This window comes from Nocardia sp. NPDC055002 (assembly GCF_053608825.1).
The window spans coordinates 1070459-1182195 of the sequence record NZ_JBSGWE010000001.1 but is presented as its reverse complement, the minus strand read 5'-3'; the positions used below and the strand labels follow the sequence as shown (position 1 = coordinate 1182195).

The window sequence follows — 111737 nt, the reverse complement described above, 5'->3', positions numbered from 1 at the left end:
AGCGCGAACTCCACCGGCGACACCGAGGACCCGGACGTAGCGAACCGGCTGGAGGCCACGGTCCTCGCCGCATCGACCTCAGGTCTGTGTGTGCGGGGACCGAGGCGCGATGCGGAGCAGTTGCTTGCCGAGGTTGCGCCGACCATGCCTGCCGGTCTTTCGACCAGAATCCACTGGCGATTCACCCGGCGACGTCAGCCTGCCCAACCGATCTCTGTCATCGGAGTTGTCGGCGCCGGACTCAGAGCGGGGCGCTGCGCCACCAGCGGTCGTAGAGGTCCTGGCCCGAGGCGCCGCCCGAGACTCCGAGGGCGCACCGGGAGCGGGTGCCGTTCTCGAACTCGATCAGCATCTCGCCCGTCGGTCCCGCGATGCCTTGCGTGTCGTTCCAGCGGGCATGTCCGCGACCGCTGGGCCGTTGCCAGTTCTCCTCGCCGACGAAAACCGCGGTGGCGGAGGAGACGTAGCGCTCCGCCGGTTCGTCGGTTCCGCAGGTGAGCAACAAGCGGAACACCGGGTTCTGGTCACCGTTGCAGGCGAGTGCGTTCAGCGAATCGCGGGTCTGGCGCGCGTCGATGGGACGTTGGTTGCCGTCGACCGCGCTGCAGCGCAGGCCTTGGTAGCCGCTGTCTGCCTGGGTTTTCGGCAGCAGTTCGGGGAAAGCGTCGACGACCCACTGGTGGGCCGCCCAGGAGTTCGGGTCGATCGGTGCCGTCGACGTGGCCGCAGCCGTGCTCTCGTCGGGCGAATCACGGTTCAGCACAACCACACTCGTGACGACTGCCGCGAGCACCGCCGTCAGCGTGCCGACCACGATGCCGAGGCTACGGCGACGTGCCGGTGCACGCTCGGCCACCGCCACCGCTTCGGTGGGGACGCCGAGGGCGGCGGCTGCATCGGCGGCCAGCGCGCCGCAGCTCGGATAGCGCCGCTGCGGATCCTTGGCCAGTGCGCGGGCGATCACGTCGTCGATCCGCCGCGGCAGCTCCCCGGACACCGCGCTCGGGCGGGGCGGCGGGTCGTACAGGTGTGCCGCGATCACCGCGTCGACACTCGGTCGCGGGAACGGTTTGGCACCGGTCAGCAGTTCGTAGAGGGTGCAGCCCAGTGCGTAGACATCGGCACGGTGATCGATCGCCGTGCCGGTGAGCTGCTCGGGGGCCGCGTAGGCGACGGTCGCCAGAATCGTTCCGGCCTGGGTCAGCGTCGTCGCGGCCGCGGCCTTGGCGATGCCGAAATCGGTGACCGCGACCCGATCCGGTTGTCCCGGAATGGATTCGACCAGAATATTGGCCGGTTTGACATCGCGGTGCAGCATCCCCGCCCGGTGCGCGTGATCGAGTCCGCGAGCCACCCCGGTGACCAGATGCGCGACACGGTGCGCAGTGAGCGCGCGGTCGCGCAGCAGCGTGGCGGCGTCGGGGCCGTCGATGAAGCGCATCGCGATCCACAGTTGACCGTGCTCGATGCCACGGTCGTAGACGCCGATGATGTTCGGATGGTCCAGCCGCGCGGCGAGTTCGGCTTCGCGACCGAAGCGCGCCCGGAACTCGGGGTCGGCACCGAATTCCGCGGACAGCACCTTCACCGCGTCGCGACGCGGCAACCGGGGATGGGCGGCGACGTAGACGGTGCCCATGCCACCGACACCGAGAACCCGCTCGATCCGGTACCCGGCGAAGACCGTGCCCGGCGGCAGCGGACGGCTATTCACTGCGCACCAGCAGCGCGTACTGGGCAGCGCTCTGCTGCCTGGCGTGCGCCGGACTCCGGCCGAGGACCGAAGCGGTGTACCGGCCGTAGAGCACATGGCAGTAGACCTGGGACGGCGATGCCGGGTGCTGATCGAGGTCGTTGCAGTAGACATCCGGCACGCCGACCGGTGTGTCGATCAGGGTGGCGGGATCGGCGGCCTGCCGCTCCTTGGTGAAGACCCGTCGCGCGGTGACCGCGTCGGGAAACCGTTCGACCAGATTGTTCCCGTTCACGGCGACGACTTCGATCTGATCCTGAAAACCGAAGTGCTTCATCAGCCGGGTGGCTCGTGGACCGAGCACGACGCCGCCGATGGCGATCGAGGCCGACCAGCCGGCATTGGCGTCGGTGTCGGCGGTGATCACCGTCGGCGTAGGCCAGTGCCCGGCGCCGAAGGGAAGCACCCGCGCGAGCATGCCGTCCCGGTCGAGCGGCAGGTCGGCGAACCGGTCCGGCGCGGTCGGCTGGAAATCCTGCAGCCGGGGGAGTTGGACGTCGAAGGTCTTGCGCACCATGGCGAGCAGCGCGGCCTGGTCCGGGCTGGTGTGCGCGGCCAGCACGCTGACGACGAACGACCCGTGCGCGAGGGTGGCCGCCATGGTCGGCACGGTCGGGCGCCAATGCGCGAACGCCCCCGGGTACTCCGCGATCCGCACCGCGACGTTGTCGGCGGTGACCGCGGCGTCGGTGGCGTTCATCTGCCTGGCCGCCAGCCGCGCCTTCGTGTCGTCCGGGAAGCGCAGCAGCAACACGGTGAGCAAACGGGCGGAGCCGATCTCGGGTGCTTTGCCACGGAAGTTGACATCGCTGCCACTGACCGCGAATCCGGCGAGCATGTCCTGGGATTCGAGCACGTCGCGGACCGGTTCAGCCAGAATTCCGGCTGCTTTCAACGGTGTCGGCAGCGGCGCGGTCCGGTTGGAGATGCCGTTGGTCAGCGTCGGATCGACCTCGATCGGATCGAGAGCCGCCTCACCCATCCGCACCGATTCCAGTATCCTGCCGTACTTCTCGGTACTCGAGGTCGGCGGCGTCATCGGGTCGACGCTGTTCGAACCCACATCGAGGGCGGCCAGGTCGAGTTGCTGGGGTACGGGTTCGCCGGGACGCACGCACCCGCACAGCACCGTCAACGCCGCGGCCAGGACAGCCACGGTTCGGATTCGCTCACCACGTGTGAACATCGGCTACCCCTGTCCCAGTGGAGCGTCCGGCCACCAGCGCTCCCACAGCACCGAACCCGAGGTGCTGCCGGAGATACGCAGCCTGCAGAACTGCCGGTCGGGCCCGTCGAACATCACGTCGAGCCGGCCGATGTGTGAGCCGTCGTCGCCCGTGATGGTTCCCCATCGCACCTTCCCGCTCGCACCGTCGCGTGTCCACAGCTCCTCACCCTCCACCGCCAGATTCACTGTCCACGCCGGAATCTGGGTGCGATCCGACCGGCAGACGACCGAGAGGGTTTCGACCGGGTTCCGGTCACCGAGGCACAGCACACCGCCGACATCGACCTGCTGATCGAGCGCGAGCACGTTGCCGTCCTGGTCGATGTGCAGACAGTTGTTGACGTCCTGGTATCCGACGGCAAGCGGTGCGACCGGCAGCAGGTTCGGCAAGGTCTCAGCGGCTAGGGCGGCCGCGCCCCACGCGTCGGAGTTCGTGGCGACCCGGGTAGGGGCAGCGGCACCGGAATCCTCACCGGCGAACCCTGTCGCCAGCGAAATCGCCGCCGCCACAGCCACAGCGGCAGCGATCGCCACGCCGGTCAGGAGTCGGCGCGGCGCGGCGGAGGTCTTCGGTACGCAGGCCGCGCGCGCGGCAGCAGCCAGCTCACCGCAACTCTGGTAGCGCTGCGCGGGGTCCTTGGCCAGCGCGGTGGCGATGACCGTATCCAATTCGGCCGGCACCCGGCCGTTTTCGAGCGACGGCCGGGGCGGTTCGTCGGACAGGTGCGCGTACATCACCGCCGCGGGACTGCTGCGCGGGTACGGGACCGTCCCGGTGAGCAGCTGATAGAGCGTGCACCCCAGCGAGTACACATCGGCGCGATGATCCACCGGGTCGCCGTTGATCAGCTCGGGCGCGGCGTAGGCCAGTGTCGCGGTGAATCCCGCACCCTGGCCGAGGGCTCCGTCACCTTCGGCGGTGCGGGCGATCCCGAAGTCGGTGACCAGCACCCGATCCGGTTCCCCCGGTTCCGCGGTGAGCAGCAGGTTCGCGGGCTTCACGTCACGATGTTGCAGGCCGACCCGGTGGATCTCGTCGAGACCGTTCGCCGATTCGGTCACGATGCGCAGCGCCCGCTCGACCGGAATCGCGGTCTCCTGCCGGATCAGCTCGGCGACATCGCCACCGTCGACGAACTGCATCGCGATCCACAGGCGGCCGTCCTGCTCACCGCGATCACGGACCGTGACGACATTCGGATGTTGCAGCCGCACAGCGACTTCCGCTTCGCGCAAGAACCGCGCGCGGAATTCCTCGTCGTCGGTGTACCGGTCGGACAGGATCTTCAGCGCATCGTGCCGGGGGAGCCGGGGGTGGCGCGCGAGGTACACCTCGCCCATGCCACCGGCACCGAGTCGCCGTTCGATCCGGTACCCGGCGAACTCGTCGTCAGAACGGAGCATCTGCCCACCACCGGTCGTAGAGTTCCTGGCCCGTTGTCGCACCGATCACGACGACCATGCAGAAGTTCCGGGTCGGTTCGTCGAATCCGACGCCGACCAAGCCGAGATCGCCGGTGGACACGGTCATGGTCGACCACGTCACCCGGCCACGCCCGGTAGCGCGTTCCCACTTCTGGTCACCGAGAACCACGGCACCCGGTTCGTTCACGAGGATGAAGGGGTTCCGGTTCGTCGAACAACGCACGTCGACATCGCGGATGGGGTTGTTGTTGCCGGTGCAGGCGACCCGCGCGACTTCGTCGGGCATCAGGTCCAGATCGGCCGGCCCACCGGAACCCACCGCCATGGCGGCGCATCGAATGCCCTGATGTCCGGTTCGGGTCGGGGTGGCGGGCAGCAGCCCGGGCAGCGCGTCGACGATGAAGGCATAACGCCCCCAGGTCACCCCGGCGCTGCTGGTCGGTGTGACGGGACTCGCCGTCGAATCGTCGGGGTCACGGACCACCGCCACGGCGACGGCGAGTGCCACCACCAGCATGATGACGGCTGCTGCCACGGCGGCGTACCGCAGCCGCGGATTCACTTGCTGTGGTGACTGTTTCGGCGCGGGTGCGGCAGGGCGTTCGGTGATGGGCGGCGGAACGGCTGCGACCACGGTGTGATCGGTCGCCACACCGAAAGCACCCGCGGCCGCGGCGGCCAGTGCACCGCACGACGAATAGCGCTCGTCGGGGTTCTTCGCCAGCGCACGGGCCAGCACCGCGTCGATCGCGGGCGGCAGTTCCGGCCGAAGGGCGGTGGCCCGCGGCGGCGGTGCCATCAGATGCGCCTGCATCACCGCGACCACCGAATCGCGGGGGAACGGTTTCGTGCCGGTGAGCAGTTCGAACAGGGTGCAGCCCAGGGCGTAGACATCGGCGCGATGATCCACGCGCTGTTCGGTCAGCAGTTCCGGCGCCGCGTAGGCGAGCGTCGCCACGACCGTCCCGACCGCGGTCAGCGCGGTGCCGTCACCGGCGGCCCTGGCAATGCCGAAATCGGCGACCAGCACACGATCCGGTGCGTCCTCGACCGGCTCGAGCAGGATATTGGCCGGTTTCACGTCGCGGTGCAGGAGGCCGTGGCGGTGCGCCTCGTCCAGCCCGCGCGCGGTCTCGGTGACGATGTGCACGGCCCGCGCCGGCGGTATCGGCGACTCGTGGCGCAGTAGCGCGGCCACGTCTGTCCCCGCCACGAACTCCATCGCGATCCACAGCCGGCCGTCGTGCTCGCCGCGGTCGTGCACCGCGACGATATTCGGATGATCGAGCCGGGCGGTCAGTTCGGCCTCGCGCAGGAAACGCGCCCGGAATTCCTCGCCCGCACCGGCATTCTCGGGCAGTACCTTGATCGCGTCGCGGCGAGGCAGTCGCGGATGGGCGGCCACGTACACCGTGCCCATGCCGCCGGAGCCGAGCACCCGCTCGATCCGGTATCCGGCGAAAACGGTTCCCGGGGGAAGGGTTTCGGTCATCGCCTCTACTCGCTGTTCACCAGCAGCGCGTACTGCGCGGCCGCTCGTTGCAGGACATCCTGGTAGTCCCGGCTGAAAACGACTCCGACATAGCGGCCGTATCGAAGGCGGCAGCTGAACTTGGTCATCGGCGAGTTCTTCATCGACTCCGCGCAGTTGATGTCGACCATGCCCTTCGGTGGTGGAACGACGAATTGGTCGTTGTTGTCGGGCAGGTTGGCGAAGAACGCGGTCGCGGTCGCCGCGTCGGCGAAGCGCATCAGCCGGTCGTATCGGTTGAGGCCGACCAATTCGGCGACCTCGCGGGTGGGTTGGTAGAAATGGCCCGCCCGCGGACCGAGAACGATGCCGCGCGCCTGCACCAGGCTTTCCCACCCCGCGACTTCGCTGAAGTCGCCGAGAATCACCACCGGATACGGCCAGCGGCCCGGTGCCTCGGGCACCATGCGTCCCAGCATGCCGTCACGGTCGAGCGGCAGGTCGGCGAATTGCTCGGGCGGGGTGAGCACGATATCGCGCAACATCGGCCGCTGTTCCTCGAAAGCCTTGCCCGCCAGCGTTGTCAGCGCGGGGAGGTCGGGCGAGGTGTGCCCGGCCATGACCGTGACGACGAACGAGTCCATGGCGATCGTCGCCGCCAGCGTCGGCACCGACGGACGCCAATGCGCGCGAGCCGCCGGGTGCCCGGGGATCGAGACGGCCACGTTGTCCGCGCTCACCGCGGCGTCGGCGGAGTCGATCTCTTGCGCGGCCAGTCCCGCGGCCGCCGCATCGGGAAATCGCAGCAGCGTGACCTGCAGAATTCGGCCGCTGCCGATCGAGAACTCGGTGGAAGTATCGGTGGCGCCGACGGTGTAGCCGGCCAGCATGCCGTGGCGCTCCAGGACTGCCCGCACCGGATTGGCCAGCAGCGCCGCCGCTTTCGCGGCGGTCGGCAGGGGGTCCGAACCGGACTTCGTGCGGGGCACGGTCAGTGCCGGGTCGACCCTGGCCGGATTGGCCATGGCCTCGCCGAGCCGAACCGATTCGACCACGCGCCCGTGATACTCGCTGCCGTGTTCGGGCGCGCGCAACGGGAAGCGGCTGTAGGGGCCGACATCGAGGGTGGCGGGATCGGGCACGGGCGTCGGATCACCGGTCACCGTGCAACCCGAGACCGCGGCGAGGATCACGCCGAGGGCGACCGCGAGGGGTGCGAGTCTCACAGCGGTGCCTCCGTCCACCAGGCGGCCCGCAGCTCGGTGCCGTTCTGCGCGCCGGTGACGACGATGTAGCAGAAGCTGCGGTCGGGATCGTCGAAGTACAGCCGCAGGTAACCCGTGAGCTGCGGGGCCTTGTAGAGGTCGAGATAGGTTCCCCAGTGCAGATTTCCGTGGCTCGACGGCCTGGTCCACTGTTCGTCGCCCTCGGCGCGATCGTAGGTCGGCGGCGGGGCGATCGGCGAGCGGTCGGCGTTGCACACGAGTTCGATCGTCTGCACCGGTTCACGATTGCCGAAACACATGATCCGCCCGGTCGGGACGAAGACGTCGACGGGCAGGTCCCGCATTCTCTCGTCGGAGGGCCTGCACCCCCACATCTCCTGATATCCGGTCCCGAACTGTGAAGCGGGCAGCAACTCCGGAAATGCCTGTGCGACATAGGTGTACGCGCCCCAGGAGACCGGGTCTACCGCGGTTTGCGGACCGAGCGCGATCGCGGTCGGCGCGTGTTCGGTGGACCCGGTTCGGGTGACGCCGAGCACCCCAGCCGTCAGCGCGATCAAAACCGCGGCGGCCAGCGCGCCGTAGACGAGCGGGCGCCGCCGGGTGGGTGCCCGGACCGCGGCCAGCCGGACCGTCCCCTGCGCGGCGGCGGACGCGGCCGCTGCCAACGCACCGCAGGACGGATACCGGTCGCCGGGGTTCTTCGCGAGCGCGGTCGCGATCACCTCGTCGAATCCGGGTGGGAGCCCGGGCTTGCCGAGTGCAGGCGGCGCTTCGTGCAGGTGGGCGTACATGACCGCGGCCGGGGTGTCGCGGGGGAACGGCACCGACCCCGTCAGCAGTTCGTAGAGCACACAGCCCAGCGCGTACACGTCGGTTCGGTGATCGATCGCCCCGCCGTTGATCTGCTCGGGCGCGGCATAAGCCAGGGTCGCGCTGAGCCCGGCACCGGTCGAATTCGTGGGTGCGTCAGCGGGTCTGGCGATGCCGAAGTCGGTGATCAGCACGCGGTCGGGGCGGCCGTCCTGTTCGGCGACAAGGATATTGGCCGGTTTCACGTCGCGGTGCAGCACCCCTTTGCGGTGCAGCAGATCGAGTCCCTTGGCGGCCTCGGTGATGATCCTGACCGTCCGGTCCAGCGGCAGCGCGCCCGGTCCACGGCGGATCAGCTGGGCGAGGTCGACACCGTCGACGTACTGCATCGCGATCCACAGTCGGCCTCCGTGCTGACCGCGATCGCGCACCGCGACCAGGTTGGGGTGGCTCAGCCGGGCCGCGATCGTGGCCTCACGCAAGAAGCGCTCACGGAACACCGCATCGCCGGAGTGCTTGTCGGACAGCACTTTCAGCGCGTCCTTGCGCGGCAGCCGCGGATGACCGGCCAGATAGACCGTGCCCATACCGCCCATGCCGAGGCGTCGCTCGAGGCGGTACCCGGCGAAATCCATGCCCTCAGAAACAGTCAACCGTCGTGCTTCCTGAACCGATCGGCGCCGGGACCCTTCCGGCGCGAGTCGACCGACCCATGGTCGACCGGCCGACTATAACCCGACTGGTGGCCGGGTCACCGGTCGATAGTTCGAGTACTTTGGACGTGGTTCTCGGTGTGCGCCCCAGCAATTCGGGGCGTGCGCGCCGCGAGCGCGCACGGCACGGTGGGGCTATGAACAAGCTCGCGGCGTCGTCCGCACTCGCTCTCTTCCTGCTCGCGTCCGCCGTCGGCGCGGGCTCCGCGCACGCCCAGCAGCCGGTGGCGGACACCGGCTCGTCGAGTCTGGACGTGCTCTGCAGCCCGGTCGGCGGCCTGCTGGTCGCGGTGGGCAGCGCCGAGAATCCGTACGGCCCGCTGCTCGTGGCGGTCTGCCTCAACCGGTGATCAGGGCGGTGTCAGCTTGGTGACCGTGCCGAGAAAACTGGTGACGTACAACGACTTCGGGTCCCAGCCGGGGCCGGATCCGAATCGTGCCGACGAGGACAAGGGCAGGCCGTCGGCGATCGCACAGGTTCGGCCGGTATCCACATCGACCTGCTGGACACTGCCCGCGACGTTGAGGGTGACGTAGGCCTTGCCGTCCTGGCCGACGGTCAGATCGTCGGCCGAGTTCAGCGGTCCGATGCCGGGAATCACAGCCTGTCGCGGCGGGCTTTCGGGATCGGCGTAGTCGACGGCGGCGATGACCGAGGTGGGGTTGAACGTCGTCGAGACGATGAGCCGGTTGCGCTGCGCGTCGAACGCGAGGCCGTTGGTGGAGCTCAGCGACGGCGCGTACGGTATCGCGATGTTGTCGGGGGCGACCCGGGTCAGGGTGCCGGCGCCGATGTCTCTGCTGACGACGAAGTCGCCGTTCGGCAACTGCGCCAACCCGTTCGGCATCGTGAGACCGGAGGCCACCGTCTTCACGGTGCCGCTGTCGAGATGCAGGGCCTGAATCGTCCCGTCGGCGCGGTCGGTGAGAGCGGCGGTGACGCTGTTGCCCGTCGTGAAATACGCGGTGTCGCCGATAGTCAGGATCGAGCCGGGGCCCTCGACGTCGGTGAGGGCGACAGATCGCGAGCCGTCGGCGCCGAGGCGTTGCAGGGTGCCGGCCGACCCGGTGGCGGATTGCTCTGCCAGCAGCAGATCTCCGCGACCGTCGAACCCCAGGTTCTCGAGTATTCCGTACCCCGCCGCGACGGTGTGCCGAGCCCATTGTGCGCACGAAACCGGTTCGGCGGACGCGGTCTGCGCGGTGGGAAGGACGGCGGCTGTCGCGGTGACCGCGATCGCGGTGAGCGCGCGAGACATGGTGGGGGAGAGGGGCATCGGATTCCTCGGGGTCCGGGTCGGCAGCTCTGCCGTTGTCGGAGGCGGTGTTGTCGACGAGATCGGGCCCAGCCTAGGGGGACGGTCGTGGAACTCGCACCGAAACAACGGATCGGCCGTGGACGTCGGCGACGCCGCGGTGGGGCAATGGAGCCGGAGGTGCGGCAGGTGTCCCCAGCCTCACAGGTTGCCCGCTTCGAGGATGGTCAGCAGTCGGTCGGCCGCGTGGCGCGCTCGGCGGGTGATCTCTTCGGCGTCGGGCTGCGCTGCGCCGAGTAACGCCTGGTCGAAGAGCCCGGCCTTCAGCAGTCCGCCGAACACCGCGGCCGCCTCGTAGTTGTCGGCGATTCGCCAGCCCGACTGCTCGCGCCACCGGTCCAGATAGGACGCGAAGATCAGGCCGCCGCGGCCGAGGACTTCCCGCCGATAGATGCGCCCGAGTTCGGGAAAACGATCCGCGTCGTGAGCGACCACCCGGTAGAGCGCGAGCTGCTCGTCGGAGAGGGCATGGCGAAGGTACTCCTCGCCCGCGCGAGCCAAGCCGACCTCGGGCGGATCGGTGTACCAGGCGGGGTCGCGGGAGGTGTCGCCTTCGGGTGCGCAGAGTCCCGCGATGACGGCGGTGAAGAGCTCGTCTTTCGTCTCGAAGTGGCGGTAGAGGGTCTTGATCGAGACGCCGGCGTCGTCGGCGATCTTGTTGACCGAGCTCGCGGCGTATCCCTCGTCGAGGAAGGCCGTGCGCGCGGCCGCGACGATCTGGGCACGCTTGCGCGCCATCAGCCCGGCCTTGGGATCGTCTGTCGCCCACGTTCTGACCATGTGTCCGCCTTCCGTCTTGACCGACCTTACGACAGTAGTTACTGTCGTTTCAAACAACAGTAACTACTGTCGTGAGGGTGGGTTGTCCGAGTGGGCGATCGCGATCTCGAGCGACCACACAGAGGCGGGGCTCGGAACATGAAACTGGTGGTCTTCGGTTCGACCGGGATGGGCGGCAGCGCCGTTGTCACGAAAGCGCTCGAACGCGGGCACGACGTGACAGTCCTCGCTCGTTCCCAGGCAAGCGCCGACAAAGCGCCACACGGCGTTCGCGTCGTGCGCGGTGACGCGTTGGACCCGGCGGCCGTCGAGCGCACGCTGGACGGCACCGACGCCGTGATCCAGTACCTGGGTGTCGGCGGACTCGGCGACGGCAAACCCAATGACCTCGTACCGGATGCCACGCGCGTGATCATCGAGAAGATGCGTGAGCGCGGCATCGAACGACTCGTGTGCGCGAGCAACATGGGGCTGCCCGGTTCCGGTGCGGTGCTTTTCCGTCGCGTCCTGGTGCCGCTGTTCGCGCGCCGGCTGCCGCCCATCCTCGACGCCAAAGTAGCGATGGAAGCCCAGCTCGCGGCCAGTGAGCTGGCGTGGACAGCCGTGCGTCTCCCGGCCTTGAAAGCGGTGTCCGACAAGGGAACCGTCAAGGTCGACGCGAGCGGGCGGGCGACGGGCTACTCCATCACCTGCGGCGATGCCGCCGACTTCATGCTCGACATCATCGAGCGGTCCCAGCACCTGCGCGCAGCGGTCGGCATCGCCAACTGACAGCTCACAATCCTGGCCGCCCCGACTCGCGGGCGCCGGCCGATGTTGTCCTCGCCCTGGAGGGGAGGGCGAGGGCGGCAACGGGGATGGGGCCGTTCACCTTTCGGTGGGCGGCCCCGTTGGCGTGCTCGGGGTGATGCCGCGAGCAGGGGTGATCACTGGTCAGTCGACCGCGCGCGTCTCCCGCTCGATGTCGGCGAGTGTTGCTATCAACCGCGCGGTCGTGGCGATCACCTCGTCGCGCACGCGCGTGTCCTCCAGCACGGCGGCGCGCAGGACCGTACCGAAACACGCACTGATGATCGTGAAGGTCAGCACGTCGTACTCATCGTCGTCACCGGGGCCGAGAATCTGGATCACCTGCATCTTGACCAGCAGACGCAACCGTATTTCCAGCTCGGGCATGCCGCTGCTGTAGAAGTCCAACCCCGCTATCAGCGCACGCACCAGAGGGACGTCGGTGGACATCTCCTCCATGATGGCTTCGAGTACGCCCAGAACCAGTTGCTGCACCGGAGTGTCGGACAGATCGCGCACGCGTTCGGTGAATCGCCGCTCGATATTGCCCTGGATGCGCGAGAGGAGCTCGTCGACGATCATCGCGCGGTCGGGGAAGTATCGATAGACGGTTCCGATGCTGACCCCCGCGGCAGTGGCGATCCGGTTGGTCGAGGTGTTGGTGATGCCCCGCTCGCCGAAAAGCTCTGCGGCCGTGTCGAGGATGTGCTCGCGAGTCGCCTTGGCCCGATCCTGGGTGGGGCGACGCCGATCGGTCGATTTGGGCGGCATCGAACCCTCCTCCCCGGGCCGATCGGAAGCTCGGCGTCGGCAAGTCTAGTTTCGGCGGCGACGGCCCGAAATGGGGCGGCGCCCGAAATCCGGACAGCTCGATGATGGCCGGTCACGACGCGTGATCGGTGGGGGCGGCTGCGATATCAGGAGCCTGACTCCGATTCAAACGATGCGCAAACGATGCATTTTTGCCCGATCGGTGTCACAATCGAAGGGTGGATGCCGAACGAGTAGCAATCGCGCTTCGACCGTGCGAACCCGCAACCGATGATGACGGATCCGCGCGGTTCGCCGACTGGCTCGCGCGCACACAGATCTCGGTACGCGGTCATGTCGACGAGTTCGTCCGCGCGCGCTGCCGGGCCGAACTCGACCCGGCGGGATTCTCGCTCCCGAGCCGGCTGATGATCGATTTCGCGTCGGGCGGCAAGTGCGTACGGTCGGTCTTCGTCTATCTCGGCTGGCTGTGCGGTGGCGCAGGGGAATCCGAAGCCGCCCTGCGCGCGGCCGCAGGTGCGGAGCTCCTACACGCGTTCGCGCTGGTGCAAGACGACGTGATGGACGAGTCGGCGGTCCGGCGGGGAGAGCCGTCAGCCCACCTCCGGCTCGCCGCGTGGCACCGCGATCAGGGATTGTCGGGCTCGCCGGCCCGATTCGGCGAGTCCGCGGCGATCCTCATGGCCGACCTGTTCCTGGTGTGGGCGGAGCGCATGATGCGCGAGAGCGGCCTGCCTGCCGCCGCGCTGGATCGGGCATGGCCGCGCTACGACGCGATGCGCAGCGAACTGGCGGTAGGTCAGCTCGCGGACCTGACCAACGACGCGAACCGGCTCCCGAGCGTGGGCGAGGTGATGGATATCGCGCGGCGCAAGTCCGGCAACTACACAGTGCGGCGCCCACTCGAATTGGGTGCGGCGATGGCCGGCTGCGACGAGACGGTGATGCGCGTTCTCGGTGAATACGGCGAAGTGATCGGGGAAGCGTTCCAGCTCCGTGACGACCTTCTCGGCATCTTCGGTGATCCATCGACCACCGGGAAACCCACCGGAGACGATGTCCGGGAACGCAAGGCGACCACCGTGATCGCGCTGGCCGATCAGCTCGCCGAGCCGTCGGATCGCGCCCGGCTACGAGAGCTCTGGCGGGCCGAGTCCATCGATGAGCAGGCCGTAGCGCTCGCCCAGACCGTGATCGTCGACAGCGGCGCACGCCGGCGTGCCGAGCAGATGATCGGCGAGCGCGTCGAGCATGCGCGTCGGCTTCTCCAGGACGCCGACCTCGAACCGTCGGTGGCCGACGCGCTGCACCGAATGGCGCTGTTGTGCACGCACCGCTCGCACTGACCGGCGAATCCGCCGCTCCCATCGAAAGGAAGCAATGCGCACGATATCGGGAACAACCGATGAGGTGGTCGTCGTCGGGGCCGGCCTGGCAGGACTGGCCGCCGCGTTGCATCTGGCAGGACGCGGACGCAGCGTCACGGTGGTGGAGCGCGATACGGTCCCCGGTGGCCGGGCCGGACGACGCGACGTCGACGGCTATCTGCTCGACACGGGACCGTCGGTGCTCACCATGCCCGACATCGTCGCCGACACCCTCGCCGCGGTCGGTGACAGTCTCGAGTCCCGGTTGGAGCTGTTGCCCGTCGCCCCGGCCTACCGCGCCCACTTCGCCGACGGCACCGGGCTCGATGTCCACAGCGACGCCTCGGCCATGGAGGAATCGGTCCTGGCGTTCGCCGGACCGAAGGAGGTCGAGGGATATCGCCGGCTGCGCACGTGGCTGAGCGAGCTGTACCAGGTCGAATTCGAACGGTTCATCGCCGCGAATGTCGACTCTCCGCTCGGGCTGCTCACGCCGGCGTTCGCGCGGTTGATCGCGTTGGGTGGATTCCGGCGTCTCGACAGGGCCATCGGATCGTTCCTCACCGATGAACGGCTGCGGCGCGTCTTCACCTTCCAGTCGCTCTACGCGGGCGTTTCGCCACAACGCGCACTGGCGCTGTACGCGGTGATCTCCTACATGGACACCGTGGGCGGGGTCTCCTTTCCGCGCGGCGGCATGCGCGCACTACCCGACGCCCTGGCCGCCGCCGCTGTCGATGCCGGTGTGACGTTCTGTTACGGCGAGACCGTCAACGACCTGGAGCGGCGTGGATCCCGGATCACCGCGGTGCTCACCGAGCGTGGCCGCCGAATTCCTTGCGACGCTGTCGTTCTCGCGACCGAACTTCCCACCGCCTACGAGCTGCTCGACCGCGTCCCGCGTCGCCCGAGCAGTTGGCGCCCGGCGCCGTCCGCGGTCGTCATGCACGTCGGTGTCCCCGAATCGGTGCCTACCGCTCATCACAACCTCGTCTTCGGCGCCGCGTGGGAGCAGACCTTCGACGAACTGATCGGTGCCGGAAAAGTGATGACCGACCCGTCGTTGCTGGTGACCCGCCCGACCGCGACCGATCCCACCCTGGCCCCACCCGGTCGCGACCTGTTCACTGTTCTCGCCCCGGTGCCCAACCTCTACCGCAGCGGTGACCTCGACTGGGATCGCCGTGCCACCGCCTACGGCGAGGAGCTGGCCGCGATAGTCGAGAACCGGTTGGTCCCTGGCTTCGTCAGCGACGCCCGGGTCGTGCATCTGGACACGCCCGCCGACTGGCAGCGGCAGGGCCTGCTGGCCGGAACCCCGTTCTCGCTCGCACACACCTTCGCCCAAACCGGCCCTTTCCGCCCCGCGAACCTCCCGCGCGGTGTGAGCAATGCGGTGCTGGCGGGCTGCGGCACCGTACCCGGCGTGGGTGTACCGACAGCACTGCTGTCGGGCCGCCTCGCCGCCGACCGCGTCACCGGCACGGTGTCCGCGTCGCGGGCTTCGACCTCGACCTCGATCGGAGGCGATCGACGATGATTCGCACGGAACTCGACGCGGCCGGAATCCGCGATGCTCGACTGCGCGAGGCGTATCAGCGCTGCCGGGAACTCAACGCGCGCCATGGCCGCACCTTCTTCCTCGCCACCCGGCTGCTCGCGCCCGCCCAGCGACCGGCGATCCACGCTCTCTACGGCTTCGCCCGGTGGGCCGACGACATCGTCGACGAGCCACCGACCGACGATGCAGCGGGCACTCCGGCGCAACGGCTGGACGCGGTGACGAAGGACCTGCACGACAGCCTTTCCGGGGCCCCGGTCGACGACCCGATCTTCGCCGCGCTGGCCGATACCGCCGCCAGATACGAGATAGACCATGTCCTGTTCGACGAATTCCTCGACTCGATGCGGATGGATCTGACCATCACCGACTACCCCGACCGGGCCGCGCTCGACCGCTATGTGCACGGTTCGGCCGACGTGATCGGTTTGCAGGTACTGCCGGTGCTCGGCACCGTCGGCGAACGAGCCGATGCTGCTCCGTACGCGGCTGCGCTGGGAAAAGCGTTTCAGCTCACCAACTTTCTGCGCGACATCGCCGAGGATCTCGACCGTGGCCGGGTGTACCTACCGGCCGACGAACTGGCTGCCCATGATGTGGACCGCACCAGGTTGCAGTGGTGTCGTTCTCGCCGACGCACCGACGCGAAGGTCCGGTCGGCGCTGGCCGAGCAACACGCGATCGCGCGCGGCTGGTACCGGTACGCCGACAGCGGAATAGCGCAGCTACATCCGGTGTCGCGCCCCTGTGTAGCCACCGCGGCGGTGCTGTACTCGGAAATTCTCGACCGCATCGAGGAGAGCGAGTTCGCGGTGTTCACCGCGCGCGCCACCGTGGGCAACGCGCGCCGCACCCGCGTTGCCGGTTCGGCGTTGGCTCGTGCGCTGTGGGCGCGGCGAGGCAGCCGCGCTCGCGCACTGACGAACGCGGCAGGCTGATCGTCAGCTGGATGACACCGCGCCGTCGGCGGGGTCGTGTTCGGCGGTGCCGGTGATGTTGCGGACCATGCCGCCGAACACGGCGTTGTGAAACGGCGTGATCGCTTTCCAGTAGAGGTGTCCGGCGAGACCGTGCGGCTGGAAGATGGCCCGCTGCCGATAGCGGGAGCCGCCGGTCGGGTCCGGTTCCACACCCAGTTCGAGCCACGCCAGTCCCGGGAGCTGCATCTCGGCGCGCAGCCGGAGGAGATGGGGCCGGTCGATGTATTCGACGCGCCACCAGTCCAAGGCTTCGCCGGAGTGCAGGTGGCGGGGGTTCTTGCGGCCGCGGCGTAACCCGACACCGCCGGTGACACGGTCGATCCAGCCGCGCAGTGACCAGGCGAGAGGGAAGGAGTACCAGCCGTTCTCGCCGCCGATGGCTTCGATCACCGCCCACACGGTTTCGGGGTCGGCGTCGGTGTGCTGCTCGCGGAGGTCCTCGTAGAGCGAGCCGCCCGACCACGCGGGGTCGGTGGGCAGCGGATCCGAGGGCGCGCCGAACGTGCTGGCATCGGACCAGCGGGTGGGTACGTCGGCATGGCGAATACGGGTCAGCGCCAGTTCCACGGCACGCGCGTAGGGGGTGAGGCCTTCGGCGGGATCCGGGATGTAGGTGGCGATATCGTGCTCGGCGCACACGACTTCATGCACGAGCGACTCGATGAGCGGTACGGCCAGTGCTCGTGGCACCGGGGTCACGAGGTTGACCCATTGCGCCGACAGCCACGGCGTGAGCACCGGAACCGGCAGCACCACGCGACGAGTCAGCCCGGCGACGACAGCGTATTCGCGCATCATGGTCAGGTAGGTCATCACGTCGGGCCCGCCGATATCGAAGGCGCGATTGACGTCGGCGGGCAACTCCGCGGCCTGCACCAGGTAGTAGAGGACGTCCCGAACGGCGATGGGCTGGATCCGGTTGTGCACCCATCGCGGGGTGATCATCGCGGGCAGGCGTTCGGACAGGTATCGCAGCATCTCGAAACTGGCCGAACCGGATCCGATGATCACCGCGGCGCGCAGTTCCGCCGTGGGAACACCGGATTCGCGCAGAATTTCGCCGACCTCGGCGCGGGAGGCGAGATGGCGCGACAGCGTCGCGTGCTCGGGGATGATGCCGCCGAGATAGACGATGCGGCCGACGCTGGCCGAGCTCGACGCGGCCGCGACGAGCCGCGCCGCCTCGCGATCGATGTCGGAGAAGTCGTCCCGGGCCAACGAGTGCACCAGGTAGTAGACGACCTCCTGGTCGGCGACGGCGGCGCGCACCTCGTCATCGTCGGTGACATCGCCACGGACGATCTCGACCTGTTCCCGCCACGGAACCTCTGCCAACTTCTCCGGGGTCCGGGCCACCACCCGGACCTGATGGCCGGCCTGGATCAGCTCGGGCACCAAACGTCCACCGATGTAGCCGGTCGCGCCGAAAACCACACACCGCATGCTCATCACCCGTTCCCTGTGCTCGTCATCGGCTTTATTCGATGCATAAATGATTCATCATATCGGGACGGTGATCGTTGTGCGAGCTGTTGCCGTGCGGACTATCCCCAGTCCCGTCGTGTCGCGGGCATCGCGGCGTTGCCCGTCGCTTCGGGCACCACGCCGAGGACCTGGTGAATCCCGAGTCCGCCGTCCTCGAAGCCCAGCGCGGAGGCGGCCATGTACAGCCGCCAGATTCGGGCTCGCCCTTCGCCGACGAGCGAAACCGCCTGTTCCCACTCGTTTTCGAGATTCGCGACCCACTGGCGGAGGGTGCGTTCGTAGTGCTCGCGCAGGGCCTCGACGTCACGGACCTCGAATCCGGCGCGTTGCATGGCGAGCACGACTTCGCCCACATCGACGAGTTCGCCGTCCGGGAAGACGTAGCGCCCGATGAAGGATCGATTGCGCATGACGGAGCCGCCCGGCGAGGAGATGGCATGGTTGAGCAGCCGTCCGCGCGGGTGCAGCAGTGCGCGCAGGGTGTCGAAGTATTCGGCGGCGCGCCCGGAGCCGACGTGTTCGAACATGCCGATCGAGGAGATGGCGTCGAACTCCTCGCCGCGCAGGTCCCGATAGTCGGCAAGCCTGATCTCGACACTGTCCGACAACCCCGCGTCGGCGACTCGTTTGCGGGCGAGCTCGACCTGAGCACTGCTGATGGTGACGCCCACGACCTGCGCACCGTAGGTCGAGGCCGCGTGGATCGCCATGGACCCCCAGCCGCAGCCCACCTCGAGCAGTCGCAGACCTGTCTGCTCGGCCAGGCCCAACTTGCGGCAGATCAGGTCGTGCTTGGCTTGCTGGGCGGCCTCGAGCGAGCCGTCGTCGTCCGGCACGAACCGCGCGCAGGAGTAGGTCATGCTCGGGCCGAGCACCAGCCGGTAGAAGTCGTTGCTGACGTCGTAGTGATGACTGATCGCCGCCGCATCGCGCCGCTTGGTGTGCAGGGGTCCACGCTGCGGGCGGGCTTCCTCCGGCGGTGGTTCCAGGCGGCGACCGAGCGCCCCGAGCTGGCGCGCCGCGCCGATGGCCTGCCATGTCGCACCGAGACCGAGACGGGCATCGTTCGGCGCGGTCGACTGGAGAGCTCGAAGCATCGTGAAGATATCGCCATCGAGATCCACCGCGCCGGACACGAAAGCCCGCGCCAAGCCGAGCTCGCCCGGCGCCCAGACCAGATGACGCAGCGCGTCCTCGGAGCGCACGCGCATCGTGCCGGGGCTCTCACCGTCGGGATGGATCGTGCTGCCGTCCCAGAACTCGAACCCCACCGCGGGGCGGGGGCCCAGCGTGGCTCGCAGCAGAGGTCGGAACGCGGTAGCGATCGTGGACTGGTTACCCATCCGACCACTATGGCCCGCCTCGCGCCGCCGCTGCGGCAACGACGCGGCGCCATCCGTCCCAGATCAGGGAACTCGGGTGAACAGCTCGTAGCTGTGACCGTCGGGGTCGCGAACATAGACCCCGCGCCCACCTGCCAGGTGATTGACCTGCCGGTCCCATCCGTGTTCGGGCCCTGAACCGTACTCGACCGCAGGCCACGTAGCCAGCCGCCCCAGCACGGCGTCCAAGGTGTCGTCATCGACCAGGAAGGCGTAGTGGCCGGGCTCGACTTGCCCGCGGTCGTCGAAGTCGAACGTCAGGTCGTCGTTGACCCGCACCGGCACGAAGGGCCCGCTCGGTACTGAGACCGTCAGCCCCATCAGCTCGGCGAAAAAGGTTGCCGCGGAACACTTGTCGGTCGCCGGAATGATCGTGTGGTTGAGAACGATGGACATCGCCACCTCCTGTGCACTGGACCCGGAAAGGTCATTTGTATGCGAGACGCATATAAATATACGTGCGCATCGCATACTATGTCGAGGGTGGGCACACGCAACGGTAGAAACTCCCCATCCACAGCCGGTCCTGCGGTGACCGAACCCCGCCATGCGGTCGACGGAGGTCCGGCACTGTTTCGGCTGGTCCGTTTTTGGTCACGCCGCTGGAGCAACCAGGCATTCACCGGCTCCAGCTCGGAGTCAGACGATGACCGGCGGCGTGTGCAGCACATCCAAGTCGTGGAAGCCGTCGCCGCCGCGCTTCGGACAGACAGGGAAACCACCGTCACCGACGTTGCCCAACAGCTCGGCCTCGACCACTCCGGTGCCAGCCGCATGGTGCGTGACGCCGTCGCGGCCGGATACCTCGCCCGGGAGGGCTCAGCGGACGACCGCCGCCGGGTCGTCGTGCGACTCACCGGCAGCGGCCGCGAGCTGTCCGCCGCATCCCATGACTGGCAACGCCGATGCTTCGATCAACTCACCGCGTCGTGGACCGAGCACGACCGTCGCCAATTCGCCGGCTACCTGGAACGCCTCGCCGACGAAACGATCCGATGAGCTCCCGCTTCGAACAGGTGGCGACGCTGATCAGCGGTAGTCGGGGTCGGGCGTAGCGTCTAGCGATATGGCCGCGAGATCCAAGCACACCCTTCCCCCGGTGGGTACGAGGGAGCTGGTGGCCGCGTGCCGAACCGAGATTCCAGCACTGACCAGGCAGTTGATCGCCGCGATCTTCACCGATATCCCGGAGTGGACCGACTACTCGCCGGTGAGCCGGGAGGACTTGCACCATGCGTGCTGCCGGTATCTGACCAGGGTGCTCGATCTGGTCGCCGGTGACGTGACGAGCCCGGACCGCGACGATGTCGCCGCCGCCATCGGCCGCAATCGGGCCGCGCAGGGCGTGCCCCTGGAGGTCATGTTGCGGACGTTCCGGCTCGGCGGTCAGATCGTGTGGGAGGCGCTGCTCGACAAGGCCGGGGAACTCCCGCCCGGCGAGGTCCGCAAGATCGGAGTGGCGACCTGGTCGGCCATCGACGGCATGTCGTCGTCGCTGGTCACTTCCTATCGCAGTACCGAACTGGAGCAGGTACGTCGCGACGAGCGGCGCCGACACGGCGTGATCGAGGATCTGCTGGCGGGCAGCGCCCGCGACGCGACCTTCGCCGCGCGTGCGGCGCGCGAGCTGAACTTGCCCGCCCACGGTGGGTATCTGGTGGTCGCAGTGCGCGGTGACCGTCCGCATGTGGAGTTCGGCACCGAGACCGCGTTGGCGGCCATGGGCATTCGGTCGGTCTGGCACGACCGTGTCGAGACCACAGTGGGGCTGGTCTCGCTCGAGCAGCGAGACGGTTCCGCTGTGCTGGACCAGGTGGGAAGCCGGATCCGGGGCCGGGCGGCGGCGTCACCGGTGGTGCAGGGATTGGCGCAGATCGATACGGGCCACGCCCTGGCGATGCTCGGCTTGGAGACCCTGCCCGCGACAGTGCGGGGCTTGGTGTCGTTGGAGGAGCGCTACCCCGAAGCGCTGTTGCTGCGCTCTCCCGACCTGACCGCGCTCATGGTCGCGCGCACCCTCGGCCCGGTGCTGGAACTGCCGGTCAAAGAGCGCGAGATCCTGTTGCGCACCCTGGCGATCTGGCTGGAGGAGAACTGCTCGGCGGCGAATGCCGCGCCGCGACTGCACTGCCATCGCAACACCGTGATCAATCGGCTCCAGCGAATCTCCGCCCTGCTGGGTCGGCGGCTGGAAGGACAGCGGTCCTACCTGGAACTCTCCCTCGCCTTGGCCGCGCTGGAGATGGGCGTGAACCCACCCGGCTGAGCCATCCCAGTTCTTCCGAGAGTCCAAAAGCGATTTCGCCGTCGACAGGACAATTTGCTGTGACTCAATGGGTTCCGACCTGAAGACTCAGAAACAAAAACTTTGACATATCACGCGGGATGTCGTCGCGCACGCTCATGTCGTCGGTCACCCCACGCTGCTGAGTCGGAAGTCGTTGTCTTCGCCGCACTCCAGTGTCGATCGATCCACGGTAAGTGCCGCGGCGGTGCGGCCTGAACGTGAACACCGACGGCTACTGCGGCGGTACTTGCGCAAACGCGCCGACGTCGGCGTTCACGCTCGCGAGGACCTCGACGCATTCCAGCGAAGCTGAATTTTCGGCCCTGCGAACTTCGCGACAGGTAAGCCCCATCTGATCTGGCTCAGCTACTGGCTGACGCAGTTGATCAACTGCGTCGCTTGACCATTGGGATTCGCAAACATGGCCCTAGGGCTGGCCTGCACGCAAGATCAAATAGCGCTGCACGAGGTTATTCGAGGCTTGGCCGTGGTGTCGCAGTGTCTTCGTAGAATTGGTGCGGTACTGGTGGTTGACCGAGTTCAGATCGTACGGACTCGATGAACTGCTCGAAGGCTCGACGAGTGGGAGTCCGAGCGCGGCCCCAGTCAGCATCACTGAACATCGCCCGGCCCGCGTTCTCGTGAAGTGCGATCAGCGCCCGGTCGAGGCCAGTTGCTGTTGCAACAGCACCAGATGAACCGTGAAACCACACAGCGCTGAGGGCGTCATGCCAGAAGTGATTGCTTTGCACGTTGATTGTCCGGACCATCTCCGCGAACTCGTCGCTGTTGGGGTCGGCGAAAGCGATGCGTTGGGCATCGTCGTAGCTAGTCCGGAATGCTTCGGCTAGACGCTGGTAGCTCGCGAGCCGCTGATCGCGATGCCATCGCGCCGATTCTGCACGGCTGTCCCACAACCTGCCAACGGCGACGCCGATGATCGCCGCTGTGGCTGCCAATATCGCAGTGGTCATTGGTCCCCCCGGATCGTTCGATCAACGATACGTCCGATGATGTAAATCTACGAGTCGCAACCGCAGTTCTACGATCCTCTGCTCGGTTTGGGCCGGGCGACCAGGGGGATTGCCGCGGTTCGATGCGACCTGATCCAGGTAATGGGCAGGCCTGGTCATAGCGGTGGTGTGGAGAGCTCCACCCCGTTGATGGGATGGTGCCGGGTTGCCGCGCGCGGTAACCGGTTGGGCGCTGCGCCCATTTTCGAGCTCTGATTTCTGGGCTGTCGGTTGGTTGTTTGTGCATTTGTGGACCGTGAGACTCGACAGATGATCCAAGCCACGACCGTGGATGGGTTGATCGTTCGAGCTGAGGAGCACCACGAGTGCTGGAATTCGATCTATTGGTGATCGGTGGTGGACCGGGCGGATACGTGGCCGCCATCCGTGCCGCGCAACGCGGCCTGAAGGTCTGTGTGGTGGAGAAGGAGCGCCCTGGCGGCGTGTGCCTGAACTGGGGTTGCATCCCCACCAAGGCGATGCTCCGCTCGGCGGAGGTCTTCCAGACTCTCACCACCGCAGCGGAATTCGGTGTTCACGCAGACAATGTGCGCTACGACTTCGGTGCGGTCCGCCAGCGCAAGGACTCCATCGTCAAAGAACTGACCGACGGTGTCGCGGGCCTGCTGAAGGCCAACGGTGTCACGGTCATCGAGGGTCATGCCCGGTTCGTCGAACCGACTGTCGTGGAGGTCCACGAAGTGGGCGCCTCACCGATCTTCGACGGCGGCCCCCGCTACGCCGCGCCCGCCGGAACGGCGATGCGCCGGGTGAGCGCGCGCGATGTGATCGTCGCGACCGGTTCGGTGCCCGCGCAGCTGCCGATCCCGGGCGCGGGATTGCCCGGCGTCGTCACCTCCGACGGCGCGTTCGGGCTCACCGAGGTGCCGCGCCGGTTGGTGGTCATCGGCGGCAGCGCGGTCGGCGCGGAATGGGCCAGCCTGTTCGCCACGTTCGGCAGCCAGGTCACGGTCGTGGAGATGCAGGATCGCCTGGTTCCGTTGGAGGACAAGGAGATCGGCCACGCACTCGGCCGATCGTTGCGCACGCGTGGCATCACCGTGCTCACCGGCGCCACCGTCACGGCGATCACCGAGGGCGACGCGCTGCGGGTGACGGTCGGCGGCCCGGCGGCGCAGGAACTCGACGCCGATGTCGTACTCGTCGGCGTCGGGCGGCGCCCCAACACCGCGGAACTCGGCCTCGATGTGGCCGGAATCGCCACGGATGCGCGCGGTTTCATCGAGGTCGACAACCGGCTGCGAACCGGCGTCGAGCACGTCTACGCCATCGGCGACGTGACCGGCCGGGCCCTGCTCGCCCACGTCGCCTCCCACCAGGGCATCACCGCGGCCGAGGTGATCGCCGGGCACGACACCCACATCGACTACACGGTCATCCCGGCCGCGACGTTCACCCACCCGGAGATCGCGAGCGTCGGTCTCACCGAGGACGCCGCCCGCGCGGCGGGCCATGAGGTGATCACCGCCAAATTCCCATTCGCGGCACTGGGCCGGGCGAAGACCTTCGGCGAGACCGAGGGGTTCATCAAAATCGTTGCGGGGCAGACACATCAGGAAGTGCTCGGTGTGCACATCATCGGCCCGTCCGCCAGCGATCTGATCGCCGAGGGCGCGCTGGCGATCTCGCTGGAAGCCACGCTCGACGAGCTGGCCGACACCATCCACGCCCACCCCACTCTCGGCGAAATCGGCATGGAGGCGGCCATGGCCGGACTCGGACTGCCGGTACACATCGCGCCACGCAAGCGTTGAGGAGCTCGACATGACCACGACCACCGCGCGGAGCAAGCCCGCCCGCAAGCCGGCCGAAACCACCACGCCCGCTTCGGATGTCGACTCCGCTGTCGCGGCCGAGAATCCCGAGACCCTGCGTGGTCTCTACCGCGACATGCTGTTCATCCGGCGCTTCGAGGAGCGCACCGCGCAGAGCTACCAGCAGGCCAAGATCGGCGGCTACTGCCATCTCAACCTCGGCGAGGAAGCCACGGTCGTCGGCCTGGGCGCGGCGATGCGCCCCACCGACTACCTGTTCACCAACTATCGCGAACACGGATACGCACTGGCCAAGGGCATCGAACCGGGTCGCGTGATGGCGGAGCTCTACGGCCGCTCGACCGGCACCTCCAAGGGGTGGGGCGGCTCGATGCACATGTACGACACCGCGACCCGGCTGCTGGGCGGCTACGCCATCGTGGGCGGGCAGGTTCCCCTGGCCATCGGTGCGGCGCTGGCCATCGACTACCACGACGGCGACGACGTCGTGGTGTGTCAGATGGGGGAGGGCACCACCAATATCGGCGCCTTCCACGAATCGCTCAACATCGCGGCGCTGTGGCGGCTGCCGGTGGTGTTCCTGGTGATCAACAACCAGACCGGCATGGGTACCACGGTCGAGAAGTCCTCGGCCGAACCGGATCTGTGGAAGCGCGCCGCCGCCTATCGCATGCGCGGCGAACGGGTGGACGGCACCGATGTGCTGGCCGTGCGCGACCTGGCGAGCGAGCTCATCGAAGGTGCCCGCCGGGAAGGCAAACCCGCACTGCTCGAAGCGGTGAGCTACCGGCTCAAGGGCCACTCGGTGGTCGACCCGGCCAAATACCGCAGCACCGAAACCGTTGCCACGGTGCGTGAACACGATCCGATCGTGCTGTGGCAGCAGCGTTTGCTCGCCGCCGGTGTGCTCACCGAAGCGTCGCTGGCCGATCTCGACCGCGAGGTGGCCGACGGTGTCGCCGCCGCCGTCGAATTCGCCGATTCGAGCCCGCATCCGGAGCCGTCGAGCCTGTTCGACTACACCTACGCCACCCCGGTGCCGGGCGATTCCCGCCGTCTGCCCGCCGATCCGCTCTTCACCCACTGAGGACTCCACTGTGCCTGTCATGACCTATCGCGAAGCGCTGCGCGAAACCCTGCGCGAAGAGATGCGACGCGATGACGACGTTTTTCTGATCGGTGAGGAGATCGGCGTCTTCGAAGGCTCCTACAAGATCACCGCCGGCCTGCTCGAGGAGTTCGGCGAGAAGCGAGTACGCGACACCCCCATCGCCGAGGAAGGTTTCGTCGGTGCGGCGATCGGCGCCGCGATGCTCGGATTGCGCCCGGTCGTGGAGATCATGACGATCAACTTCTCGCTGCTGGCGCTGGACCAGATCGTCAACCACGCCGCGAAGATCTACGGCATGTTCGGCGGGCAGACCAATGTGCCCATGGTGATCCGGACTCCCGGTGGCGGCGGCCAGCAACTCGGGGCGACGCACTCGCAGAACATCGAGTTGTACTACGCCTTCGTGCCCGGTCTGAAGGTCGTGGCGCCCAGCACTCCCGCTGACGCGCGGGCCTTGCTCAAGGCCGCGATCTCCGACGACGATCCGGTGCTGTTCCTGGAGAATCTGTCGCTCTACAACACCAAAGGCGAAGTGCCCGAGGATCTTGCGCCTGTCCAGATCGGCAAGGCGGCGGTCACCCGAGAAGGCACCGACATCACGCTGATCGGCTACTCCCGCATGGCCACCGTCGCGACCGAGGTCGCCCAACGCCTTGCGGGCGAAGGGATTTCGGTGGAGGTGATCGACCTGCGCAGCTTGCGTCCACTGGATCGCGACACCATCGTGGCCTCGGTCCGCAAGACCGGATGCGCGGTGATCGGCGAGGACGACTGGCTCACCTACGGCATCGGCGCGGAAATCGCGGCCTCCATCTCCGACGGTGCCTTCGACTACCTCGACGCGCCGGTGCGTCGTGTCGCCATGGCCGAGGTCCCGCTGCCCTATGCCAAGCCGCTGGAGAAGCTCGCCTTGCCGTCCGCGGAATCGCTCTATACCGCGGTGACGGAAACCCTGACCGCTGTCGGCCGGCGGCGCTGAGAACCAGGAACAGGACGGACAAGATCATGCCCGAAATCGTCATGCCCCGGCTCTCCGACACCATGGAGGACGGCGTCGTCTCCGCCTGGCTCAAGCAGGTCGGCGACCAGATCACCCGCGGCGAGATCGTCGCCGAGATCGAAACCGACAAAGCGCTGATGGAACTCGAAGCCTACGACGACGGAGTGCTCGAGAAGATCCTCGCCGAGCCGGGCGTCCGGGTCGCGATCGGTGAACCGATCGCGATCGTCGGCGACGGCACCGCCTCGACTGCGGATTCTGCCGCGGTGACGCAGTCCGGCGCCGTGTCATCTGATGCCGGCTCGTCGGTCCGAGGCGCTGAGCCACAGCGCGTTTCGCACACCGACACCGTCTCGGTCGCGCCGAGGGCCGGCGTGGTGAAGTCCTCGCCGCTCGCCCGCAAGATCGCCCGCGAGTTGCAGGTCGATATGGACTCCGTCGTGGGCACCGGCCCCGGTGGGCGGGTCACGAAACGGGACGTGGAGGCGGCCCACAACGCTCCGGCGCCCGCTGCCATCGTGACGCCCCCGCGTGACGTGAGTCCGGTTGCTGTGCAGCCTGTTCCGGAATCGGGGGAGTTCGAGGAGGTCGCGCTGACCAACATTCAGCGCGTCTCGGCAGCTCGGCTCACCGAGAGCAAGCAGCAGGCACCGCACTTCTACCTGACCAGCGCGATCGACGTGACCGAGCTGTTCGCCTTCCGCGCACGGATCAACGCCACCCTGGACGCTGCGGGCGACAGCAAGGTCAGCGTGAATGACCTGCTCGTCAAAGCGGTCGCGACCGCGCTGCGCAAGGACCCCTCGGTCAATGTCAGTTTCGCGGGCGACAAGCTGTTGCGCCACAAGGGAATCCACATCGGCGTCGCGGTAGCGACCCCGGTCGGACTCCTCGTCCCGGTCATCCGTGACGCCGACCGCAAGAGCGTCTCCGAGATCGCGACCGAGAGCCGTGACAAGGCGACCCGCGCCCGCGATCGCAAGCTCCGCGCCGAGGACATGTCGGGCGGCACCTTCACCATCTCCAACCTCGGCATGTTCGGCATCGAGCAATTCACCGCGGTCATCAACTCACCTGAATCCGCGATCCTCGCCGTAGGAGCTGCCGCCGACGAACTCCGCCTCGACAACGACGAGGTTGTCGCCCGCAAGATCCTTCGCGTCACCATGTCCGCAGACCACCGTGCCATCGACGGCGCGATCGCAGCCCAATTCCTGGCAACCCTGAAGGAGCTCATCGAAAACCCGCTACGGATCGTGACGTAACAAGGACACTCGGCCTCTGCGGATATGCGTCTGCGGAGGCCGACTGTCGGCGCTGGATGAGTCGCACGCGAGCCGTACTGTCTGCGATGGTTACGACATCGCCAGCGAAACTTCGGGACTGCTCGGCTATATCGCCGTCGGGACTGGCCATTATTCGATGGCACGGGCTTACTGTCTGGAGTCTTTCCATCTGGGGGACAATGCGCAGAACGCTAACCTCACAGCATGGGCGCGTGGGCTGCAAAGCTTCTGTGAGTACTACGCAGGGAGGTACGAACGAGCGTTGGACTATGCTCGAGACGGCCTCGCTCGCGCCGAAGATGGGCCGCAAAGCGTAAGACTAGCGATCAACGGAGTCGCGCGAGCAATGGGTAAGCTCGGCGATACCGACGGCGTACGACGCACGGTGGACCGGGCATACGAGCTGGTCGCGTGCGATAGTGCCCCGGATGGAGTGCCATCCAGCATCTCTCTGGGAAGCTACAGTGCGGCGCAGGTGGCTGGAAATGCCGCGACATCGTATCTGTCGTTGGCGATGCCGGACAAGGTCGAACAGTATGCGGAGCTCGCGTTGGCGGACATGAACAACACGAACTCGCCGTGGGGTAGGTCGCTGGTGATCATCGACGTGGCCCGCTCGCATGTCTTGGCCGAAGATGCCGACCTGGATGCTGCAGTGGCGATAATGCACGATGCTCTGGACACTTCGCCAGACAAGCCTATGGCCCAGGTTCAGCGCCGAGCTTCGGAATTTCTCCGTGACGTGGCCGACAGGTGGGGGGATACCTCGCAGTTGAAGGGCGTCCGGGATGCGCTGGCCAGTAAGGACGGCGACAAGTGACCGGAAACTCGGACAGCCTGCGACCCCGTCCGCTCGAAAACGGCCCGCTCGGCTACTACTGGTTCTTGACCTTCGATCACGCTCCGGAACTTCATTCGCGGACCAAAGAATGCCAGCAGGCCATCGATCCGGCGTACTTCAAGACCACGCCGCCCGACGGACTCCACCTGACGTTGGATCGAATCTCACGCCCGTACACGTGCACCTTCGAGCAACGTGCTTCTATTGCGGAAGCCGCGCAGCATGCCTGCCGAGACCTGGGCCCGTTCAGCTTGTCCGTCGATCGGCTGACCAACATTCGTGGTGCGATCGGCTTCGTGATCTCACCCGCGGCGCCGGTGATGGAGCTTCGCGACACGCTACGAGCGGCAACGATCTCCGTCTTGCCGCACGCGTCGCTGAAGGAATCAACATCGGATCCCCATGTGACGATCGCGTACCCGGTTTTCGAAGGTCTGGAAGAGGTGGCTGCCACGACTGCAGCGACGGCTGGCAGTGCTATCTACGGCTTCGATGTCGTGACCACCGAGGCCGTGCTGGTTTCGCTCGAACTTCGGGACAACTCCTATATATGGGATGTCATCGAACGGATCGAACTGGGTCGGGACAGTCGAAGCGGTTTGGCCGAAGCGGGGCTCCCGGGTTAGTGCCGTCGACCGTGAAGCCAGAGCAGATGGCGTTTCCAGCAATCCGCGAGGCTGTCGACAAGTTGTCCCGGTGGGGCGTGCGCTTCGTCCATATCGACGGAGGACTCGGCGCGGTCCTGGGGCGCTGCATTGAAGGAATTGGGTCGACCGCGAACGTTGCCCATCGGCTGACCGGCGGTGAGTAGCATCTGCCCATGAGTTCCGGTAAGTCTTCGATTGTCCTGTTCCATGGCGTCACCATGTCGGCGGCGGCGTGGGAGGACGTCGTTCCGTGCTTGACCGATCATCACGACGTGATCGCTCCGACCGCGCTCGGGCATCGGGGCGGGCCGACGGTGCGGGAGCGCCCGGTCAAGGTGCGCGACATCGTCGACGCGGCGGAGCGGATGCTGGACGAGCGGGGTATCGCGAAGGCTCATCTCGCGGGGAACTCGCTCGGCGGGTGGATGGCCATCGAGCTCGCGTTGCGGGGTCGGGCGTTGAGCGTCTGCGCGCTCTCGCCTGCGGGGTTCTGGGATGGTGGTGGTCATGGACAGACCGACGCGGTCAGGAAGCTGCGCCGCATGGGCGCCTTGGTCCAGCTGTCGCGCCCAGTTCAACCGGTGGTCCTGCGGTCGGCGGTGGTCCGGCGGCTCGCGCTGCGCGATATCGCTTGTCGCGCTGACCGTTTGACGCCGGCACAGGCGATGACAGCGGCCGCCGACCTCATCGGGTGCACGGTCACCGAAGACGTGCTCGACACCAGGGAGCAGATCGCGTCGGTGCCGGAGTTGCCGTGTCCGATCACCCTGGCCTGGTCGGAGAAGGATGCGATCCTGCCGCCGGCGGTCAATGGCCGCATCGCCCAGGAGCGTTTCCCGCAGGCCCGCTTCGAGATCTTGCCGGGCGTCGGACATGTGCCGATGATCGACGATCCGAAACTGGTCGCCGCGACGATCCTGGCGACGACGGGTGCCGTGCCCACCGTGACGGGCGTGCCGGCGGCGAGCCCTGACGCCGACCGGTAGGAAGACGGCAGGACCCTCCGACGCCCGCGTTCAGTCCTTCGACTCCAGCTGCTGCTTGAGGTTGCGCAGCGTGCGGCGGATGTTCTTGCGCTGGAATTCCACGAAGGTGTCGCCGCCGGTGACGACCCGGTCGAAGACCTGAACCGCCGCGTTCGGCCATGACTTGCGATCGTCGTGCCAGGTCTCGGTGACCCGGGTGCCACCGTTGTCCGGCTCGAATCGGTATTCCCAGGTCGCGATGCCCGCCCGGATCCACGGCCGCCGGACGCCGATCGCCTCCACCCGGAACGCGAACCGTTTCCCCGGCTCGGCCGCGATCACCACGCAGCGGGTCACCCAGCGAGCACCGCCACGCTTGTTCAACCCTTCGAATTCCATTCCCACATAGGTGGACTCGCGCGGTTGGGCAACCTTCGCGCCACGGTTCTCCGGGCTCCACCGACCCATCAGTGTCGGATCGCTGACCTGCTGATAGATGGACACCGGATCGGCAGCGATGTCGATGCTGTCGAAGACGGTCGTGGTGCGGCTCATGGACTCGAACCTATCCGAAATGCGGTGCTGTCCTCACGTGGCGGGTCTGGGGGCTATCGACCCTGGTGCGCGGCGTCGAGAAGCGGCTGCCCGATGACGCCCATCGCCTGCGACGCGCCACCGAGGACCCACCCGCCGTCGGCCGGAAGCACAACGCCGGAGACGTAGTCGGCCAGCGGGGAAGCCAGGAATCGGCAGACGTTGGCGACATCGCGGGGGGTGCCGTAGCGGCGCAGCGGCACGCTGCCGGTGACCAGGGACCGGTCCTGCTCGGTCGGGGCCAGCCGGGCCATGCCCTCGGTGCCATCGATCGGGCCCGGGATCACACCGTTGACGCGGATGCCGAACGGGCCCCACTCCATCGCCAGGACCTTGGTGAGCATGTCGACGCCGGCCTTGGCGGCACACACGTGCGCCTGGGTGATGGTCGGCAGCTCCGACTGCGGTGCCGAGATGTTGATGACGGAGGCGCCGGGCTTGCGCAGGAACTGGTAGCTCGCGCGCAGGACGTTGTAGGTGCCGAGCAGGTCGATGTCGACGACCGACTTGAATCCGTTGGCGGACATGCCGACGGCGGCGGCGGGGAAGTTGCCCGCCGCACCGGAGATCATCACGTCGAAGTCGCCGAACTGCTCGTGCACCGATTGCAGCACGGCCTCGGTCGCGTTGTAGTCGCGGACATCGGCGCTCCCGCCGAATGCTTCGGCCCCGAGCTCGCGCAGCCGTTCCACGGCCGCGTCAACCTTGTCCGCGGAGCGGCTCAACACGGCCACCCGGGCACCGGCCCGCGCGAAGTCCTCGGCCACACCGAGATTGATGCCGCTGGTGCCGCCCGCGACGACGACGACCTTGTCGGCAAGGTCGATCTTCTGGATGAATTCTGACGCCATGCCGGGCAGACTATCAGTAGTACGAACTATTATCTGTAGCGATTATCGGTGTGGATGGCTGCCGATGATCGACATGGGTGCGGCGCCGACTACGATCGGCTCTGCTGTCCAGCCCAGAAATCGAGGTTTCCCACCAGTGACCGAACCGTTGATCCCGGACATGGTCGCCGACCACACCAGCTGCCTGCTGATCAAGCTCGGGCAGGTGATGTTCCGCGTGAGCGAGGATCGGCTCGCCACCCTGGGCCTGCGGACCAGACACTTCATGATCTTGAAAGTGCTGGCAGGCGACCAGGCCAGCTCTCAGCTCGAACTGGGAACCCGGCTGCGCATCGACTCGACCACCATGGTCGCCGCGATCGACCATCTGGAATCGGCGGGCCTGGCCGCCAGGATTCGCGATCACCGCGACCGTCGCCGGTTTCTCGTCGAGATCACCGAGCAGGGAATGCGTGCCGTCGAGCAGGCCGACGAGCTCGTCCGCACGCTGAACGACGACCTCTTCGACGGTCTGGATCAGGATCAGCGCGCGAACTTGCACCAAGCGTTGCTGGCGATGAATTCCGGCGAAGCGTTGCCGCGGGCCTACGATGCCGTGCGGCAACGCTGACCCCCGCGCGATAGCGTTCCACCGGATCTCGGTGCCGGTCGATCCGGTGGAACGGGTTCTCATCGCTGCGGCGAACAGCTAGCCGCGTAGGGCGGAGGCGAAGATCGCCGGTAGCTTGGACCACCCCGGCGCGGCCGAGAAATAGGCCAGCAGACGGCCGGTGGTGGCGGCGGTCTTGTTCGTCACGAACCAGGGCGGCTTGGGGGCCAACGTGAATTCACCGCGCGTGATCGACCTCGGCGCGGGTCGGAACGGCCCACGGACGACAGTGCGTTCGGGGTCTTCGATCAGCAGCGCGTTGTGTACCACGCCGATACCGCTCTGCACATCGTCGAGGGTGTGGCCGGGGAACGCACCCCAGCTCGCGCGGGCGGTCAGGTAGCCGACTCCGGTCCAGGCGTTGATCGCGACGGTGCCGTAGCGAAGGTCGGCGATCGCCTCATCGAGCGCGGCGCCGAGCTGACGCAGCGTCTTCGGGTGGGCGATGATGTTCACGCCCAGAGTGCCGATGAACTGCTCGTTCGAGACCTCGACCGCGGCGCGCAGGAACTCCGACCCGGTGCCGGGCAGTTCGGTGACACCGAAAACGGGGGAGAAGTACTCCTCGCGCAGCGCTGGTTCGTCCTTCGACGGCGAGATTCCGAGCACCAGCGTGCGGTCGTTGTTCGGGCCGATGCGCTGTGCCTGCGGATATTCCTTGCGCGCGTTGGCCACTCGACTCTCGCTGCCCGGGTAATACGCCGGTCGCCCGGGTGCCCGCTCGAACGCCGCTCGCAGTTCGGCGAGGAACTTCTGCTTCTGCGGCCAGTCCGCGCTCACGATGGCGACCTGGGACGCGACACAGTTGTACCCGTTGTTGTGCAGTCGCTGCGTCGCGAGGTGTTCGGCCTGGAACTTCAGATCCGCCTCCGACCAGTGCCCGGGGATCACGATGGTGGGTGAGACGCCGCCGAGTTCGCTGGTGATCGGTTTCGTCAGCAGCGGCGTGTTCGCTGCTTTGCGTTGCGCGCCTTCGGCTCCCCGGCCGAACACGATGGCGTCGTGGGTGTTGCTGCTGCCGGTCATGTGCACCGAGGCCACGTCGGGATGGTTGACCAGCGCGGTGCCGATATCGGCGCCACCGGTGAGGATTCGCAAGAACCCCCGATCGATCAGCGGGGCGAAGATGCGCTCGAACACCGGAAGCAGCGGGTCGGTGATGGGGTTGAGCTTCAGTGCCACGACCCGGTTGTCCGCGATCAACTGGTACAGCAGGTCCAGTGGCGGAATGGAGAAGATGTTCCCGGCGCCGAGCACGACGCCGACACCGCCTGCCTTGTGTGGTGCGCGTGCGCCCAAACCGGCTCGCCCCCGGACGGTTTCGGCGTCGACATCGGGCTTGGTCCACACCTCGGCGGTGAAGCCGTTGAGCAGCAGCCGATCGAAGATCCCGTGCGGAAGTACGTGCACGGCCGACCGGTTGCCCGGCGCCGAGGTGATCTCGAAGCCGTCGACCGGGCTACGACCGGCGTCGAGCGCGGCGAGGCTCTCGATCAACGCACCGGTCCCGGTGATCACCGGATAGGGCCCGCTGACCCATTCCTCGCCGACCAGGGGCGAATCCTTCGGCAGGCCCTTGATGCCGAGGGCGATGTCTACCCAGTCCTGCGCGTGTTGCTCGGTCAGGTCGTGCACCTGCTGCAGCAGCAGGCGACGGTCGGTGAGCGGAGTCGCCGCCCACCGCACCGCGCCCTCGGCCAATGCCTCGATCGCGGCGTCGATTGTCGTTGCTGTGCTGGTCATTTCGATCCTCCGGTGGTGGCGACGGCATCTTCGCGAATGAGATCGGCGGCCTTCTCCGCGATCATGATGGTCGGCGCGTTCGTGTTGCCGCGCACGACCGTGGGCATCACCGACGCGTCGACGACGCGCAAGCCCTGGAGGCCGAGCACCCGCAGCCGGCTGTCGACGACCGACCCGATGGCACACGTCGATGTCGGGTGATACAGCGTCTGGCCGTATCGGCGGGCGAAGGCGAGCAGGTCTTCCTCCGAATCCGACTCGGGGGCAACGAAGTCCGCGGTGATGTGTTCGGCGAGAGCGGCCCGGCCCGCGATGTCGAGGGCGATGCGCAGACCCGCGACAATGCTGCGCCGGTCCTCGTCGGTGGCGAGGTAGTTGTGCACGATTCTCGGCGCGGTGGTCGGCGCGGCCGAACGGAGCATCAGTTTGCCGACGCTCGTCGGATGGAGCACGCAGGGTCCCAAGGCGAATCCGTGCGCGACGGGTGCGCCGAGTCCCTCCTCGTGGAACAACACCGGTGCCAGGTGGAACTGCACGTCCGGACCTTCCAGGCCGGACCTCGTCTCGAAGAATCCGCCCGCCTCACCGATGTTCGAGGTGAGCGGACCACGGCCCTGCTCCTGCAACAACGCGAGGTTCTCCGGCGACAACGCGGTCATCAGCGACTCGGTGTCGGTGCGGTAGTTGACCAGCGTCATGTAGTGGTCTTGCAGGTTCTCGCCGACCGGAAGGTCGCGCACCACCTCGATCTGGAACAGCGCGAGCTCATCCGCGGGACCGACGCCCGACAGCAGCAACAGATGCGCCGATCCGTAGGTGCCGCCGGAGAGGATGACTTCGCGTTCGGCACGGACCGTGTCGACCTCGCCGCCACGGCTGATCTCGACGCCGACCGCCCGATCGCCCTCGAACAGCACCTTGTGGGCGAGCGCGCCGGTGATGACGGTCAGGTTCGGCCGTGTCATCGCCGGATGCAGATAGGCGACGGCTGTGCTGCACCGCATGCCGTCGCGCTGGGTCACCTGGTAGCGGCCCACGCCCAATTGTGTTGCGCCGTTGAAGTCTTCGTTGCGCGCGTACCCGGCCTGCTCGGCCGCCTCGACGAAGGCGCCGGCAATGGCGTGCTGTGAGCGGCTCTCCGAGACCCGCAGTGGCCCGCCGGCGCCGTGATAGGCGTCCTTGCCCCGTTCGTTGTCCTCGGCTCGCTGGAAATACGGCAGGACATCGTCGTAGGACCACCCCTCGGCACCGGCCGCGGCCCAGGCATCGTAGTCGGCACGGTTGCCCCGGATGTAGATCATCGCGTTCATCGAGCTCGATCCGCCCAGCATCCGGCCGCGGGGCAGGTACGCGCGCCGGCCGCCCAGCTGCGGTTCGGGTTCGGTATCGAGATCCCAGTCCCACTCGCTCTTGAACAAGGCGCCGAACGCGGCCGGGATATGGATCTCGTCGGCGCTGTCGGCCGGCCCGGCTTCGATGACGGCGACCGATACCGCCGGATCCTCGGAAAGTCTGGCGGCCAACACGGCGCCTGCCGAACCCGCGCCGACGATGACGTAGTCATACATTGCAATGCCTCTCGCTGCGATGTAGTGAGGTGGATCACGTACGTCGATCGTGGCCGACGGCGGGCGGGCAGCCTATGGACCGGCGCTGCGGATAACCGTGACCTCAGTGTGCAAGTGCACAACACTGCTGGTAGGGCCGCTTTCCGTGGCGCCTACAATGGTAGGATGACGACAGTTCCCGAGGTGTCGTCCGACGTATCGGTGGAGCTTGTCGACAGGCTGTTGCTGCGAGCGGACGAGCTGACCGACGTGCTGGTGGCGCAGATCCTGTCCGGTGACCATGCCTATGCCGAGGCGACCCGGTTGACCCACCAGGACCTGCGCCAGGCCACCTACGACAACCTGGTGACCCTGCTCGGCCAACTCGGGGGTCGCTCCCGGCCGCGGCTGGACGCCGCGCGCGCTGCCGGACGGCTCAAAGCCGAGCAACAGGTTCCGCTGGCGGCGCTGCTGCACGCGTATCGGCTGGCGGGCCGGTTGATCTGGGACCGGCTACTCGGCGAGATGGGCGGTGAGCTCACGGAATCGTTGGCGCACAAGGGCTCCGAGCTGTGGAGCATCATCGACGACTATTCGAGCGCGGCCGCGGAAGCCTACGGAGAGGTGGCGTTCGAACGCGCGCATCGCGACGCGCAGGCCCGCAGCCTCGCGTTGCGTTCGCTGCTGTCGGCCGCCGTCGACGACGGCGCGCCACTGTGGGAAACCCTGCGCATGCTGAACCTGCCGGAGACCGGGACGTTCCTGGTGGTCAGCGCCGAAATCGTCGAGCCCGTCGCGGCCCCGCTGCGTGGCATCGAGGAACGTCTGCGCTCGATCGGCGTCCACTCGATCTGGACGGTCGAGTTCGACACCCACATCGGCTTGATCAGCCTGAAAGCGGGCGCGAACCGGGCCGAAGCCGACGCGGCGCTCGCGGGCCTGGCCACCGGCCGGGTCGGGGTGAGCCGCCCGTTCGACGATCCGCGCCGAGCCCACGACGCGCTCCACGAAGCGAAACTGGCATGCCGGTGCGCCCGGCCCGGCGATATCGAGGTCAACAGCTTCGGTGACCAGCCGATCCCGTTGCTGATCGCGCATCTGCCGGAGGTGAGCCGCCAGCTCGCCGCCGGAATTCTGGGCTCGGTCCTCGAGCTGCCCGCGATGGAGCGGGACACGCTGCTGGAGACGCTCGAGGCGTGGTTCGCCGCGGGCGGGGTGGTGGCCGACGCGGCGAAACGGCTGCACTTCCACCGCAACACCGTGCACCAACGGCTGCGGCGAATCGAAGCCCTCACCGGCCGCAGCTGTACCGATCCCACCGCGGCCGCCGAGTTCTACTTCGCCTTGCAGACAACCCGACTCGTCCGACCGCGCCAGGCGGGGTCGGACAAGTCGGGTACCGCTATCCGGCGTTGACGACCTCGGCGGGCGGGTTCTCGGCGTAGAGCTCGTCGATCTGCGCGGTGTACTTCTCGGCGATGACCTTGCGCTTGAGCTTCAAGGTGAGCGTCACCTCGTCACCGCCCGCCTCCCAGAACGTGGGCAGGATGCGGAAGCGCTTGATCTGCTCCACCCGCGAGAGCTTGCTGTTGCCCTGTGCCACACCGGCTTCGATGGCGGCCCGCACCGTGGGATCGACCGCCAGCGCGGCGGCGGAGGCGTCGGGTAGCGCGTGCTCGCGCGCGTAGGGCTCGACGGATTCGGCGTCGAGCACGATCAGCGCGGTGTTGTAGGACCGGCCGTCGCCGAGCACGGCCATCGCGCCGATGAGTGGCGTGGCCGCCTTGATCGCGTTCTCGATGTTGGTGGGGGACATGTTCTTGCCCGCCGCGTTGATGATCATCTCCTTCTTGCGGTCGACGACGCGAAGATAGCCCTGGTCGTCGATGCTGACGATGTCGCCGGTGCGCAGCCAGCCGTGGGCATCGATCGCCTCGGCGGTCTGTTCGGGCAGCCCCCGGTAGCCCTTCATCACCAGCGGTCCGCGCACGTGCAGTTCACCGTCGTCGGAGAGCCGTGATTCCATGCCGGGCAACAGCTTCCCGACCGCCCCGAGCTTGGCGTCGCGGGGATGGCTGACACTACAGATGCACGACAGTTCCGACATGCCCCAGATCTCGGCGATCGGGATACCGAGACCGGCGAAGAAGGCCAGCGTCTGCGGCGGGATCGGGGCCGCGCCGGACATGGCCCACCGCACCCGGTCCAGACCGAGGGCCGCGCGCAGCTTGCTCAGCACCAGTTCGTCGGCCTGCGCCCATTCGGCGGCGAGCTCGGCGGGTACCGGTTCATCGGCGAGCTGATGCGCGGCGCGGGCCGCGGCGACCGACATCGCCCACGCCATGCCCTGGCGGCGGGTCTCGTCGGGTTCGGCTGCGACCTTGAATTCGATGGCGGCCTTGAGCTTTTCCCACACCCGAGGCACCGCGCCCCAGATCGTCGGATGCAGGTCGGCGAGGGCGGCGGCGATCAGCTTGGGATCGCCGACACTGGTCACCTGGGTGCCGAGCACCTCTTGGACATAGAGCGCGGTCAGCCGGTCGGCGATGTGCGCGGTCGGCATGAACGAGGTGATGGTGTCGCCGAATTCGATGCCGAGGATGTCGGCGATGCCGTACACCTGGAACAGCAGAGCGGCATGGGTGGTCTCGACACCCTTGGGCGCGCCGGTGGTGCCCGAGGTGTAGATGAGCGTCGCGACGTCCTCGCCACGGACGGCACGCCAGGCGGCGTCGAAGTCGAAATCGTCACGGCCCGCCGCGAGCAGATCCTTCACCGACAGGGTTCCCTCGGGCGCCTCGTCGACGCACACGATGTGGTCGACGTCGACCCCGCAGGAGGCGATCAGCTTGGCGTACTGCGGCTCGCAGATCACCACGCGCGCTTCCGCGTTGCCGAGCACGTAGGCGAGCTGTTCGGGAGAGAGGGTGTTGTACACCGAGAACGAGGTGGCGCCCAGATGCTGCGCACCGACTTCCAGGGGATAGAACTCCACCCGGTTGCTCATCATCAGTGCGACGGTGTCGCCGCGCCGCACACCGAGACCGGCCAGTCCGGCGGCGACGGCGCGGACCTGGGTCGCGTACTCGGCCCAGGTGAGGGTCTTGGTGTCGCCGGGGGTGCGCAAGGCGATCGCGGTGGGGGCGATCGAGGCGGTGTGCTGGAACGCTGCGGGCAGGGTGTCGAAACGGGAAATGCTCACGAGGCAGGCACTTTCTGGGTCATGGCCGCAGGGGCGGTGTCGAGATGGGCGGCGACGAAGCGAGCCGCCGCACGATAGGCGGTTCTGGACTCGGGGACGACGACGGGGAGTGTCTGGAAGGCGTGCATCTGATCCGGCCACACCTGCAGCTCGCAGTGCGCCCCGGTGGCTTGCCAGCGGCGCGCCAGCTCGGTCGCGTCGGCGCCGAAGTACTCGGTGTCGCTGGCGTGGATCAGCGTGGGCGGCAGCCGCATTCCGTGGACGGGCTGGAGCTCGAACGGTTCGGCGGTGAAGGCGGCGATCGCCTGCCTGGCGATCTGGGTGGACAGCAGACCGTCGCGGTGCTCGTGCCTCTGGTGGCCGACCGCGATGGCCAGACTCAGGTCGGCCATCGGGGAGAACAGCACCAGCGCACCCGGTTCGGGCTGCCCCGCACGGGCATTCTCGACGGTCAGATGAGCCGCGAGGAAGCCACCGGCCGAATCCCCGGCGACGACGATCCGGTCGGCGCTGTAGCGCCGAGTCAGCCACGCGAACGCCGCGGCCACATCGGACGGCGCGGCGGGACAGGGGTGCTCGGGGGCCAGCCGGTAGTCCAGGGTGAACACCGGAAGCTTTGTCGCGGTGGACAACCGGGACGCGACGCCGCGATACCCGAGGACCGAGCCCGCGATGAACCCGCCGCCGTGGACGTAGAGGACGACCGCGTCGGTGCGGTCGGCGCGCGGCCCTCGCACCCACTCGCCGCGGATCCCGTCCTCGTCGACGGGCTCGGTGGTCGTCGCGCGCAGCGGTGGCGCGCCCGCCCGCATTGCCTGCTCGATGAGCAGTCGCGACGGCGGCAGCGTGTAGGCGTTCACCGGCGCGAGCGCGGCCAACTGTCCCACGGTGAACGCCGACATCTGCCGCAGCGTGCGAGCTCGCAGCGACCCGCGTTCGGTGCTCATCGACGGCGCTCGATCGCCCGGATCAGCTCGTGCACCGTGGTGTCGGCGGCGAGCCGGTGGTCGAGGACGACGTTGATCGCGCCCCGCAACAGCGCGTAGGGCTCCCACCCGCTCGGCGCGATGGTGCGCGGTGCGCGGCGGGCGATGCCGTCGGCGATCGTCCGGGCCGCATGCTGCGCGGTGATCCGCACATTGAGCGGCCACGGCAGCATCCCGTCGAGCTCTTTGCCCAGGTCGTCGGTGTCGAGCATGTCGTGGGTCATCGCGGTGTCGACGATGCCGAAGTACGCGACGCCGGCGCTGGCCCCGCTCGCGGCCAGTTCCACGCGCAGCGCCCGCCCCAGCTGTTCGACCGCGGCCTTGCTCACCATGTACGGCGAGCCACCCATCCCCGGTGCGAACGCCGCGCACGACGACACCACCACGACGTGTCCGCGCGCGGACACGATGTGGTCCAGGGCCGGGTGCACGGTGTTGAACACGCCGGTGAGGTTGATCCCGATCACCCGGTCGAAGTCCGCCGGGTCCATCGTGCGCACGGTGGCGGGCACGGGCGTCACGCCCGCGTTGGCGACCACCACGTCGAGGGTGCCGAATCGGTGTACCACCTCGTCGACCGCCGCTGTCATCTGCGCCCGGTCGGCGACATCGGCGCCGATGCCGTGGGCGTCCAACCCCACCTCGTCGGCGGCCCGGCGGGCCGCGTCCGCGTCGATATCGACCACCACGACTCGCGCGCCACGGTGGGACAGGATCGCCGCCAGCTCACGGCCGATGCCCTGGGCCGCCCCGGTGATCAGGACGACCTTGCCCGCGATGTCGTAGGAGCGCGTAAACCAGGAGGCCGGCCCGAGATCGGGCAGGTTCATCATGCCGACACCTCATAGGACTCGATGTCGAATCGTCGGGTGCGGCGGCGGTATTCGAAGCTCCAGTTCGGGTACAGCCCGGCGTTGCCGCCCTCGGCGGTGGTGTAGTAGCTCTCGCAGCCGCCGGTGAGCCACACGGTCTCGGCGCTGCGCCTGCCCATCTCCTCGACGAAGTCGCGCTGGACCTGTGGCCGCACCTCGATGCGGGTTTCGCCGCGGGCGCGCAGCGTGCTCAGCGCGTCGACGATGTAGGCGATCTGCGACTCGATCATGAACACCGCCGACTGGTTGCCCGCAGCACCGAACGGACCGAGGGTGCAGAAGAAGTTCGGGAACCCGGCCACCGCGGCACCGAGATAGGTCTGGGGCCGCTGCCGGAAGAGCTCGGCGATCGAGCGGCCGTCGTGGCCGACGATGCGATCGAACACGCTCGGCGTCGAGGTGAATCCGGTGCCGTAGATGATGGTGTCCACGGGGATCTCGACCCCGGCGCGGGTCACGATGGAGCGTGCGCGCACCTCGGCGATGCCGTCGGTGACGACGTCGACGTTGTCCTTGTCGAGGGCGGGGAGATAGGCGTCGGAGAAGATGGCTCGCTTGCAGCCGATCATGTAGTCCGGCGTCACCTTCGCACGCAGCTTCGGGTCGCGGATCTGGCGGCGCAGCTGGATCCGGCCCAGCAGTTCGAAGGGATGACGGAAACGGTTGTCGACGAAGCCGACCAGCCCGAAACCCTCGATCAGCGAATACCAGGTGCCACGAACAGCTTTCTGCGCCAGTGGGATCTGGCGTAGCAACCGACGCTCGAGTCCGATCGTCGGGCGGTCCATCCGTGGCACGATCCACGGCGCCGACCGCTGGAACACCGTCAGCGCGGCGACCTTCGGCTGGATCTCCGGTACGAACTGGACCGCGGAGGCGCCGGTGCCGATCACCGCGACGCGCTTGCCGGTCAGATCGTGGTCGTGGTCCCAGTGCAGGGAATGGAAGGCCGTGCCTTCGAAGGTCTCGAGACCGGGCAGCGACGGGTACTTCGCCTCGGCGAAAATGCCTGCGGCGGAAAGGAAGTAGTCCGCGGTGAGCTCGCCGCGCGAGGTCTCGATGCGCCACAGCGACTGCGCGTCGTCCCAGCGCGCGTCCAGGAGTTCGGTGCCGAGCCGCACGTGCCGGATCACGTCGTTGGACTCGGCGACAGTGCGCAGGTAGTCGAGGATCTCGGGCTGCTTGCCGTAGGTGCGCGACCACTCCGGATTGGGCGCGAACGAGTAGCTGTAGAGCTGGGAGGGGACATCGCAGGCGCAGCCGGGGTAAGTGTTGGCCTGCCAGGTGCCGCCGAGGTCGTCGGCGCGTTCCAGCACGACGATGTCGTCGAAGCCGGCTTCACGGAGTTTGATCGTCAGCCCGATCCCGCCGAAGCCGGCGCCGAGCACGACGATGTGCGTGTGTTCTGCGGGCATGGGTCAGCCGATCCTTCCGTGCAGCACCGACACCAGGCGATCGACGACGGTGTCGATCCGGGCGCTGCGGGTGAATGTCGTGAGCGCCAGCGGCGAGGCGAACCGTTGCCGCGTAGTCGCTTTGGCGTAGGTGAACTCGCGCAGACCGTCGGGCCCGTGCACCCGGCCGAAGCCGGACGCGCCGACCCCGCCCAGCGGCAGCGCCGGGATGGTGGCGTGCGCGACGAACGCGTTGATCGAGGTGGCGCCCGCGTCGATCCGGTCGGCGATGGCGTCGCCGTCGCGGCGGGCGAACACGGTGGCACCCAGGCCGTACTCGGAGTCGTTGACCCGCTCGATCGCCTCGTCCATGGACGCGACCCGGGTGACGACGAGCGTCGGGCCGAAGGTCTCCTCGGTGACCGCCGCCGCGTCGTGCGGCACGTCGACCAGGATGGTCGGCTGCACGAACTGGCCGTCGATGGCATCGACTCCGCCCAGCAGCGCCCGGCCGCCGCGCGCGAGAGCGTCCTCGATGTGCCGGTGGATGATGGCCAGCTGCTTGGGCATGGTGATCGGGCCGATCTTCGCCGTTCCCGGCCCGGCCCGCAGGTCACGGGCCCGATCGAGCAGTTCGGTGAGGAACGTGTCGTAGACGTCGGTGTGGACGTACACCCGTTCCACCCCGAGGCAGGTCTGCCCGGCATTGGCCATGCCGCCCCACAGCGCGGCGTCGGCGGCGGCGCCGAGGTCGGCGTCGGCATCGACGACGAGTGCGTCCTTGCCACCGCACTCCATGAGCACCGGGGTGAGCCGCTGCGCGCAGGCGGCCATCACGCGCTTGCCGGTCTCGGTGGAACCGGTGAACCCGATCTTGCCGACCCGGCTGCGGCACAGCGCCGCGCCGGTCTCGCCGCCGCCGGTGATCACTTGCAGAACCGGCTGTTCGGGGACCGCGCGGGCGAACGCCTCGGCGAGCCAGAGGCCCACTCCCGGGGTGTACTCACTGGGTTTGAACACCACCGCGTTGCCCGCGGCCAAGGCGAACGAGATCGAGCCGAGCGGAGTGAACACCGGATAGTTCCACGGGCCGATCACCCCGACCACGCCGAAGGGGCGGTACTCGACCCGGCAGGACTGGTTGACCGTCAACAGACTCGGCGCGACAGATCGTGGGCCGAGCACGTCTTTCGCGTTGTGCGCGGCCCATTTCAGGTGTTCGAGCGCCATCACGATCTCGAGTGCGGCGTCGGAGTGCGGCTTGCCCATTTCCTGGCTCATGAGCCGAGCGAGTTCGTCACGGCCGCGGGTGATCTCGGTGCGCCAGCGATCGAGGCGACGGGCGCGTTCGTCGAAACCGACGGTGCGCCACCAGGTCGCGGCACCGTGGGCGCGTTCGACGGCGGCCTCGACGGCGCTCGCGTCGTGGCTGGGATAGGAACCGACCAGGGCGCCGGTCGCGGGGCTGTGGACGTCGAAGCTGAGTGAGGTGGTCACGGGAGGCGTGCCTTTCGCGGTCAGAGGTCCAGCGTGAGTGCGCCACCGGCGGAACGGGACACGCAGGTGAGGAGATGGTCGGCGCGCTCGCCCGGGGGGAGCAGTCGGTCGCGGTGATCGATCGAGCCCGCGAGGACCTTGGTCTTGCAGCTGCCGCAGAACCCCTGTCGGCAGGAGTAGACGACGTCGGGGCGCACCCGGCGGATCGCGTCGAGCGCGGTTTCGGTGCTCTCGACGCGCACGGTCCGCCCGCTGCGCGCGAGGGTGATGTCGAATTCTTCGCCGTCGGTCACCGGTCGCGCCGAGAACAGTTCGGTGTGGAGCGAGGCGGAGGGATTCAGCGCGAACAGGCTGCGCTGGGCGGCGTCGAGCACCGGGGGAGGACCGCACACGTAGACCGCCGCGCCGGGGGCGGCGGTGGCCAGCAGCGCGGGCAGATCGGGTGTGCCGAACTCGTCGTCGGGGCGCACCTGGGCGCCTGCCGGGAGCTCGGCCAGGAACGGCATGGTCTCGCGCGAACGGCCCAGATAGACCAGTCGCCCTCGGGAACCGGCCGCCCGAGCCATGGGCAGGATCGGGGTGATCCCGATGCCCGCGGCGATGAACAGATACGACGGCGCGGTCTCGACGAAGGTGAAGGCGTTGCGCGGACCGCGGATGCGCAACATGTCACCGGCGCGCAGGGTGTGCATCTCCTGAGATCCGCCGCCGCCGTTGTCTATGCGGCGCACCGCGATCCGGTAGCGATGCCGGTCGCGCGGATCACCGCACAGGGAATACTGGCGCTGGCGACCCGAGGCGAGGAAGACATCGATGTGGCACCCCGGCCGCCACGACGGCAGGTACCCGCCTTCGGCGCCCGCCAGGGTCAGACTCACCACGTCGGCGGCCTCGGCGTGCACCGCTTCCACCCGGACGTCGAGATCGAAGCCGTTGTGCCGCACCGGATGCGGTGGCGACAACGCGGGCTGGGTGAAAACCTTCTTGTAGATGTCGACGGCGGCACCGATGGCCCGCAGACTCGGCGTCGCGACACCCGCGGGAGGGTTCACGCGCGAGCCGCCGGCGAATGCGCCAGGTACCGCAGGGCGTTGTCCATCGAACCCAGCTGGGAGGGATGGAAACTCGGCCGCAGGTAGCGCGGCATCTCGGTGACGAAGGTGGTGAAACTCGGAATCACCCCGCGCACGGTGGCGCTGACGAACTGCCTGGCCCACGAGCGGCCCTTGTCCTCGCTCGGATCCTGGCGATACAGGTACGCGGTCGAGATGACGAACAGCGGCAGCAGGGTGCCGCTGGCGAGCAATCCGGTACGCAGCCGCCGGGCGTAGCCGCCGTCGACGTGCATGTAGGCGTCGAACACCACGCTGCGGTGCTCGACCTCCTCGGCGCCGTGCCAGCGCACCAAGTCGAGCATGGTCGGGTCCATCCCGAGCTCGGCCAGCACGTCCGATTCCAGCAGCCATTCGCCGATGACCGCGGTGAAATGTTCCATCCCGGCGAACAGGCCGAGGCGTTCTTTGAGCCATTGCTCCTTGGCGCGCCCGGTGAGTCCCTGATCGCCCAGGATCCGGTCGACCAGCCAGGCGATCTTGGCGACATAGGACTCGACATCGAGGCCGATCGACTGCAGATGCCGTCGGGCGCCTTCGTGGCTGCTGGCGTGCATCGATTCCTGGCCGATGAACCCGGTGACCTCCTCCCGCAGCCGCTCGTCCTGGATATAGGGCAGGGCCTCGGCCAGGCAGGTGGCCATCGCCCGTTCGCCTTCGGGGAGGACGAGATGCATCACATTGGTGACATGTGTCGCGAGTACTTCGCCCGGGATGTAGTGCAGGGGCACCGACGAGAAGTCGAAGTGCACATCCCGCGCGTGAATTGCGTGCGCTTGTTCCTGATAGGAGCGCGCCGTTGCACCGTTATCAGCCATAAACGGAACCGTACAGTGCAACAAATAGTATCGCAATGTTGCAGACGGATCCGATCTGCGGTTGTGATCGGGACCCGCCGCGCCTGATACCGTCGAAGCGTGCTCTCCACCGCCGCGACCTCGGGAAATTCGCCCACCGCCGACTCCGTCGAAGAACGAATTCTCGATGCCGCCCTCGTGCAGTTCGAGCGGGTGGGCGTGCGCAAGACGACGATCGAGGACATCGCCAAAGCCGCCGACGTCGACCGCGCCACCGTCTACCGGCGGATCGGTTCGCGCGACGACGTGGTGCGCGCGGCCTTCGAACGGGAGGTGCGCCGGCTGCTCGTCGACCTGGGTGAGATCCCGGCGCGCCACGACACCTTCGACGACATCGTCGTCGACGTGTTCACCACCGTGATCACGCGTTGGCGAGCGCACCCGCTGGTCGAGCGGCTTCTCACGCTGGAGGCCGACCGCCTGCTGCCCCAGCTCACCGTCGACGGGGCGTCGTTCTTCCTGCTCTCGGTCGCGGCGTCCACCGAGATCCTCCGAAAGGTGCTCGAGGACAGCCGATTCCCCGACATTCCCGACCTGAGGGCTCGGGTCGAAGTGGCCTGCCGGGTGGTGCACTCGCTGATCCTGCAGCCGGTGGGCACCATCGACACCGGCTCGGAGCAGGCATTGGCGGCATTCGCCCGCACGTATGTGGTCCCGATTCTGGTGGCCGGGTCCTAGGCGCGGGGAAGCGTGCGATCGGGTTCTCGTTGACCCGGTAGGCGTCCACGTAGCTGGTTTCCTGGTCTGCGCTACTTTGTTGGCAGCCCGTCAATAGAGCCGGTCCGGCATTGACAAACACCGGGCCGGGCTGCGAAGGTACCAATTACTTGGACATCCAACTATTGGAAACCCTCCAACTGCGCACACCGCGCGACCGACATCAACGGAGTAGGACTGGCATGGTTCGCGAACTCACGCACTTCATCGGCGGCAAGCACGTCACCGGCACTTCCGGCGCCTTCGGCGACGTCTTCGACCCGAACCTCGGGCAGGTACAGGCCAGGGTTCCGCTGGCCAGCGCCGCCGAGGTGAGCGCGGTGATCGACAACGCGGCCGCGGCTCAGCCGGTGTGGGCGGCGTTCAACGCGCAGAAGCGCGCTAGGGTGCTGATGAAGTTCGTGAACCTGGTCAACGACGAGATCGACAGCCTGGCCGCCCTGCTCTCGTCTGAGCACGGCAAGACCATCGCCGACGCCAAGGGCGACATCCAGCGCGGCCTCGAGGTCATCGAGTTCGCCATCGGCATCCCGCACCTGCTCAAGGGCGAGTACAGCGACAGCGCGGGCACCGGCATCGACGTGTACTCGATGCGTCAGCCGCTGGGCGTCGTCGCCGGCATCACGCCGTTCAACTTCCCGGCGATGATCCCGCTGTGGAAGGCAGGTCCGGCGCTGGCCTGCGGCAACGCCTTCGTGCTCAAGCCGTCGGAGCGTGATCCGTCGGTGCCGCTGCGACTGGCCGAGCTGTTCCTCGAGGCCGGTCTGCCGCCGGGGGTGTTCAACGTGGTCAACGGTGGCAAGGAAGCCGTCGACACGATCTTGGGCGACAAGCGGATCAAGGCGGTCGGTTTCGTCGGTTCGACCCCGATCGCCCAGTACATCTACGAGACCGCGACCGCCAACGGCAAGCGGGCGCAGTGTTTCGGTGGGGCCAAGAACCATGCCGTCGTGATGCCCGATGCCGACCTCGACGATGTCGCCGATCAGCTGATCGGTGCGGCGTACGGGTCCGCGGGTGAGCGTTGTATGGCGCTGTCGGTGGCGGTGCCGGTGGGGCAGGAGACCGCTGATCGGCTGGTCGCGAAGCTGACCGAGCGGGTGCACAAGCTCAATGTCGGCCGTTCCGACGACGCGGGCGCCGATTTCGGTCCGCTGGTCGGACTCGATGGCGTGAACCGGGTCAACGACTACGTCCAGATCGGTGTCGACGAGGGTGCCGACCTGGTGGTCGACGGCCGCGGCCTGAGCGTCGAGGGTGCCGAGACAGGCTTCTTCGTCGGCGCGAGCCTGTTCGACAATGTCACTGCCGACATGCGGATCTACAAGGAAGAGATCTTCGGCCCGGTGCTCACCGTGGTGCGCGCGGGTGACTACGAGGAAGCGCTGAAGCTGGTCGACGAGCACGAATACGGCAACGGTGTCGCGATCTTCACCCGTGACGGTGACACCGCGCGCGATTTCTCCGCTCGTGTGCAGGTCGGCATGGTCGGTGTGAATGTGCCGATTCCGGTGCCGATCGCCTACTTCACCTTCGGTGGCTGGAAGGGCTCGGGCTTCGGCGATCTCAACCAGCACGGCCCGGATTCGATCCGGTTCTACACCAAGACCAAGACGGTGACCCAGCGTTGGCCTGCCGGGCTCAAGGAGTCCAACGCGTTCGTCATCCCGACGATGGACTGAGGCGGCGATGTTCACCCTCGATGAGGACGAGCGCGCGATCGGCGAGACCGCGCGCCAGTTCGCCGACGAGTTCCTGGCGCCCAACGCGCTGGATTGGGATGAGCGCAAACACTTCCCGGTCGACGTGCTGCACAAGGCGGGCCCGCTCGGGCTCGGCGGCATCTCGGTGCGCGCCGATGTCGGCGGCTCCGAACTGCGCAGGCTCGACGCGGTGCGGATCTTCGAACAGCTCTCGACCGGGTGCCCCTCGGTCGCGGCGTACATCTCGATCCACAACATGGCGACCTGGATGATCGACGCCTACGGCACCGAGCAGCAGCGCCACCGGTGGGTGCCGGGAATGGCCGCGCTGGAGCTGCTCGGCAGTTACGCGCTCACCGAACCGGGCGTCGGATCCGACGCGGCGGCCTTGAGCACCAAGGCCGTTCGCGACGGCGAGGACTACATCCTGTCCGGCGCCAAGCAATTCATCTCCGGCGCCGGCGCCAACGACGTGTACGTGATGATGGTGCGAACCGGCGGGGACGGCCCGCGCGGCATTTCGGCGCTGATCGTCCCGGCCGACACACCGGGTCTGACGGTGGGACCGAACGAACGGAAGATGGGCTGGAACGCGCAGCCGACCCGGCAGGTGATCCTCGACGGTGCCAGGGTGCCGGTCGCCAACCGCCTCGGCGAGGAGGGCGGCGGCTTCTCGATCGCGATGAACGGCCTCAACGGCGGTCGGCTCAATATCGCCGCCTGCTCGATCGGCGGCGCGCAGGCCGCGCTCGACAAGACGGTCCGCTACCTCACCGAACGTCACGCCTTCGGAAAACCCTTGGTGCGCAACGAGGCATTACAGTTCGAGCTGGCCGATATGGCCACCGAACTGGAGGCGGCGCGGACGCTGCTGTGGCGGGCCGCGGCCGCGCTCGACGCGGACGCGCCGGACAAGGTGTCGCTGTGCGCGATGGCGAAGCGATTCGCCACCGACACCGGTTTCGACGTGGCCAACAAGGCGCTGCAATTGCACGGTGGTTACGGCTACCTGCACGAATACGGCCTGGAGAAGATCGTGCGTGACCTGCGGGTGCACCAGATCCTCGAGGGCACCAACGAAATCATGCGGGTGGTTGTCGCCCGCTCGCTGATCGGAGCAGCATGACCGACGAACCCGAGGTGCTGATCGCCGTCCGTGACGGTCTCGGCGTGATCACCCTGAACCGGCCCAAGGCCATCAACGCGCTCAATCACGCGATGACACTGGCCATCACCGACGCGCTGCGCTCCTGGGCCGGCGACGACGCGGTGCGCGCCGTCGTGGTCACCGGCGCGGGGGAGCGTGGGCTGTGCGCGGGCGGTGACATCGTCGCCATCCATGCCGACGCGAAAGGCGGGACGGCGGGCGCCGATTCGCCCACCGGGCGGTTCTGGCGCGACGAGTACCACCTCAACGCACTGATCGGCAGCTATCCCAAGCCGTATGTGGTGGTCATGGACGGCATCGTGATGGGCGGTGGGGTCGGCCTGGCCGGGCACGGCAGCCACCGCATCGTCACCGAACGGTCCAAGATCGGGATGCCCGAGGTCGGTATCGGTTTCGTCCCCGATGTCGGCGGCACCTACCTGCTCTCACGGGCACCCGGCGAGCTCGGCACCCACGTGGCGCTGACCACCGCGCGGATGACCGCGGGCGACGCGATCGCGGCCGGATTCGCCGACTATTACGTGCCCTCCGACGCGCTACCCGAGCTGCTCGACGCGCTGGGCACCGTGGGCGTCGACGCGGCGATCGCGAAGTTCGCCGAGTCCGCCCCGGCCTCGGATCTGCTCGCACAGCAGCGCTGGATCGACGCTTGCTACAGCGCGGACACCGTCGAGGAGATCGCGGCCCGGCTGCAGGCCGACGAAGCGCCCGAGGCCGCCGAGGCAGCCGCTGCTCTGCTCGCGAAATCCCCTGTCGCACTGAAGGTCACGCTGCGGGCCTTGCGTGCCGCGCAGGACCTGCCGAGCCTCGAGGCGGTGCTGGACCAGGAATACCGGGTCTCGGTCGCCTCGCTCGGCTCGCACGATCTGGTCGAGGGCATCCGCGCCCAGGTGATCGACAAGGACCGCAATCCCCAGTGGCGGCCCGCGACCCTCGCCGAGGTGACCGACGAGCAGGTGGCGGCGTACTTCGCCGGTCTGGGTGCGGCGGAACTGGGTTCGACGACAGCGGAGGCACAGCGATGACGAAGACGATCGGTTTCCTCGGGCTCGGCCACATGGGCGGCCCGATGGCGGCGAATCTGGTGCGGGCGGGCTACGACGTGCTCGCCTACGACCCGGTCCCCGCCGCGCAGGACCAAGCGCGTGCCGACGGCGCGACGGTGGTGGCCACCGCCGCCGAGGCCGCCGCCGACCGTGACGTGGTGATCACCATGCTGCCCAACGGCAAACTCGTCCTCGACGTGTATGCCGAGCTGCTGCCCGCCGCCGCGCCGGGAACCCTGTTCCTGGACTGTTCCACCATCGATGTCGCCGATGCGAAAGCCGCTGCGGCGCAAGCTGTGACGGCCGGTCATCGACCGCTGGACGCGCCGGTCTCCGGTGGGGTGGCCGGTGCCACCGCGGGCACCCTCACCTTCATGGTCGGCGGCGCGGCCGCCGACTTCGCCGACGCGAGCGATGTGCTCGCGGTGATGGGCGGCAAGGTGGTGCACTGCGGTGACTCCGGCGTCGGTCAGGCCGCCAAGATCTGCAACAACATGCTGCTCGGGATCTCCATGATCGGCCTGTCGGAAGCGCTGGTGCTCGGTGAGCGGCTCGGCCTGAGCCACCAGTCGTTCTTCGACGTGGTCTCCACCGCATCCGGTCAGAGCTGGGCGCTGACCAGTTACTGCCCGGTGCCCGGCCCGGTCCCCACCAGCCCGGCCAACAACGACTACCAGCCCGGCTTCGCCACCGCGCTGATGTCGAAGGACCTCACCCTGGCCGCGAACGCGTTGCAGGCCAACGGGATCGACGGTCAGCTCGGCGAACTCGCGGCCGCGATCTACGCGCGGTTCAACCAGACCGACGCCGGGCGCGACTTCTCTGCCATCGTCACCGACATCCGGGACCGTTCCGCGGAGGCCGACCGATGACCGAGGCTGACAGCTAGGTGCGAACCGACACTGCGCCGCTCGGTCTGCGGGGGCCCGCCGCGCGGGCCCGCCGCAGACAGGCGGTGTTGGCCGCCGCGCAAGACGTGTTCGTCACGCACGGCTATCACGGCGCCCGGATGGACGAGATCAGCGCGCGGTCCGGGATCAGCAAACCGGTGCTCTACGACCACTTCGCGGGCAAACTCGATCTGTATCTCGCTGTGCTGCAGCACAATCTGGACCGGATGGTCGACGGCGTCCGGGCCGCGGTCGCCCGCGACACCGATCCGCGGCGGCGGGTGCGCCGGGCGGTGATGTCCTACTTCGACTTCGTCGAACACGACGTCGGCGGGTATGTGCTGGTGTTCGAATCGCCGGTGCCCAGCGAACCGTCCGTCGAATGGCGGGTAAACACCGCGATGCGCGACTGCGCCGCCCTGGTGAGCGTCGAATTGCGCGCGGGTGGTGTGGACGAGGCCAGAGCCGAGATGCACGCCTGGGCGCTGGTCGGTATCAGCCGCCTCACGGCCGGTCACTGGCTGGAGGCCGGGCGGCCGATCTCGAAAAGCGACGCGGTCGACACCGCGGCCGCCCTGTGCTGGAACGGATTATCGACAGTCGATCGACAACAGGAAGAACAAGAACAGTCATGGCTCAGGCTTTCGCATTGACCGAATCCGACGACACGTTCCTCGCGAGCGCGGCGAACCGCTACGTCCACATCATCGACATTCCCGCGCCGCCGTCGGCGGTGTGGGCGGCCCTGACCGCCGACGACGCCCTGGTGTCGTGGTCCGGGCTGGTCACCGGCATGCGGTGGACCACACCGCGCCCGTTCGGCGTCGGCACCTGCCGTGTCGTCACCCTCGGGCGCATCGCCGCGCTGACCGAACGCTTCTACCGCTGGGACGACCAGCGGCGCATGACCTTTACCGTCGACTTCGCCTCGATCCCCGGCCTGCGCCGCTTCGCCGAGGACATCGAGCTGACGCCGACCGCCACGGGAACCCGGCTGACGTGGACCTTCGCCGTGGAGGGCAAGCCCGCACTGCAACTGCTGCTGCGCTCGACGAGCGCGGTGACCGAGCGGATCACCGGCTCCATCGCCAAGGGCATCGCGGGCAGTGTCGCCGCGACAGCACCGAACAGCGGCCCTGCCGTCTGACGGTAGGTCGTCTGCGGCTCATCCCTTGAGCCGCAGCACCGCCAGCACCCTGCGATGGCGGGTATCCGACGGCGGCAGATCGAGTTTGGTGAAGATATTGCCGATGTGTTTCTCGACGGCCCGCTCGGTGACGGTGAGCGAGGTGGCGATGGCGTTGTTGGTGAGGCCCTGCGCCATCAGTTCGAGCACCTCCCGCTCGCGCGGGGTGAGCCGGGCGAGCGAATCCTGTTGCCGGGACGCACCCATCAGCTGACTCACCACCTCGGGATCGAGTGCGGTGCCGCCGGTGGCGACCCGGTGCAGCGCGTCGACGAAGTCACCGACGTCGGCGACGCGATCCTTGAGCAGGTAGCCGACGCCGCTGGCGCCGGCGGCGAGAAGCTCTGTGGCGTATCGGGTTTCGATCCACTGCGAGAACACGAGCACGCCGGTATCCGGATACTTCCTGCGCAGTTCGATGGCGGCCAGCAGACCCTCGTCGGTGAAGCTGGGCGGCATCCGCACATCCACCACCGCGACATCGGGCCGGTGGGCGTCGACGACCTCGCTCAGCGACGTCGCGTCGCCGACCATCGCCACCACCTCGTGTCCGCGTTCGGTGAGCAGCCCGGCCAGCCCGTCGCGCAGGATCGCGCTGTCCTCGGCGATCACCACCCGCAACGGTCCGTGCGCACCGCCCGCGGTCACTGCGGGCCCTCGTTCGGCAGGATCATGGTCACCACGGTAGGCCCACCGGCGGGACTGTCGACGGTGAGCGTGCCGTCGACAGCGAGAGCACGAGCGGCGAGCCCGGCCAGCCCACTGCCGGTGACGGTCTGCGTGCCGGGGCGGGGCGCACCGCCGATTCCGTTGTCCCGCACGGTGACCGCGATGGATCGCAGACTGTCGGGCAGCACCGACACCGCCACCCGGTTCGCGTGCGCGTGTTTGACCACATTGGTGAGTAGTTCGGCGACGGAGAAGTAGGCGATCGCCTCGATGGCCGGGCTCGGTCGCCGCAGGATCTGCACACGCAGGTCGACCGGCACCGCGCAGCGGGCGGTGAGCGTCTCCAGGGCCGGGCCGAGGCCGAGTTCGAGCGCGGGTGGATGGATGCCACGCACCAGTTCGCGCAGTTCGGTGAGCGCCTCCTTGGAGTTGGCGCGCGCCTCGGCGATGAGGTCACGGGCGTCGCCGCCCGCGGCCAGGCGTTCTTCGGCCCTGCCCAACGCCATGGCGATGGTGACCAGCCGCGCCTGCGTGCCGTCGTGCAGGTCGCGCTCGACCCGGCTCAAGGTGGTGGTCGCGTCGTCCACCGCGGCGCGTCTGCTGGCCCGCAATTGCGCCAGTTGCCGGTCGCGCGGTGTCGCCGCCAACAGGTGCACGATCAGCATCCGATGCACCCAGCAGAGTGCCCGGATCAGCCACGGCAGCGCGAAGCACAGCAGGATGCCGATCCCGGACATTGCGAGCGCCCGCGGCCAGGTATCGATGTAGAACGTTCCGAACTGCGCGAGACTGTGGTGTTCCACGCCGTTGTCGTCTACCTGCACCGGATCGAGCAGCGCCCACGGAATGGGCGAGACAGCCGTGAACCCGACCATCGCGATCATCACGAGGACGACCCAGCCCACCGCGACACCGAGCACCGACTGCGCGAGCAGGAACAACACCGCCCGCCAGCTCGGCCGATCGGTGAACGCACTCTTCAGGAAGCCGAAAAAGCCGCTCGACCTGGTGAAATCCGGTGGTGATTCGACGTGGGCGCCGAGCAGCCCGCGCCCGAGGAACCGGTATATCCGGCCCCAGACGCGCCCGCCGAGCAGCACCCCCGCCAGCACCGGAATACCGATCAGCACGATCGACGCGTACAGCCCGCCGCCGAACCCGAAGAACAGGTAGCACACGGCCGCACAGCCCAGCACGAACGACAGGACCAGATAAGTGAGCTCCTTCCACGTCCTGGCCTCGAACGGTGCGCGCAGGATCGCACCCAGCGGGCCCCTCCGGCGCTGCGGTGTCTCCTGCCTGGCATCGAGCGCCACGGTGGGTTCGCCGGCGATGTCGACCACGAGTGTCTGCTCGGCTGGTGTCTCGGTCATGACTCCATGGTTGTCGTCGCGGGCCGGAAATACGATCGAGCTGTCCACCGAGTCGATGGTGTAGCGAGCTACACCATCGCGCGTTCGAGGGTGAACGACCGCTGGCCGGATTGTTCGCGTCCGTGTTTGAATGCGGCGCAACCACATTCGCAGCCGGAGGAGGGCGTTATGGGCCAGGATGTCGACTTTCCGGGGCTGGCGGATGGGGTGAGGTCTCGTTTCGTCGACGACGTCAACGGGTTGCGCGTGCACCTTCTCGAAGCCGGCCACAGCCGTTCCGGTCGTCCGCTGGTGGTGCTGCTGCACGGTTTCCCCGAACTGGCGTACTCGTGGCGCAAGGTCTTGGCGCCGCTGGCCGACGCCGGATTTCACGTGGTCGCCCCTGATCAACGCGGCTACGGCCGAACTACGGGCAGCGATGTCGCCGACCTGGCGTCCTTCCGAACCGGCAACCTGGCCCGCGACGCGCTGAGTCTCGTCGGCGCACTCGGCTATGACCGGGCGCATCTGGTCGGGCACGACTTCGGCTCTGTTGTCGCCGGATGGGCCACGCTCGGCGGCGAACAAGTCATCAGCTCGTTGACGATGATGAGCGCGCCGTTCGCCGGTGCGGGAATACCCAAGTCCTCGACCGAACTCGACGACGCCCTGCGCGCGCTGTCGCCACCGCGCAGGCACTATCAGCACTATTTCGCGGGAACCTCGAGCGCCGCAGACATCTTGCACGCCCCGCAAGGGATCGCCGACTTTCTGCGGGCGTACTTCCACATGAAGAGCGCCGACTGGCCGGGCAACGCGGACGCCGGAGAACTCCCGGGACCGACTGCGGCCGATTTGGCACTCCTGCCGCGGTACTACGTCATGGACGCGGGCGTCGGCATGCCGGAAACAGTAGCGCCGCACTTACCTTCACCACAGGAGCGGGCCGACTGTGCCTGGCTCACCGACGAAGAACTGAATTTCTACGCTCGCGAATTCGGTCGCACAGAATTCCAGGGCCCACTCAACTGGTACAAAGCTCTCACCCTGCCGATCACAGAAACCCCAACCGTCCCGCGAATCGAAGTGCCCACTCAATTCATTGCCGGCCGATGCGATTGGGGTATCTGGCAATCGCCCGGCGCATTACGCACCATGGCGGAAGACGTCTGCGCGCAGTTCACCGGTACCTATTTGGTACCCGACGCCGGGCACTGGGTCCAACAGGAGCAACCCATCGCCGTCATCGAACAGATCTCTAGATTCCTCGACGAAAACTAAGCCGGACGACGCTGACTCCCTCGTCGGTCTCGCATCGCCCGGGTTTCGAGCACGTCGACCTCGACGTCGATGTGTGCTTGGTCGGTGTCGATCTCTGTTTCGGATGTTCCTGCGCGGGTAGCGCGAAGGGAGACCACGATCAGAAAGGCTGTTGTGATGCCGAAGATCGCCGAATCCGGGTGGGCTAGGAGCTCGGAGTTGTCGACTGTCTCGCGGCGTTGCTGATGGCCGACGATGTCGAAAGGCGGGGGTCCGACGACGGGGAATACCGGCGGGCCGCGCTCTACGTCGTCTGTGTGGTGGGTGTCGCGGCTCTTGTCTTCGCCGCCGTGAACGTGTGGGCGGCCAATCGGGGTGCGTGCGCGGACGCGCAGACACACCTGTGTGACACCCCGTCCGAATCGGCCATCGTGATCGGCCCCTCGGCAGTTGTGCTGCTCGGCGGTATCGGCGCGTTCATCCGGACCTACCAGCGGTGGCGCGCGGGCAACTCGTGGCGGACATGGCAGGGCGCGGGCTGGTTTCTGTTCATTCTGATGACGGCCTACCTGGCTATCGGGGCCGGCACGATCGCGGCGTAGCTCTGTCGGTGCATTCAGGGCTGCGGCAGTCGCGACGATGTTCGGCCGCCGATCCGGCTTCTTGCCGTCGGAGACTGACGAGGTCGTGGTATTCCGCCCATGATTTCGGTCCACCATGACTGCAACGGACTGGGTTCGGGCCAGAGGACGCATGGTGCTTCAGGTTCCGATTCGGGCAGGGGATCAACGAAGTCGAGTGCGAGATGGTCGGAATAGCGCATAACAACTTCCTCGGTCTTTCTGGAACTGTGCTTTCGCCGACGCTGCGGGATTGTGGCCGGTGATCCGGTTGGACTACTACACCCGAGCGGGATTCCCTCGGCACCGGCAGGATTCACGGTGTCCCGGCTGTTCCTGCGTTATCAAGAGCGGCTGGTAATACCCATTTGAGCACGCGAGTAGTCGGCTGTCAGGCGTTGTGACCGTCCTGTTGTAAATGCCCATGGAACTCAGAACTGGGTGAATACTGGGGTGACCACTTCGGTGGAGGAGGCGGCGCGTTCTCGAGTCACCACCGCAAGCTGCGTTCTCGGCTCGGCGATGGACCGTATTCGGAGCGCTGAGACAGGAGGGTCTGGTGATGGACGACTCTTCCTGGAATCAGCGCGTTCGTGGCGAGACCGAGATCCAGCGGCTCGACCGCAACTGGGCATCACTGCTGCAGGAATTGCGCGTGGTGCAGACCGGCGTTCAGCTGCTCACCGGGTTTCTGATGGTGCTGCCGTTCCAGCCTCGATTCGAATCGTTGAGCACGTCGATGCGGGTGCTGTACCTGGTCGTTCTCACCGCCTCGATCTGCGCGACCGCGCTGCTGGTGGCGCCCGTGGCCGCGCATCGGCTGCTGTTTCGCCGGCATCAGCTCGCGTGGCTGGTCTCGGCGTCGAATCAACTCGCGCTCACCGGGGTGATACTGCTCGGCGTTGCACTCGTCGGAGTGGCGGTGCTGCTCTTCGATGTCGTGGCGGGCCCTGTCGCGGCGGCGGTAGCGGGGGTGGTGTTCGGTGCGCTGTTCATCGGGACCTGGCTGGTTCGACCCTGGTTCGCACGTCGCCGACCAGCCCAGGACGCCTTCGACGACCAGCAGCCCGGTGCCGAACGACCCGACCCGCCCGAACACTGACTTCTCGGCCGACGCAGTGGTTGGCGGTTGCCGGGGCCGTCGTGTGGGACAGCGCCCGAACGGGACGCGCTGGCCCCGGCAACCGCCCGCCCGCCGGTCAGGAGGTCGGCCATCCTGTTCCCGGCGGCGGTCTGTGGTTCGATCTACAACCGCGCGATACCCGGGCGAATCAGGTCGAAACAGGACCGCTGATTCTCGACGTCTCGATTCAGTTCTGCTTCAGACTGCCCACGGCGAGCGATCCGTTCGCCAAGGGCTCCCGCTTCTCCACGGCGCGGACATAACTGTCGGGGTCCTTGTCGACCGGGCGCACACGGCGTAGTGGCGCGCCTCGTAGGTGGCGAAAGTGACAGCCAGCCGGTGGCGTTGCGATACCGGGGCCAACCGGCGGAATTCGGTGAGGCCTTCGCGTTCTTCCTCTGCCATGTGGTCGCTGTTGGCGAGGTTGGCCGCCGCGACGGCGGCATACCAGTCATCGGTGCCCACGGGATGATGCGCGACATCGGCCACCGCGTCTCTGATCTCGTTGTGATCGTGGATGGCATCGAGCGTCTCGTCCTCCACCGCGCTCATGCGTCTGGCCGCGATACCCGTCTCGAGCAACGCGGGGTAGAAGATCTCCTCTTCGGCCTGCGCGTGTAGCTCGAGGAAGGCCGCAAGTCTGTCCCAGATCGATGACAGCGCACCGGTGTCGGTGCGATCGATCTGTTCCAAGATCGCGAACAGCCGCCGCTGCTCGTGGTGGTCATCAAGGATCAGCTGGGTAATGTCCACGATTCCTCCCTGATTGTCAGGTCAGCATGGATGGTCCGGGCAGCCGGCTACGTCGTCGGTAGCCGACGATAACGCACTGCCGCTGCCTTCCTGGTCAGCGCCGTTGTTGTCCTCGCGAGGCGGTGCGCGGCGCTGGCCAGTCCAGCGGGATACCCAGGATGGAGCCCACACCGCGGACCGCCGAGATCACCGCGCGCACCTCATCGATCCCCTGTCCGAAGGCTTCGGTGCGATCGTCGATCCGGAAGGGGCACAGAAACGTGTGCGTTCGATCGGGGTCTTGGCGGGGTCGTCCGAGCGTGATCACCACGGGACCCCCGGTGGTGTGCACGGCCTTGGCCGCCAGCGGAGGACCGAACTCGCGGGCCTTCGCGGCGGATAGGCCGCCTACCGGGAGGGGAGGGTCCACGGGTTCTCGCGAGCGGTCCGAGTCGTCGGGGCGGCCCGACGAGCCGACGAGCGTCGCGGCGTGCGAAATGTCGATCAACGCGGCATAGATGGCGGCCAGCCTATCCGGTCCGCGCGCTTCGCGAACGGGGCTGCCGACAACGCGATAAGTACACCGCCAACCCTGTGTTGCGTGGTCTTGGCGAGGATCGGCGACCTGTACACGCAGTGCACGGTGTCCGGCCTTCACGGTGCTCACGATGGCTATCTCGTCGAGTTCGGTGTTCACAGATCCTCCAAAGGTTGTGCGCAATCGCGACGGACTTCGCTGCGCGCAGACCCGCGGATGGGTGTTGCCGCCTATAGGCTGGATCGGTTCATCTCCGACGTACCACTTCCACGATGAGAAGGGGATACACGTTGTCGACTCACAGAATCGCGTCCGCCGTGGCGATCGGCGTCACCATCGCTTTCCTGGCGGCCGGAACAGCGGCCGCTGCGCCCCGATCACTTGCCCTGACACAGCTGCAACTCGGTGAGGGCGCCGCGATCACCCAGATGGGCCAACGCGCAGCCGAAGCCATCGGCGACAGCGACGAAGGCGGTAAGCCGGAGGGCGACGCCGACGGTAAGGGGAAGGGCAAAGGGAAAGGCAAGGGCCAGGGCAAAGGCAAAGGCAAAGGCAAAGCCGGAAGCCCGGGCGAGGCGGATCGATGACCGCGATCGGGTTGATCTTCACCGGAGTCGCTGTGCTGCTGCACGGCTATATCTTCGTGATGGAGTCGCTGCAGTGGACGTCGGCGCGGACGCGAGCGACCTTCGGAATATCCGCCGTGGAGGCCGAGGCCACCAAGGAAATGGCCTTCAACCAGGGGTTCTACAACCTCTTCCTGGCCGTCGTGGCGGCGATCGGCATGGGGTTCACCGCCTTCGGCGACAAGGGAATCGGGCTCGCGCTCGTGCTGGCCGGGGCCGGTTCGATGGTGGCTGCCGGCGTGGTGCTGCTCGCATCCTCACCGGACAAGGCGCGTCCGGCCCTGATCCAGCTGGTACCACCACTGATCGGTTGCGCCGCCTTGGTGATCGCCCGGCTCTGAGCGCGTCATCCACGACCCGATCTCGGCGCGCGGCTGTTTGGGACGCGGATTTCGAGGTAACACGACGATGCGGCCGCCGGCCGCGCGTGCGGGTCATCACATCGTCGGAGGAGGAGAAGTTCATGGATCCCCTGGACATCATCGCTCAGTGGCGTCGCGACATCGAGCTCGCCGATAGTGGCGGCGAGGAGGCCGCGATCCAGCGGTTGCGAGGCGAGTGGTCCGCGTCGGCAGGCCTCGACCCGCAGGACGCGCTGACCCTGACTCCCGAGAGCGACGAGTCCAGTCGGCGTACCAAAATTACCGACGACGATCGGACCTGATCGGCCCGGCGCAGCAGTTCGGCAACGCGCTGGACGATCAGTGCGGGAGCGGTGCGGTCGCTGGGCCCTCCAGCACCGCGCCGTCCGGTGCGAAGCGCGACCCGTGCAGCGGACAGTCCCAGGTCTTCTCGGCGTCGTTCCAGTTGAGGATTCCTCGCAGGTGTGTGCAGACCGCCGACACGGTGTGGGTCGCACCGGCGACGGTGCACAGCGCGGTCGGGTGCAGGCCGCGACGTTCCACCCTGCCCTCTCCCTCGGGCGGCGTCGTTCCCGCGTCGGTGCCGAGCAGGTGCAGCCATCCGGTCGACATGTGCCGTGCCACTGCGGTATTGGCCTGCACGCCCGCGACCAGTGACTTCACCGCACCGGAACGCCAGCCGTCGTAGGCTCGCGACCACGTGGGCTTCCGCTCGGTCAGCCGGCCGGCCAACACCAGTGCGGCGGCGACGCCGTTGGTCATGCCCCACTTGGCGAAACCGGTCGCGCACTGCACCTCGTCGGCACCGAGCTGTACCGCGCCGACATAGGGCAGTTCGGAGATCGGGTGGTAGTCCTGCGCGGACCAACGATCGAGGAGTTGCGCGCCGGGGAACCAGCGATTCGTCCAGTCCAGCAATTCCCGGGCGTGATCGGCCTCGGAATCGACGCGGCCGACGTCGTGGCCGCTACCACCGACCAGCAGGACATCGTCGGCCTCGGTGGGGCACCAGCGCAGCGAACGGATCGGCCGACCGGCGCTGATGAACATCTCTTGCGGAATCGGACCCGGAACCTGGAACGCGGCCAGGTAGGACCGCTGGGCCGTGAGTTGTGCCGCGAGGCCGAGACGGTCGAACACCGGTGATCCGGTCGCCACGACTGCGTTCGCCGCCGAGACCTCGCCCTGATCGGTGCCGATCACCACGCGACCTTCGCGTCGGCGAAGTCGCCGCGCGCGCGTCGATTCGAAGATCCTGCCGCCGCTCGCCTCGATGTCGGCCGCGAGCGCGGTGAGAACCGCGACCGGATCGACCTGCGCTTGCTCCCTGAGCCGGACACCGCCGCGCGTGGGGAAAGGGACGTCGAACTCGTCGATCAGCTCGGTGGGCAGTCCTACCGCGCGGGTGGCCTCGTACTCGGCGCGGACCGCCGCGAACTCGCCGGCATTCTGTGCGTAGGTGGCCGCGGGAACGCGCTGAGTCGCGATCTCGTGGTCGATACAGAAGTCGAGCAGCCAGTCGAAGCCCGCCTGATTCGCGGCCAGATACGTCGACAGAACGGCGATGCCGTGCCGGCGGGCGATCGCCTGCGCGCGGGTTCCCTGCAGCAGTGAGATCTTCGCGGTGGACGCGCCGGTTGTCACGGCGCCGATCTGGCGTGCCTCGAGGACGGCGACCTCGCGGCCCTGCTCGGCCAGGCGCAAGGCGGTGGTCAGTCCGACGATCCCGGCACCGATCACCACGGTGTCGACCTCGATGTCGCCGGCGAGCGGAAGCCGGGTCGGCGTCGGCGTACCTGCTAACCAAAACGATGTCATGCGGGCCGCATACCCCGATACGCCGAACGAAACGATGCAATTCGACAGCGATCGCGATACCCGGCACCAGGCGGACTGCCGCCAAGCCGCGGTGCGCCCAGTTCAGTGTCTGCCCTCGGCGAACTCCTCGACGATCTTGGCGCAGAAGGCGGGCAGGTCGGCGGGATTTCGGCTCGACACCAGACCGTTGTCGACGACGACTTCCTGGTCGACCACGGTGCCACCCGCGTTACGGATGTCGGTGCGCACGCTGGGGTAGGAGGTGAGGGTACGGCCGCGGACGGCGTCGGCTTCGACGAGAATCCACGGACCGTGGCAGATGACGCCGATCGGTTTGCCGGTGGCGGCGAACTCCTTGACGAAGGCGACCGCCGCGGGATCCTGGCGGAGCTTGTCGGGGTTGGTGGTGCCGCCGGGGAGCAGGAGCGCGTCGAAGTCGTCGACGGCGGCTTCGGCGACGCGTCGGTCCACCGGGAAGGTGTCGCCTTTCTCGACGTCGTGGTTCATGGCCTGGATGGCGCCGTTCGCCAAGGAGAGCAACGCGGTCGTGGCGCCCGCGTCCTCGACGGCGGCGCGTGGCTGGACGAGTTCGACCTGTTCGACTCCGTCGGTGGCCAGGATGGCGACGCGCTTTCCGGTCAGTGGCTGCTGAGGCACCGTGCACTCCTTCGGATGAATGGGGTTGCGTTCGTGGGTATTGCCGTCACGCGTCGCGGCCCTCGGCTCTCGCACCCCGGTAGCCGCCCTCGGCGAGGTCGGCGAGCCGCGACAACGATTCGCGATTACGCGGCACGAGCGGCAGCGACTGGACCGCGTGCGGCACCAATCGACTCGGTCCGCGAACGGCGCGTTCGGTCATCACGGCCTCACACGATGTGGGGTCGATAGCGCGTAGCTCCACCCGGACTACCGCGGCGCCGATCGGCCAGAGCCGGGCGTCGAGTTCGATGCTGTGTGACGGGTCGATGGCGCGGATCGCCGTCGTGTCCTGGATGGTGCACGGCCACGGTCCGACACTGTGATGAATGCGAGCTCCCACCTCCGGCCATGTGTCGTCCACGCCGCGGATGTGGGAGGCGCCGACGACCCAACTCGCATAGGACCATCCATCGGCGAGCACCGCGAACACCTCTTCCACCGGGGCATGGATCGTGCGCGTTACCTGGACCATGTCGTGGATCGCCTCCTCGGCCGCGTTGTCCTCGTTCGGTCACATCGGCGCGTACCCGCTCCTGCCGGAACGCTCGGAGAGAAGCATCGACTGGTGGACAGCTCCCCAGCAGCCAAGGTGCGCGATACCGGGCTATACCCGGTTATCGGCCACCGACACAGGAGCTGATCGTGTCAGCGTTGTCGCCGTCGACAGCAGCAGCTCGAGTGCGTACTGCACCGACCGGCCGACAACCTCGGCGGGATCTCCGTCGTACTGGCGGTGACCGGCCTGTGCGTCGCCGCGCGTAGCCACGCAGAACCACACGGAACCGGCGTCCTCCCCGTCTTGTGGTTCGGGTCCGCCGACTCCGGTGGTGGCGACGGCGATGTCGGCGTCCATCAGCGAACGCACGCCCTCTGCCATCGCCTTCGCCGCGGTCTCGGATACGACCGGCACATCGGGAACCCCGAGCACGTGCCGTTTGACGTCGGTGGCGTAGGCGACGACCGCACCTCGAAACCACACCGCCGAATCCGGTGCGGCGCCGAGGGCAGCGGCCACCTGGCCCGCTGTCAACGATTCGGCGACGGCTACCGTCAACCCATGCTGTTCGGCGAGAGCGGCGAGCTGGTTCGCCGTGTCATTCGGCATTGCTGTCGGATCGATCGCCGGACTCTTCCATGGCCTTCGACAATTCGTTGCGAAGCCGTTGGGCGGTGCGTTCGTCCCCAGCGTCGCTGGCGGTGGTGATGTCCTGTCGTAGTTGCGCGATGATGTCGCGAGTACCCATGGGTCCTCCTTCGGCGCCGGGATAGTCGATGCGGTGGCCCTACGTCCAGACCGCCCAAGGTGGTCGTACCGCGGAATTCAGTTCCTAAACAGCGCGGCCGTACCAGGTGGGTGGCCGGTCACCATCGGCGCTGTTCACAGGAGGCGGCGCACGGCCTCGACGAGCGCGCTGCGGCGGTCGCCGGTGCTCTCGGCGCCGGACGAGCAGGCGGGCAGGCTGGTGATGTTGCTCGGGTTCCACGCGAGAGCCATGCTCAGCACCAGCGTCAGCAGTGTCGGGGGTGAGAATGCGGCGCCGATGCCATCCTTGTCCTGCGCCGTGGCAAGCGCGTCCAGTTTGGCGTCGCGCGCGGGCGCTGCGACGGCCGGGTCGTCCCGGTCGCCACGCTCCAGGCGGTGCCAGGTGGCCAGCCGGATGACTTCGGGGTGCCGCAGGCAATAGTCGAAGATCCGTCCCGCGTACTCGGGCAGGTCGCCGGCGGTGAAGGGGACCGAATTCAGGCCGTGGGTGACGTGGGCGTCGAAGACCGCGTCGAAGAGTTGGTCCTTGTTGCCGAAATAGACGTAGATGAGGTTCTTGTTGGCTTCCGCGGTCTTGGCGATCCGGTCCACCCTGGCTCCGGCGATGCCGTACGTGGCGAACTCGTCGGTGGCGGCCTGAAGAATGCGGGCCTTGGTGGCGTCGGCTCGGGACATGGGGTCATCGTAAGACGGCGAAGGCCGCGTCCGATGCGACGAGCAGCACCGTGCACCACAGGGTGATCCCGGTCATCAGCCAGCCGATCAGCGGCCAGCGGGGGATACCCAGCGCCGCACCGAGCAGGGCCGAGCCCCACGTGCCGAACAGGGCAGGCCCGACGATGCCGAATCCTGCCACGCCGTATCGGTCGAGGACTCGCCTCGCCCGGCGACCGGCGGCGCCGGAGAGCCGGGCGCTCTGTGCGGGCGTCGTCGGGGTGGTCGCGTCGACAGGGGAGGGGCCGTCGGTCGGAGCCGCCGAATCCACCTGTGCGGCCACCGAATTCCGACGGACCCGCCAGGACCGCCACAGCAGCCGGGCGCGTTCCATGGCGAAGACCGCGAAGGTCACACAGCACGCCGCACCGAGTAACACCGCCAACAGCGCGACCGGGCCGGGAAGAGAAAGCGAGAGGCCGACAGGGATCGCGGGGGTGCCCACCGCGAAGCCCGCGAGCAGCGTCCCGACGAATCGCCCCATGCGGATTCCTTTCACCGGCGACATGCGCGCGTGGTTGGGCGGTTCCGGCGACCACCAATTAACTAACTAGTTAGTATCGTGCCATGGAATCCACCGATGCGGTGCTCGGCGAGCTGGCGGCCGGCAAATATCTGCTTCTCACCACGTTCCGCCGAGACGGCACGGCGGTCCCCACGCCGGTCTGGGTGATGCGCGACGGCCGAACCCTGGCGGTGTGGAGCGTGGCGGACGCCGGAAAGGTGAAGCGGATCCGCAACGGCGGTCGAGTGAGCGTCGCTCCCTGCGACTGGCGCGGTAAGCCTCTCGGCTCCTCGGTTCCCGGCTGTGCCGAGGTGCTGGCGCCGGAAGCGAGTGCGCACTTCACCACGTTGATGAAACGCAAGTACGGGCTGGTCGCGCGGGTCGGGCTGTGGGGCAGCGGGCTGCGTGGAGGCGCCGAACGGATGGTGGGAATTCGGATCCGGCTGGACGGTTGACGGTGGCGGGCGTGCGCTGCGCGACGAGCTAGGTGCAGCAGTTCGGATCCAGGACTGTGCACAGCGCGGACAGTGCGTCGCGGCGGGCGCGGTGAATCGTGTTCATCCCGCGCCGCTCGGACTCCACCAGGCCCGCTTTGCGTAACTGGCCGAGATGATGCGAGACCGTGGACTCGCTCAGGCCGACCGCGGCGGCGAGGTCGCCGCCGTTCTCCTCGCCGAGTGGGCTGGTCAGCAGTAGCGACAGCAATTTGACCCTGGCCGGGTCGGCGATCGCCTTGAGCCGCAACGCCACCTCCAGGGCGGCGGCGTCATCGACGGGCCCCGCCGCGACGGGGGCGCAGCAGACGGGGGTGGACATGTCGATCATGGGGAGCGCCTTGGGCATGAAATCGACCCTACTCGCGGTATTGACATATGTCGAAAAGGTGAGCAGACTCGGCACCACAAGTTCTTCGATATATGTCACACAAGTGGAGGTTCGATCATGTCTCGTATCCAGCTGGCCCTCAACGTCGACGACCTCGACACCGCCGTGCGGTTCTATTCGACCCTGTTCGACACCGAACCCGCCAAGCGCAAGCCCGGCTACGCCAACTTCGCGATCGCCGAGCCCCCGCTCAAGCTCGTACTGATCGAGAACGCGGGTCAGGGCGGGTCCATCAACCACCTCGGCGTCGAGGTCGACACCTCCGAGCAGGTGCACGGCGAGATCGCCCGACTCTCCGACGCCGGCCTGTTCACCGAGGAGCAGATCGCGACCACATGTTGCTTCGCCACCCAGGACAAGGTGTGGGTGACCGGGCCGGGTGCTGAGCGGTGGGAGGTCTACACGGTGCTGGCCGACAGCGAAACCTTCGGCACCGCGCCCGAACTCGGCCTCACCGACGCCGAAGCGGCCGACGTCTGCTGCGGAACCGCCGCCGAAGCCGACGCCGAGGGTGCCTGCTGCGGTTCCGACGCCAAGACGAAGGCCCTCGCCTCCGGCGCGAGCTGCTGCGGCTGACCCAAGAGCGAGCGAGTTCACTCGATGTTCGCTTGCTTTCCTGATTCGATATCGATCAATATCGACATATGTCGAATCAAGACCTGCCGCTGAGTGTGGCCTCACCCTCGTGTGAGGCCACACCCCGCACCCGCCCACCGATGAGCGGCGAGACCGCCGTCGAGCTGGCCGTGCTGTTCAAGGCCCTCGCCGACCCGGTGCGGCTGCGGCTGCTCTCGGCGATCGCGTCCCGAGCAGGCGGTGAGGCCTGTGTGTGCGACCTGTCGACCGGTATCGACGTCACCCAGCCGACCATCTCCCACCACCTGAAGGTGCTGCGCGAGGCCGGATTACTCACCAGCGAACGCCGCGCGTCCTGGGTGTACTACCGGGTCGTCCCGCACGCGCTGGCGCGGCTGTCGGACGTGCTCGCGACCGAGGCCGGAGCGGTAACCGCGTGAGCACCACCACCGACCACCCGGCCGTCGTGGGAAAACTCTCGACGCTGGACCGGTTCCTGCCGGTCTGGATCGGCGTCGCGATGGCTGCCGGACTGCTACTCGGACACATGATTCCCGGTCTGGGCGACACGCTGAGCGCCGTGGAGATCGACGGCATCTCGTTGCCGATCGCGATCGGGCTGTTGATCATGATGTATCCGGTGCTGGCGAAGGTCCGCTACGACCGCCTCGACTCCGTCACCGGCGACCGCAAACTCCTGCTCAGCTCCCTGGTGCTGAATTGGATCCTGGGCCCAGCGCTGATGTTCGCCCTGGCCTGGCTGTTCCTGCCGGACCTGCCCGAATACCGCACCGGCTTGATCATCGTCGGCCTGGCCCGCTGCATCGCCATGGTCGTGATCTGGAACGACCTCGCCTGCGGCGATCGCGAAGCCGCCGCCGTCCTCGTCGCGCTGAACTCGATCTTCCAGGTCTTCATGTTCGCCGTGCTCGGCTGGTTCTACCTCGCGGTCCTGCCCGGCTGGCTGGGCCTGGAACAAACCACCATCGACGTCTCCCCGTGGCAAATCGCGAAATCGGTGCTGATCTTCCTGGGAATCCCGCTACTGGCCGGGTTCCTGACCCGCCGCCTCGGTGAACGCGCCAAGGGCCGCGACTGGTACGAGTCGACATTCCTGCCCAGGATCGGGCCCTGGGCGCTCTACGGGCTGCTGTTCACCATCGTGATCCTGTTCGCTCTGCAGGGCGACCAGATCACCTCCCATCCACTCGACGTCGTCCGCATCGCGATCCCCCTGCTGGCCTACTTCGCGATCATGTGGGGCGGCGGCTATGCCATGGGCGCAGCACTCGGCCTCGGCTATGAACGCACCACCACGCTCGCGTTCACCGCCGCGGGCAACAACTTCGAACTGGCCATCGCCGTAGCGATCGCCACCTACGGCGTCACCTCCGGCCAGGCGCTCGCCGGGGTCGTCGGTCCGCTGATCGAGGTCCCTGTCCTGGTCGGCTTGGTCTATGTCTCCCTGGCCTTGCGCAAACGATTCGAGCCCACCGCTCACACTTCGCCGGCCTCGGCCGGCTGAAAGGCACCACCCATGACTACCAAGCCCAGCGTGTTGTTCGTCTGTGTGCACAACGCGGGTCGCTCCCAGATGGCCGCCGGATTCCTGGCCCACCTCGCCGGTGACGCGATCGAGGTCCGGTCCGCGGGTAGCGCGCCCGCCGAATCGATCAATCCGTCCGCGGTCGCCGCCATGGCCGAACTCGGCATCGATATCGCCGACCGGACCCCGAAGATCCTGACCGCCGACGCGGTGGAAACCTCCGACGTCGTGATCACCATGGGCTGCGGCGACGCCTGCCCGTGGTACCCCGGCGTGAGCTACCGCGATTGGGTCCTGGACGACCCCGCGGGCAAGGGCGTCGATTCGGTCCGCCCGATTCGCGACGAGATCAAGTCCCGCGTGCAAGCCCTGATCGGGGAGTTGTTGCCACAGACCATGCGGTGATTTCGGCACCGGTGCGTATTCGGTCCCGGTCGGGGTAAGCGCTTCCTACTTCTGTTCTCGATGATCGGAGGCGTCATGGTGGATCACGACGAGAAAGTGTCGACCGGGACCGGCGGGCGATTGCGTATTCCGCGTAGCCGGGGCGCGCTGGGCGGGCTGGCGGTGCTGCTCCTCGGCATCTGGGGCGCACTCATACCGTTCGTCGGGCCGTACTTCGATTTCGCGTACACCCCCGACGAGCCGTGGGTCTGGACCTCGGCACGCGGCTGGCTACAAGTTCTGCCGGGCGTTGTCGCGATCGTCGGTGGACTGCTCATGCTGATGAGCAGAAACCGGGTGGTCGCGAGTTTCGGTGGCTGGTTGTCGGTCGCGGCAGGTGCGTGGTTCGTGATCGGGCCGTTCCTGGCCGATCTGCTGCGCCTCGGAGACATCGGCGAGCCGGTCGCCACCTCGGATCTGAAGCGCGCGCTGCTGCAGCTGACGTTCTTCTACGGACTCGGCGCGCTGATCCTGTTCTTCGCCGCGAGCTCGCTGGGCCGCCTGTCGGTGCTCAGCACCAGAGACATCGCGTTCGCTGAACGCGCGCGTGGTGTCGAGCAGCGTCGTGTGATCGAGGAAAAGGGACCCGCCACCGGCGGTTACTCCACTCCTCGACAGCCGTATCCCACCGATGTGCGGCATCGGCCGGTCTGACGGGCTAGGCCGTTTCGACGGTGACCATCGTGTCGGCGCTCGGGAAGTCGAGCACGCGCAGCCGTCCGGTGACCAGGTCGACGGTGTCGGCGACCACTCGGCCCGCGCGGCGCGCGTCGTCGGCGAAGCTCGTGCTGACCACCCGGTAGCTGCGCTTGGCGGTGAGCACGATGTCGCCCGCCCGTAGCGACCCGGCCGCGGTCGGGGGCGCGGTCGGGACTGTGGCCTGTGCCGGTCTCCGTATGAGCTCGATCAATTTCAGCAAGCTGTTCTCCACCCTGTGAACGTCCGTCAGGACGCCCCGTTCGCCGGTTTCGCGAACGGTGTCGAGCTTTCTTTACCCGCCAGCGTCAGGGTTGAACCCTCGAATCCGCGCCGTCCGTTTCGGCGGTGCGGATGTGCCCGTGGGTCACCGTTCGGTCGCTTCCCCCCGCGGGCGCGTTCGGAATATCACCCCGCAGTCCGATTCGATGTCATACCAAGGGATTACGGCCGACGAGAATTCGGTCGATAGCTTCGGGAGATGACGACACCTGCTCTGGTTCCCGAGTCACCTCCACGGTCGCCGCGGCGCGGCGCGGACGGCGATTACGCCCGCCTGTTGCGCAGAATCTCCGACGCGGGGCTGATGCGCCGCCGGCCCGTCTACTACGCGATACGGCTGAGCCTCGTCGGGACGGCGTTCGTGGGCGGGTGGGCGGCGTTCGTCCTGGTCGGGGACTCGTGGTGGACCCTGCTGGTCGCGGCGTTCATGGCCGTGACGTTCGCGCAGGTCGCGCTGGTGATGCACGATGTCGCCCACCGTCAAGTCTTCCGGCTGCGTCAGCCCACGGAGCTCGTGGGAAGAATCGCGGGCAACGCCGGCATCGGCCTGGGCTACGGCTGGTGGCAGGACAAGCACACCCGTCATCACGCCAACCCGAACCACGAGGAACTCGACCCCGATGTCGCACCCGACATCCTGGTCTGGTCACAACAGCAGGCACGCTCCAGCCGCGGTCTGCCGCGTCTGATCGGACGGGCGCAGGCGTTCCTGTTCTTCCCCCTGCTGTTGCTGGAGGGCCTCAACCTGCACCTGGCCGGTGTGCGTGCGCTGAAGAATCGTTCGGTCAAACACCGCGGATGGGAGGGCGCGCTGCTGTTCGGTCACTTCGCCCTCTACCTGACCGCACTGTTCGTGGTCCTGCCCGCCGACAAAGCTCTCGTGTTCCTCGCCGTCCACCAGGGCCTGTTCGGCTTGTACATGGGCTGCATCTTCGCGCCCAACCACAAGGGCATGCCGACCTTGACCGGTGACGACCGCCCCGACTATCTCCGCCGCCAGGTGCTGACCTCCCGCAATGTGCGCGGCGGGGTGGTGACCGACCTCGCCCTCGGCGGGCTCAACTATCAGATCGAACATCATCTGTTCCCGAGCATGCCGACGCCGAACCTGCGTCATGCCCAGGTGATCGTCCGCGACTACTGCGCCGAAATCGGCGTGCCGTACCACGAGACCGGCCTGATCGCCTCGTATCGCGAGGCGCTGACCCACCTGCACCGCGTCGGCGCGCCCCTTCGAGCCGGTGAGCCCTCGGACGCCGACGTGCTCCGACGCGATCGCTGAATCCAGCCCCGGTCACGCTTGTGATCGGGGCTCGCCCCGGCTGAGGTCAGCGATGAATGATGCAGGTGGTGGTGGCGTGGGCGACGAGTTTGCCCGCCTCGTCGAACACCTTGCCTTCGGCGGTGGCCGTGGTGCGGCCGACGTGCAGCGTCGTGCCGGTGCCGATGAGGCGGCGCCCGTCGGTCGGGACCGACCGGATGTAGTTGACCTTCAGCTCCAACGTGCCGTATCCGACCCCCGCGTCCAGCGCGGAATGAACCGCGCAACCCATCACCGAGTCCAGCAACGTCGCACAGATGCCGCCGTGGGTGGTGCCGAGTGGGTTTGCGAAATCGGGACGCGTGACGAGGCTGAACGACACCCGCCCGAACTCGAGTTCCTCGACCGTCATGCCGAGCAGCGTCCCGATTCCGGCTCGATCGGGCATCGCGGTCGCCGCGCGCAGCAGTTCTAGCCCGCTCATGGTGGCGAAATCCGGCGTTTCAGGGTTGTGCGTTGCGGTAGTCATCATTCCCTCTCTGTTGATAGACCGATCGTTCTATCGTCGATGACGATACCGTAGGATGAACTGATCGGTCTATTGCGGAAGGGTTGCCGATGAACACAGTGGCGGGGCCGCGAGAACGCCTCATCCGCAGCGCGATACTCATGATGCGGGAACACGGAGTCGCCGCGACCGGGCTGACCGAGCTCCTCGCCCACAGCAAGACCGCCCGAGGCTCGATCTATCTGCACTTCCCCGGCGGCAAGAACGAACTCATGGAGCAGGCGACCCTGCAGGCCGGGGAACAGATCAGTGCGACGATCGACGCGCTGGTCGCCGAATCGTCGTCACCGGCGGAGGTCGTGCTCGGACTGGTGGAAATCTGGAAGCGGATACTCGGCACGTCGTCGTTCACCGCAGGCTGCCCGATCGTGGCTGCCGCGCAGAGCGGCGCCGACTCGCCGGCCGTGCAAGCGGCGTCGGCCACTGTTTTCGCCGACTGGACCCGCCGACTGGCCGATTTCCTGATCTCGACGGGCATGGACTCCGCCTCGGCGGCGTCGGTCGGTAGCGTCGTCATCAGCACGATCGAAGGCGCGATCATTCGATGTCGCAGCGAGAAATCTCTTCAGCCGCTCGACGACGCGGGTATCAACCTCGTCAGACTTCTCGAACTCTGAAAAGTTCTCCGCACGCACCCGATCGGCGTCGACCTGAGACCGGTGGCGCTAGCGCGCCGGTGCGAGGAGCGCGCGGACGAGAGGCGTCGCTGGGTTCGGAGGTAGCAGATCCTCGGCGTTGGCCAGTACCGATTCCAGCGGCAGCGTTCGATCCGCGTGGTGTGCCGGATTCTCCATCACCGCGGCGGCGTCGGCGATGCCCTGCTCGAGGGCGAGGGGAAGATCGGCCGGCAGCTGAGCGGCCTTCTCCGGATTCGATGGCTGGTCGAACCGCAGCGGCGTAGGCGCCGAGTAGTCCGCGCGGTCGTATCCCGTTTCGATCAGTACCCGCAGTGCCGGCTCCATCAGGGCGGCCGCGGGTTCTGTCACCGCCGTGTGGCCGGTGTGTTTCCCGAGCGCACGCAGCGGATACAGCAGCGGCAGCGTTCCCTGCGGGTTGGGCAGCGAAATGTAGGTCGTATCGCCGTGGTTCTGACAGTTTCCGGGATGCACGGCGCAGTTCTGTTGCGCGATGTAGTCGGAGCGATCCGGATATCCGTAGATCGCCGCGCCCGCCTTGGGTTGGCTGCCCGCGCCGTTGCCCTTGGGTTGCAGATACGCCGGATGGATCAGGAGCGTGCCCAGCACGGCATTCGCGGCGGCGAGCACATTGAGTGGATACGCCGGAAAGTCCGAGATGCCGTCGTACTGCATCGCGATATCCGTTGTCCGGATGCCGGTATCGGTGGGGGTGGGAGGGCCGAAGCTGATGTCGGCGATCGGGAGACGACCGAAACGCACCGGCCGTTCGATGATCCCCCCATTGGGCCGGTTCGGATTCGCGATGAGTACGAACGACAGGCGGTCCTTGTCCGACTGCGCGAGATCGGCCGAGGCGGCCTTCTCCGCACCGGCCACTGTCGCGCCCTGCGAGTATCCGAAGACGACGATGGCGCCGGTCGGATTCGAATCCATGACTCGCGTCGCGATCGCGTCTAGGTTCGTCACACCGTCGGCCACCGAGGCGTCCCACTTCGCGGACGACGCGTCCGGGCCTTTCGACGAGATGACCGGCCACAGCGCCGCGTCATACGGGACGGGAACGAAGGCGACACCGGGACAGTCGTTGTCGGCGCAGCCACGCGCGCCGGGATCGATGAAGTTCTGATACGCGTTGCTTTCGAAGTTGTGCGCCACCGCGGGGTCGCTGGTACCGGTGCCCGGAACGATCAGTGCGGTGGTCGCCAAGGCCACCGTGCCGAAAGCCTGTGCCTTGATCCAACTCACGCCCAGCGCCGTCAGTACTGCTACGGACGCGCCGTCGCCGATCATCGAACGCCGCCGACGGTGTCCATCGAATCCGGTCGCGACGGGCGGTGTTTCGGCAACTCGCTTGTTCGACGCCTGCGTCATTGACTACCCCTTCGATGGGAGGAAGTGCGAGGTCGAGGCAATTCTGGCGGACCGTGCTACAGGACAAAGAGTGTTACGGAAGATCGTCGAAACGCACGTCGTGGGCTACGGCGGTCGCGTGTAGGCCATCGGCGCCCGGTTGGATGGCGGTCAGGCGCGCACCGAGCGGCAGCGCTTGCAGCGGCACGACGAAGGTCAGCGATTGGCGCACCAATGCCAGGGAGATCGTCGGTCCGCCTGCCGCCGCCTGGACCGAGACCGGGGTGACCTCGATGCCCGCCTCGGTCGGTGTGACGGTGACGAAAACCGTCGCGGGCACCGAGATCCCCGCCACCGAGAACGAGCCGGTGGCGCGCAGCCCTTGCGGGCTGTCGGAGATCGACTCCACGCCCTCCGGCGCGAAACCCAGCACGACGTCGTAGGGGACCACCGCGGTCGCGGTCGCCGTAGCCGCGACCAGATTGGGCGTGCGGTTGTCGATCAAGTCGCCCAGCGGTGCGGAGACATCGGTCAGCGCGACGTCGAGATCGTGGACGGAAATGTTCTGCCCACTCCAGTCGCCGATCCGGATGTCGATGTCGGAATAGGTACCGGCGACGGCCTGGGTCAGGAACGGAAACCCGGCGATCTCGACACCCGGTCGCTCCGGAAGGTTGTACTCGGCGGCAACCTGGCGTCCGATCTCGTTCTGCGCCACCACAACTGCGACCCGATCGCCCACAACCAGCCCGATCGCCAGCACAACGATCAGAATCAGCAGGGCACGCATACATTCACCATCTCGGCCATCCCCCCATCATGCTGTGGATCGCGGCCGAATGCTGCCCTCGACCCGCCAGACATTCCTCTACCGTGGGTGGTTGCCGCGTTCACCGAAGGAGAGCCGAGTTGCCGAGCCCGTGGGATGGTCGACCGACATTCGTGTTCGTGCACGGCGCGCACGGCAACGCTGGATACTGGATACCTCTCCTGCGTGAGCTCGGACTGCGTGGACACAGAGCGATCGCCGTCGACCTACCGGGCCACGGCGCTGACGCCTACTTCCCGATGTCCTACCAGGCCCCGCAGGACCTCGCCGCATTCACGGAACTGCCGGCGCCAACGGCCGCGGTAACACTGCAGGACAACGTTTCTCACGTCGAGGTCATCGTTCGCAGAGTCGCGGTGTTCGGGCCGGTCGTGCTCGTGGGGACCAGCGGTGGAGGCGCCACGATCAGCGCTGTCGGCAACGCGATTCCCGACGCGCTCGCCCGCGTCGTCTACATCTCCGCCTGGTGTTGCGTCGAACTCCCCAGCGTGGCCGCCTATCTGGCAACCCTCGGCCACCACGACGTTGCCACCGTCCCGGTCAACTGGCGTACGGCTGACCCGGACACACTGATGGCGCTCAAAGACGGTCTGATGGCCGACGCCACCGACGAGCAATTCCGCGCCTGCCTGAACCTGCTCGAACCGGCAGATTCCCTCTCTGTGCTGACCGCCGATTCGCGCGTGCACGCCACCACCTGGGGAAAGATCCCCCGCACCTATATCCGGCTGTCCCGAGACCGAGCGATCCCACCCGAAATGCAGGACAAGATGATCGCCGAAGCCGACGCCCTCACACCCGGCAATCCTTTCGACGTCCACACGGTCGACACCAGCCACATGGGGATTCGCCTGCGCCCCACCGAGATAGCGGAAATCCTCGACCGCCTCACGGGTTCGGATGACCGTGCCGGCTGATGCGACGACCTGAACTGAAATGATCTGGGTGGCGTGCTGCCCGGACGGGGTGGCCTTGGGTGGAACGGGACCTCGTGAGCTCCGCTGTAGTGCTGATTGTGATCGTGTTGGTTGCGGCGGTGATGTTCGCGGTGCCGTGGTGGGTGCTGGTTGCCGCGCCGACCGGGCGCAGTGGGTTGGGGTATCGGGTCGGGACCGGGGTCTGCGTTGCCGGCTTCGTCGGTCTGCCGGTCGCCATGTTCTTCGGGCACGGGCCGCCGCAGGTCGACCCGGCGGCGATTGCCGGTGACGTGCTGCTCGGGGTGTTGTGGGTGGTGTTCGTCTGGTCGGTGATCGGGGCGGTTGTCCGGGGTGCGCTGCGCGTCGCCGGGGTCACCGGGATGCGCGTGACCCAAGGGGTGGCTCTGGGTGTGGTGGTGGTGTCGGCGGTGCTCACGGGGTACGGGGTGTACGAGGCGCGGCGGGTGCCGCAGGTCCGGACCGTCGACGTCGCCATCCCGGGCTTGGCCGAGGGGCTCGACGGGCTGCGGGTCGTGGTGCTCACCGATACTCACTTCGCCGCGATCGACCGGGAGGGATGGTCGCGAGAAGTCGTCGACGTGGTGAATGCGCAGCGGCCCGACATCGTGGGTCTGGCCGGGGATCTCGTCGACGGTTCGGTGGAGCAGTGCCGCGATCAGGTCGCCCCGCTCGCCGACGTCGAAGCGCCGCTCGGCCGGTTCTACATCACCGGCAACCACGAGTACCTCGACGACGCCCAGAGCTGGATCGACTACATGGCCGGCATCGGCTGGCAGCCGCTGCACAACGCGCACCGGACCATCGACCGCGACGGTGACCGGTTGGTTGTCGCCGGTATCGACGACCCCACCGCTGATGTGCCCGGTCACGGTCCCGACCTGCCCGCCGCGCTCGCGGGCACCGACCCCGCTCTGCCGGTCGTTTTGCTGGCCCACCAGCCCAAACAGGTCACCGACAGTGCCGCGGCCGGGGTGGAACTGCAGATCTCCGGGCACACCCACGGCGGTCAGATCTGGCCGTTCCACTATCTGGTCCGGCTGGATCAGCCGGTCGTCTCAGGACTGAGCAGGCACGCGAACACCCAGCTCTACACCAGCCGCGGCACCGGCTACTGGGGTCCGCCGATGCGGGTGTTCGCACCGAGTGAGATCACCGTGCTGGTGCTGCATCCCCGGCGGTGATTGCCTGCGGCACAGGATGTTTCGCCGCGTTCAGTTGTCGAGGCCGAGCCGGACGATGCGGTCGTCCCCGGCGGCAGGATCGCCGCGGCCGTCGGTGTTGTTCGTCAGCAGCCACAGTGACCCGTCCGGCGCCACAACGACATCGCGAAGACGTCCGTACTCGCCGACGAGGAGCTCGGTCGAGCGGGCGAGGTCGTCGAGCGGGATGCGGCGCAGTCGCTCACCGCGCAGATTCGCGAGGTAGACGAACCCGTCGACAGTCGTCATCCCGCTCGGGCTGGCCTCGGACGGTTTCCACTGCTGAACAGGGTCGAGGAAACCCGCCCGCCCGGCGATGCCTTCGACCTCGGGCCATCCGTAATTTCCGCCGGGCTCGATGACATTGAGTTCGTCCCAGGTGTTCTGGCCGAATTCGCTGGCGAGCATCCGCCCGTCCGGCGCCCAGGTGATGCCCTGCGGGTTTCGGTGGCCGTAGCTGTAAACGAGTGATCCCGGGAGGGGATTGTCGGCCGGTGCCCGCCCGTCCGGTGTCATGCGCAGGATCTTTCCGCCGAGGGACGCGCGATCCTGGGCCGTTCGGCGATCACCCGCGTCGCCGACGGTGGCATACAGCATTCCGTCGGGTCCGAAGGCGATCCGGCCGCCGTTGTGGTTGGCACCTGCGGGCAGGCCGGTGAGAATCGTTGTGCCGCTGCCCAATGCAAGGCTGCCGGGCTGTCCGGTGAGGTCGAATCGTTCGATGCGATTGTCGTCGGCGGTGGTGTAGTAGGCGAACAGGTGTCCCTCGCGCACCGCGATGCCGAGCAGGCCGCCCTCGCCGGACGGCTCGACACCGTCGACGACCCCCACCTCGTATTGTGCTCCGTCGGCACCGATTTCGAGGATGCGGGCGCTGTCACGTTCGCTCACCAGTGCCGTGGAGCCGTGGAAGGCGATCGACCACGGGGCGTCGAGCTCCTCGGTGACGGCGGAGTTGGCGCCGGGCACGCCGGTCCGGGTGCTTGCCTGCTCGGCCCGCTCGCTGGGGGCGCAGCCGCACAGCAGCGCGATGGCCAAGCCGGACGCCACGAGACACGCCCTGGTGCGGAACTCCATGTCTTCGAGACTAAACCCGCTCCGCGACCGGACAGCGATTCAGCCCACTTTGTAAGTACCGCCGCCCGCCGCGATCAGCCGCCCGTCGTCGGTGGCGACGATGTCGACCCGGCAGGTGCTGAGCTGGCGGCCTGCGCGCAGGCGGGTGCCGATGATGTCGATGCTTTCGGCGCGGGCGGGCTGGATGAAGTCGATCGACATCGAGACGGTGACCCCGCGCAACTGCTCGGGGAGGCGGGCGCCTGCCCAGGACGCGGCCATGATGCCGATGTCGATGCAGCTCGCGAGGGCGCCGCCGTGGACCATGTCGCCGACTGTGACGAGTTCTTCCCGGAACGGCATGCGCAGGCGGGCCCGGCCTTCGTCGATGTCGACGAGCTCGATGCCCATGTGCTGGACGAAAGGGGATTGGGGCAGGAACAGCGACATTGCTTCGCTGCCGGTACGGGGGGAGGTGATCATCGAGACTCCTATCGGAAGTTGACTACGATATAGGAATAAGACTACGGTATTTCCTATGACGTTGGAACCCCCGGCCGACCGACGAAAGCGTCGGACACACACCGCCGTTCTCGATGCCGCGCAGATCCTGTTCCAGCGAGAGGGCTACCGCGGTACCACCATCGACATGCTCGCCGGTGAGGCGGACGTCGCGGTCAGTTCGATCTACGCCAACTTCCGCGAGGGCAAGGCTGATGTGTACGCCGCGCTGGCGTGGCGCATCGCGACCCTCCATGCGGAGGCGATGTCCGCGCCGACCGGCGACGAGTCGATCCCACGCGACGAAGTGGCCGCCGTCTTCGACCGCTACGTCGCGTTCCATCGGGAGAACCCGCTCGCGCTGCGCATTCTGGCGCTGACCGACGTCGAGGTCAGCGAATCCGAACTGGCGGCGAAAGCCAAGACGCAGATCGACGGTGTGCTGGGCGGGTTGGTCGAATCCTTCGCCGCCGCAGTGCGGCGCGGCGGATGTGATGTCGAAGCCCTTGCGCTGGTGATGGTTTCGTGGGCGGCGGTGAACGGTGCCTACTCGTTGTTCCAGCGACGGATGGTCGACCGACCGACCCTGGATGCCATGCTCGGCATCGCCCGAGCCGATCTTCTTTCCCATGTAGGTGGCCCCAATGAAGCGTGACGGCGAGCTCAGCCGACTGCGGCAGATCCGCACTGTGAGTGCGGCATTGGGCGCGCAAACCATGGCCCTGCCCCATCTCGTTCGCGGGCTGCGTCGCGGCGGCGACGTTTCGGGGTGGCCTGCCCCGGTACCACCGGATTCGCGGCTGTGTCGCTCCGCGCTCGAAGAGGCCACGGACGTGCTCACTCCGGCGCTGCTTGCGCACAGTCTGCGATGCTGGGAATTCGGGACGGCCTTGGCGCAAGTGGACGATCTCGCGCCCGATCCTGAGGCGCTCTACCTCGCGTGCGTCCTGCACGACGTCGGAGTGGGTGCGCCCGACGATGCGACGGCGGGGTGTTTCGCCCTGCTCGGTGCCAACCGGGCCCGCACGTTCGTCACCGACCGGGGCGCTGCCGCCGAGCTGGGGGAGTGCGTCCATACCGCCATCGCCCGGCACCTGGATCCGCGCACTCCGCGCGAAGACGGCGCCGAAGCGAGGTTGCTGCACGACGCCGCCCACCTGGACGTCGTCGGACTGCGCGCCCACCAACTCGATCCAGGTCAGATCGCCGAAATCCATGCCCGCCACGGCCGCGACGGGTTCAGTAGCGAGTTCGCCGCCGCGATGCGCAACGAAGCGCGCATCCGCCCCCGCTCGACAGCGGCGACACTGTGGTGGTCGGGAATGCCGATCGCGATCGCGCTGAATCCCCTCGATCGCTGACGGCGGTCGAGGGGGCGGGCGGCGGACAGAAACCGGATCAGTCGGTGCGGACACCCCGGCCCGGAAACAGGCTGTCCCACAGTCGCGTCGGGGTTCGCTCGGGATCCATCAAGTCGTTCTCGGCCAGGGGACTGTCCTCGTTCTCGACGGTCGCGGGCTCGAATCTTTTCAGGGTCCGGCCGTCGCCGCGCAGTGCCTCGACGGTGCGCACCAGCGAGGATGTTTCGGCGAGCGTGGCGTCGAACTTCGCGGGTTCGGTGTCGAGATGTTCGCAGAGCAGCTTGCGCCGGATGCCGAGGATGGTCTCGCGCAGTTGCTCACCGTCCGCGGTGGCAGGGGTGACCTCGACGGCCAGATCGCATTCGGTGTCGAATCCCATCGAACGGTTGTTGAGATTCGACGATCCCACCCGCAGCAGGCGGTCGTCCATCACCAACACCTTGGCATGGACATAGATGGGCGCACCGGCGGCGGTGACGGGGTAGTACACACCGAACCGATTCTCGGTGTCGGCCTTCCACAGCAGGTGCAGCAGGCGGCGGCGAGCGCCGTCCATGGCCTGTTGCTCGAGCCAGCCGTCGGCGTTGCGGGGCAGCACCAGCACGATCTCCGGGCCGTTCGGCTCGCGCAGGCGGGCCGCGATCGCCTCCGCGAGAGTGCGCGAGGCGAGGTACTGGCTTTCGATGTAGAGCGACCTGGTGGCGCCCGCGATCGCCGCCAGATACAGCGCCTCGATCTCGCGAACTTCGGCGCGGTCGGCGAGCTCGGGCAGGGTCCGCGCGATACCGACATCGACGGACCGCATCGTCGGCTCCAGGCCCTCCGGCCACGGAGTGTCCCCGGCGATCTCGCCGAGCGGGTCCAGCTCCCGGCCGGTGGCCGCCTTCCATCTGGCACGAGCCAGCTCGCCGATGGCTTTCGCCGCGTCACCGTCGACGGCGGTGGTCGCGTCGTGCCAGGGACCGTAGCTGTTGCCGTTCGGCTCGGTCCGGAAACCGTTGTCGTCGCGGTGGTCGCTGGTGTCCCAGCGATCGACCGTCATGTCGATGCCGCCGCAGAACGCGAGCCGGTCATCGATCACCACGATCTTTTGATGATGTGCCGACCCGATCGGGTGCGCGGCGTCCATTTCGAAGTGCAGCCGACGGTCGGTCAGCCAGTTGACGACGAAGATCGGTGTCATCCCCCGGCTCATCGCCGTGAACGCGCCGATGTTCCACTTCAGCAGATAGATCTCGAGGTCCGGTCGATGCCGTGGCAGCCACGACAGGAATTTGCCCAGCCGGTCGGGCCCTTCGAGGGTTTTACCGTGTGGTTCGAATTTGATCCGGGTGTCGAAGTCCCAGCCGATCAGCACGATGCGTCGGCGGGCTTGCAACATCGCCGACTTGGCATGGCGGAAGTAGTCCGCCGCGTCGACGATGCATGCCAGCCGGTCCGCCTCGGCGATCTGCCAGCAGGTTTCGCCGGGAGAAAGGATCGGTTGCTCGTCGCGCATGGGTGGTCAGTTCTTTCGTCCGTCCGGCCACCCGTCCCCGCAGGTGAACGATTCACACTACTGCGTGGGCCGCCCAGTCGTGAGCCGCGGCGACCGCGGCGTTGGTGACGTTGCCCGCATGGGCGTTCAGGCCCAGCGCGAGACCGGGATCTTCGGCGCAGGCACGTTCCCAACCCTTGTCGGCCAAGGCCACCACGTAGGGCAAGGTGGCGTTGGTGAGTGCGTAGGTCGAGGTGTGCGGCACGGAACCCGGCATGTTCGCCACGCAATAGAACGTCGTTTCGTGGACCGGATAGGTCGGCTCCGCGTGGGTGGTGGGGTGGGTGTCTTCGAAGCAGCCGCCCTGGTCGACCGCGATATCGACCAGCACCGAACCCGGTTTCATCTGCGCGACGAGGTCGTTGCTCACCAGTTTCGGGGCGGCGGCGCCGGGGATCAGCACAGCGCCGATCACCATGTCCGCCGCACGGACCTGCTCGGCGATCGCCAGCTTCGACGACGCCAGGCCGCGCACACGGTTGTTGTAGCGCCAGAACGACATCCGCAACTTGTCGAGATCGGTGTCGAGCAGGGTCACGTCCGCGCCCATACCCAAGGCGATGTTGGCCGCGTTCTGGCCCGCGACGCCCGCCCCGATGATCACCACCTTGGCCTGGTCGACGCCGCCGACGCCGCCGAGCAGCACCCCGCGACCACCGTAGGGCTTCATCAACGCGTGCGCGCCGACCTGCGGCGCCAGACAGCCCGCGACCTCCGACATCGGATACAGCAACGGCAGCGCCCCGGACGGCAGTTGCACGGTCTCGTAGGCGATGGCCGTAACCCGGTGCGCCAGTAGCTGTTCGGTCAACGGCCGATCCGCGGCCAGATGCAGATAGGTGAACAGGGCGAGTCCTTCGCGCAGGCGGTGGTACTCCTGGGCGACCGGCTCTTTGACCTTCAGCACCAGTTCCGCCCCGGCCCAGACGTCGTCGGCGGCGGCGAGGATCTGTGCTCCGGCCGCGAGGTATTCGGAGTCGGGAATCGACGATCCCACCCCGGCCCCGGCTTCGATGGTCACGTGGTGACCGTTCGACACCAGTTCGTGGACGCCGATCGGTGTGATCGCCACACGAAATTCGTTGTTCTTGACTTCCTTGGGGACACCGATGCGCATGGAAGCTACTCCTCGAGGATGTTCGGGTTCTGATACGAGCATCAGCGATAAGCACAGCAATCAGCGATAAACCCTGCACAATCAGCGGAATATGGCGGCTGAGCTGAGTATCCTGCGGTGATGGCGTCGCGACAGCAACACCGACCGCACCCCGTGCAGCCGTTCCGGGGGTCGCCGTCGAGCCTGGACGATATCGACCGACAGCTGCTCGCCGAACTCGCCGAGGACGCGCGCGTACCCAACAACATCCTCGCGGCCCGGGTGGGCATCGCCGCGTCGACCTGTTCGCTGCGGCTGCGCAGGCTCCGCGAACTCGGTGCGATCCGTGGTTTCTATACCGACATCGCCCCGGAGGCGCTGGGGCTGCCCTTACAGGCGATGATCTCGGTCCAGGTCCAGCCGGCGGCGCGGGCGCGCATCGGTGAACTCAGTGCCAAGCTCGCCGCGCTGCCGGGTGTGGTGAACGTGTACTTTCTCGCCGGGACGGTCGACTTCCTGATCCAGGTGTCGGCTGCCTCACCGGATGCTCTGCGCGAGTTCGTCACCCAGGAACTCAGCGCGACCCGCGAATTCGCCTCGACCGAGACGAGCTTGGTCTTCGAACACATTCGCAGCCCACAGCCCACCCGCTGAGATCGGATCACGCCGAGCCCGTGCGCTGTGCAGGCGCGAACTCTCTGCGACGATGTGCCCATGAGCACCACCACCCGACCGGGTGTGATCACGGCAGGCACGCTGGTTCTGTTGTCGTCGCTGTACTTCGCGCAAGGGCTGCCGTTCGGCTTCTTCACCCAGGCGCTGCCGGTGGTGTTGCGCGAATCGGGCTATTCGCTGGTGGCGATCAGTGCCTCGGGGGTGCTGTTCCTGCCGTGGGCGCTGAAGTTCCTCTGGGCGCCCTACGTGGACCGCTACGGCACCCGGCGCACCTGGCTGCTGGTGTTGCAACTGCTGTCGGCCGCGGTCGCGCTGGTGCTGGCCTGCCTGGATCTGTCGTCCTCGCTGCGATGGTTGTTCGCGGGCATCGTGGTGGTGAACCTGCTGTCGGCGACCCAGGACGTGGCGACCGACGGTGTGGCTGTGCGGTTACTCGGGCCGCGTGAGCGTGGGCTGGGCAACGGGATCCAGGTCGGTGCCTATCGCATCGGGATGATCGTCGGCGGCGGCGCCCTGCTGTGGTTGTTCGCGCTGGCCGGGTGGCGGGCACTGTTCCTGGCCATGGCGGCGTTGATCGTGCTCACCACGGTCCCGGTATGGCTGATGCGCGAGCGGGTCGCGGACCGGCTGCCGCCACCGAAGCCCGCGCGGTTGCTCGGCGCCTGGTGGACCCGATTGCGCCGCCCCGGCGTCCTCGCCTTCATCGCGTTGATCGGCGCCTTCAAATTCGGTGACTCGATGGCCGCGGCGCTCACCGGTCCCTTCCTGTCCGACGCCGGACTCGACCTCGGTGAGATCGCGCTGATCAAAGGCGTCCTGTCCTCGGCCGGCGCGCTGGCGGGCGCGGCCATGGGCGGCTGGCTGGCCTACCGCTACGGCCGTCGGCAGGCGCTGCTGATCGGCGGTGTCACCCAGACCGCGAGCATCGCGCTGTACCTGTTCGCTTCCCTGGGCCTCGGTGGCTTCGAACTTCTGGTCGCGGCAAGCCTCGCCGAACACATCTTCGGCGGTGCCGCCACCGTCGCCGTCTTCGCGCTCATGATGGACGCGTCCGAACCCGAGCACGCGGGCAGTGACTACACCTTGCTCGCCTGCGCGATCGTCGTCGTCCAAGGCGTGGCCGGGATGGCCGCGGGTCTCATCGGCGACCTGGCCGGATATCCCACACTCTTCGCCACCGGTCTCATCCTCTCCGGACTCGGTTGCGCCGCGATGGTTCTCGGCCTGGCGCGGGGGCTCGGTCCCACCGGTCTGCACCGAACCTTCGCGCCGACGGACAGTCCACTACACGACGGCGATCGCAGCGCCGTCCGGTAGTACGCGGTCCACCTGGTCGATCGGAACGGCCTCGCCATCGGCGCCGATCCGAGGCCATACCGGGCTCTCTCGGCTATCTTGAGTCCGATGTGCTCGCCGGAGATCGTTCGTCTCGCCCACGAGAGTGCGCCGCCGCCGAGCCGGCGGGCGGTGTTCGGTCTCGCGGGCCTCACGGCGCTGGCCGCGCTGGCTCCTGCCCCTGCCGTCGCCGCGCCGCGCCGCGGCGTCGTCGACCTCACCCACACCCTCACGCCGCAACTGCCGGTGTGGCCGGGTAATCCGGCGATGGTCATGGTCCCGGTGGCCTGGCACGAGTCGGGTGGGTTCGGGCAGTTCGCGCTCGGGTACTGGGAGCACACCGGAACCCATCTCGACGCGCCCGCCCATCGCATCCCCGGCGCCACGACCACCGAGGCCCTCGCTGTCGACGACCTCGTCGCGCCGCTCGTCGTCCTCGATATCAGCGCCAAAGCCGCCGTCGACGCCGACGCGGTGGTGACCGTCGCCGATATCGACAGCTGGCGATCACGGCACGGTGACATCCCCGAGCGGGCCTTTGTCGCGATGTATTCCGGCTGGGAACGTCGCCTCGACCGACCGTCGACCTTCCTCAATCTCGACGAGCGCGGAACACCGCACGCGCCGGGATTTTCCGCCGAGGCCGCGCGATACCTCGTCGCGCACTGCGGAATCGTCGGTGCCGGAGTCGATACGCTCAGCCTGGATTGCGGTGCCGATCCCGAATACGGCGCGCACACAGCCTTTCTCGGCGCGGGGCGCTACGGGGTGGAGATGCTCGCCAATCTCGCCACGGTTCCGGCGGCGGGCGCGACGATTGTCGTCGGCGCACCGAAACACGCGGGCGGCACCGGCGGACCGTGCCGGGTGCTCGCCCTCACCTGACCGCCGTCACCAGTCCGGCCGGCCGATCGACAGTCGGTGCTGGAAGATGTTTCCCGGATCCGCGGCCGCCTTGACCCGGAGCAGTCGGCGATAGTTGTCGCCGTAGTAGAAGGCGTGCCACGGCAGGCCGGAGGTGTTCCATGCGGCATCGGCCAGATCCGGGTCCGGGTAGTTGATGTAGCTGCCGCCGTAGGACTCGTTCGGCACCGGAACACCACCGGTCTCGGCGTGGACGTCGCGATACATCTCGCGCGCCCAGCGCACATACCGGTCGTCATCCGACGGCAGCCGCCACGATGCGTGGATCAGCATCTTCATGAACGAATCCCGGGCGGGCATCGCCGTCGCGTCGCCGGCGACGGCATTGATCGCGCCGCCGAACGGCAGGAATTCGAGCTGGGACTCACCGAGGAAACGGAGATCGGTGATGTAGCGGTAGAAGATTCGGAGTTGGTCGGGGGAGTACGCCGTGCGCAGATAGGCGGCTTTGACCTTGACGCGCGTGGTGTTCGCGCCCTTCGCGTAATACACCTGGTTCACCGTGTCGGCGTAGGACAGCTGGGCGAGCGGGGTGAGAATGGGCGGCGGGAACACGCCATCGCTCACCGTGGCGACGAATTCGTCGAAACGGGTTCGCGCGTGCGGTGTTCCGGCATCGAACAGGATCAGCATCTCGGCCGCGCCGGTGCCGGTCGTGTGGATCATCAGCGGCGCGTAGAGACCGGCGAAGTCGTTACCGGGGGCGCTGTGGCGTTCGAAGAACCCGAGATAGTTGGTGAGTAACCGGACGAACGAATCCTCGGTCGTGACCGGCAGGATCAGTCGCGCGTTCAGCATGCTGCCCGGCGGCTTCGGCAGCGCGTGTGCCGGGTCCGCGCCGTCGGATTCGGGCGACCGGAGCAGATACCGGGTCACCACACCGAAATTGCCGCCGCCACCTCCGGTGTGCGCCCACCACAGATCGCGGTCGGGACCGTCGCCGGTCGCGACCACGATGTTCGCCGTGCCGTCGGCATCGACGGTGACCACTTCCACCCCGGCCAGATGATCGGCCACGAGCCCGAAGCGCCGGGACAACGGACCATAGCCGCCACCGCAGACATGACCGCCCATCCCGACGCCGAGACAGATCCCACCCGGCACGGTGACGCCCCAGCGGTGCAGCGCGTTGTAGACGGTGCCGATGTCGGCGCCGGCGTCGACGGAGAACGCGCGGAGTCGCTCGTCCCAGAACACCGCGTTCATCCGGCCGAGGTCGATGATCGAACGGGTCCGGTCGTTGTCGACGAAATCATCGAAGCAATGCCCGCCCGAGCGCGCCGCGATCGGCGAGCCCTCGGCCACCGCCCCGGCCACCGCGCGACGAACCTCCTCGGCGCTGGAAGGCACGAAGATCTTCGCGGGTCGAGCCACGAAGCGCCGGTTGTAGCCGCGCGCGGCCAGCGCCTGGAACTCGCTTGCGCCGAGCACCCGCTCCTCGGCGCGGCTGGCAGGCATGCCCAGCGCGGCCGCTGTGCCACCGGCCGCGGCCGCGGCGATCAACTGTCGACGGGAGAGCGCCACCGGGTTCCTTTCGCGCCGTGTTGTTCGAGGATCTGCTCGGACAGTAGCGGAATCGCCGGGGCGCGGACGCCGGAAATGCGGTGCGGTCGCAGTGGTTGTGAGGTCGATATCGAAGCCGGTGGGGTCAGGTCGGCGGATCGGTGGGACGCAGGTAGACGGGATGGCCACCGGTCAGGCTGTGGTACAGCACGCTCAGGTCCAGCGAGTCCTTGGTCGGCTTGGTCTTCGGGGGTGCGCTGCGGTCGACCTGGCGGTGGAGCGCTTCCATCTTCTCGTCGAGCTGGGTGGCGACCTCGGCGGCCTGGGCCAGGTCGGTGCGCAGGTTCGGCGGGACCTCGCCGCGGTACTTGTAGTAGATCTTGTGTTCGAGGCTGGCCCAGAAGTCCATCGCGATGGTGCGGATCTGGATCTCGACCGGAATCCGCTCGGTGCGGTCGGAGCGGAACACCGGGATCGACACGATCAGGTGCATGCTCTGGTAGCCGTTCGGCTTGCGGTGGGTGATGTAGTCGCGCTCTTCGAGGACCGTGATGTCCTCCTGACCGGCCAGCATGTCCCGGATCGTGCCGATATCGGAGATGAAGCTGCACACCACCCTGACCCCGGCGATATCGAGCACGTTCTCGCGGATCGCCGCCAGATTCATCGCGTAGTTCTTGCGACGGACCTTCTCGAGAACACTCTCGGGCGACTTGAGCCGCGACCCCACATGCTCGATCGGGTTGTACTCGTGGGTGTTGTTGAAGTCCTCACGCAAGATGTTGATCTTTGTCGTCACCTCGTCGATCGCGAACTTGTAGCCGAGCATGAAGTCGACGAACTGCTCCCTGAGGATCCGCAGGTCATCGATGCCGACGTGGCCTCCGTCGCCGAGCGGGCCGTCATCGGAGCTGGGGTCGCGCTGCCACTGTTTCATCGTCATCCATTGTGCCGTCCTTCCCGCCAACACCTCGGCCAGTGCGTGCGGCATCACGTTGGCACCTCTCACAGCTGCCGGGTGATCCGGTTCGTTCGGTGACCAGAATCCGTAGATATTTCGTTTGCCCACGGGCAGGCAGGCCGAGGATGACTTCTGGTGCAGTGCCTGACGACGGGCACCGTCACGGCACGGGGGCCGAGGCGAGCAGGCACTACCCGGCAATGTCGCCGGGCTGAGGAAAGCGCGCAGCAATGCCCAGTGATGTCGTCGATGTGTCCGTGGAGTTCTCCATCCCACGCCGGGCCCTGTGGGATGTGTTGCTCGAACCGCAGAGTTATCCGCGGCTGTGGGCCGGGATCGGGGGTTGCGATCGGCTGCTCCAGCCGGACGGCAGCACCGTGTGGGAGGTCAGAATCGGGGACCGGGCCGCGGGCGTGCGGCGTACGGGGCTGGCACTGACCATCGGTCGCTGGTACGAGAGTTTCGAACTGCACAATCCCGAATCGGGCAGTTTCGCCCTGGTCCGGCTCACCGGCGACGAGCGGCGCACCCGGGTGAGCGTGACCGTCTTCGCGGCGCCGCGGCTGCACCCGACGCTCGCGGGGGTGACGAACTCGGTGATCATCGGGTGGGTCAAGGACGGGCTGCGGCGCGCGGCCGACGTCGTGGGTGGCGCGCGGACCTCGGTGGTGGCCAATGGCAACCGGGCACCGATCCGCCGCAAGTCCGAAATCGTGCGCTGGTGGGTGCAGTCGGGTCAGGTGTCGCCGCCGCTGACCTCGGCCCGGCAGCTGCGCTCGCTGTACCGGTGGGGATTCAACCTGGCGGGCGGTTACGCCGCCGGCGCCGCGCACAGCCCGGACCAGGTCGCGCTCGTCGACGACACCAGCACCGCCACCTTCGCCGAAACCGACAAGCGGACCACCGCGCTGGCTGGCGCGATGTACGAGGTCGGGTTGCGCGCGGGCGACGCGGTGGGGCTGCTGGCCGGAAACCATTGCGGCATGGTCGAATCCATGGTCGCGGCGGGCAAGCTCGGGGTCGACGTCGCGCTGCTGAACTCGGGACTGTCGGGGCGGCGGATCGAGGACATCGTGCAGCGGCACCGGCTGTCGGCATTGTTCGTCGACACCGATCTGGCGCATCTGGTGCAGTACCTGCACACCGATCTGCCGCGCTTCTTCACCGACGACGCGCCCGCCGACCCGACCCGGATCACGATCGAAGATCTCATCGCGGTCCGCCACACGAAGTTCCCCGTCCCGACGGTGCCCGGACGCCAGATCGTGCTCACCTCGGGTACCAGCGGCACCCCGAAGGGAGCGCGACGCCCGCACCCGAAGGGTTTCGACACGTTGGTCGCGCTGCTGTCGCTGATCCCGATCCACGCGGGCAGCACCATGATGATCCCGGCGCCGCTGTTCCACACCTGGGGGCTGTCCGCGCTGCAATTGAGCACCGCGGTACGGGCCACAGTGGTGCTGACCCAGGGCTTCGACGCCGAGGAATGCCTGCGCCGCGTCGCCGAACACGGGGTGCACACGCTCATCGCGGTGCCCACGATGGTGCAACGCCTCGTCGACCTGCCCGAGCAGGTGCGACAGCGGTACGACCTGAGCAGCCTGCGGCATGTGATCAGCTGTGGCGCGCCGCTCGCGGCGGTCACTGTCGACCGGTTCCTCGACGACTACGGCGACGTCCTCTACAACCTCTACGGGTCCACGGAGGTCTCCTGGGCCAGCGTGGCCGGGCCCGACGACCTGCGCGCCGCACCCACCACCGCCGGACGCCCGCCGCTGGGCACCAAGATCGCCATCCTCGATGCCGAGCACAAGGCAGTGCCGGTGGGCGTGGTGGGGCGGATCTTCGTCGGCAACCACATGCTGTTCGACGGCTACGTCAGCGATTCCCCGCCCGAGGAATCCGACGGCATGATGGACACCGGCGACCTCGGCTACCTCGATGCCGAGGGCAGGCTGTTCGTGGCGGGCCGCGACGACGAGATGATCATCTCGGGCGGTGAGAACGTCTTCCCGCGCCCGGTGGAGGAGGCGCTGGCGCACCTGCCGCAGGTCACCGATGTCGCGGTGGTCGGTGTGCCGGATCACGAATTCGGGCAGCGCCTGGCCGCGTTCCTCGTCAAGCACGAAGGCTCCGGGCTCGACCCGGACATGGTGCGCACCTACGTCCGAAACCGCCTCAGCCGCTTCTCCGTTCCGCGCGACGTCACCTTCCTCAACGCGCTGCCGCGCGGGGAGACCGGCAAGGTGCTCAAGCGCTTGCTGGTCGATCCGGAGGGGCTGGCCGGCTGAGCCGCAGCGCGGCGGCCAGCCCTTCCGTCGAGGTCGCTATGGGCGTGGGTTGGCTTGGAACAATTGCCACATCCGGTTCAGCATCTCGGTGCGCCGCGCCCCTGTCGGCCAGGAGTGGCTGCCGCCGTTGTAGACCCGCCACAGCACTTCGGTGCCGGACGCGCAGTCCCAGTGCCTGGAGTCCTTGACGTCGGTGCCGCCGCCGGGCTGCTCGTTCTGGCACGGACGGTTTTCCCAGCTCCAGTACATGACGTGGCTGTAGGCGATGGGCTCGATGACGGTGGTGTCGTTCGCCGAGGCGAACACGGCCCACGAGACCGCGCGCGCGGGATCGCACCCGGTCGGTGGCGGCGCCGGTGCGTACACCGCGCCCGACGCGAAGACCTCGGGCGCGGTGCAGGCCGCGCGCGAGGCCATCTGACCACCGTTGGAATGACCGGTCAGATGGATGCGGTCCGGCGTCACACAGTATTTCGTGCTGACCTCGGTCACGACCTTCTTGATATGGGTCACGTCGGCCGCGTCGGCGTTCCAGCCCCAGCCGGGCGTGCCGTCCGGCTTGTTCTCGGTCTTGATGCCACGCGGGTAGACGACGATGAACTTGTGCTGATCGGCGAGGGCGTTCCAGCCCGACACCGCCTCGATTCCTTCGGGCCGGTCGTAGCCACCGTGGATGGCGACTACCAGCGGCGCACCGGCGGATACCCCCGCGGGTACGTGGACGCGGTAATACCGGCCGTCGAACGGGACGTTGTCGGGGACCGGCGTCGTCGAACATCCGGTGGCCGGGCTTTCGAGAACCGCGTTGTCGGCGGAACCGGGCGCGGCCGCCGGTACCGCGAGTAGTAGGGCTGCGCAGGACGCGCCGAAGAGCGCGGCCAGGCGTTTCGTCAGAGAGTACGCCACGGAAACTCCTTGTGTGCGAACAGGATTGCACCTCGCACGCTACGCGTACAGCAGTGTTCTTCGATGTCGATTCACTGACACGGGCGCAAGCCCGTCGCGCCCGGCCACTCGGGCTCAGAGGTCGAGGACCAGGCGTTTCCCCGCACAGCGCGAGACGCAGGCCAGCGTGACGCCCGCGGCGTGTTCCTCGGGGGTCAGCGCGCCGTCGCGGTGGTCGGGGGTGCCGTCGGTGACGTGGACGACGCAGGTGCGGCAGAAGCCCTGGCGACACGAGTAGGGCTGGTCGGGGCGGACCGCGAGCAGCGCGTCGAGCATCGTCTGGTCGGCGGCGACAGGCACGACCTCACCGGTGCTCGCCAACTCCACCTCGAACGCGGTGCCGTCGACAACCGGTGCGGGAGAGAACCTTTCGGAGTGGAACTCGATGCCCGGCATCGTGCGCACAGCGGCGACGAGGGCAGCCGTCATCGGGGTGGGTCCACAGCAGTAGATCGCCGTGTCGTGATCGACACCGTCGAGAAGATCTGCAGCACTGGGTGTTCCGTGCTCGTCGTCGGTGCGCACCACGACGTGTCCGGAGAGTTCGGCGAGCTGGTCGAGGAACGGCAACGTGTCGCGGCTTCGCCCGCAATAGACCAGCGTCCAGTCGATGCCGAGCCGGTCGGCGGCGCGCGCCATCGCCAGGATCGGGGTGATGCCGATACCGCCCGCGACGAAGTGCAGGCGTTCGGCCGAAGAACCACGTCCGGGCGGCGCGAACGGGAACGCGTTGCGCGGTCCCCGGACTACGACCTCGGTGCCGACCGGCAACTCGTCGTGGACCTCGATCGACCCGCCGCCGCCGTGCGGAATGCGGCGCACCGCGATGCGGTACTCGCCGGTTTCGGCCGGGTCGCCACACAGCGAGTACTGCCGCAGGCGCCCGGACGGGAGTTCGATGTCGATGTGCGCGCCCGGCGCCCACCGGGGCAGCGGAGCGCCGTCAGGGGCGCGCAGGCCCAGATTGACGACAGCCTGGTCCTGCGCCACCAGCACCCGATCGGTGACGACCACCGGGAAGCGGGCGTCGTCGGCCCTGGTGAGGATCGGGCGGCGATTGATCAACGTCGACCAGCGAACTCGCAGGTTGGCCACGGTGTCGATCACCTTGGTGGTCGGATCGTGATCGTGCTTGCCGTACAGGTCCGGCGGGATCGCCTTGGGCGCGGGATATACGGTCACTGGGCCGCCGCCCTGGCCGCCGGGGACTTGGCGAGGTAGGCGATCGCTTGCTCGGTGGAGCCGACATTCGCCGGGTCGTAGCGCGGATCGAAGGTGGACCCGGCGCTGATCAGCAGCGCCGGAATGCCCGGCAACGCACCGCGCCACATCGCCCCGAGGATCTTCCAGATCAGCGTGGGGTAGCCCATCTTCGGCAGTTCGGGATCCTGATTGACCAGGAACTTGGTGCCGCGCACGAGCAGGCTGAGCAGGATCGGGATGACGATCAGCATCATCGCCGCACGGCGCAGATAGCCCGCGCCGAAGTAGATCGCGACATCGTGGGCGACACTGCGGTGTTCGACCTCCTCGGCGCCGTGCCAGCGGAACAGATCCAGCACACGCGGTTCGGCGCCGTGTTTTTCCAGGTCGGCGTTGAGAATCCAGTCGCCGAGCCAGGCGAAGAAATGCTCGAGGCTGGCGATGAACGCCAACCGTTCGACCAGCCGGGTCTGCGCCTGTTGCGGGCTGCCCTCGCGCGCGCCGAGGGAGTTACGGAACACGTACTCCATCTGCCGGGTGTAGGGCGCGGTGTCGATGTGGTGGGCCGTGAACACCTGGTCGAGGACCTTGGCATGAGTTTCGGCGTGCATCGACTCCTGACCGATGAATCCGAGCATGGCCTCGCGCACCTTGGCATCGCGCACGTAGGGGAGTGCGTCGCGGTAGGTGGCGCAGAACATCCGCTCGCCCTCGGGCAGCAGCAGGTTCAGCGAGTTCACCACGTGCGAGGCGATCGGTTCGTTCGGCATCCAGTGCAGCGGTGCCGAAGTCCAGTCGAACTTCACATTGCGGGCCTGCAGGGCGACATCAGGGGCGTGCGCGGTGCGAGCCGCGCGACGGAAGGGACGCTTCATCGGGTCTCCTGTGCGACGGGAGCGGAGTTGTCATGGCCTGCGCGCAGGAACTGCCCGGTTCCCCAGTCCGCGCCGATACCGGGCGCCACGGTGCCCGCGCCGAAGACCTTGCGGCCGTTGACGACCGTGGCTACGACGGCGCGGTCGTTGCGGTTGACCATCCGGTCGAGGCCGAATTCGGGCAGCGGCGCTTCGTGGAGCTGGTGCACCTGCTCGTCGAGTCCGGCCGGATCGATGACCACCAGGTCGGCTCGACCGCCTTCGCGCAGGTGACCGGCGTCGATCTGATACCAGTCGGCGAGCTCGCCGGTGAGGCGATGGACGGCACGTTCCACGCTCAGGAACGGCTTGCCGGCTTCCTGTGCCCGCAGCACCCTTTCGAGCAGCCGCAGCGGGAAGTTGTAGAACGACATGTTGCGCAGGTGCGCCCCCGCGTCGCCGAAGCCCATCTGCACGCCGGGGCTCGCGGCGAGCTTGTTCAGGTACTCGGGGCGATCGTTGGCGATCGTGGTGCGCCAGCGCAGCGCGGGACCGTACTCGACCACCATGTCGAGGTAGGCGTCGACGGGGTGCAGCCCGCGGTCCTTGCCGACCTGCCCGATCGACTTGCCGACCACCGATTCGTCAGGGCAGGCGATGATCTCGGCATCGAAGAAGTTGCGGTGCCAGATGCGCGGGGTGAACTTGTTGTCGTACTGCTTGCGGAACCAGCGACGGTAGGGCTCGCTCTGGAGCAGCTCGTTGCGTTCGACCTGGTCTTTCAGATGCAGGGCCGCGGCGCCGGCGCCGAACTCCTCGAACACCACCAGGTCGATGCCGTCGGCGTAGACGGTGAACGGCACGGGCAGGTGCTGCCAGCGGAAGTCGGTGCGGGCGAAGCGATTCAGCAGCGGTGCGGCGTAGAGCATGAACCACACCAGCGGCGGGTAGGCCTTGGAATCGGCCGCCGACAGCAGCGAGGTGCGCAGCTTGGGCCGGCCGATGCCGGCGCTGCCGACGAAGAACTTGGCGATGTTGGGGTTGAAGCCGACCGTGGGGGCGCTCTGCAGCACCCGATCGCGCTTACGCAGCACCTTGTTGAGCGCGCGCACCTCTTTGCCGCGGGTATAGGTCGAGGGCAGCGACCGCGACCGGTATTCCTCGCCGTCGATCTTGTCGAGCTTGTTCGTCATCGACGACAAACCGAGGAAGCCGGCGTCGACCGCCGCGTCGAGCAGGCTGGTCATCTGCTTGATTTCGGCGGCGGTGGGCTTGGTGTCGCGGGTGACCGCTCGCCCGAGCCCGAGCACGTGCGTGCGCAGGTCGGAGTGGCCGAGGAACGCCGCGACATTGGGGCCCAGGGGCAGCGAATCGAGTGCCTTCGCGTACTCGGTCGGGTCCGACCAGGTGCGGTGCTTGTCGAGGGCGCCCTGAACGGCGTCGCGCGGCACGGCTTCGACGCGGCTGAACAGGTCGGCGCAGTCGGCGTTGGAGGCCAGCACGGTCGAGAGCGAGCAGTTACCGACGACGACCGTGGTGACGCCGTGGCGCAGCGACTCCGACAGTTCGGGCTTGAGCAACATCTCGGCGTCGTAGTGGGTGTGCACGTCGACGAAGCCGGGCAGCACCCACTTACCCGCTGCCTCGATCACCTCGGTGTCGGCGCCGATCGGTAGCGCGGTCGCGGAGACGGCCTCGACGATGCCGTCACGGATGCCGATATTGCGCCGGGCGGAGGGGGCGCCGGTGCCGTCGAACCAGAGACCATCGGTGATGACGATGTCGAAGTCGAGCATGTGCTTTTCTCTCATTCGTCGTTATTTGGGCTGGGCCTGGATGAACGCGTCGGCGTATTCGGCGATCGCGGCGGGGTCGGAATAGGGCAGCCAGTGCCCGCGCGGCAGGTCGTGGCGGGTGACCTGATCGGCCCACTTCGCGGTGTCGTCGTAGCCCGCGGGGCGCACGGCGATGTCGCGGGTGTTGACCAGCAACTGCACCGGCACGGTGGTGCGTCGTTCCCGTGGCCCGAACATCCGGGCCAGGATGTTGGCCCGGTAGAAGCGCAGCCCTGAGATCATGTCCTGTTTCAGGGTCGGCGCCAGCGAGATCTGCTCCGCGGAGGTGCCCTCGACCACGCGAAGGAACAGTTTCCAGACCTTCTCGGTGCCCACGAGCCGGAAGAACAGGTCCGGCAGGATCGGCAGCATGAAGAAGGTGGTGTAGGCCGAGGACAAGCACTGGCTGAGCGCGCCCCAGATCCCACGCGGGGTTCCCGACAGCACACCACGGCGCATCCAGGTGGCCAGGTGGTCGAGGTTGGGGCCCGAGATCGAGGTGAACGACGCGACGTACTGGTCCGCGCCCGGTTCACACACCGCTTCCCAGACCTGGACCGAGCCCCAGTCATGGGCCACGACGTGCACGGGTTCGGTGGGGCTGACGGCCTCCACCACGGCGAAGAAGTCGGTCGCGAGTCGGTTCAGCTCGTAGGCCGACACCTGGGTCGGCGCGCTGGACTGCCCGTACCCGCGGGTGTCGTAGGAGATCACGCGATATTTGTCCGACAGCAGCGGAACGACGCCGTCCCAGAGGTGATGGGTATCGGGCCAGCCGTGGACGAGAACCACCGGAATGCCGTCTTGTGGGCCGAATTCGTAGACAGCGAGCGAAATGTCGCCGTTGCGCACCAGATGCGTTCTGGATGACGCTGCCCCGGGAGTGTGGTTGCCGGTTCCGCGCGTCATACGAGACTCCTTCCGGCACGGGGCTTCGTTGCTCCGTGCACAATCAATAGTACCGCCGGTACCATTTTCTGGTACGCGTAGTACCGGGAATATCTTGAGGATCGGAAAGGCCGCTGTCAACACCCCCTCGGAGTCCGCCCGCGATACGGCGGCCTGTCCCTCGCCGGGCGCCGCTATCCTGGCCGTACGCGAAGGGCGGATCAGGGAGAACAGTGACTACATCGTCTAGACCGGCTCGCCGGTCGCCCGTACGGTTGCTCACCCGCGAACAGGTCATCGCGGGCGCGGTGCGGTGCATCGACCGCGACGGACCCCACCTGAGCATGGAGGCGCTCGCCCGCGAGATGGGCGTCGCCAAACCGCGTCTGTACCGCATGTTCGCCGACAAATCCGAGCTCGACGGCGCGGTCTCGGACTGGCTCGTCGCGCAGATCTACGCGGCCGTCGCGCCCGATCTCTCGCTCATCATGCAGCCGCCCCGGGTCACGATCCATCGGTTCCTCACCGCCTACGCCGGGGTCATCGCCGAACATCCCGACGTGTTCCGGTTCCTCGTGCTCACCCAGAGCGTCTCGGGGGCCGACCCCGCCGCTCGCCCGCTGGACATCGGTCGGCGCCTGTCGCACGATCTGGCCGAGCGCAGCCGCAGTGTGCTGTCCTCGGTCGCGCTCGATACCGACGGTATCGATCATCTGCTGCGCGGCATCGTCGGGTTCGTCATGGCCGTCACCGACCTGTGGCTCGACACCGACCCCGTCCCGCTGCCGGAACCGACCGCACTGTTCGTCGATCGGACGACCAATGCCGTCGTGCAGTTGTTCGACGGCTTTCTCCGCGAGAAGGGCGTCGTCATCAAGCCCGATATGTCGGTGGCGGCGACTCTGGCCACCATCACCGAGAACGCGCCGCCGCCCGACTGACCCCGGTTGCTGGATCAGGCCTTCATCTCATAGGTCCCGGCCAGCGAGCGCGCCTTACCGAGCACCCGCTCGAAACGGGACTCGTCGAAGACCGGCCGGCGAACCAGGTCGAGGGCCCGGCGCTGCTGGGTGGCGGTGGCGGTCGGCTTGTTGTGCAGATTGAGCGCGTTCGCGGAGAAGGTGCGGACGAACCCGTCGAAGATCTGGTCGATCACCGCCGGATCGGTGCCGTCGATGCGCGCCTGCTCCAGCACCAGCTGGGCGTAGGGCACCGCGGTGAACAGCTCACCGAACGCGAACAGGAAGTCCACATCCTTCTGCTGCGACGACGTCGGTGCGGCGACCGCGAGCAGGGCCTGCAGCGCGAGCACCTGCTCGAGGAACACGGCCACGTTCGGAACGTCGTGGAAGCTCTCGAAGACCGGGCGCCAGTCCGCGAAGCGAATGCGGCCCAGGCCACTGCTCGGGCCCTGCCGGAACAGGAACTCGTCGTCGGCGGTGTCGTGACGGGAGGGCACCGGAGCGTAAGCGGCACTGGCGAATTCGGCACGCAGCGGCTTCACGACCGCGCCGAGACGCGGGGTGATCTTGCGGCTCGACCACGTCAGGGCGCCGGCGACCGCACGAGTGGCTCCCTTGGATGCCACCGCGGCGCCCGGCAGTGACTGCATCGCGGCCAGACCGGCGTCGGCGGGGTGGAACATGTAGTTGGCCATGAACTTCAGCGACAACGCCATGTTCACGTGGACGGTGCCCTCCAGTCGCGGCAGGCCGAACATGGCCGTCATCGCGACCGGGAAGTACATGTCGTTCTCGAACCCACGCGCGGCGATCACGTCGGCGAGATCCTCGATCACGCGCTGGCCCTGACGGGTCACCGACATCTTCTCGATGGCGTTGAACAGCAGGTAGCGGCGGTCGTCGGGCGAGGCCGAGCGCATGTAGTCCACCGCGCGTGCGCTGTAGAGCTTCATCGCGGCGATGCGCGCGTAGGAATCGGTGATCAGCGCCCGCACCTGGGGGAACTCGGTGACCCTGTGCCCGAACAGAATCCGGTTCTCGGCGTGGTTGATCGCCTCGTAGAAGGAGTGCTCACAGGCGCCGACCGCACCGAAGCCGAGGTTGAACTTGCCCACGTTGACCGTGTTCATCGCCGCGTGGAACGCGTCCTCGCCGCGGTGGAGGATGTCCTCCTCGGCGACGGGGTAGTTCTCGAGATCGAACGCCGCGACATAGATCTGGCTGTTGACGACATTCTTCCTGAGCTTGTACGCATCGTGCTGGGAGTCGGCGACGAAGAAGAGATACCCCTCGTAATCCTGCTGCGTCGGCTTGCCCCGCAGTGCCGCGGCGCTGTCGATGATCGGCTTGTCCGAACGGCGCCCGAACACCGAGACCATCGAGGCCAGGTTGCCGTTGCCGATGTAGTGCTTGCCGCCGGTCGCGGTGTAACCACCGTCGGGCTGCGGGTCGACGATCATGTCGGTGGAGTACACGTCGGCGCCGTGTTCCTTCTCCGACAGGCCGAACGCGAAGATCTCCCCGGAGTCGAGCTGGGCGGCGGCCTTCTTCTTGGCCACGGCGTTGTCGCTCTGCCAGATCGGGCCGAGGCCGAGGATGGTGACCTGCCAGACGTACCAGTAGGTCATGCCGTAGAAGCCGAAGATCTGGCTCAGCATGGCGTTGCGCGAGGTGTCCCAGCGCTTGTCCGGATCACCGCCTGCCTCGGCCGCCGGGGTGAGGAAGGTGGCGAACAGCCGCTCCTTCTTGGCGAAGTCGAGGAAGTCCGACGGCCAGACGCGGGACCGGTCGTCGTCGAGCAGCTGAGTCTTGCCGCGGGTTTCGAACCAGTCGACCGTCGCGCGCAACAGCCGGCGCGTCTGCGGATCGAACTGCGCGAAGTCGGCGGTGTTCGGGTTGAAGAAATCCTGGGGCATCGTCGCTCCTCTTGCGGGCGTCCAGCACAGTCGGACGGTTCATTCGCCACTGTAGCATTTTCGTACATCGGTGTAGGAATGCCGGGGTGGTTGCTATGGTGGGCGCATGGGTAGCGAGACGGCACTGCAGCGGCGAGGGCGGGCCGCGCACCTCGGCCCCGAGCGGCGCAGGCCGCAGGTGCTCGACGCGGCGCTCGCCATCGCCGCCGACGACGGCATCGCCGCGGTCACGATGGGCGCGGTCGCCGACTACATGAAGGTCACCCGCCCGGTGATCTACGCCTGCTTTCCCGACCGGGTCGAGCTGATCGACGCGCTGATCCAGCGCGAGGAGAGTTTTCTGATCTCCGGTGTGCTCGACGTGCTACCGCCGCGCGCGACCAACGCCGACGAGACGGTGTTCGTGGAGGGTTTCCGCACCCTGCTCCACAAGGCGGCCGAGCGCCCCGATGCCTGGCGCCTGATCTACGGCAACCCCGATCCCGCCGTCGCCGGTTCCTTCGGACGTGGTCGTCAGCTGGCAGTCGAACGCTGCACGGCGTTGCTCCGGCCGACGTTGCTGGCCTGGGGAGTCGACGACGCCGAACGCAAATTGCCCGCGCTGGTGGAGTTGTGGGTCTCGGCCGCCGAAAGCGCGGTCCGCACTCTGTTCGCCCACCGCGACGAGTGGAATCCCGATGACCTCGGCGCCTTCGTCGGCTCGGCGGTCTACCGCGCCATGCGCAGCGCGTGATGCCCGCGGCGTAAGCGGCGGGGGGCGATCGATCGGCCCCGGGGCCGTCTGTCGTTGAGTCAGTGCGTGGGCGACGGCGTGCGGGTCGACAACCGCACACTGTCGAGGAAGTCCGCGATCGTCGCCCAGGTGGTGTCGCGGGCGGTCGGGCCCGCGATGATGCCGAGATGGCTTCCCGGGACCTCGGTGAAGCGAACCTGTGCCGCGCCGGTGAGGACCCCGATGCCTGCCGCGACCGACGCCGACGAGGCCAGCGCGTCCTTGGTGCCGCCGATCAGCTGCGTCGGCGCGGTGAGTCCGGTCAGATCGATCACGCGATTCGGGCCCAGATGCACTGTGCCCTTGAACATTTCGTTGCGGATGATCAATTGCCGGTAGGCCTGACGATAGAACCGGCCCGGGTAGCCCGGCATGGTGTCCATGAACCGGTCCACCGATTGCATGCGGGCCAGTGCCTCGGTGTCGCCGATATTGCGGGCGATGTACCAGGGCTTGGTGAGTTCACGGTCGATCGACTGGATACGGAAACCGGCCCGCACCCCGTACTTCGGCACGCCACCTGCCACGCGGACCGGCACGGTGACCTCGCGACCGCCGGTGAGCTGCCCGAATCTGCGGGCCAAGGAGATCTGACCGTTGCGGCGCTGATCGAACGGGGTTCCCACCGCGGTGACCGAACCGATCGGCAGGTCGGCGTGCCCGGCGGCGGTGAGCACACTGATGGTGCCGCCGAAGGACCAGCCGATCAGGTCGACGGGGGAGTGGCTGTTGTCCGCGCTGACCGCCTCGATCGCGGTGGGCACGATGTCGTCGACCCACTCCTCGAAGCCGAGATCGCGGTCCGCGTAGGTGATCTCACCGTAGTCGAGCACATAGACCTCGCGTCCCAGCTCGAGCAGGAATCGCACCAGGCTCTGGCTGGGTCGCATGTCGTAGCAGGAGATCGTCACCGCCAACGGCGGCACGAGCAGCACGGGATCGCCGGTGGCGGGGGTGGAGCGCCGGTAGCGCAGCAGCCTGCGGTGCGGTTCGTCGTAGACGATGTCCGACGGCGTCGGCGCGTACGGCTCGACGCCGTCACCGAAGAGCGCGACCACGTTGCGCAGTGCAACCGACAGGGGGCCCATGTGATTCTCCGGAACGTCGAGACGGTGGGAGAAAACTAACTGTAACTCCCTGTATCACCATATCTTGTCCCTGGGGTTTCCTCCGAATCCGCAGGTGATCCACCGCTCACGCACGGCCGCGCCCCATTCGAGCAGGGCTCGGATGGGGCGTGTCGCGGGTGGTGGACGGCGGCGCGGGTCAGGGTTTGCGGGCGACCGCGCCGTACGCCGAGATCGGGAGGACCTGGCCCACCTCGGCGGTTTCCGGACGCCACTGGGTGATCGAGACGACGCCCGGTTCGACTACCTCCAGCCCGTCGAAGACGCCGCGGATCTGGGCCTGCGGGCGCGGGACGTACGGTGTGCCGCCGGTGCCGGTGTAGTTCTCGCACAGGGTGACGTAGGCCTGGCTGTCGTCGGTGCCGTCCCAGTAGATCAGGTAGCTGCCCGAGGGCACTGCGCCGATCACGGTGCCCACGATGCGCAGCAGGTCGTCGTAGGTTTTGGCGTGACCGAGAACACCCATGAACATCACCGCGATCGGCTCGTTGAAGTTCAGCACATTGCGCGCGTCGGCGACGATCTGTTCGGGGTCGTGGAAGTCGGCGTCGATGTAGGTGGTGACGCCTTCGTCGGTGGTGCTGGTGAGCAGTGCGCGCGCGTGGGTGAGCACCAGCGGGTCGTTGTCCACGTAGACCACCTTGGCCTCCGGGGCGACGCCCTGGGCGACCTCGTGGGTGTTCTGCATCGTGGGCAGGCCGGTGCCGATGTCGAGGAACTGCTTGATGCCGCGTTCCTTCGCCAGGAAGCGGACGGTCCTGATCAGGAACTGCCGCGACTGCACGGCCATGGTCGAGATGTCGGGGTCGACCGCCAGCCCGGCGTCGCCGGCGATCTTGTCGATCTCGTAGTGGTCTTTACCGCCCATCCAGTAGTTCCAGATCCGTGCTGAATGGGGAATATCGGTCCTGATCATCGGGGTCTGCACGTCGGCCATGAGCCTTGCTCCTCTGCAACTTTGACAGTGGCGCGCCCACCCAGGGGAGAACCACCAGCGACATAGCATCTGATCTGGCTGCGACAGTACAAGATTCACACGGAAACGGTCAGGTCAATCCGTGAACGTTCACCGCTGCGTGCGACGGCAGGAATCGGGTAAAGCCGCTACATGACGATACTGCGCAGGAATGCTGTAACCACCGTGCTCGCCGCGGCCGCGATCGTGCTGCTCGGCACGGGCTGTGACCAGGTGGAGAAGGCGGTCAACAAGGGCGGCGACACACCGTGTAGCGAATACACCGCCCAGTCCGCGGAGGACCGGCGCACGACGGTGGTCAAGTTCCTCGAGCAGGAGCGCGGTGACAACGCGACGTCGGACCCGAACACCGTCGACCTGTCCGTCGCCGCCATCGATCTGATGTGTGGTGCGCAGGCCAACCCGGACACCCCCATCCGCGAGGCCGATCTGACGGGTGTTCTCGTGCCCAAGTGACACCGAGCCCGGCCCGTGGGTCACCGTTTCGGCAGCGCCGATAGTTCGATCTCACTGTGTGATCCCCATTCCAAGTGTTCACTGCGACAGAGACGTTCGGCCGGTAGCATCGCTAACGGCCCGTAAGGGCTAGTCCAGCAAGATGTTTCGCTGCGACCTCGGAAGACGGGGTCTGCGAGGCGCCGGGTGATCGAGAGGTTTCACAATGGAAACGGTGACGAATCGGGTCGTAATGGATCCGACTGGGCAAGACATTCAGGGTGAGATCCTCGAGATCAGGTCGCACGGTCCCGCCACCAGAGTCGAGCTGCCGGGTGGGGTGCAGGCATGGTCGATCACCGACGCCGCGCTGCTGGAGAAGCTGCTCGTCGATCCCCGGGTCTCCAAGGATGCCAGTCAGCACTGGCCCGCCTTCGTCGCCGGTGAGATCCCCCCGGATTGGCCGCTGTACCTGTGGGTTTCGGCGCCGAACATGTTCACCGCCTACGGCAGTGATCACCGCAGGCTGCGCAAGCTGGTGGCGCCCGCGTTCACCGCGCGGCGCACCGAGGCCATGCGCGCACAGGTCGAGCGCATCACCACCGAACTGCTCGACGAGCTGGCAGCCACCCCGGCCGGTCAGACTGTGGACCTGCGCGAGCAGTTCGCTTACCCGCTGCCGATCCAGGTGATCTCGGAACTGATGGGCGTGCCGGAATCACTGAACCCCGGCCTGCGTACCTGCGTCGACGGCATCTTCGACACCACGCTCACCCCGGAGCAGTCGCAGGCCAACTACATGGAGATGTACCGGATTCTCGGCGAGCTGGTGGCCCTGCGGCGCGAACAGCCCGGCGACGACATCACCAGCCTGCTGATCGTCCAGCGCGACGAGGACGAGGGCCAGCTCACCGAGGAAGAGCTCGTCGGCACGTTGCTGCTGGTGATCTCGGCGGGCCACGAGACGACGGTGAACCTGCTCGACCAGGCCATCACCGCGCTGCTCACCCGGCCCGAGGTGCTCGAGAGCCTGCGCGCGGGCACGATCACCTGGCCCGATCTGGTCGAGGAGACGCTGCGATTCGAATCACCGGTCGCGCATCTGCCGTTGCGTTTCGCGGTGGAGGACATCGACATCGACGGCGTCCAGCTCGCCAAGGGTGACCCGATTCTGGCGAGCTACGCCGCGGCCGCGCGTGACCCGAAGCTGCACGGCGACACCGCGGGCGAGTTCGATCCCACGCGAGAGAAGCAGTCGCACATGGCGTTCGGCTACGGTGCGCACCACTGCCTCGGTGCTCCGCTGGCCCGCCTCGAGGCGCTGGTCTCGCTGCCCGCGCTGTTCGAGCGGTTCACCGACCTGAAGCTGGCCGCTCCCGTGACCGAACTGGGCACCGTGCCCAGCTTCATCTCCAACGGCCACCGCCACCTGCCGGCCTACATCCACGGCGAGTAGCGCCGAACTCGCTCGGCCGACCCGTACGGGTCGGCCGAGCAAAGGGGATTCAGTTGCCGGGCACCACCAGCGGTGCGGTGCTCGGGAACACCACCGGCAGGCCCGCCAGCGCTCGGTGGAAAGGCCCTGGCCGCCACACCAGTTCCTCCGGCGGCACCGCGAGCTCGAGTTCGGGCAGCGCGTCGAGGAGCTGGTCGATGGCTTCCTGGGCGATCAGGTAGGCGGGGGACTTCGCCGGGCAGCCGTGCGGGCCGGTGCTCCATGCCAGGTGCGCGCGGTTGTCGAGGAAATCGCCGGTCCCGATCGCGGGATCGTTGTTGCACGCGGCCATGCTGATGACCACCGGCTGATGCGCGGGCAGCCACACATCGTCGACCAGGATCGGCTGCCGCGGATACGTGGTGCAGAAGTTGGCCATCGGCGGGTCGGTGTAGAGCACCTCATCGAGTGCGTCGCGGGTGGACAGGCTGCCGCCGAGCAAGCTGCCCGCGAATCGCTGATCGGTGAGCATCAGCCGCACCGTATTGAGAATCAGGTTGAGCATCGGCTCGATCCCGGCGCCGTACATCGTGAGCACCTGGTTCATCAACTCCTCGTCGGTGAGCCGCTGCGGATGCTGCACCAACCGGGTCGTCACGTCGTCGCCGGGTTCGCTCTGCTTGAGCCGCACCAGGTCGTAGAGCGCGTCCTCCATCATCTGTGTACCGCTGGCCGCCGTGTCGCCGCCCTCGAACATCTGCGCCATCCCGGTCGCGACCCGCCCACCGATGTCGGCGGGGACACCGAGCATCGCGTTGATGGTGGCGAAGATGACGGGAAAGGCGTACTGGCTCAGCAGATCCGCGCTGCCGTCCGCGCAGAAGGAGTTGATCACCGGCATCGCGATCTGCTCGACGGTGCGGTGCAGCTGGTACAGGTCGACACCCGCCAGGCCGGCGACGGTGACCTGCCGGTGGCGGGTGTGCTCGGCGCCGGCGGTGCGGATCGCGTTGGGGCGGTAGCGCATCATCGGGAGCACCGGGCAGTCGGCGGGGATGTCGCGCTGCCACATCTTCGGATCGGCGGGAAAATGGTCGGGATCGTTGAGAATCTGTACCGCGGTGCGGTAGCCGATCACGAGGGTGGCGGGGACCCCTGGCACCAGATCGACCGGCACCAGCGAACCGAAGCGGTGCCGCATCTCGCGGTAGGTGCTCTGCGGGTCGGCGGCGAATTCCGGCGAGTACAGCGGCACCCGGTCCTGGCCACTGCGCGAGTCCGGCGAAACATCCAGTGTCACAGCGAGTACTCCTGAGTCGAGGATCGGTGCCTCGGCGACGCGCCGAGTTCGTGGCCGACCCTGGCGGCCAGCTCGTTCATGCGATGGGCGATGAGCGCGAGGTCCACATCGCCGGTGGTCGCGACGCCGAGCAGGGTGCCCGCGCCCGCGGCGGTGATCAGCACCATGCCCTCGTCGTATTCGGTCATGTTCTGGCGCACGGTGTTCGCGAGTCCGCCGCAGAACTCACCGAGCACCTTGCCCAGCGAGCGCAGCCCGCACGCGGCGGCCGCGAAACGCTCCGCGTCGTCGGTGGAGATGGCGCCCGAGTGCGCCACACGTAGGCCGTCCTCGGATAACAACACCGCGAAGCGGACGCCGTCGAGCGCCAGGTCGTCCAGCAGCCACGCGAGGCGGTTGGTGCTGTTGGAGATCGGAGTACTCATCAGCTGTCGTGCCCTTTCGTCGAGCGTGCGGCCGCGGCGCGGCCGTGTCTGGAGCCGCTGTGCCAGGCCGCCGCGAGCTCGGGACGCGCGAGCACCTCGCCGGTGTCGGCGCGCTCGTCGGCCGGGGCCACGGTGCGGCGCGTGCGTTTGGGCAGCCCGCCGGTGGTGCGGTCGAGCTCGGCCACGTCCAGCTCGGGCGCCGACGCGCTGATCTCGGAAACAGGTTGTGGTGGCGCTACCGGTTCCGGCGCCTCGGCATGCTTGGGCCGGTGCACCTCGGTGGCCGTGACGAGCAGGGCCGCGGGAACGAACACCATCGCCCTGGTGCCGCCGTAGATATTGGGTCCGTCGACATAGGCGGCGAAGCCGTAGCGGCGCGCCAGCGCGGCGACACCGGGGAACCCGACCCGCGGTGACGGGCCGAGGGCGTTGATGTCGACGACGCGCTCGCCCGAGAGCACCTGGCGCGCCTCCTCCATCTGCTCGTGGCTCATCCGCACGCCCGCGTCGTCGATGATCACGGTGACGCCGTGATGGCCCTGCTGGTAGGAGATGTCGACGAACGACGACGGCGGTGAGTAGCGCAGCGCGTTGTCGAGCAGGGTCGCGACCGTGTGCACCAGCGGCTCCACCGCCCGGCTCATCACCACCAGTTCGCAGTGGCCCGTGCGCACGCGCAGATAGTCGCGCACCCGCCCGGTGGCGCCGCCCACCACGTCGCCGACGGTCTGCTGCGGCCAGCGCCTGCCCGGCAGCCCGCCCGAGACGATCACGTAGGCCTGGGCCTGGCGGATCATCTGCTGGACCGTGTGGTCGATCCGGGTGAGCGTCGCGTAGACCTCGTCGTTGCGGTTCTCCCGCAGCGCGTTGCTCACGACCTGGCCCACGTCGGCGCCGAGACTGACCACGGTGGTGCCGAACGCGCGCACGGCGTTGCTGGTGGCGGCGCGGGCGTCGGCGGAGACCTGGGCACGCGTCGCCTCGTGTGCCGCCTCGACCTGTGCCGCGGCGCGTTCCTCGGCCGCGCGGTCGGCGAGTACCGCTTCGTGTTCGCGCACCCGGAGTTCCTCCGCGTGGGCCAGCGCCATCTGCTCCATCGCTGTGTTCTTGGCGTGGAGGTCGCGCTCGGCCGCCGCCAGGCGGCCGCGGATCTGACGTTCGTTGCGCAGGGCCTGCAGCGCGACAGCGACCGCGCCGAGCAGGACCAGTGTTGCGATGGAGAACAAGAAGACCGCGAGCGTCGGAGTCATCGGTTCCTTTGTCGTCTGTACCGACCGAAGAGCCGTGGTGGCCGGGTCCTCGCCGGTCTCTCCGACGAGACTTCTCGCCGCGGCCTGCCCTCACACCGTGTGCGCCGCACCACAATTGGGCACCGCGCGCGTGAGGTCGGTCGAAACCGGACTCGCTGCCCGGCGTTTCGGCGATGCGGACACGTTAGCAGTGCGAATCGCCGAGTGCACCAAACGGGTTGCTGCAGAACGTGACTCGCATTGTGGTGGAGAGCCGGTGAATTGATACCGGCGGTTTATCCGCGCCGTGTACGGTTGAACAGATACAGGTCAGCCGTGGACCAGCGGCGACCAACGCGTCGTCGCCGCACTCGGCCTCGGGTTCCGGCTCATTCCTTCTCTCGTCTCCCCGCTGCGGCGCCGTCGTTCGATTCGAGGAAGAACCTGCATGACCAGCGATCTCGACGACGACCCGTCCGACGTGCCATCCGCCGACCCCGAGGAAGAAGACCCGACCGTTCATTGGCCCGAACCGAGCCCGCTGCAATCGTGGTGGACCGACATCATGGGCGCGAAGAAACCACGCCGGTTCGGTCAGCAGACCTGACCTCGGCAGCATGACCCACCAGGGCCGCACCGTTCTCGGTGCGGCCCTTGTCGTGTTCGGGCTGTATTCGCCGGGGTATTGACCTGGACGCGGTGTCCAACCTAAATTACATGGACACCGTGTCTCAGGTATTCGGGACACACGGCACACGGGAGTGCGTTCATGACACAGAAGGTGTTCGTCGTCGGCGTCGGCATGACGAAGTTCGAGAAGCCGGGTTCGCGAGAGTGGGACTATCCGGACATGGCCCGTGAGGCGGGGACCAAGGCGCTCGCCGATGCCGGAATCGACTACGACCAGGTCCAGCAGGCCTACGTCGGCTATGTGTACGGCGAGTCCACCTCGGGTCAGCGCGCGGTCTACGAGCTGGGGCTGACCGGTATTCCGGTGGTCAACGTGAACAACAACTGCTCGACCGGTTCGACCGCGCTCTACCTGGCGGCGCAGGCGGTGCGCGGTGGGCTCGCCGAGTGCACCCTCGCCTTGGGTTTCGAGAAGATGCAGCCCGGCTCGCTCGGTTCGACCTACGACGACCGTGAGCAGCCGATGATGAAGCACCTGCTGGCGCTGGCCGAGCTGCAGGAGTTCGCGATGCCGCCCGCGCCGTACATGTTCGGTGCCGCGGGCAAGGAGCACATGGAGCTCTACGGCACCACGGCCGAGCAGTTCGCCAAGATCGGCGTCAAGAACCACAAGCACTCGGTGAACAATCCGTACGCGCAGTTCCAGAAGGAATACAGCCTCGAGGAGGTCCTCGAGGCCAAGCAGATCTACGGCCCACTGACCAAGCTGCAGTGCTCGCCGACCTCGGACGGTTCCGGCGCGGTAATCCTGGCGAGCGAGGACTTCGTCGACCGGCACAACCTGGCCGACCGCGCGGTCGAGATCGTCGGGCAGTCGATGGTCACCGACCTCGCCTCGACTTTCACCAGCCCGACCGCGATCGATCTGGTCGGCTCCTCGATGTCGCGCACCGCTGCCGAAGCGGTCTACGCCGAGGCCGGTTTCGGGCCAGAGGACGTCGATGTCATCGAGCTGCACGACTGCTTCTCCACCAACGAACTGCTGACCTATGAGGCTCTGGGCCTGTGCGCGCCGGGGGAGGGCGGCCGGCTCGTCGACGACAACGCCACCACCTACGGCGGCCAGTGGGTCGTCAACCCGTCGGGCGGTCTGATCTCCAAGGGCCACCCCCTGGGCGCGACCGGTCTGGCCCAGTGCAGCGAACTCACCTGGCAGCTGCGGGGCACCGCTGACGCCCGCCAGGTCGCCGACGCGCGAATCGCGCTGCAGCACAACATCGGTCTCGGTGGCGCGGTCGTGGTGACCGCCTACCGCCCCGCCAACCGCTGACTTTTCCCCTACCGAATCACACCAGGAGTAACCCATGGCATCTGTGTCCGTTTCCACCGCACTTCCCGTCGCGCCCGAGCTGGCCTGGGCCCGGCTCAGCGATCTCGCCAACTGGGAGGAATGGCTGACCATCCACCAGGGCTGGCGCGGCGATCTGCCCGCCGAGCTCGCCGCCGGCGCACGCTTCACCGAGGTCGTGTCGGTGATGAACATGGCCAACAAGATCGAGTGGACCGTCGCCGAAGTGGTGCCGAACTCGTTCCTGCGCATCACCGGCGCCGGCATGGCCGGTGTCACCATCGAATTCGCGTTGAAGGTCGACGCCACCGACACCGGCTCCTCGGCCGCGTTCGACGCGAGCTTCAAGGGCGCGATGATCGTCGGCCCGATCGGCAAGGCCGTCGCCAAGCATGCCGAAGCCGACCTGAAGGAGTCGATGGCCAAGTTCACCGAGCTCGTCGGTTCGGCCGCATGACCACCTCGGAATCGGCCGGAGTCGTCTTCGACGGCTCCGCCCTGGGGGAGTGGACCGACGAAGAGCGGTTCTCGGTCACCGCCGAGCGGATCGCGGAATACGCCGCGGCGACCAACGATCCGGTCCCCGCGCACCGGTCGGGCCAGATCGCGCCGCCGGTGTTCGCGGTGGTGCCGGTGTTCACCTCGATGGCGCCCGCCGCGCTGTCGGTCGCGCCGGTGGAGCTGCTGATGAAGCTGGTCCACGGTGAGCAGGACTTCCTGTTCCACCGCCCGATCCGGGCCGGTGACGAACTGGCGGTGCGGGCCAAGCCGATCGGCTACGTGGGCCGCCCGAACGGCTCCACCGTCGTCATCTACGCCGAAACCCGGGACGCGGCGGGCGAACTGGTCAACGAACAGTGGATGACCGCGTTCTTCCGCAAGGTCGACGCCGGTCCCGGTGAAGGCGAGCTCGCGCCCACCCACCGGATCACCGACAAGGATCGGGCAGGCGATCCGGCCGCGTCGGTCACCGCCCACATCGACGACGACCAGACCTTCCGCTACTCACCGGCCTCTGGCGACCCGATGCCGATCCACCTCGACGACGAGATCGCCCGCATGGCTGGGCTTCCCGGCATCATCAACCACGGTCTGTGCACCATGGCGTTCACCTCGTGGGCCGCGCTGACCGAACTCGCAGGCGGCGACACCGCGCGCCTGCGCAGGCTGGCCGTGCGATTCGCCAAGCCGGTGCTGCCCGGTCAGGACATCACCACCACCTTCTGGCCCACCGAATCCGCTGATCCCGGCGTGCGGGCCTTCGCCTTCGAAACCGAAGCCGCGGGCCAGATCGCGATCACCGACGGTCGCGTCGAAATCAACTAGGAGACAAGACTCATGGGAAAACTCGACGGTCGTGTCGCGGTCATCACCGGTGCCGGTCGCGGCATCGGCCGCGAACATGCGCTGCTGTTCGCCCGCGAAGGCGCCAAGGTCGTGGTCAATGACCTCGGCGGCGCCAACGACGGCACCGGCACCGACGCGGGCCCGGCCCAGCAGGTGGTCGACGAGATCGTCGCCGCCGGCGGTGCCGCGGTCGCCAACACCGACAACATCGCCACCTGGGACGGCGCGAAAGCGCTGGTCGACCAGGCGGTCAGCGAGTACGGCACCTTGGACATCGTGGTGAACAACGCGGGCATCCTGCGCGACGCGTTCATCGCGGGCATGGACGAGTCGCAGTGGGATTCGGTCATCGCGGTGCACCTCAAGGGCCACGCCGCCACCCTGCACCACGCCGCCGCGTACTGGAAGGCGCAGTCCAAGGCCGGTACCCCGGTATCGGCCTCGGTGATCAACACCGCCTCGGCCTCGGGCACGTTCATGCCCAACGCCGGTCAGGGTAACTATGGTGCGGCCAAGGCGGGCATCGCCGCGCTCACCCTGGTCGCCGCCGACGAACTCGAACGCTACGGCGTGCGCGTGAACGCGATCGCCCCGATCGCGCGTACCCGCCTGACCCTGGCCACCCCCGGCATGGGCGCGCTGTTCGCGGCCGAGGTGCCCGAGGGTGAGTTCGACGCGTTCTCCCCGGCCAACATCTCCCCGCTGGTCGCCCACCTCGCCGAGGCCGACTGCGCGATCACCGGCAAGGTGTTCGCCGTGCAGGGCGGGGCGATCGTCGAGCTGGCCGGCTGGCACGACGTGCGCACCGTCGAGACCGACGGACCGTGGACCATCGACGAGGTGGCCGCCCAGCTGAAAGAGACCAACTAGCCATGGCGCGCAACAGTTATGAGCTCGGGGTCGGCGTCAGCGAGGACCACCTGGCCCTCGCCGACGCGGTCGCCGGTTTCGTCGAGCGGACCATCACCGCCGAGGTCGTCCGGGCCGCGGTCGAGGCCACCGACGCGGGCAAAGTCCTGCCGTTCTGGGATGGCCTCGTCGCCCAGGATCTGCTCAGCCTGCACATCGCCGAGGATCTCGGTGGTCAGGGCGCCGGTCTGCTGACGCTGGCTGTCGCGCTCGAACCGCTCGGGCGTGGCCTGCACACCGGCCCGTTCGTGCCGACCGTGCTCGCCGCCGCGGTGCTGGCCGCCGCCGATGACATTCGCGCCGAGGGCAATCCGAGCCTGGCTCGGATTGCCGGGCTGGCGGACGGGTCGCGCACCGGCGCGGTGGCCCTGACCTCGAACCTGACCGGCACGCTCACCGACGGCACGTTGACCGTCAGCGGAACGGCCGACGGTGTGCTGGGGGCAGTGTCGGCCGATGTCGTCATCGCGCCCGTCACGGTGGCCGGCGAACAGCGGTGGGTCGTCTTCGAGAACATCGAACTGACCGTCGGCGCGCAGGACAGCATCGATGTGCTGCGCGGTTCGGCACGGCTGCAGGCGGATTCGGTCGAGGTCTCCTTCGACCGGGTGCTCGAGGTGAGTTCGGCGCGCGTGCGTTCGGTGGCCGCGGTGGTGCTCGGCGCCGAAGCGGTCGGCGTGATGTCGTGGTGCGTGTCGACCGCGTCGGAATACGCCAAGACCCGGGTGCAGTTCGGTCGGCCGATCGGTCAGTTCCAGGGCGTCAAACACAAGTGCGCCCAGATGGGCATCGCGCTGGAGAAGGCGCGTGCCGTGCTGTGGGACGCCGCCTACGCTCTCGATCGCGACGACGACACCGCGGAGTACGCCGCAGCTGTCGCGGCGCTGATCATTCCGGACGCCGCGGTGCAGGTCGCCCAGGAGTGCATCCAGGTGCACGGCGGTATCGGCTTCACCTGGGAACACGACGCGCACCTGTACTACCGGCGGGCTCTCGCGCTGCGCGGGCTGCTCGGCGCCCGTGACGAACGGGCCGAGGCGGTGGCCGGTTACGCGCTGTCGGGGCTGACGCTGTCGAGCGAGCTGGAACTGCCCGCCGAAGCCGAGCGGATCCGGGCGTCGGTCCGGGCCGAGCTGGCCGAGATCGCGGCGATCGACGACGAGGACGACCAGCTCGTCGCGCTCGGCGACGGTGGCTGGAACCTCCCGCACCTGCCGCGGCCCTACGGCCGCTCGGCCTCGCCGCTCGAGCAGGTGGTGATCGCGCAGGAGATCAAGACCTCCGGTATCCAGATGCCGCAGTTGCTGATGGGAACCTGGGCGGTCGGCGCGTTGGTTCCGCACGGTGACGAACGGCAGAAGCAGGAACTGGTCGTGCCGACACTGCGCGGCGAGCTGGTGTGGTGTCAGCTGTTCAGCGAGCCGGGCGCGGGTTCGGATCTGGCGAGCCTGACCACCAAGGCCACCAAGGTCGACGGTGGCTGGCGGGTGAGCGGACAGAAGATCTGGACCACGGTCGCGCAGTTCTCGGACTGGGCGATGCTGATCGCGCGCACCAGCCCCGACAAGCCCAAGCACGAAGGCATCACCTACTTCGTGCTCGACATGTCGAGCCCCGGGATCACCGTGCGCCCGCTGCGGGAGATGACCGGATCGGCGCTGTTCAACGAGGTGTTCCTCGATGACGTGTTCGTTCCCGACGAGAACGTGGTCGGCGGGGTCGACGACGGCTGGCATGTGGCCCGTACGACGCTGGCCGGTGAGCGGGTGGCGCTGAGCCAGAAGATGGAGGCCTACGCCACCGACACCGACCTGCTGCGCTTCGCGATCGGCCGCGATCTCTCGCCGGTGGCGCGTTACCGGCTCGGCGAACTCATGGCCGAGAGCCGAGCGGTGGACGTGATCAGTTCACGGGTGGTGCTCAAGCAGCTGTCCGGCATCGACGTGTCCACCACGTCCAGTGTCGGAAAGCTGTTGGGAATGGCGCTGGGACAGGCGATTTCGGAGTACGTCGTCGCCGAGCTCGGTGTCGCCGGTGTGGTGTCGGTGCCCGGTGAGCGCAGCGACCACGCGATGGAACAGCTGATCGCGGGCCGTGCCACCACCATCTACGGTGGCACCACCGAGGTCCAGCTCAATGTCATCGGTGAACGGATGCTCGGCCTGCCACGCGACGCCGCGGCACAGGGGTGAGCGACCCGGGCGTCGGGCAAGCGCCCGACGCCCGGGCGATCGCCGGTGCCTGTGCGCGGCCGGATCGGTGGAATCGCTGGACTACAGTTCGTCGTTGTATTCAGCAGAGCGTTGTATGCAGCAGAGCGCCGGACCGGCATCTGCACCGCACGGGCCCGGTGAAGGAGATGATGTGACCGCACAGCGCACCGACGGCCGAGCCAGCCGCTGGGACCGTCACCGCGCCGACCGCCGCGAACTCATCCTCGCCGCCGC

114 protein-coding genes (2 of these 114 running past the window's edge) are annotated in these 111737 nt (G+C 67.6%); 57 read left to right on the top strand and 57 right to left on the bottom strand.

Features of this window, described 5'->3' with window-relative positions; all coding sequences use genetic code 11:
- A protein-coding gene (locus ACWF99_RS05645; RefSeq protein WP_378659132.1) for a hypothetical protein crosses the window boundary here: on the top strand, positions 1-40 show its final stretch. It extends 512 nt beyond the left edge of the window; only the last 40 of its 552 coding nucleotides appear in the window; its start codon lies off the left edge, out of view; it ends in the stop codon at positions 38-40.
- Between the two features lie 201 nt (positions 41-241).
- Here ACWF99_RS05645 and ACWF99_RS05640 read toward each other — a convergent pair whose 3' ends face one another.
- The 6 genes from ACWF99_RS05640 to ACWF99_RS05615 are packed head-to-tail and all read right to left on the bottom strand — an operon-like array spanning position 242 to position 8569.
- On the bottom strand, positions 242-1714 hold the full coding sequence (locus ACWF99_RS05640) for a serine/threonine-protein kinase (protein ID WP_378630718.1): 1473 nt from the start codon (positions 1712-1714) through the stop codon (positions 242-244).
- Positions 1707-2939, bottom strand: coding sequence for a DUF7373 family lipoprotein (locus ACWF99_RS05635; RefSeq protein WP_452534902.1), 1233 nt, complete (start codon positions 2937-2939; stop codon positions 1707-1709). The genes ACWF99_RS05640 and ACWF99_RS05635 overlap by 8 nt, the downstream gene beginning before the upstream one ends.
- A 3-nt stretch (positions 2940-2942) precedes the next feature.
- A complete protein-coding gene (locus tag ACWF99_RS05630; protein ID WP_452534901.1) occupies positions 2943-4385 on the bottom strand; it encodes a serine/threonine-protein kinase in 1443 nt (480 codons plus the stop codon).
- On the bottom strand, positions 4372-5898 hold the full coding sequence (locus tag ACWF99_RS05625) for a serine/threonine-protein kinase (protein ID WP_452534900.1): 1527 nt from the start codon (positions 5896-5898) through the stop codon (positions 4372-4374). The genes ACWF99_RS05630 and ACWF99_RS05625 overlap by 14 nt, the downstream gene beginning before the upstream one ends.
- Positions 5899-5903: 5 nt before the next feature.
- A complete protein-coding gene (locus ACWF99_RS05620) occupies positions 5904-7103 on the bottom strand; it encodes a DUF7373 family lipoprotein (protein ID WP_452534898.1) in 1200 nt (399 codons plus the stop codon).
- Complete coding sequence (locus tag ACWF99_RS05615) at positions 7100-8569, bottom strand: serine/threonine-protein kinase (protein ID WP_452534896.1); 1470 nt, start codon at positions 8567-8569, stop codon at positions 7100-7102. Before ACWF99_RS05615 ends, ACWF99_RS05620 begins: the two co-directional genes overlap by 4 nt.
- 197 nt (positions 8570-8766) lie before the next feature.
- Here ACWF99_RS05615 and ACWF99_RS05610 point away from each other — a divergent pair, with 197 nt between their 5' ends.
- On the top strand, positions 8767-8979 hold the full coding sequence (locus ACWF99_RS05610; RefSeq protein ID WP_378630727.1) for a hypothetical protein: 213 nt from the start codon (positions 8767-8769) through the stop codon (positions 8977-8979).
- On the opposite strand, the gene ACWF99_RS05605 is transcribed toward ACWF99_RS05610, so the two are convergent.
- Together ACWF99_RS05605 and ACWF99_RS05600 are read right to left on the bottom strand one after the other, a co-directional pair.
- Complete coding sequence (locus ACWF99_RS05605) at positions 8980-9906, bottom strand: SMP-30/gluconolactonase/LRE family protein (protein ID WP_452534894.1); 927 nt, start codon at positions 9904-9906, stop codon at positions 8980-8982.
- A gap of 180 nt (positions 9907-10086) precedes the next feature.
- Positions 10087-10725 (bottom strand): TetR/AcrR family transcriptional regulator, encoded by a 639-nt coding sequence (locus tag ACWF99_RS05600; protein ID WP_378630730.1) that lies wholly within the window; start codon positions 10723-10725, stop codon positions 10087-10089.
- 138 nt (positions 10726-10863) lie between these two features.
- On the opposite strand from ACWF99_RS05600, the gene ACWF99_RS05595 reads away from it, so the two are divergent.
- Positions 10864-11496 (top strand): NAD(P)-dependent oxidoreductase, encoded by a 633-nt coding sequence (locus ACWF99_RS05595; protein WP_452534893.1) that lies wholly within the window; start codon positions 10864-10866, stop codon positions 11494-11496.
- A gap of 162 nt (positions 11497-11658) precedes the next feature.
- On the opposite strand, the gene ACWF99_RS05590 is transcribed toward ACWF99_RS05595, so the two are convergent.
- Positions 11659-12285 (bottom strand): TetR/AcrR family transcriptional regulator, encoded by a 627-nt coding sequence (locus ACWF99_RS05590; protein ID WP_378630734.1) that lies wholly within the window; start codon positions 12283-12285, stop codon positions 11659-11661.
- 218 nt (positions 12286-12503) lie between these two features.
- Here ACWF99_RS05590 and ACWF99_RS05585 point away from each other — a divergent pair, with 218 nt between their 5' ends.
- From ACWF99_RS05585 to ACWF99_RS05575, 3 genes are read left to right on the top strand one after another with little or no spacing between them, the layout of a single operon-like run.
- Positions 12504-13631, top strand: coding sequence for a polyprenyl synthetase family protein (locus ACWF99_RS05585; protein ID WP_452534891.1), 1128 nt, complete (start codon positions 12504-12506; stop codon positions 13629-13631).
- 34 nt (positions 13632-13665) lie between these two features.
- Positions 13666-15192, top strand: coding sequence for a phytoene desaturase family protein (gene crtI / locus ACWF99_RS05580; RefSeq protein WP_378630737.1), 1527 nt, complete (start codon positions 13666-13668; stop codon positions 15190-15192).
- Positions 15189-16151 (top strand): phytoene/squalene synthase family protein, encoded by a 963-nt coding sequence (locus tag ACWF99_RS05575; protein WP_452534889.1) that lies wholly within the window; start codon positions 15189-15191, stop codon positions 16149-16151. The genes crtI and ACWF99_RS05575 overlap by 4 nt, the downstream gene beginning before the upstream one ends.
- 3 nt (positions 16152-16154) lie before the next feature.
- On the opposite strand, the gene ACWF99_RS05570 is transcribed toward ACWF99_RS05575, so the two are convergent.
- The 3 genes from ACWF99_RS05570 to ACWF99_RS05560 all read right to left on the bottom strand — a co-directional run bounded on the left by ACWF99_RS05570 (position 16155) and on the right by ACWF99_RS05560 (position 19456).
- Entirely contained in the window at positions 16155-17642 is a 1488-nt protein-coding gene (locus ACWF99_RS05570) for an SDR family oxidoreductase (RefSeq protein WP_452534887.1), read from the bottom strand.
- A gap of 95 nt (positions 17643-17737) precedes the next feature.
- Positions 17738-19021, bottom strand: a complete 1284-nt coding sequence (locus ACWF99_RS05565; RefSeq protein WP_452534885.1) for a class I SAM-dependent methyltransferase — start codon at positions 19019-19021, stop codon at positions 17738-17740.
- A 63-nt stretch (positions 19022-19084) separates the two neighbouring features.
- Positions 19085-19456 carry a VOC family protein gene (locus ACWF99_RS05560; RefSeq protein ID WP_378659171.1) on the bottom strand — a complete coding sequence of 124 codons (372 nt, stop codon included), beginning with the start codon at positions 19454-19456 and terminating at the stop codon, positions 19085-19087.
- A 264-nt stretch (positions 19457-19720) separates the two neighbouring features.
- On the opposite strand from ACWF99_RS05560, the gene ACWF99_RS05555 reads away from it, so the two are divergent.
- Both ACWF99_RS05555 and ACWF99_RS05550 read left to right on the top strand, forming a co-directional pair.
- Positions 19721-20059: a MarR family winged helix-turn-helix transcriptional regulator gene (locus ACWF99_RS05555; RefSeq protein ID WP_378630745.1), complete on the top strand. Its 339-nt coding sequence runs from the start codon at positions 19721-19723 to the stop codon at positions 20057-20059.
- Positions 20060-20159: 100 nt separating this feature from the next.
- On the top strand, positions 20160-21326 hold the full coding sequence (locus ACWF99_RS05550) for a PucR family transcriptional regulator (RefSeq protein WP_378659177.1): 1167 nt from the start codon (positions 20160-20162) through the stop codon (positions 21324-21326).
- 491 nt (positions 21327-21817) lie between these two features.
- Here ACWF99_RS05550 and ACWF99_RS05545 read toward each other — a convergent pair whose 3' ends face one another.
- The gene (locus ACWF99_RS05545; protein WP_452534882.1) at positions 21818-22321 is read right to left on the bottom strand and encodes a hypothetical protein; all 504 of its coding nucleotides are present in this window, start codon (positions 22319-22321) and stop codon (positions 21818-21820) included.
- A 365-nt stretch (positions 22322-22686) separates the two neighbouring features.
- Between ACWF99_RS05545 and lpdA the strand changes: the two genes are divergently transcribed.
- The 7 genes from lpdA to ACWF99_RS05510 all read left to right on the top strand — a co-directional run bounded on the left by lpdA (position 22687) and on the right by ACWF99_RS05510 (position 30027).
- On the top strand, positions 22687-24135 hold the full coding sequence (gene lpdA / locus ACWF99_RS05540) for a dihydrolipoyl dehydrogenase (protein WP_378630748.1): 1449 nt from the start codon (positions 22687-22689) through the stop codon (positions 24133-24135).
- A gap of 10 nt (positions 24136-24145) precedes the next feature.
- The gene (gene pdhA / locus ACWF99_RS05535) at positions 24146-25243 is read left to right on the top strand and encodes a pyruvate dehydrogenase (acetyl-transferring) E1 component subunit alpha (RefSeq protein ID WP_452534879.1); all 1098 of its coding nucleotides are present in this window, start codon (positions 24146-24148) and stop codon (positions 25241-25243) included.
- Positions 25244-25262: 19 nt separating this feature from the next.
- Positions 25263-26246: an alpha-ketoacid dehydrogenase subunit beta gene (locus ACWF99_RS05530; protein WP_452534878.1), complete on the top strand. Its 984-nt coding sequence runs from the start codon at positions 25263-25265 to the stop codon at positions 26244-26246.
- Positions 26247-26272: 26 nt separating this feature from the next.
- Positions 26273-27532 carry a dihydrolipoamide acetyltransferase family protein gene (locus ACWF99_RS05525; protein ID WP_452534876.1) on the top strand — a complete coding sequence of 420 codons (1260 nt, stop codon included), beginning with the start codon at positions 26273-26275 and terminating at the stop codon, positions 27530-27532.
- A gap of 367 nt (positions 27533-27899) precedes the next feature.
- Positions 27900-28373, top strand: coding sequence for a hypothetical protein (locus tag ACWF99_RS05520; protein WP_452534874.1), 474 nt, complete (start codon positions 27900-27902; stop codon positions 28371-28373).
- Complete coding sequence (locus ACWF99_RS05515) at positions 28370-29020, top strand: 2'-5' RNA ligase family protein (RefSeq protein WP_452534873.1); 651 nt, start codon at positions 28370-28372, stop codon at positions 29018-29020. Before ACWF99_RS05520 ends, ACWF99_RS05515 begins: the two co-directional genes overlap by 4 nt.
- A 194-nt stretch (positions 29021-29214) precedes the next feature.
- A complete protein-coding gene (locus ACWF99_RS05510) occupies positions 29215-30027 on the top strand; it encodes an alpha/beta fold hydrolase (RefSeq protein WP_452534871.1) in 813 nt (270 codons plus the stop codon).
- 30 nt (positions 30028-30057) lie between these two features.
- On the opposite strand, the gene ACWF99_RS05505 is transcribed toward ACWF99_RS05510, so the two are convergent.
- The gene (locus ACWF99_RS05505; RefSeq protein ID WP_378630764.1) at positions 30058-30561 is read right to left on the bottom strand and encodes an SRPBCC family protein; all 504 of its coding nucleotides are present in this window, start codon (positions 30559-30561) and stop codon (positions 30058-30060) included.
- 53 nt (positions 30562-30614) lie between these two features.
- Complete coding sequence (locus tag ACWF99_RS05500; protein ID WP_452534869.1) at positions 30615-31451, bottom strand: SDR family oxidoreductase; 837 nt, start codon at positions 31449-31451, stop codon at positions 30615-30617.
- Between the two features lie 136 nt (positions 31452-31587).
- Between ACWF99_RS05500 and ACWF99_RS05495 the strand changes: the two genes are divergently transcribed.
- Positions 31588-32061, top strand: coding sequence for a MarR family winged helix-turn-helix transcriptional regulator (locus ACWF99_RS05495; RefSeq protein WP_378630766.1), 474 nt, complete (start codon positions 31588-31590; stop codon positions 32059-32061).
- A 78-nt stretch (positions 32062-32139) separates the two neighbouring features.
- Here the strand turns inward: ACWF99_RS05495 and ACWF99_RS05490 are convergent, their stop codons facing one another.
- The gene (locus ACWF99_RS05490; protein ID WP_452534867.1) at positions 32140-33843 is read right to left on the bottom strand and encodes an aldehyde dehydrogenase family protein; all 1704 of its coding nucleotides are present in this window, start codon (positions 33841-33843) and stop codon (positions 32140-32142) included.
- On the bottom strand, positions 33840-35411 hold the full coding sequence (locus ACWF99_RS05485) for a GMC family oxidoreductase (RefSeq protein WP_452534865.1): 1572 nt from the start codon (positions 35409-35411) through the stop codon (positions 33840-33842). Before ACWF99_RS05485 ends, ACWF99_RS05490 begins: the two co-directional genes overlap by 4 nt.
- 165 nt (positions 35412-35576) lie before the next feature.
- Here ACWF99_RS05485 and ACWF99_RS05480 point away from each other — a divergent pair, with 165 nt between their 5' ends.
- Positions 35577-36806, top strand: coding sequence for a PucR family transcriptional regulator (locus ACWF99_RS05480; protein WP_452534864.1), 1230 nt, complete (start codon positions 35577-35579; stop codon positions 36804-36806).
- Here the strand turns inward: ACWF99_RS05480 and fadD11 are convergent.
- Genes fadD11 through ACWF99_RS05445 form a run of 7 tightly spaced genes read right to left on the bottom strand, consistent with a single transcriptional unit; the run spans position 36793 to position 45271 of the window.
- Positions 36793-38592, bottom strand: a complete 1800-nt coding sequence (gene fadD11, locus ACWF99_RS05475; protein ID WP_452534862.1) for a fatty acid--CoA ligase FadD11 — start codon at positions 38590-38592, stop codon at positions 36793-36795. The two genes, ACWF99_RS05480 and fadD11, sit on opposite strands and share 14 nt — an antisense overlap.
- On the bottom strand, positions 38589-39539 hold the full coding sequence (locus ACWF99_RS05470; RefSeq protein ID WP_378630771.1) for an alpha/beta hydrolase: 951 nt from the start codon (positions 39537-39539) through the stop codon (positions 38589-38591). The genes fadD11 and ACWF99_RS05470 overlap by 4 nt, the downstream gene beginning before the upstream one ends.
- Positions 39536-40411: a short-chain dehydrogenase/reductase gene (locus ACWF99_RS05465; protein ID WP_452534860.1), complete on the bottom strand. Its 876-nt coding sequence runs from the start codon at positions 40409-40411 to the stop codon at positions 39536-39538. The genes ACWF99_RS05470 and ACWF99_RS05465 overlap by 4 nt, the downstream gene beginning before the upstream one ends.
- Positions 40408-41865: a flavin-containing monooxygenase gene (locus ACWF99_RS05460; RefSeq protein WP_378659218.1), complete on the bottom strand. Its 1458-nt coding sequence runs from the start codon at positions 41863-41865 to the stop codon at positions 40408-40410. The genes ACWF99_RS05465 and ACWF99_RS05460 overlap by 4 nt, the downstream gene beginning before the upstream one ends.
- A gap of 3 nt (positions 41866-41868) precedes the next feature.
- Positions 41869-43341 carry an aldehyde dehydrogenase family protein gene (locus ACWF99_RS05455; protein WP_452534858.1) on the bottom strand — a complete coding sequence of 491 codons (1473 nt, stop codon included), beginning with the start codon at positions 43339-43341 and terminating at the stop codon, positions 41869-41871.
- 20 nt (positions 43342-43361) lie between these two features.
- Entirely contained in the window at positions 43362-44393 is a 1032-nt protein-coding gene (locus ACWF99_RS05450; protein WP_452534856.1) for a PDR/VanB family oxidoreductase, read from the bottom strand.
- Positions 44390-45271: a metal-dependent hydrolase gene (locus ACWF99_RS05445; RefSeq protein WP_378630776.1), complete on the bottom strand. Its 882-nt coding sequence runs from the start codon at positions 45269-45271 to the stop codon at positions 44390-44392. Before ACWF99_RS05445 ends, ACWF99_RS05450 begins: the two co-directional genes overlap by 4 nt.
- Positions 45272-45370: 99 nt before the next feature.
- Here ACWF99_RS05445 and ACWF99_RS05440 point away from each other — a divergent pair, with 99 nt between their 5' ends.
- The 7 genes from ACWF99_RS05440 to ACWF99_RS05410 all read left to right on the top strand — a co-directional run bounded on the left by ACWF99_RS05440 (position 45371) and on the right by ACWF99_RS05410 (position 51981).
- Positions 45371-45988, top strand: a complete 618-nt coding sequence (locus ACWF99_RS05440) for a TetR/AcrR family transcriptional regulator (protein ID WP_452534854.1) — start codon at positions 45371-45373, stop codon at positions 45986-45988.
- A 221-nt stretch (positions 45989-46209) separates the two neighbouring features.
- Positions 46210-47709 (top strand): CoA-acylating methylmalonate-semialdehyde dehydrogenase, encoded by a 1500-nt coding sequence (locus tag ACWF99_RS05435; RefSeq protein ID WP_452534852.1) that lies wholly within the window; start codon positions 46210-46212, stop codon positions 47707-47709.
- Positions 47710-47716: 7 nt separating this feature from the next.
- A complete protein-coding gene (locus tag ACWF99_RS05430; protein WP_452534851.1) occupies positions 47717-48856 on the top strand; it encodes an acyl-CoA dehydrogenase family protein in 1140 nt (379 codons plus the stop codon).
- Positions 48853-49923: an enoyl-CoA hydratase/isomerase family protein gene (locus tag ACWF99_RS05425; RefSeq protein ID WP_452534849.1), complete on the top strand. Its 1071-nt coding sequence runs from the start codon at positions 48853-48855 to the stop codon at positions 49921-49923. The genes ACWF99_RS05430 and ACWF99_RS05425 overlap by 4 nt, the downstream gene beginning before the upstream one ends.
- Complete coding sequence (gene mmsB / locus ACWF99_RS05420; RefSeq protein WP_378630784.1) at positions 49920-50816, top strand: 3-hydroxyisobutyrate dehydrogenase; 897 nt, start codon at positions 49920-49922, stop codon at positions 50814-50816. Before ACWF99_RS05425 ends, mmsB begins: the two co-directional genes overlap by 4 nt.
- 17 nt (positions 50817-50833) lie before the next feature.
- Positions 50834-51487 carry a TetR/AcrR family transcriptional regulator gene (locus ACWF99_RS05415; protein ID WP_378630786.1) on the top strand — a complete coding sequence of 218 codons (654 nt, stop codon included), beginning with the start codon at positions 50834-50836 and terminating at the stop codon, positions 51485-51487.
- On the top strand, positions 51484-51981 hold the full coding sequence (locus tag ACWF99_RS05410; RefSeq protein WP_452534846.1) for an SRPBCC family protein: 498 nt from the start codon (positions 51484-51486) through the stop codon (positions 51979-51981). Before ACWF99_RS05415 ends, ACWF99_RS05410 begins: the two co-directional genes overlap by 4 nt.
- Positions 51982-51999: 18 nt before the next feature.
- Here the strand turns inward: ACWF99_RS05410 and ACWF99_RS05405 are convergent, their stop codons facing one another.
- Both ACWF99_RS05405 and ACWF99_RS05400 read right to left on the bottom strand, forming a co-directional pair.
- Positions 52000-52641 carry a LuxR C-terminal-related transcriptional regulator gene (locus tag ACWF99_RS05405; RefSeq protein WP_378631445.1) on the bottom strand — a complete coding sequence of 214 codons (642 nt, stop codon included), beginning with the start codon at positions 52639-52641 and terminating at the stop codon, positions 52000-52002.
- Between the two features lie 23 nt (positions 52642-52664).
- The gene (locus ACWF99_RS05400) at positions 52665-54062 is read right to left on the bottom strand and encodes a sensor histidine kinase (RefSeq protein ID WP_452534844.1); all 1398 of its coding nucleotides are present in this window, start codon (positions 54060-54062) and stop codon (positions 52665-52667) included.
- A 168-nt stretch (positions 54063-54230) separates the two neighbouring features.
- Here ACWF99_RS05400 and ACWF99_RS05395 point away from each other — a divergent pair, with 168 nt between their 5' ends.
- The 3 genes from ACWF99_RS05395 to ACWF99_RS05385 all read left to right on the top strand — a co-directional run bounded on the left by ACWF99_RS05395 (position 54231) and on the right by ACWF99_RS05385 (position 57023).
- Positions 54231-55322 carry an alpha/beta fold hydrolase gene (locus ACWF99_RS05395; protein WP_452534842.1) on the top strand — a complete coding sequence of 364 codons (1092 nt, stop codon included), beginning with the start codon at positions 54231-54233 and terminating at the stop codon, positions 55320-55322.
- Between the two features lie 224 nt (positions 55323-55546).
- Entirely contained in the window at positions 55547-55903 is a 357-nt protein-coding gene (locus ACWF99_RS05390) for a hypothetical protein (protein ID WP_452534840.1), read from the top strand.
- Positions 55904-56483: 580 nt separating this feature from the next.
- On the top strand, positions 56484-57023 hold the full coding sequence (locus ACWF99_RS05385) for a DUF6328 family protein (protein WP_452534838.1): 540 nt from the start codon (positions 56484-56486) through the stop codon (positions 57021-57023).
- Between the two features lie 219 nt (positions 57024-57242).
- On the opposite strand, the gene ACWF99_RS05380 is transcribed toward ACWF99_RS05385, so the two are convergent.
- Positions 57243-57797, bottom strand: coding sequence for a hemerythrin domain-containing protein (locus tag ACWF99_RS05380; RefSeq protein WP_452534836.1), 555 nt, complete (start codon positions 57795-57797; stop codon positions 57243-57245).
- A 94-nt stretch (positions 57798-57891) separates the two neighbouring features.
- Positions 57892-58473 carry a hypothetical protein gene (locus ACWF99_RS05375; protein WP_452534835.1) on the bottom strand — a complete coding sequence of 194 codons (582 nt, stop codon included), beginning with the start codon at positions 58471-58473 and terminating at the stop codon, positions 57892-57894.
- 131 nt (positions 58474-58604) lie between these two features.
- Between ACWF99_RS05375 and ACWF99_RS05370 the strand changes: the two genes are divergently transcribed.
- From ACWF99_RS05370 to ACWF99_RS05360, 3 genes are all read left to right on the top strand, one after another.
- Positions 58605-58901, top strand: coding sequence for a hypothetical protein (locus tag ACWF99_RS05370; RefSeq protein WP_378630798.1), 297 nt, complete (start codon positions 58605-58607; stop codon positions 58899-58901).
- Complete coding sequence (locus tag ACWF99_RS05365) at positions 58898-59281, top strand: DUF1304 domain-containing protein (RefSeq protein WP_378630799.1); 384 nt, start codon at positions 58898-58900, stop codon at positions 59279-59281. The genes ACWF99_RS05370 and ACWF99_RS05365 overlap by 4 nt, the downstream gene beginning before the upstream one ends.
- A 122-nt stretch (positions 59282-59403) precedes the next feature.
- Entirely contained in the window at positions 59404-59604 is a 201-nt protein-coding gene (locus ACWF99_RS05360) for a hypothetical protein (RefSeq protein WP_378630801.1), read from the top strand.
- Positions 59605-59641: 37 nt separating this feature from the next.
- Here ACWF99_RS05360 and ACWF99_RS05355 read toward each other — a convergent pair whose 3' ends face one another.
- From ACWF99_RS05355 to ACWF99_RS05325, 7 genes are all read right to left on the bottom strand, one after another.
- Positions 59642-61120: an FAD-dependent oxidoreductase gene (locus ACWF99_RS05355; protein ID WP_452534832.1), complete on the bottom strand. Its 1479-nt coding sequence runs from the start codon at positions 61118-61120 to the stop codon at positions 59642-59644.
- 102 nt (positions 61121-61222) lie between these two features.
- The gene (locus ACWF99_RS05350; protein ID WP_378630804.1) at positions 61223-61777 is read right to left on the bottom strand and encodes a type 1 glutamine amidotransferase domain-containing protein; all 555 of its coding nucleotides are present in this window, start codon (positions 61775-61777) and stop codon (positions 61223-61225) included.
- A 46-nt stretch (positions 61778-61823) separates the two neighbouring features.
- Positions 61824-62291 carry an SRPBCC family protein gene (locus ACWF99_RS05345; protein WP_452534829.1) on the bottom strand — a complete coding sequence of 156 codons (468 nt, stop codon included), beginning with the start codon at positions 62289-62291 and terminating at the stop codon, positions 61824-61826.
- A gap of 132 nt (positions 62292-62423) precedes the next feature.
- Positions 62424-62924, bottom strand: coding sequence for a CinA family protein (locus tag ACWF99_RS05340; RefSeq protein WP_452534827.1), 501 nt, complete (start codon positions 62922-62924; stop codon positions 62424-62426).
- A complete protein-coding gene (locus tag ACWF99_RS05335; protein ID WP_378630808.1) occupies positions 62914-63063 on the bottom strand; it encodes a hypothetical protein in 150 nt (49 codons plus the stop codon). The genes ACWF99_RS05340 and ACWF99_RS05335 overlap by 11 nt, the downstream gene beginning before the upstream one ends.
- Before the next feature lie 134 nt (positions 63064-63197).
- Entirely contained in the window at positions 63198-63758 is a 561-nt protein-coding gene (locus ACWF99_RS05330; RefSeq protein WP_452534825.1) for a TetR family transcriptional regulator, read from the bottom strand.
- Positions 63759-63762: 4 nt separating this feature from the next.
- Positions 63763-64281: a hypothetical protein gene (locus ACWF99_RS05325; RefSeq protein ID WP_452534823.1), complete on the bottom strand. Its 519-nt coding sequence runs from the start codon at positions 64279-64281 to the stop codon at positions 63763-63765.
- 83 nt (positions 64282-64364) lie between these two features.
- Here ACWF99_RS05325 and ACWF99_RS05320 point away from each other — a divergent pair, with 83 nt between their 5' ends.
- A complete protein-coding gene (locus tag ACWF99_RS05320) occupies positions 64365-64757 on the top strand; it encodes a PPOX class F420-dependent oxidoreductase (RefSeq protein WP_452534821.1) in 393 nt (130 codons plus the stop codon).
- A gap of 28 nt (positions 64758-64785) precedes the next feature.
- Here the strand turns inward: ACWF99_RS05320 and ACWF99_RS05315 are convergent, their stop codons facing one another.
- Complete coding sequence (locus tag ACWF99_RS05315) at positions 64786-65145, bottom strand: Rv2640c family ArsR-like transcriptional regulator (protein ID WP_378630814.1); 360 nt, start codon at positions 65143-65145, stop codon at positions 64786-64788.
- Positions 65146-65244: 99 nt separating this feature from the next.
- Here ACWF99_RS05315 and ACWF99_RS05310 point away from each other — a divergent pair, with 99 nt between their 5' ends.
- The 5 genes from ACWF99_RS05310 to ACWF99_RS05290 all read left to right on the top strand — a co-directional run bounded on the left by ACWF99_RS05310 (position 65245) and on the right by ACWF99_RS05290 (position 68407).
- Positions 65245-65763 (top strand): ArsI/CadI family heavy metal resistance metalloenzyme, encoded by a 519-nt coding sequence (locus ACWF99_RS05310; RefSeq protein WP_378630815.1) that lies wholly within the window; start codon positions 65245-65247, stop codon positions 65761-65763.
- A 68-nt stretch (positions 65764-65831) separates the two neighbouring features.
- On the top strand, positions 65832-66203 hold the full coding sequence (locus ACWF99_RS05305) for an ArsR/SmtB family transcription factor (RefSeq protein ID WP_378630817.1): 372 nt from the start codon (positions 65832-65834) through the stop codon (positions 66201-66203).
- Entirely contained in the window at positions 66200-67288 is a 1089-nt protein-coding gene (gene arsB, locus ACWF99_RS05300) for an ACR3 family arsenite efflux transporter (protein ID WP_452534818.1), read from the top strand. Before ACWF99_RS05305 ends, arsB begins: the two co-directional genes overlap by 4 nt.
- Positions 67289-67300: 12 nt before the next feature.
- Entirely contained in the window at positions 67301-67714 is a 414-nt protein-coding gene (locus tag ACWF99_RS05295) for an arsenate reductase ArsC (RefSeq protein ID WP_452534816.1), read from the top strand.
- A 75-nt stretch (positions 67715-67789) separates the two neighbouring features.
- Positions 67790-68407 carry a hypothetical protein gene (locus tag ACWF99_RS05290; RefSeq protein WP_452534814.1) on the top strand — a complete coding sequence of 206 codons (618 nt, stop codon included), beginning with the start codon at positions 67790-67792 and terminating at the stop codon, positions 68405-68407.
- Between the two features lie 4 nt (positions 68408-68411).
- Here the strand turns inward: ACWF99_RS05290 and ACWF99_RS05285 are convergent, their stop codons facing one another.
- Positions 68412-68672, bottom strand: a complete 261-nt coding sequence (locus ACWF99_RS05285; protein WP_378630823.1) for a hypothetical protein — start codon at positions 68670-68672, stop codon at positions 68412-68414.
- Between the two features lie 258 nt (positions 68673-68930).
- Between ACWF99_RS05285 and ACWF99_RS05280 the strand changes: the two genes are divergently transcribed.
- A complete protein-coding gene (locus tag ACWF99_RS05280; protein WP_452534812.1) occupies positions 68931-70013 on the top strand; it encodes a fatty acid desaturase family protein in 1083 nt (360 codons plus the stop codon).
- A gap of 46 nt (positions 70014-70059) precedes the next feature.
- Here ACWF99_RS05280 and ACWF99_RS05275 read toward each other — a convergent pair whose 3' ends face one another.
- Positions 70060-70521: a PaaI family thioesterase gene (locus ACWF99_RS05275; RefSeq protein WP_378630826.1), complete on the bottom strand. Its 462-nt coding sequence runs from the start codon at positions 70519-70521 to the stop codon at positions 70060-70062.
- A gap of 89 nt (positions 70522-70610) precedes the next feature.
- On the opposite strand from ACWF99_RS05275, the gene ACWF99_RS05270 reads away from it, so the two are divergent.
- On the top strand, positions 70611-71177 hold the full coding sequence (locus ACWF99_RS05270) for a TetR/AcrR family transcriptional regulator (RefSeq protein ID WP_452534810.1): 567 nt from the start codon (positions 70611-70613) through the stop codon (positions 71175-71177).
- A 48-nt stretch (positions 71178-71225) separates the two neighbouring features.
- On the opposite strand, the gene ACWF99_RS05265 is transcribed toward ACWF99_RS05270, so the two are convergent.
- Entirely contained in the window at positions 71226-72569 is a 1344-nt protein-coding gene (locus tag ACWF99_RS05265; protein ID WP_452534808.1) for a PE-PPE domain-containing protein, read from the bottom strand.
- 73 nt (positions 72570-72642) lie between these two features.
- Complete coding sequence (locus ACWF99_RS05260) at positions 72643-73338, bottom strand: LmeA family phospholipid-binding protein (RefSeq protein WP_452534806.1); 696 nt, start codon at positions 73336-73338, stop codon at positions 72643-72645.
- A gap of 119 nt (positions 73339-73457) precedes the next feature.
- On the opposite strand from ACWF99_RS05260, the gene ACWF99_RS05255 reads away from it, so the two are divergent.
- Entirely contained in the window at positions 73458-74294 is an 837-nt protein-coding gene (locus ACWF99_RS05255; RefSeq protein WP_452534804.1) for an alpha/beta fold hydrolase, read from the top strand.
- Between the two features lie 98 nt (positions 74295-74392).
- Entirely contained in the window at positions 74393-75496 is a 1104-nt protein-coding gene (locus ACWF99_RS05250) for a metallophosphoesterase (protein WP_452534802.1), read from the top strand.
- A 30-nt stretch (positions 75497-75526) separates the two neighbouring features.
- Here the strand turns inward: ACWF99_RS05250 and ACWF99_RS05245 are convergent, their stop codons facing one another.
- Both ACWF99_RS05245 and ACWF99_RS05240 read right to left on the bottom strand, forming a co-directional pair.
- Positions 75527-76591, bottom strand: a complete 1065-nt coding sequence (locus ACWF99_RS05245; RefSeq protein WP_452534800.1) for a PQQ-dependent sugar dehydrogenase — start codon at positions 76589-76591, stop codon at positions 75527-75529.
- A 39-nt stretch (positions 76592-76630) separates the two neighbouring features.
- Positions 76631-77053, bottom strand: coding sequence for a PaaI family thioesterase (locus ACWF99_RS05240; protein WP_452534798.1), 423 nt, complete (start codon positions 77051-77053; stop codon positions 76631-76633).
- Positions 77054-77108: 55 nt separating this feature from the next.
- Between ACWF99_RS05240 and ACWF99_RS05235 the strand changes: the two genes are divergently transcribed.
- Both ACWF99_RS05235 and ACWF99_RS05230 read left to right on the top strand, forming a co-directional pair.
- A complete protein-coding gene (locus ACWF99_RS05235; RefSeq protein ID WP_452534796.1) occupies positions 77109-77726 on the top strand; it encodes a TetR/AcrR family transcriptional regulator in 618 nt (205 codons plus the stop codon).
- Positions 77716-78432 (top strand): HD domain-containing protein, encoded by a 717-nt coding sequence (locus ACWF99_RS05230; protein WP_452534794.1) that lies wholly within the window; start codon positions 77716-77718, stop codon positions 78430-78432. The genes ACWF99_RS05235 and ACWF99_RS05230 overlap by 11 nt, the downstream gene beginning before the upstream one ends.
- Before the next feature lie 37 nt (positions 78433-78469).
- On the opposite strand, the gene ACWF99_RS05225 is transcribed toward ACWF99_RS05230, so the two are convergent.
- Positions 78470-79930, bottom strand: a complete 1461-nt coding sequence (locus tag ACWF99_RS05225) for a phospholipase D-like domain-containing protein (RefSeq protein WP_378630842.1) — start codon at positions 79928-79930, stop codon at positions 78470-78472.
- A 52-nt stretch (positions 79931-79982) separates the two neighbouring features.
- Positions 79983-81086, bottom strand: a complete 1104-nt coding sequence (gene ald, locus ACWF99_RS05220; protein ID WP_378659316.1) for an alanine dehydrogenase — start codon at positions 81084-81086, stop codon at positions 79983-79985.
- 120 nt (positions 81087-81206) lie between these two features.
- Between ald and ACWF99_RS05215 the strand changes: the two genes are divergently transcribed.
- From ACWF99_RS05215 to ACWF99_RS05205, 3 genes are all read left to right on the top strand, one after another.
- Positions 81207-81719, top strand: coding sequence for an Lrp/AsnC family transcriptional regulator (locus ACWF99_RS05215; RefSeq protein ID WP_378630845.1), 513 nt, complete (start codon positions 81207-81209; stop codon positions 81717-81719).
- Between the two features lie 60 nt (positions 81720-81779).
- Positions 81780-83057: an MFS transporter gene (locus ACWF99_RS05210; RefSeq protein WP_452534791.1), complete on the top strand. Its 1278-nt coding sequence runs from the start codon at positions 81780-81782 to the stop codon at positions 83055-83057.
- 87 nt (positions 83058-83144) lie between these two features.
- Complete coding sequence (locus ACWF99_RS05205) at positions 83145-83960, top strand: cyclase family protein (protein ID WP_452534789.1); 816 nt, start codon at positions 83145-83147, stop codon at positions 83958-83960.
- A gap of 6 nt (positions 83961-83966) precedes the next feature.
- Here ACWF99_RS05205 and ACWF99_RS05200 read toward each other — a convergent pair whose 3' ends face one another.
- Positions 83967-85523 (bottom strand): FAD-binding oxidoreductase, encoded by a 1557-nt coding sequence (locus tag ACWF99_RS05200; protein ID WP_452534787.1) that lies wholly within the window; start codon positions 85521-85523, stop codon positions 83967-83969.
- Between the two features lie 124 nt (positions 85524-85647).
- Complete coding sequence (locus tag ACWF99_RS05195; RefSeq protein WP_452534785.1) at positions 85648-86493, bottom strand: GTP pyrophosphokinase; 846 nt, start codon at positions 86491-86493, stop codon at positions 85648-85650.
- A gap of 200 nt (positions 86494-86693) precedes the next feature.
- Here ACWF99_RS05195 and ACWF99_RS05190 point away from each other — a divergent pair, with 200 nt between their 5' ends.
- On the top strand, positions 86694-88754 hold the full coding sequence (locus ACWF99_RS05190) for an AMP-binding protein (RefSeq protein ID WP_378630853.1): 2061 nt from the start codon (positions 86694-86696) through the stop codon (positions 88752-88754).
- A gap of 36 nt (positions 88755-88790) precedes the next feature.
- Here ACWF99_RS05190 and ACWF99_RS05185 read toward each other — a convergent pair whose 3' ends face one another.
- The 5 genes from ACWF99_RS05185 to ACWF99_RS05165 form a co-directional block, all read right to left on the bottom strand.
- Entirely contained in the window at positions 88791-89660 is an 870-nt protein-coding gene (locus ACWF99_RS05185) for an alpha/beta hydrolase family esterase (RefSeq protein ID WP_452534783.1), read from the bottom strand.
- Positions 89661-89774: 114 nt separating this feature from the next.
- On the bottom strand, positions 89775-90881 hold the full coding sequence (locus tag ACWF99_RS05180; protein ID WP_452534781.1) for a PDR/VanB family oxidoreductase: 1107 nt from the start codon (positions 90879-90881) through the stop codon (positions 89775-89777).
- Positions 90878-91777, bottom strand: coding sequence for a metal-dependent hydrolase (locus tag ACWF99_RS05175; RefSeq protein WP_378630856.1), 900 nt, complete (start codon positions 91775-91777; stop codon positions 90878-90880). The genes ACWF99_RS05180 and ACWF99_RS05175 overlap by 4 nt, the downstream gene beginning before the upstream one ends.
- The gene (locus tag ACWF99_RS05170; protein WP_452535317.1) at positions 91774-93552 is read right to left on the bottom strand and encodes an N-acyl-D-amino-acid deacylase family protein; all 1779 of its coding nucleotides are present in this window, start codon (positions 93550-93552) and stop codon (positions 91774-91776) included. The genes ACWF99_RS05175 and ACWF99_RS05170 overlap by 4 nt, the downstream gene beginning before the upstream one ends.
- Positions 93553-93573: 21 nt before the next feature.
- Complete coding sequence (locus tag ACWF99_RS05165) at positions 93574-94500, bottom strand: alpha/beta fold hydrolase (protein WP_452534779.1); 927 nt, start codon at positions 94498-94500, stop codon at positions 93574-93576.
- A 212-nt stretch (positions 94501-94712) separates the two neighbouring features.
- Between ACWF99_RS05165 and ACWF99_RS05160 the strand changes: the two genes are divergently transcribed.
- The gene (locus tag ACWF99_RS05160) at positions 94713-95420 is read left to right on the top strand and encodes a TetR/AcrR family transcriptional regulator (RefSeq protein WP_378659337.1); all 708 of its coding nucleotides are present in this window, start codon (positions 94713-94715) and stop codon (positions 95418-95420) included.
- A 14-nt stretch (positions 95421-95434) separates the two neighbouring features.
- Here the strand turns inward: ACWF99_RS05160 and ACWF99_RS05155 are convergent, their stop codons facing one another.
- Positions 95435-97357 (bottom strand): acyl-CoA dehydrogenase family protein, encoded by a 1923-nt coding sequence (locus ACWF99_RS05155; protein ID WP_452534777.1) that lies wholly within the window; start codon positions 97355-97357, stop codon positions 95435-95437.
- A 106-nt stretch (positions 97358-97463) separates the two neighbouring features.
- On the opposite strand from ACWF99_RS05155, the gene ACWF99_RS05150 reads away from it, so the two are divergent.
- Complete coding sequence (locus ACWF99_RS05150; protein ID WP_378630863.1) at positions 97464-98090, top strand: TetR family transcriptional regulator; 627 nt, start codon at positions 97464-97466, stop codon at positions 98088-98090.
- Between the two features lie 59 nt (positions 98091-98149).
- Here ACWF99_RS05150 and ACWF99_RS05145 read toward each other — a convergent pair whose 3' ends face one another.
- Both ACWF99_RS05145 and ACWF99_RS05140 read right to left on the bottom strand, forming a co-directional pair.
- Positions 98150-99217, bottom strand: coding sequence for an alpha/beta fold hydrolase (locus ACWF99_RS05145; protein WP_452534775.1), 1068 nt, complete (start codon positions 99215-99217; stop codon positions 98150-98152).
- 178 nt (positions 99218-99395) lie between these two features.
- Positions 99396-100193: an SAM-dependent methyltransferase gene (locus ACWF99_RS05140; protein WP_378630866.1), complete on the bottom strand. Its 798-nt coding sequence runs from the start codon at positions 100191-100193 to the stop codon at positions 99396-99398.
- Positions 100194-100364: 171 nt separating this feature from the next.
- Here ACWF99_RS05140 and ACWF99_RS05135 point away from each other — a divergent pair, with 171 nt between their 5' ends.
- Entirely contained in the window at positions 100365-100688 is a 324-nt protein-coding gene (locus ACWF99_RS05135) for a hypothetical protein (protein WP_452534774.1), read from the top strand.
- Positions 100689-100893: 205 nt separating this feature from the next.
- Positions 100894-102123 (top strand): cytochrome P450 family protein, encoded by a 1230-nt coding sequence (locus ACWF99_RS05130; RefSeq protein WP_378630869.1) that lies wholly within the window; start codon positions 100894-100896, stop codon positions 102121-102123.
- 49 nt (positions 102124-102172) lie between these two features.
- Here ACWF99_RS05130 and ACWF99_RS05125 read toward each other — a convergent pair whose 3' ends face one another.
- From ACWF99_RS05125 to ACWF99_RS05115, 3 genes are read right to left on the bottom strand one after another with little or no spacing between them, the layout of a single operon-like run.
- On the bottom strand, positions 102173-103396 hold the full coding sequence (locus ACWF99_RS05125; protein ID WP_101463719.1) for a cytochrome P450: 1224 nt from the start codon (positions 103394-103396) through the stop codon (positions 102173-102175).
- A gap of 2 nt (positions 103397-103398) precedes the next feature.
- Complete coding sequence (locus ACWF99_RS05120) at positions 103399-103827, bottom strand: roadblock/LC7 domain-containing protein (protein ID WP_378630871.1); 429 nt, start codon at positions 103825-103827, stop codon at positions 103399-103401.
- Complete coding sequence (locus ACWF99_RS05115; RefSeq protein WP_452534773.1) at positions 103827-105077, bottom strand: sensor histidine kinase; 1251 nt, start codon at positions 105075-105077, stop codon at positions 103827-103829. Before ACWF99_RS05115 ends, ACWF99_RS05120 begins: the two co-directional genes overlap by 1 nt.
- Before the next feature lie 427 nt (positions 105078-105504).
- Here ACWF99_RS05115 and ACWF99_RS05110 point away from each other — a divergent pair, with 427 nt between their 5' ends.
- The 7 genes from ACWF99_RS05110 to ACWF99_RS05080 all read left to right on the top strand — a co-directional run.
- Positions 105505-105663 (top strand): hypothetical protein, encoded by a 159-nt coding sequence (locus ACWF99_RS05110; protein ID WP_378630874.1) that lies wholly within the window; start codon positions 105505-105507, stop codon positions 105661-105663.
- A gap of 162 nt (positions 105664-105825) precedes the next feature.
- The gene (locus tag ACWF99_RS05105; protein ID WP_378630875.1) at positions 105826-107016 is read left to right on the top strand and encodes a lipid-transfer protein; all 1191 of its coding nucleotides are present in this window, start codon (positions 105826-105828) and stop codon (positions 107014-107016) included.
- A 34-nt stretch (positions 107017-107050) separates the two neighbouring features.
- The gene (locus ACWF99_RS05100; protein ID WP_101462898.1) at positions 107051-107491 is read left to right on the top strand and encodes a type II toxin-antitoxin system Rv0910 family toxin; all 441 of its coding nucleotides are present in this window, start codon (positions 107051-107053) and stop codon (positions 107489-107491) included.
- Positions 107488-108360 (top strand): MaoC/PaaZ C-terminal domain-containing protein, encoded by an 873-nt coding sequence (locus ACWF99_RS05095; RefSeq protein ID WP_452534771.1) that lies wholly within the window; start codon positions 107488-107490, stop codon positions 108358-108360. Before ACWF99_RS05100 ends, ACWF99_RS05095 begins: the two co-directional genes overlap by 4 nt.
- A 12-nt stretch (positions 108361-108372) precedes the next feature.
- Positions 108373-109251, top strand: coding sequence for an SDR family oxidoreductase (locus ACWF99_RS05090; protein ID WP_378630878.1), 879 nt, complete (start codon positions 108373-108375; stop codon positions 109249-109251).
- A gap of 2 nt (positions 109252-109253) precedes the next feature.
- Positions 109254-111482 (top strand): acyl-CoA dehydrogenase, encoded by a 2229-nt coding sequence (locus ACWF99_RS05085; RefSeq protein ID WP_452534769.1) that lies wholly within the window; start codon positions 109254-109256, stop codon positions 111480-111482.
- A 172-nt stretch (positions 111483-111654) separates the two neighbouring features.
- Positions 111655-111737, top strand: the 5' portion of a protein-coding gene (locus tag ACWF99_RS05080; RefSeq protein ID WP_378630881.1) for a TetR/AcrR family transcriptional regulator. Its footprint extends 601 nt past the window's final position; the window shows 83 of its 684 coding nt (coding positions 1-83); it begins with the start codon at positions 111655-111657; its stop codon lies beyond the right edge, outside the window.

What these genes read in the sequence shown, in the direction of transcription:
- ACWF99_RS05195 (WP_452534785.1), bottom strand. Translation starts at nt 86,493, where the DNA reads ATGCCGCACGCACTGGCCGAGGTGTTGGCGGGAAGGACGGCACAATGG.
- ACWF99_RS05090 (WP_378630878.1), top strand. Translation starts at nt 108,373, where the DNA reads ATGGGAAAACTCGACGGTCGTGTCGCGGTCATCACCGGTGCCGGTCGC.
- ACWF99_RS05135 (WP_452534774.1), top strand. Translation starts at nt 100,365, where the DNA reads ATGACGATACTGCGCAGGAATGCTGTAACCACCGTGCTCGCCGCGGCC.
- ACWF99_RS05210 (WP_452534791.1), top strand. Translation starts at nt 81,780, where the DNA reads ATGAGCACCACCACCCGACCGGGTGTGATCACGGCAGGCACGCTGGTT.
- ACWF99_RS05465 (WP_452534860.1), bottom strand. Translation starts at nt 40,411, where the DNA reads ATGATGAACCTGCCCGATCTCGGGCCGGCCTCCTGGTTTACGCGCTCC.
- ACWF99_RS05095 (WP_452534771.1), top strand. Translation starts at nt 107,488, where the DNA reads ATGACCACCTCGGAATCGGCCGGAGTCGTCTTCGACGGCTCCGCCCTG.
- ACWF99_RS05570 (WP_452534887.1), bottom strand. Translation starts at nt 17,642, where the DNA reads ATGAGCATGCGGTGTGTGGTTTTCGGCGCGACCGGCTACATCGGTGGA.
- ACWF99_RS05110 (WP_378630874.1), top strand. Translation starts at nt 105,505, where the DNA reads ATGACCAGCGATCTCGACGACGACCCGTCCGACGTGCCATCCGCCGAC.
- ACWF99_RS05140 (WP_378630866.1), bottom strand. Translation starts at nt 100,193, where the DNA reads ATGGCCGACGTGCAGACCCCGATGATCAGGACCGATATTCCCCATTCA.
- ACWF99_RS05480 (WP_452534864.1), top strand. Translation starts at nt 35,577, where the DNA reads ATGACGACAGTTCCCGAGGTGTCGTCCGACGTATCGGTGGAGCTTGTC.
- ACWF99_RS05360 (WP_378630801.1), top strand. Translation starts at nt 59,404, where the DNA reads ATGGATCCCCTGGACATCATCGCTCAGTGGCGTCGCGACATCGAGCTC.
- ACWF99_RS05600 (WP_378630730.1), bottom strand. Translation starts at nt 10,725, where the DNA reads ATGGTCAGAACGTGGGCGACAGACGATCCCAAGGCCGGGCTGATGGCG.
- ACWF99_RS05605 (WP_452534894.1), bottom strand. Translation starts at nt 9,906, where the DNA reads ATGCCCCTCTCCCCCACCATGTCTCGCGCGCTCACCGCGATCGCGGTC.
- ACWF99_RS05115 (WP_452534773.1), bottom strand. Translation starts at nt 105,077, where the DNA reads ATGACTCCGACGCTCGCGGTCTTCTTGTTCTCCATCGCAACACTGGTC.
- ACWF99_RS05355 (WP_452534832.1), bottom strand. Translation starts at nt 61,120, where the DNA reads ATGACATCGTTTTGGTTAGCAGGTACGCCGACGCCGACCCGGCTTCCG.
- ACWF99_RS05560 (WP_378659171.1), bottom strand. Translation starts at nt 19,456, where the DNA reads ATGTCCATCGTTCTCAACCACACGATCATTCCGGCGACCGACAAGTGT.
- ACWF99_RS05565 (WP_452534885.1), bottom strand. Translation starts at nt 19,021, where the DNA reads ATGGGTAACCAGTCCACGATCGCTACCGCGTTCCGACCTCTGCTGCGA.
- ACWF99_RS05430 (WP_452534851.1), top strand. Translation starts at nt 47,717, where the DNA reads ATGTTCACCCTCGATGAGGACGAGCGCGCGATCGGCGAGACCGCGCGC.
- crtI (WP_378630737.1), top strand. Translation starts at nt 13,666, where the DNA reads ATGCGCACGATATCGGGAACAACCGATGAGGTGGTCGTCGTCGGGGCC.
- ald (WP_378659316.1), bottom strand. Translation starts at nt 81,086, where the DNA reads ATGCGCATCGGTGTCCCCAAGGAAGTCAAGAACAACGAATTTCGTGTG.
- ACWF99_RS05390 (WP_452534840.1), top strand. Translation starts at nt 55,547, where the DNA reads ATGGCCGACGATGTCGAAAGGCGGGGGTCCGACGACGGGGAATACCGG.
- ACWF99_RS05445 (WP_378630776.1), bottom strand. Translation starts at nt 45,271, where the DNA reads ATGGCTGATAACGGTGCAACGGCGCGCTCCTATCAGGAACAAGCGCAC.
- ACWF99_RS05335 (WP_378630808.1), bottom strand. Translation starts at nt 63,063, where the DNA reads ATGGGTACTCGCGACATCATCGCGCAACTACGACAGGACATCACCACC.
- ACWF99_RS05105 (WP_378630875.1), top strand. Translation starts at nt 105,826, where the DNA reads ATGACACAGAAGGTGTTCGTCGTCGGCGTCGGCATGACGAAGTTCGAG.
- ACWF99_RS05510 (WP_452534871.1), top strand. Translation starts at nt 29,215, where the DNA reads ATGAGTTCCGGTAAGTCTTCGATTGTCCTGTTCCATGGCGTCACCATG.
- ACWF99_RS05425 (WP_452534849.1), top strand. Translation starts at nt 48,853, where the DNA reads ATGACCGACGAACCCGAGGTGCTGATCGCCGTCCGTGACGGTCTCGGC.
- ACWF99_RS05275 (WP_378630826.1), bottom strand. Translation starts at nt 70,521, where the DNA reads ATGACTACCGCAACGCACAACCCTGAAACGCCGGATTTCGCCACCATG.
- ACWF99_RS05325 (WP_452534823.1), bottom strand. Translation starts at nt 64,281, where the DNA reads ATGGGGCGATTCGTCGGGACGCTGCTCGCGGGCTTCGCGGTGGGCACC.
- ACWF99_RS05085 (WP_452534769.1), top strand. Translation starts at nt 109,254, where the DNA reads ATGGCGCGCAACAGTTATGAGCTCGGGGTCGGCGTCAGCGAGGACCAC.
- ACWF99_RS05500 (WP_452534869.1), bottom strand. Translation starts at nt 31,451, where the DNA reads ATGGCGTCAGAATTCATCCAGAAGATCGACCTTGCCGACAAGGTCGTC.
- ACWF99_RS05245 (WP_452534800.1), bottom strand. Translation starts at nt 76,591, where the DNA reads ATGGAGTTCCGCACCAGGGCGTGTCTCGTGGCGTCCGGCTTGGCCATC.
- ACWF99_RS05635 (WP_452534902.1), bottom strand. Translation starts at nt 2,939, where the DNA reads ATGTTCACACGTGGTGAGCGAATCCGAACCGTGGCTGTCCTGGCCGCG.
- ACWF99_RS05530 (WP_452534878.1), top strand. Translation starts at nt 25,263, where the DNA reads ATGACCTATCGCGAAGCGCTGCGCGAAACCCTGCGCGAAGAGATGCGA.
- ACWF99_RS05485 (WP_452534865.1), bottom strand. Translation starts at nt 35,411, where the DNA reads ATGTATGACTACGTCATCGTCGGCGCGGGTTCGGCAGGCGCCGTGTTG.
- ACWF99_RS05365 (WP_378630799.1), top strand. Translation starts at nt 58,898, where the DNA reads ATGACCGCGATCGGGTTGATCTTCACCGGAGTCGCTGTGCTGCTGCAC.
- ACWF99_RS05435 (WP_452534852.1), top strand. Translation starts at nt 46,210, where the DNA reads ATGGTTCGCGAACTCACGCACTTCATCGGCGGCAAGCACGTCACCGGC.
- ACWF99_RS05175 (WP_378630856.1), bottom strand. Translation starts at nt 91,777, where the DNA reads ATGAAGCGTCCCTTCCGTCGCGCGGCTCGCACCGCGCACGCCCCTGAT.
- ACWF99_RS05155 (WP_452534777.1), bottom strand. Translation starts at nt 97,357, where the DNA reads ATGCCCCAGGATTTCTTCAACCCGAACACCGCCGACTTCGCGCAGTTC.
- ACWF99_RS05165 (WP_452534779.1), bottom strand. Translation starts at nt 94,500, where the DNA reads ATGACGCGCGGAACCGGCAACCACACTCCCGGGGCAGCGTCATCCAGA.
- ACWF99_RS05595 (WP_452534893.1), top strand. Translation starts at nt 10,864, where the DNA reads ATGAAACTGGTGGTCTTCGGTTCGACCGGGATGGGCGGCAGCGCCGTT.
- ACWF99_RS05315 (WP_378630814.1), bottom strand. Translation starts at nt 65,145, where the DNA reads ATGCCCAAGGCGCTCCCCATGATCGACATGTCCACCCCCGTCTGCTGC.
- ACWF99_RS05395 (WP_452534842.1), top strand. Translation starts at nt 54,231, where the DNA reads ATGGGCCAGGATGTCGACTTTCCGGGGCTGGCGGATGGGGTGAGGTCT.
- ACWF99_RS05205 (WP_452534789.1), top strand. Translation starts at nt 83,145, where the DNA reads ATGTGCTCGCCGGAGATCGTTCGTCTCGCCCACGAGAGTGCGCCGCCG.
- ACWF99_RS05305 (WP_378630817.1), top strand. Translation starts at nt 65,832, where the DNA reads ATGTCGAATCAAGACCTGCCGCTGAGTGTGGCCTCACCCTCGTGTGAG.
- ACWF99_RS05545 (WP_452534882.1), bottom strand. Translation starts at nt 22,321, where the DNA reads ATGACCACTGCGATATTGGCAGCCACAGCGGCGATCATCGGCGTCGCC.
- mmsB (WP_378630784.1), top strand. Translation starts at nt 49,920, where the DNA reads ATGACGAAGACGATCGGTTTCCTCGGGCTCGGCCACATGGGCGGCCCG.
- ACWF99_RS05345 (WP_452534829.1), bottom strand. Translation starts at nt 62,291, where the DNA reads ATGGTCCAGGTAACGCGCACGATCCATGCCCCGGTGGAAGAGGTGTTC.
- ACWF99_RS05525 (WP_452534876.1), top strand. Translation starts at nt 26,273, where the DNA reads ATGCCCGAAATCGTCATGCCCCGGCTCTCCGACACCATGGAGGACGGC.
- ACWF99_RS05470 (WP_378630771.1), bottom strand. Translation starts at nt 39,539, where the DNA reads ATGAGCACCGAACGCGGGTCGCTGCGAGCTCGCACGCTGCGGCAGATG.
- ACWF99_RS05190 (WP_378630853.1), top strand. Translation starts at nt 86,694, where the DNA reads ATGCCCAGTGATGTCGTCGATGTGTCCGTGGAGTTCTCCATCCCACGC.
- ACWF99_RS05145 (WP_452534775.1), bottom strand. Translation starts at nt 99,217, where the DNA reads ATGGGCCCCCTGTCGGTTGCACTGCGCAACGTGGTCGCGCTCTTCGGT.
- ACWF99_RS05590 (WP_378630734.1), bottom strand. Translation starts at nt 12,285, where the DNA reads ATGCCGCCCAAATCGACCGATCGGCGTCGCCCCACCCAGGATCGGGCC.
- ACWF99_RS05120 (WP_378630871.1), bottom strand. Translation starts at nt 103,827, where the DNA reads ATGAGTACTCCGATCTCCAACAGCACCAACCGCCTCGCGTGGCTGCTG.
- ACWF99_RS05310 (WP_378630815.1), top strand. Translation starts at nt 65,245, where the DNA reads ATGTCTCGTATCCAGCTGGCCCTCAACGTCGACGACCTCGACACCGCC.
- ACWF99_RS05130 (WP_378630869.1), top strand. Translation starts at nt 100,894, where the DNA reads ATGGAAACGGTGACGAATCGGGTCGTAATGGATCCGACTGGGCAAGAC.
- ACWF99_RS05340 (WP_452534827.1), bottom strand. Translation starts at nt 62,924, where the DNA reads ATGCCGAATGACACGGCGAACCAGCTCGCCGCTCTCGCCGAACAGCAT.
- ACWF99_RS05320 (WP_452534821.1), top strand. Translation starts at nt 64,365, where the DNA reads ATGGAATCCACCGATGCGGTGCTCGGCGAGCTGGCGGCCGGCAAATAT.
- ACWF99_RS05295 (WP_452534816.1), top strand. Translation starts at nt 67,301, where the DNA reads ATGACTACCAAGCCCAGCGTGTTGTTCGTCTGTGTGCACAACGCGGGT.
- ACWF99_RS05520 (WP_452534874.1), top strand. Translation starts at nt 27,900, where the DNA reads ATGGGTAAGCTCGGCGATACCGACGGCGTACGACGCACGGTGGACCGG.
- ACWF99_RS05235 (WP_452534796.1), top strand. Translation starts at nt 77,109, where the DNA reads ATGACGTTGGAACCCCCGGCCGACCGACGAAAGCGTCGGACACACACC.
- pdhA (WP_452534879.1), top strand. Translation starts at nt 24,146, where the DNA reads ATGACCACGACCACCGCGCGGAGCAAGCCCGCCCGCAAGCCGGCCGAA.
- ACWF99_RS05280 (WP_452534812.1), top strand. Translation starts at nt 68,931, where the DNA reads ATGACGACACCTGCTCTGGTTCCCGAGTCACCTCCACGGTCGCCGCGG.
- ACWF99_RS05215 (WP_378630845.1), top strand. Translation starts at nt 81,207, where the DNA reads ATGGCGTCGCGACAGCAACACCGACCGCACCCCGTGCAGCCGTTCCGG.
- ACWF99_RS05630 (WP_452534901.1), bottom strand. Translation starts at nt 4,385, where the DNA reads ATGCTCCGTTCTGACGACGAGTTCGCCGGGTACCGGATCGAACGGCGA.
- ACWF99_RS05265 (WP_452534808.1), bottom strand. Translation starts at nt 72,569, where the DNA reads ATGACGCAGGCGTCGAACAAGCGAGTTGCCGAAACACCGCCCGTCGCG.
- ACWF99_RS05505 (WP_378630764.1), bottom strand. Translation starts at nt 30,561, where the DNA reads ATGAGCCGCACCACGACCGTCTTCGACAGCATCGACATCGCTGCCGAT.
- ACWF99_RS05290 (WP_452534814.1), top strand. Translation starts at nt 67,790, where the DNA reads ATGGTGGATCACGACGAGAAAGTGTCGACCGGGACCGGCGGGCGATTG.
- ACWF99_RS05170 (WP_452535317.1), bottom strand. Translation starts at nt 93,552, where the DNA reads ATGCTCGACTTCGACATCGTCATCACCGATGGTCTCTGGTTCGACGGC.
- ACWF99_RS05225 (WP_378630842.1), bottom strand. Translation starts at nt 79,930, where the DNA reads ATGCGCGACGAGCAACCGATCCTTTCTCCCGGCGAAACCTGCTGGCAG.
- ACWF99_RS05575 (WP_452534889.1), top strand. Translation starts at nt 15,189, where the DNA reads ATGATTCGCACGGAACTCGACGCGGCCGGAATCCGCGATGCTCGACTG.
- ACWF99_RS05385 (WP_452534838.1), top strand. Translation starts at nt 56,484, where the DNA reads ATGGACGACTCTTCCTGGAATCAGCGCGTTCGTGGCGAGACCGAGATC.
- ACWF99_RS05230 (WP_452534794.1), top strand. Translation starts at nt 77,716, where the DNA reads ATGAAGCGTGACGGCGAGCTCAGCCGACTGCGGCAGATCCGCACTGTG.
- ACWF99_RS05240 (WP_452534798.1), bottom strand. Translation starts at nt 77,053, where the DNA reads ATGATCACCTCCCCCCGTACCGGCAGCGAAGCAATGTCGCTGTTCCTG.
- ACWF99_RS05490 (WP_452534867.1), bottom strand. Translation starts at nt 33,843, where the DNA reads ATGACCAGCACAGCAACGACAATCGACGCCGCGATCGAGGCATTGGCC.
- ACWF99_RS05150 (WP_378630863.1), top strand. Translation starts at nt 97,464, where the DNA reads ATGGGTAGCGAGACGGCACTGCAGCGGCGAGGGCGGGCCGCGCACCTC.
- ACWF99_RS05610 (WP_378630727.1), top strand. Translation starts at nt 8,767, where the DNA reads ATGAACAAGCTCGCGGCGTCGTCCGCACTCGCTCTCTTCCTGCTCGCG.
- ACWF99_RS05100 (WP_101462898.1), top strand. Translation starts at nt 107,051, where the DNA reads ATGGCATCTGTGTCCGTTTCCACCGCACTTCCCGTCGCGCCCGAGCTG.
- ACWF99_RS05460 (WP_378659218.1), bottom strand. Translation starts at nt 41,865, where the DNA reads ATGCCCGCAGAACACACGCACATCGTCGTGCTCGGCGCCGGCTTCGGC.
- ACWF99_RS05400 (WP_452534844.1), bottom strand. Translation starts at nt 54,062, where the DNA reads ATGACCGAGACACCAGCCGAGCAGACACTCGTGGTCGACATCGCCGGC.
- ACWF99_RS05625 (WP_452534900.1), bottom strand. Translation starts at nt 5,898, where the DNA reads ATGACCGAAACCCTTCCCCCGGGAACCGTTTTCGCCGGATACCGGATC.
- ACWF99_RS05260 (WP_452534806.1), bottom strand. Translation starts at nt 73,338, where the DNA reads ATGCGTGCCCTGCTGATTCTGATCGTTGTGCTGGCGATCGGGCTGGTT.
- ACWF99_RS05330 (WP_452534825.1), bottom strand. Translation starts at nt 63,758, where the DNA reads ATGTCCCGAGCCGACGCCACCAAGGCCCGCATTCTTCAGGCCGCCACC.
- ACWF99_RS05270 (WP_452534810.1), top strand. Translation starts at nt 70,611, where the DNA reads ATGAACACAGTGGCGGGGCCGCGAGAACGCCTCATCCGCAGCGCGATA.